Source organism: Aeromonas sp. FDAARGOS 1402, assembly GCF_019046925.1.
Taxonomy (GTDB): Bacteria; Pseudomonadota; Gammaproteobacteria; order Enterobacterales; family Aeromonadaceae; genus Aeromonas; species Aeromonas caviae.
Window position 1 is genome coordinate 1 of record NZ_CP077203.1, and the last position, 85,668, is coordinate 85,668.

89 protein-coding genes, 1 other RNA gene and 15 pseudogenes are annotated in these 85,668 nt (G+C 58.0%); 29 read left to right on the forward strand and 76 right to left on the reverse strand.

The window, feature by feature from the left end:
• The 11 genes and pseudogenes from I6L32_RS22225 to I6L32_RS23310 all read right to left on the reverse strand — a co-directional run.
• A pseudogene (locus I6L32_RS22225) lies at positions 1 to 822 on the reverse strand (ATP-binding cassette domain-containing protein); the annotation flags it as partial.
• Positions 823 to 1,152 carry an oligopeptide/dipeptide ABC transporter ATP-binding protein gene (locus I6L32_RS23275; protein WP_254203912.1) on the reverse strand — a complete coding sequence of 110 codons (330 nt, stop codon included), beginning with the start codon at positions 1,150 to 1,152 and terminating at the stop codon, positions 823 to 825.
• Between the two features lie 66 nt (positions 1,153 to 1,218).
• Entirely contained in the window at positions 1,219 to 1,326 is a 108-nt protein-coding gene (locus I6L32_RS23700; protein WP_367950698.1) for an ATP-binding cassette domain-containing protein, read from the reverse strand.
• A 132-nt stretch (positions 1,327 to 1,458) separates the two neighbouring features.
• The gene (locus tag I6L32_RS23285; RefSeq protein WP_254203914.1) at positions 1,459 to 1,629 is read right to left on the reverse strand and encodes a hypothetical protein; all 171 of its coding nucleotides are present in this window, start codon (positions 1,627 to 1,629) and stop codon (positions 1,459 to 1,461) included.
• Positions 1,566 to 1,787, reverse strand: a complete 222-nt coding sequence (locus I6L32_RS23290; protein WP_254203944.1) for a hypothetical protein — start codon at positions 1,785 to 1,787, stop codon at positions 1,566 to 1,568. Before I6L32_RS23290 ends, I6L32_RS23285 begins: the two co-directional genes overlap by 64 nt.
• A 115-nt stretch (positions 1,788 to 1,902) precedes the next feature.
• Positions 1,903 to 2,794, reverse strand: a pseudogene (gene oppC / locus I6L32_RS22235) (oligopeptide ABC transporter permease OppC); the annotation flags it as partial.
• A pseudogene (gene oppB, locus I6L32_RS22240) lies at positions 2,778 to 3,722 on the reverse strand (oligopeptide ABC transporter permease OppB). The pseudogenes oppC and oppB, both read right to left, overlap by 17 nt.
• A gap of 96 nt (positions 3,723 to 3,818) precedes the next feature.
• Positions 3,819 to 4,082 carry a hypothetical protein gene (locus I6L32_RS23295; protein ID WP_254203945.1) on the reverse strand — a complete coding sequence of 88 codons (264 nt, stop codon included), beginning with the start codon at positions 4,080 to 4,082 and terminating at the stop codon, positions 3,819 to 3,821.
• Between the two features lie 67 nt (positions 4,083 to 4,149).
• Positions 4,150 to 5,298 (reverse strand): annotated as a pseudogene (locus tag I6L32_RS23705) (ABC transporter substrate-binding protein); the annotation flags it as partial.
• 408 nt (positions 5,299 to 5,706) lie between these two features.
• Positions 5,707 to 6,349 (reverse strand): annotated as a pseudogene (locus I6L32_RS22250) (YchE family NAAT transporter).
• A gap of 868 nt (positions 6,350 to 7,217) precedes the next feature.
• The gene (locus I6L32_RS23310; RefSeq protein ID WP_254203916.1) at positions 7,218 to 7,382 is read right to left on the reverse strand and encodes a hypothetical protein; all 165 of its coding nucleotides are present in this window, start codon (positions 7,380 to 7,382) and stop codon (positions 7,218 to 7,220) included.
• A gap of 55 nt (positions 7,383 to 7,437) precedes the next feature.
• On the opposite strand from I6L32_RS23310, the gene I6L32_RS23315 reads away from it, so the two are divergent.
• The 12 genes and pseudogenes from I6L32_RS23315 (at position 7,438) to I6L32_RS22275 (ending at position 15,435) form a co-directional block, all read left to right on the forward strand.
• Positions 7,438 to 7,752 carry an aldehyde dehydrogenase family protein gene (locus I6L32_RS23315; protein ID WP_254203917.1) on the forward strand — a complete coding sequence of 105 codons (315 nt, stop codon included), beginning with the start codon at positions 7,438 to 7,440 and terminating at the stop codon, positions 7,750 to 7,752.
• Complete coding sequence (locus I6L32_RS23320; protein WP_254203918.1) at positions 7,746 to 7,913, forward strand: hypothetical protein; 168 nt, start codon at positions 7,746 to 7,748, stop codon at positions 7,911 to 7,913. The genes I6L32_RS23315 and I6L32_RS23320 overlap by 7 nt, the downstream gene beginning before the upstream one ends.
• A gap of 323 nt (positions 7,914 to 8,236) precedes the next feature.
• Positions 8,237 to 8,395, forward strand: a complete 159-nt coding sequence (locus I6L32_RS23325; protein WP_254203919.1) for a hypothetical protein — start codon at positions 8,237 to 8,239, stop codon at positions 8,393 to 8,395.
• Positions 8,396 to 8,492: 97 nt separating this feature from the next.
• Positions 8,493 to 8,639, forward strand: a pseudogene (locus tag I6L32_RS23710) (hypothetical protein); the annotation flags it as partial.
• A gap of 85 nt (positions 8,640 to 8,724) precedes the next feature.
• The gene (locus I6L32_RS23330; protein ID WP_254203920.1) at positions 8,725 to 8,898 is read left to right on the forward strand and encodes an iron-containing alcohol dehydrogenase; all 174 of its coding nucleotides are present in this window, start codon (positions 8,725 to 8,727) and stop codon (positions 8,896 to 8,898) included.
• A 50-nt stretch (positions 8,899 to 8,948) separates the two neighbouring features.
• A pseudogene (locus I6L32_RS23335) lies at positions 8,949 to 9,178 on the forward strand (iron-containing alcohol dehydrogenase); the annotation flags it as partial.
• A gap of 23 nt (positions 9,179 to 9,201) precedes the next feature.
• Positions 9,202 to 9,482, forward strand: a pseudogene (locus I6L32_RS23340) (iron-containing alcohol dehydrogenase).
• On the forward strand, positions 9,461 to 9,679 hold the full coding sequence (locus I6L32_RS23345; RefSeq protein ID WP_254203921.1) for a hypothetical protein: 219 nt from the start codon (positions 9,461 to 9,463) through the stop codon (positions 9,677 to 9,679). Before I6L32_RS23340 ends, I6L32_RS23345 begins: the two are co-directional and overlap by 22 nt.
• A 320-nt stretch (positions 9,680 to 9,999) precedes the next feature.
• Positions 10,000 to 11,143: pseudogene (locus tag I6L32_RS23715) on the forward strand (HD-GYP domain-containing protein).
• A 348-nt stretch (positions 11,144 to 11,491) separates the two neighbouring features.
• Positions 11,492 to 13,170: pseudogene (locus I6L32_RS22265) on the forward strand (LytS/YhcK type 5TM receptor domain-containing protein).
• A gap of 7 nt (positions 13,171 to 13,177) precedes the next feature.
• A pseudogene (gene btsR, locus I6L32_RS22270) lies at positions 13,178 to 13,869 on the forward strand (two-component system response regulator BtsR).
• Between the two features lie 144 nt (positions 13,870 to 14,013).
• A complete protein-coding gene (locus I6L32_RS22275; protein ID WP_010674323.1) occupies positions 14,014 to 15,435 on the forward strand; it encodes a carbon starvation protein A in 1,422 nt (473 codons plus the stop codon).
• Positions 15,436 to 15,495: 60 nt separating this feature from the next.
• Here I6L32_RS22275 and I6L32_RS22280 read toward each other — a convergent pair whose 3' ends face one another.
• Positions 15,496 to 17,139: a mechanosensitive ion channel family protein gene (locus I6L32_RS22280; protein WP_128296453.1), complete on the reverse strand. Its 1,644-nt coding sequence runs from the start codon at positions 17,137 to 17,139 to the stop codon at positions 15,496 to 15,498.
• A 216-nt stretch (positions 17,140 to 17,355) separates the two neighbouring features.
• Between I6L32_RS22280 and I6L32_RS22285 the strand changes: the two genes are divergently transcribed.
• The 5 genes and pseudogenes from I6L32_RS22285 to I6L32_RS22305 all read left to right on the forward strand — a co-directional run bounded on the left by I6L32_RS22285 (position 17,356) and on the right by I6L32_RS22305 (position 22,609).
• On the forward strand, positions 17,356 to 17,688 hold the full coding sequence (locus tag I6L32_RS22285; RefSeq protein ID WP_039038991.1) for a DUF3302 domain-containing protein: 333 nt from the start codon (positions 17,356 to 17,358) through the stop codon (positions 17,686 to 17,688).
• A gap of 10 nt (positions 17,689 to 17,698) precedes the next feature.
• Entirely contained in the window at positions 17,699 to 18,736 is a 1,038-nt protein-coding gene (locus tag I6L32_RS22290; RefSeq protein ID WP_216945340.1) for an HlyD family secretion protein, read from the forward strand.
• A 120-nt stretch (positions 18,737 to 18,856) separates the two neighbouring features.
• Positions 18,857 to 20,617: a DEAD/DEAH box helicase gene (locus tag I6L32_RS22295; protein ID WP_216945342.1), complete on the forward strand. Its 1,761-nt coding sequence runs from the start codon at positions 18,857 to 18,859 to the stop codon at positions 20,615 to 20,617.
• 87 nt (positions 20,618 to 20,704) lie between these two features.
• Positions 20,705 to 22,140, forward strand: a pseudogene (dacB, locus tag I6L32_RS22300) (D-alanyl-D-alanine carboxypeptidase/D-alanyl-D-alanine-endopeptidase).
• A 211-nt stretch (positions 22,141 to 22,351) separates the two neighbouring features.
• Positions 22,352 to 22,609: a GrxA family glutaredoxin gene (locus I6L32_RS22305; protein ID WP_010674029.1), complete on the forward strand. Its 258-nt coding sequence runs from the start codon at positions 22,352 to 22,354 to the stop codon at positions 22,607 to 22,609.
• Positions 22,610 to 22,668: 59 nt separating this feature from the next.
• Here the strand turns inward: I6L32_RS22305 and I6L32_RS22310 are convergent, their stop codons facing one another.
• Positions 22,669 to 22,878, reverse strand: a complete 210-nt coding sequence (locus tag I6L32_RS22310; RefSeq protein WP_216945350.1) for a DUF1653 domain-containing protein — start codon at positions 22,876 to 22,878, stop codon at positions 22,669 to 22,671.
• Positions 22,879 to 23,234: 356 nt separating this feature from the next.
• Here I6L32_RS22310 and I6L32_RS22315 point away from each other — a divergent pair, with 356 nt between their 5' ends.
• Positions 23,235 to 24,449, forward strand: a complete 1,215-nt coding sequence (locus I6L32_RS22315) for a pyridoxal phosphate-dependent aminotransferase (protein WP_005302243.1) — start codon at positions 23,235 to 23,237, stop codon at positions 24,447 to 24,449.
• A gap of 65 nt (positions 24,450 to 24,514) precedes the next feature.
• Here the strand turns inward: I6L32_RS22315 and I6L32_RS22320 are convergent, their stop codons facing one another.
• The 16 genes and pseudogenes from I6L32_RS22320 to I6L32_RS23415 form a co-directional block, all read right to left on the reverse strand.
• Positions 24,515 to 25,990 carry a YfcC family protein gene (locus I6L32_RS22320; protein WP_216945352.1) on the reverse strand — a complete coding sequence of 492 codons (1,476 nt, stop codon included), beginning with the start codon at positions 25,988 to 25,990 and terminating at the stop codon, positions 24,515 to 24,517.
• 161 nt (positions 25,991 to 26,151) lie between these two features.
• Positions 26,152 to 27,343 (reverse strand): annotated as a pseudogene (fabV, locus tag I6L32_RS22325) (enoyl-ACP reductase FabV).
• Positions 27,344 to 27,833: 490 nt separating this feature from the next.
• Positions 27,834 to 28,031, reverse strand: coding sequence for a hypothetical protein (locus I6L32_RS23365; protein WP_254203925.1), 198 nt, complete (start codon positions 28,029 to 28,031; stop codon positions 27,834 to 27,836).
• A gap of 1,012 nt (positions 28,032 to 29,043) precedes the next feature.
• Entirely contained in the window at positions 29,044 to 29,724 is a 681-nt protein-coding gene (locus tag I6L32_RS23370) for a hypothetical protein (RefSeq protein WP_254203926.1), read from the reverse strand.
• Between the two features lie 27 nt (positions 29,725 to 29,751).
• Positions 29,752 to 30,156 (reverse strand): hypothetical protein, encoded by a 405-nt coding sequence (locus tag I6L32_RS22340; protein WP_216945354.1) that lies wholly within the window; start codon positions 30,154 to 30,156, stop codon positions 29,752 to 29,754.
• Position 30,157: 1 nt separating this feature from the next.
• Positions 30,158 to 31,327: a LamG domain-containing protein gene (locus I6L32_RS22345; protein WP_254203927.1), complete on the reverse strand. Its 1,170-nt coding sequence runs from the start codon at positions 31,325 to 31,327 to the stop codon at positions 30,158 to 30,160.
• 2 nt (positions 31,328 to 31,329) lie between these two features.
• Positions 31,330 to 32,421 carry a hypothetical protein gene (locus I6L32_RS22350; RefSeq protein WP_254203928.1) on the reverse strand — a complete coding sequence of 364 codons (1,092 nt, stop codon included), beginning with the start codon at positions 32,419 to 32,421 and terminating at the stop codon, positions 31,330 to 31,332.
• A 178-nt stretch (positions 32,422 to 32,599) separates the two neighbouring features.
• On the reverse strand, positions 32,600 to 33,127 hold the full coding sequence (locus I6L32_RS23375) for a hypothetical protein (RefSeq protein ID WP_254203929.1): 528 nt from the start codon (positions 33,125 to 33,127) through the stop codon (positions 32,600 to 32,602).
• A gap of 67 nt (positions 33,128 to 33,194) precedes the next feature.
• Positions 33,195 to 33,593, reverse strand: a complete 399-nt coding sequence (locus I6L32_RS23380) for a hypothetical protein (RefSeq protein WP_254203930.1) — start codon at positions 33,591 to 33,593, stop codon at positions 33,195 to 33,197.
• A 2-nt stretch (positions 33,594 to 33,595) separates the two neighbouring features.
• Positions 33,596 to 34,075: a hypothetical protein gene (locus I6L32_RS23385; protein ID WP_254203931.1), complete on the reverse strand. Its 480-nt coding sequence runs from the start codon at positions 34,073 to 34,075 to the stop codon at positions 33,596 to 33,598.
• On the reverse strand, positions 34,005 to 34,319 hold the full coding sequence (locus tag I6L32_RS23390; RefSeq protein ID WP_254203932.1) for a hypothetical protein: 315 nt from the start codon (positions 34,317 to 34,319) through the stop codon (positions 34,005 to 34,007). The genes I6L32_RS23385 and I6L32_RS23390 overlap by 71 nt, the downstream gene beginning before the upstream one ends.
• A gap of 12 nt (positions 34,320 to 34,331) precedes the next feature.
• Positions 34,332 to 34,703 carry a hypothetical protein gene (locus I6L32_RS23395; RefSeq protein WP_254203933.1) on the reverse strand — a complete coding sequence of 124 codons (372 nt, stop codon included), beginning with the start codon at positions 34,701 to 34,703 and terminating at the stop codon, positions 34,332 to 34,334.
• Positions 34,704 to 35,256: 553 nt separating this feature from the next.
• Positions 35,257 to 35,505 carry a hypothetical protein gene (locus tag I6L32_RS23400; protein WP_254203934.1) on the reverse strand — a complete coding sequence of 83 codons (249 nt, stop codon included), beginning with the start codon at positions 35,503 to 35,505 and terminating at the stop codon, positions 35,257 to 35,259.
• A gap of 102 nt (positions 35,506 to 35,607) precedes the next feature.
• On the reverse strand, positions 35,608 to 35,949 hold the full coding sequence (locus tag I6L32_RS23405; RefSeq protein ID WP_254203935.1) for a hypothetical protein: 342 nt from the start codon (positions 35,947 to 35,949) through the stop codon (positions 35,608 to 35,610).
• A gap of 30 nt (positions 35,950 to 35,979) precedes the next feature.
• Entirely contained in the window at positions 35,980 to 36,132 is a 153-nt protein-coding gene (locus I6L32_RS23410; RefSeq protein ID WP_254203936.1) for a hypothetical protein, read from the reverse strand.
• Positions 36,133 to 36,750: 618 nt separating this feature from the next.
• On the reverse strand, positions 36,751 to 36,984 hold the full coding sequence (locus tag I6L32_RS23415) for a hypothetical protein (RefSeq protein WP_254203937.1): 234 nt from the start codon (positions 36,982 to 36,984) through the stop codon (positions 36,751 to 36,753).
• A gap of 98 nt (positions 36,985 to 37,082) precedes the next feature.
• Between I6L32_RS23415 and I6L32_RS23420 the strand changes: the two genes are divergently transcribed.
• Both I6L32_RS23420 and I6L32_RS23425 read left to right on the forward strand, forming a co-directional pair.
• Positions 37,083 to 37,220, forward strand: coding sequence for a hypothetical protein (locus I6L32_RS23420; protein WP_254203938.1), 138 nt, complete (start codon positions 37,083 to 37,085; stop codon positions 37,218 to 37,220).
• An 11-nt stretch (positions 37,221 to 37,231) separates the two neighbouring features.
• Entirely contained in the window at positions 37,232 to 37,471 is a 240-nt protein-coding gene (locus I6L32_RS23425) for a hypothetical protein (RefSeq protein WP_254203939.1), read from the forward strand.
• Between the two features lie 2 nt (positions 37,472 to 37,473).
• Here the strand turns inward: I6L32_RS23425 and I6L32_RS23580 are convergent, their stop codons facing one another.
• On the reverse strand, positions 37,474 to 37,608 hold the full coding sequence (locus tag I6L32_RS23580) for a hypothetical protein (RefSeq protein WP_302056401.1): 135 nt from the start codon (positions 37,606 to 37,608) through the stop codon (positions 37,474 to 37,476).
• Between the two features lie 11 nt (positions 37,609 to 37,619).
• Here I6L32_RS23580 and I6L32_RS23430 point away from each other — a divergent pair, with 11 nt between their 5' ends.
• The gene (locus tag I6L32_RS23430; RefSeq protein ID WP_254203940.1) at positions 37,620 to 37,913 is read left to right on the forward strand and encodes a hypothetical protein; all 294 of its coding nucleotides are present in this window, start codon (positions 37,620 to 37,622) and stop codon (positions 37,911 to 37,913) included.
• 58 nt (positions 37,914 to 37,971) lie between these two features.
• Here the strand turns inward: I6L32_RS23430 and I6L32_RS23720 are convergent.
• Positions 37,972 to 38,708, reverse strand: a pseudogene (locus I6L32_RS23720) (tape measure protein).
• A 151-nt stretch (positions 38,709 to 38,859) separates the two neighbouring features.
• Positions 38,860 to 39,327: a hypothetical protein gene (locus I6L32_RS23445; RefSeq protein WP_254203943.1), complete on the reverse strand. Its 468-nt coding sequence runs from the start codon at positions 39,325 to 39,327 to the stop codon at positions 38,860 to 38,862.
• A gap of 156 nt (positions 39,328 to 39,483) precedes the next feature.
• Between I6L32_RS23445 and I6L32_RS22365 the strand changes: the two genes are divergently transcribed.
• Both I6L32_RS22365 and I6L32_RS22370 read left to right on the forward strand, forming a co-directional pair.
• Complete coding sequence (locus I6L32_RS22365; RefSeq protein ID WP_216945356.1) at positions 39,484 to 40,017, forward strand: RelA/SpoT domain-containing protein; 534 nt, start codon at positions 39,484 to 39,486, stop codon at positions 40,015 to 40,017.
• 49 nt (positions 40,018 to 40,066) lie between these two features.
• Positions 40,067 to 41,153: pseudogene (locus I6L32_RS22370) on the forward strand (IS3-like element ISAs22 family transposase).
• A 1,094-nt stretch (positions 41,154 to 42,247) separates the two neighbouring features.
• On the opposite strand, the gene I6L32_RS22375 reads toward I6L32_RS22370, so the two are convergent.
• The 20 genes from I6L32_RS22375 to I6L32_RS22470 form a co-directional block, all read right to left on the reverse strand.
• The gene (locus I6L32_RS22375; protein ID WP_216945358.1) at positions 42,248 to 42,997 is read right to left on the reverse strand and encodes a hypothetical protein; all 750 of its coding nucleotides are present in this window, start codon (positions 42,995 to 42,997) and stop codon (positions 42,248 to 42,250) included.
• Positions 42,994 to 43,431: a hypothetical protein gene (locus I6L32_RS22380; protein ID WP_210538344.1), complete on the reverse strand. Its 438-nt coding sequence runs from the start codon at positions 43,429 to 43,431 to the stop codon at positions 42,994 to 42,996. Before I6L32_RS22380 ends, I6L32_RS22375 begins: the two co-directional genes overlap by 4 nt.
• A complete protein-coding gene (locus tag I6L32_RS22385; RefSeq protein ID WP_210538343.1) occupies positions 43,428 to 43,844 on the reverse strand; it encodes a gp436 family protein in 417 nt (138 codons plus the stop codon). The genes I6L32_RS22380 and I6L32_RS22385 overlap by 4 nt, the downstream gene beginning before the upstream one ends.
• On the reverse strand, positions 43,841 to 44,149 hold the full coding sequence (locus I6L32_RS22390; RefSeq protein ID WP_210538342.1) for a hypothetical protein: 309 nt from the start codon (positions 44,147 to 44,149) through the stop codon (positions 43,841 to 43,843). Before I6L32_RS22390 ends, I6L32_RS22385 begins: the two co-directional genes overlap by 4 nt.
• A 95-nt stretch (positions 44,150 to 44,244) precedes the next feature.
• The gene (locus I6L32_RS22395) at positions 44,245 to 45,153 is read right to left on the reverse strand and encodes a Mu-like prophage major head subunit gpT family protein (RefSeq protein WP_202014440.1); all 909 of its coding nucleotides are present in this window, start codon (positions 45,151 to 45,153) and stop codon (positions 44,245 to 44,247) included.
• 54 nt (positions 45,154 to 45,207) lie between these two features.
• A complete protein-coding gene (locus tag I6L32_RS22400) occupies positions 45,208 to 46,353 on the reverse strand; it encodes a phage protease (protein ID WP_210538341.1) in 1,146 nt (381 codons plus the stop codon).
• 202 nt (positions 46,354 to 46,555) lie between these two features.
• A complete protein-coding gene (locus I6L32_RS22405) occupies positions 46,556 to 47,002 on the reverse strand; it encodes a phage virion morphogenesis protein (protein WP_210538340.1) in 447 nt (148 codons plus the stop codon).
• On the reverse strand, positions 47,002 to 47,202 hold the full coding sequence (locus I6L32_RS22410) for a hypothetical protein (protein WP_210538339.1): 201 nt from the start codon (positions 47,200 to 47,202) through the stop codon (positions 47,002 to 47,004). The genes I6L32_RS22405 and I6L32_RS22410 overlap by 1 nt, the downstream gene beginning before the upstream one ends.
• Complete coding sequence (locus tag I6L32_RS22415) at positions 47,199 to 48,674, reverse strand: phage minor head protein (protein ID WP_210538338.1); 1,476 nt, start codon at positions 48,672 to 48,674, stop codon at positions 47,199 to 47,201. The genes I6L32_RS22410 and I6L32_RS22415 overlap by 4 nt, the downstream gene beginning before the upstream one ends.
• Positions 48,674 to 50,245, reverse strand: a complete 1,572-nt coding sequence (locus I6L32_RS22420) for a DUF935 domain-containing protein (RefSeq protein WP_210538337.1) — start codon at positions 50,243 to 50,245, stop codon at positions 48,674 to 48,676. Before I6L32_RS22420 ends, I6L32_RS22415 begins: the two co-directional genes overlap by 1 nt.
• The gene (locus tag I6L32_RS22425; RefSeq protein ID WP_210538336.1) at positions 50,245 to 51,804 is read right to left on the reverse strand and encodes a terminase family protein; all 1,560 of its coding nucleotides are present in this window, start codon (positions 51,802 to 51,804) and stop codon (positions 50,245 to 50,247) included. Before I6L32_RS22425 ends, I6L32_RS22420 begins: the two co-directional genes overlap by 1 nt.
• A complete protein-coding gene (locus I6L32_RS22430; RefSeq protein ID WP_130627555.1) occupies positions 51,804 to 52,379 on the reverse strand; it encodes a DUF3486 family protein in 576 nt (191 codons plus the stop codon). The genes I6L32_RS22425 and I6L32_RS22430 overlap by 1 nt, the downstream gene beginning before the upstream one ends.
• A 2-nt stretch (positions 52,380 to 52,381) precedes the next feature.
• Complete coding sequence (locus tag I6L32_RS22435; RefSeq protein ID WP_010674005.1) at positions 52,382 to 52,678, reverse strand: hypothetical protein; 297 nt, start codon at positions 52,676 to 52,678, stop codon at positions 52,382 to 52,384.
• Positions 52,675 to 52,977, reverse strand: a complete 303-nt coding sequence (locus I6L32_RS22440) for a DUF2730 family protein (RefSeq protein ID WP_128296927.1) — start codon at positions 52,975 to 52,977, stop codon at positions 52,675 to 52,677. The genes I6L32_RS22435 and I6L32_RS22440 overlap by 4 nt, the downstream gene beginning before the upstream one ends.
• 59 nt (positions 52,978 to 53,036) lie before the next feature.
• Positions 53,037 to 53,264, reverse strand: a complete 228-nt coding sequence (locus tag I6L32_RS22445) for a TraR/DksA C4-type zinc finger protein (RefSeq protein WP_042074576.1) — start codon at positions 53,262 to 53,264, stop codon at positions 53,037 to 53,039.
• Between the two features lie 21 nt (positions 53,265 to 53,285).
• Positions 53,286 to 53,507 carry a hypothetical protein gene (locus tag I6L32_RS22450; RefSeq protein WP_043133770.1) on the reverse strand — a complete coding sequence of 74 codons (222 nt, stop codon included), beginning with the start codon at positions 53,505 to 53,507 and terminating at the stop codon, positions 53,286 to 53,288.
• Positions 53,500 to 53,802: a hypothetical protein gene (locus tag I6L32_RS22455; RefSeq protein ID WP_069652688.1), complete on the reverse strand. Its 303-nt coding sequence runs from the start codon at positions 53,800 to 53,802 to the stop codon at positions 53,500 to 53,502. Before I6L32_RS22455 ends, I6L32_RS22450 begins: the two co-directional genes overlap by 8 nt.
• Positions 53,799 to 54,386 carry a glycoside hydrolase family 108 protein gene (locus I6L32_RS22460; protein ID WP_130627554.1) on the reverse strand — a complete coding sequence of 196 codons (588 nt, stop codon included), beginning with the start codon at positions 54,384 to 54,386 and terminating at the stop codon, positions 53,799 to 53,801. Before I6L32_RS22460 ends, I6L32_RS22455 begins: the two co-directional genes overlap by 4 nt.
• A gap of 101 nt (positions 54,387 to 54,487) precedes the next feature.
• Complete coding sequence (locus tag I6L32_RS22465) at positions 54,488 to 55,138, reverse strand: Qnr family pentapeptide repeat protein (RefSeq protein ID WP_130627553.1); 651 nt, start codon at positions 55,136 to 55,138, stop codon at positions 54,488 to 54,490.
• A gap of 136 nt (positions 55,139 to 55,274) precedes the next feature.
• Positions 55,275 to 55,706: a Mor transcription activator family protein gene (locus tag I6L32_RS22470; protein ID WP_130627552.1), complete on the reverse strand. Its 432-nt coding sequence runs from the start codon at positions 55,704 to 55,706 to the stop codon at positions 55,275 to 55,277.
• Positions 55,707 to 55,896: 190 nt separating this feature from the next.
• Here I6L32_RS22470 and I6L32_RS22475 point away from each other — a divergent pair, with 190 nt between their 5' ends.
• Entirely contained in the window at positions 55,897 to 57,099 is a 1,203-nt protein-coding gene (locus I6L32_RS22475; protein WP_084865641.1) for an ISL3-like element ISAeme19 family transposase, read from the forward strand.
• On the opposite strand, the gene I6L32_RS22480 is transcribed toward I6L32_RS22475, so the two are convergent.
• From I6L32_RS22480 to I6L32_RS22495, 4 genes are all read right to left on the reverse strand, one after another.
• Positions 57,068 to 57,604, reverse strand: coding sequence for a gp16 family protein (locus I6L32_RS22480; RefSeq protein WP_210538745.1), 537 nt, complete (start codon positions 57,602 to 57,604; stop codon positions 57,068 to 57,070). The genes I6L32_RS22475 and I6L32_RS22480 overlap by 32 nt on opposite strands.
• The gene (locus I6L32_RS22485) at positions 57,588 to 57,767 is read right to left on the reverse strand and encodes a hypothetical protein (protein WP_216944018.1); all 180 of its coding nucleotides are present in this window, start codon (positions 57,765 to 57,767) and stop codon (positions 57,588 to 57,590) included. Before I6L32_RS22485 ends, I6L32_RS22480 begins: the two co-directional genes overlap by 17 nt.
• Positions 57,754 to 57,984 carry a hypothetical protein gene (locus tag I6L32_RS22490; protein WP_042074588.1) on the reverse strand — a complete coding sequence of 77 codons (231 nt, stop codon included), beginning with the start codon at positions 57,982 to 57,984 and terminating at the stop codon, positions 57,754 to 57,756. The genes I6L32_RS22485 and I6L32_RS22490 overlap by 14 nt, the downstream gene beginning before the upstream one ends.
• A gap of 40 nt (positions 57,985 to 58,024) precedes the next feature.
• Positions 58,025 to 58,093, reverse strand: an RNA gene (locus I6L32_RS22495) — hammerhead ribozyme type II.
• A 43-nt stretch (positions 58,094 to 58,136) separates the two neighbouring features.
• Here I6L32_RS22495 and I6L32_RS22500 point away from each other — a divergent pair.
• The gene (locus I6L32_RS22500; RefSeq protein WP_210538746.1) at positions 58,137 to 58,439 is read left to right on the forward strand and encodes a hypothetical protein; all 303 of its coding nucleotides are present in this window, start codon (positions 58,137 to 58,139) and stop codon (positions 58,437 to 58,439) included.
• Here the strand turns inward: I6L32_RS22500 and I6L32_RS22505 are convergent.
• The 16 genes from I6L32_RS22505 to I6L32_RS22580 form a co-directional block, all read right to left on the reverse strand.
• A complete protein-coding gene (locus I6L32_RS22505; RefSeq protein WP_084865641.1) occupies positions 58,386 to 59,588 on the reverse strand; it encodes an ISL3-like element ISAeme19 family transposase in 1,203 nt (400 codons plus the stop codon). The genes I6L32_RS22500 and I6L32_RS22505 overlap by 54 nt on opposite strands.
• Before the next feature lie 433 nt (positions 59,589 to 60,021).
• Positions 60,022 to 61,389 carry a toprim domain-containing protein gene (locus I6L32_RS22510; RefSeq protein ID WP_210538831.1) on the reverse strand — a complete coding sequence of 456 codons (1,368 nt, stop codon included), beginning with the start codon at positions 61,387 to 61,389 and terminating at the stop codon, positions 60,022 to 60,024.
• A 143-nt stretch (positions 61,390 to 61,532) separates the two neighbouring features.
• Positions 61,533 to 63,560, reverse strand: a complete 2,028-nt coding sequence (locus I6L32_RS22515; RefSeq protein WP_216945360.1) for a VWA domain-containing protein — start codon at positions 63,558 to 63,560, stop codon at positions 61,533 to 61,535.
• A 69-nt stretch (positions 63,561 to 63,629) separates the two neighbouring features.
• Positions 63,630 to 64,598 carry a DUF3150 domain-containing protein gene (locus I6L32_RS22520; RefSeq protein ID WP_210538840.1) on the reverse strand — a complete coding sequence of 323 codons (969 nt, stop codon included), beginning with the start codon at positions 64,596 to 64,598 and terminating at the stop codon, positions 63,630 to 63,632.
• A 902-nt stretch (positions 64,599 to 65,500) separates the two neighbouring features.
• Positions 65,501 to 65,896, reverse strand: a complete 396-nt coding sequence (locus tag I6L32_RS22525) for a hypothetical protein (RefSeq protein WP_210538844.1) — start codon at positions 65,894 to 65,896, stop codon at positions 65,501 to 65,503.
• Between the two features lie 5 nt (positions 65,897 to 65,901).
• Positions 65,902 to 66,927: an AAA family ATPase gene (locus tag I6L32_RS22530; protein ID WP_210538847.1), complete on the reverse strand. Its 1,026-nt coding sequence runs from the start codon at positions 66,925 to 66,927 to the stop codon at positions 65,902 to 65,904.
• Positions 66,928 to 67,277: 350 nt separating this feature from the next.
• Positions 67,278 to 68,282 carry a lambda-exonuclease family protein gene (locus I6L32_RS22535; RefSeq protein ID WP_210538849.1) on the reverse strand — a complete coding sequence of 335 codons (1,005 nt, stop codon included), beginning with the start codon at positions 68,280 to 68,282 and terminating at the stop codon, positions 67,278 to 67,280.
• Positions 68,283 to 68,781: 499 nt separating this feature from the next.
• Positions 68,782 to 71,352, reverse strand: a complete 2,571-nt coding sequence (locus I6L32_RS22540) for a phosphoadenosine phosphosulfate reductase (RefSeq protein ID WP_216945362.1) — start codon at positions 71,350 to 71,352, stop codon at positions 68,782 to 68,784.
• Between the two features lie 109 nt (positions 71,353 to 71,461).
• Positions 71,462 to 71,995: a hypothetical protein gene (locus tag I6L32_RS22545; RefSeq protein WP_210537750.1), complete on the reverse strand. Its 534-nt coding sequence runs from the start codon at positions 71,993 to 71,995 to the stop codon at positions 71,462 to 71,464.
• A 295-nt stretch (positions 71,996 to 72,290) separates the two neighbouring features.
• Complete coding sequence (locus I6L32_RS22550) at positions 72,291 to 72,977, reverse strand: zinc-finger-containing protein (RefSeq protein WP_210537752.1); 687 nt, start codon at positions 72,975 to 72,977, stop codon at positions 72,291 to 72,293.
• A gap of 492 nt (positions 72,978 to 73,469) precedes the next feature.
• Positions 73,470 to 73,826, reverse strand: a complete 357-nt coding sequence (locus I6L32_RS22555; protein WP_216945364.1) for a hypothetical protein — start codon at positions 73,824 to 73,826, stop codon at positions 73,470 to 73,472.
• Positions 73,827 to 73,951: 125 nt separating this feature from the next.
• A complete protein-coding gene (locus tag I6L32_RS22560; protein WP_210537756.1) occupies positions 73,952 to 74,503 on the reverse strand; it encodes a hypothetical protein in 552 nt (183 codons plus the stop codon).
• 391 nt (positions 74,504 to 74,894) lie between these two features.
• The gene (locus I6L32_RS22565) at positions 74,895 to 75,536 is read right to left on the reverse strand and encodes a hypothetical protein (RefSeq protein ID WP_210537758.1); all 642 of its coding nucleotides are present in this window, start codon (positions 75,534 to 75,536) and stop codon (positions 74,895 to 74,897) included.
• A 252-nt stretch (positions 75,537 to 75,788) separates the two neighbouring features.
• Positions 75,789 to 76,883, reverse strand: a complete 1,095-nt coding sequence (locus I6L32_RS23450; RefSeq protein WP_210537815.1) for a hypothetical protein — start codon at positions 76,881 to 76,883, stop codon at positions 75,789 to 75,791.
• Between the two features lie 67 nt (positions 76,884 to 76,950).
• Positions 76,951 to 77,490: a single-stranded DNA-binding protein gene (locus tag I6L32_RS22575; RefSeq protein WP_210537760.1), complete on the reverse strand. Its 540-nt coding sequence runs from the start codon at positions 77,488 to 77,490 to the stop codon at positions 76,951 to 76,953.
• Positions 77,491 to 77,659: 169 nt separating this feature from the next.
• Positions 77,660 to 78,118, reverse strand: a complete 459-nt coding sequence (locus I6L32_RS22580) for a hypothetical protein (protein ID WP_210537762.1) — start codon at positions 78,116 to 78,118, stop codon at positions 77,660 to 77,662.
• A 762-nt stretch (positions 78,119 to 78,880) separates the two neighbouring features.
• Between I6L32_RS22580 and I6L32_RS22585 the strand changes: the two genes are divergently transcribed.
• From I6L32_RS22585 to I6L32_RS22595, 3 genes are read left to right on the forward strand one after another with little or no spacing between them, the layout of a single operon-like run.
• Positions 78,881 to 79,300 carry a CFI-box-CTERM domain-containing protein gene (locus tag I6L32_RS22585; protein WP_210537770.1) on the forward strand — a complete coding sequence of 140 codons (420 nt, stop codon included), beginning with the start codon at positions 78,881 to 78,883 and terminating at the stop codon, positions 79,298 to 79,300.
• A gap of 2 nt (positions 79,301 to 79,302) precedes the next feature.
• On the forward strand, positions 79,303 to 79,797 hold the full coding sequence (locus I6L32_RS22590; RefSeq protein ID WP_210537776.1) for a PD-(D/E)XK nuclease family protein: 495 nt from the start codon (positions 79,303 to 79,305) through the stop codon (positions 79,795 to 79,797).
• A 9-nt stretch (positions 79,798 to 79,806) separates the two neighbouring features.
• Positions 79,807 to 80,412, forward strand: a complete 606-nt coding sequence (locus I6L32_RS22595; protein WP_210537778.1) for a hypothetical protein — start codon at positions 79,807 to 79,809, stop codon at positions 80,410 to 80,412.
• A 75-nt stretch (positions 80,413 to 80,487) separates the two neighbouring features.
• Here the strand turns inward: I6L32_RS22595 and I6L32_RS22600 are convergent, their stop codons facing one another.
• From I6L32_RS22600 to I6L32_RS22615, 4 genes are read right to left on the reverse strand one after another with little or no spacing between them, the layout of a single operon-like run.
• Entirely contained in the window at positions 80,488 to 81,957 is a 1,470-nt protein-coding gene (locus I6L32_RS22600) for a conjugal transfer protein TraG N-terminal domain-containing protein (RefSeq protein ID WP_210537780.1), read from the reverse strand.
• Entirely contained in the window at positions 81,954 to 83,477 is a 1,524-nt protein-coding gene (locus I6L32_RS22605; RefSeq protein ID WP_210537782.1) for a conjugal transfer protein TraG N-terminal domain-containing protein, read from the reverse strand. The genes I6L32_RS22600 and I6L32_RS22605 overlap by 4 nt, the downstream gene beginning before the upstream one ends.
• Complete coding sequence (locus I6L32_RS22610) at positions 83,477 to 83,764, reverse strand: hypothetical protein (protein WP_210537784.1); 288 nt, start codon at positions 83,762 to 83,764, stop codon at positions 83,477 to 83,479. Before I6L32_RS22610 ends, I6L32_RS22605 begins: the two co-directional genes overlap by 1 nt.
• A gap of 60 nt (positions 83,765 to 83,824) precedes the next feature.
• Entirely contained in the window at positions 83,825 to 85,165 is a 1,341-nt protein-coding gene (locus I6L32_RS22615) for a hypothetical protein (protein ID WP_210537786.1), read from the reverse strand.
• A 146-nt stretch (positions 85,166 to 85,311) separates the two neighbouring features.
• Between I6L32_RS22615 and I6L32_RS23585 the strand changes: the two genes are divergently transcribed.
• Complete coding sequence (locus I6L32_RS23585; RefSeq protein ID WP_302056402.1) at positions 85,312 to 85,440, forward strand: hypothetical protein; 129 nt, start codon at positions 85,312 to 85,314, stop codon at positions 85,438 to 85,440.
• Positions 85,441 to 85,668: the final 228 nt, after the last annotated feature.

An 85,668-nucleotide genomic window follows, 5' to 3' on the forward strand; every position in this document is an offset into this window, starting at 1 on the left:
TGACCTTGCTGCGCTCCAGATCCGATCCGGGATGGGGACCGCCGACATCAGCGCCTTGGTATAGGGGTGCAGGGGATTGGTGAAGATCTCCTTGCCGGTCCCCAGCTCCACCGCGTTTGCCCAGGTACATCACCGCACCCGATCGGAGATGTGTTTGACCACGGAGAGGTCGTGGGCGATGAAGATGAGGGAGAGACCCATCTCCTTTTGCAGGGATTTGAGCAGGTTCACCACCTGAGCCTGGATGGAGACATCCAGCGCCGAGACCGGCTCGTCACGATGATCATCTTGGGCTCGAGGATGAGCGCCCGGGCGATGCCGATGCGCTGGCACTGGCCGCCGGAGAACTCATGGGGTAACGGTTCACCAGGTTCGGCAACAGACCCACCTTGGTCATCATGGCGCGCACCTTCTCCTTCACCTCTTCCCTTGGCAGGGTCGGGTAGAAGGTGATGAGGGGCTCGGCGATGATGTCCCTATGGTCATGCGGGGGTTCAGGGAGGCCAGCGGGCCTGGAAGATCATCTGGATCTCCTTGCGCTTCTCCCGCAGGGCGTTCGCTCGAGCTTGGTCAAGTCTGCCCAAGCCACCCACCTTGCCGTCGGTGGCCGGTACACAGGCCGATGAGGGCACGGGCGAAGGTGGATTTTGCCGCAACCGGACTCCCCCACTAACCAGGGTCTCCCTTCGTAGAGGCGCAGGGTCACCCCGTCCACCGCCTTCAGGGCAGAGGGCTTGGCCCAGGGCCAGGCCTTGTCACTCTTGATATGGAAGTGAACCTTGAGGTCGACCTTCCAGCAGCAGTTTTCTTGTCAGTACCCATTTATTCACTCCCTTGATCATGGCATCCGATACCCAGTGGCACGCCCTCCCGGCCGTCGTTGAACGGCGTCAGGATCGGCGATTGCTGGCCACAAATCTCGCTCACCCGGTGGCAACGCTCCTGGAAGGGACAGCCGGTGGGCAAACGCAGCAGGTTGGGCGGATTGCCGGAATGGTGGGCAGCTCTTCCCTTCGGTGTCGAGGCGGGGAATGGCGCGCAGCAAGCCTTCGGTATAGGGGTGGCTCGGCGATAGAAGATATCGTTGACCCGGCCGTACTCCATGGTCCGGCCTGCATACATCACCAGCACCTTGTCGCAGATGCCGGCCACGACGCCAGATCGTGGGTGATCATGATGATGGCGGTGTTGAACTCGCGCTTGAGCTCGTTCATCAGGTCATGATCTGGGGCCTGTACCGTCACGTCCCGCCGTGGTCGGCTCGTCGGCAATGAGCAGCTGCGGTCGGCACAGGAGCGCCATGGCGATCATCACCCGCTGGCGCATGCCGCCGAGAACTCGTGGGATACATGTTCATCCGCTTGCGCGACTCGGGGATCTTCACCGCATCCAGCATGCGCACCGACTCCTCGAAGGCGGCAGCCTTGGTCATCCCCTTGTGCAGCATCAGCACTTCCATCAGCTGATCCTTGACCTTCTGTAGGGGTTGAGCGACGTCATGGGGTCCTGGAAGATCATGGCAATCTTCTCGGAGCGGATCTTGTTGAGCTTGTGCTCCGGCAGATTCAGATCTCGTCCCTGAAATTTGGCCGAGCCGGTGATGACACCGTTCTTGGCGAGCAGCCCCATGATGGCAAAGGCCGTCTGGGACTTGCCTGAGCCTGACTCCCCGACGATCCCCAGGTTTCGCCAGCAGAAAGAGAAAAGTTGAGGTCGTTGACGGCCACCACATTGCCGTCCGGGGTCTTGAACTCGACCCGCAGATCTTTCACATCCAGTAATTTCATCTCAGTACTCCTTATCGCGCTGTCGTGATGGGGGCCTGCCCGTGGTGAACGCGGTGCGTTCCTGAACGGGTCTGATGGCCCCTTGGCGTCTTGCCGGTCCCTGGGTATCAGCGATCCTTGGGATCCAGGCATCACGCAGACCATCCCCGAGGAAGTTGAAGCAGAACAGGGTCACCACCATGAAACCGGCGGGGAACAGGAGTTGCCAGATGGCCACTTCCATCGACTTGAGCCTTCATCCACAGGGCGCCCCAGCTGGTCATGGGCTCTTGCACGCCCAGACCCAGGAAGCTCAGGAAGGATTCGAACATGATCATCCCCGGCACCACAGGGTGGCGTAAACTGCCACTATGCCAAGCACGTTGGGCACGATATGACGGGTGATCTTCCACTTGGAGACGCCGCAGACGTGGGCCGCCTCGATGAACTCCTTGCTCTTGAGACTCAGGGTCTGGCCGCGCACGATCCGCGCCATGTCGAGCCAGCTCACCGCCCCGATGGCGAGGAAATGAGGGCCAGGTTGCGACCGAAGAAGGTCACCAGCATGATCACGAAGAACATGAAGGGGAAGGCGTTGAGGATCTCAAGCACCCGCATCATCAGGCTGTCGACCCGGCCGCCGATGAAGCCGGACGCGCGCCGTAGAGGGTGCCGATGATGACGGCCACCAGGGCCCCCATGATGCCGACCATCAGGGAGATGCGTCCGCCGAGCAGGGTACGCACGAACAGGTCGCGCCCCAGGCTGTCGGTGCCGAACCAGTGGCCGGTCTCCATGTCCGGGGCACTGCATGGCCCCCCAGTCCGGGTCATCGAACGTGTACTGGGACAGGTGGGCCCCACGATCACCGCCAGACCGATGATGGTCAGGATGTGAGGCTGGTCAGGGCCGCCTTGTTGCGCAGGAAACGGCGACGGGCATCCTTCCACAGGGAGCGTCCTTCCACCACTTCCACTTTCTGGGCGAACGCCCTCGACGGCTTCGCGCTTTTCAGTTGTGACTACCATGATGAACTCCCGGCTTAGTAACGGATTTGGGATCGATGACGGCATAGAGAATATCGAACCACGGCGTTAAAGGTGATGGTGAGGGCACCGACCAGAATGGTCAGACCGAGCACCATGGAGTAATCACGGTTGAGGGCACCGTTGAGAACAGCTGGCCGATCCCCGGCAGGCCGAAGATGGTCTCGATGACCACGGAGCCGGTGATGATGCCCACGAAGGCCGGTCCCAGGTAGGAGACCACCGGCAGAATGGCCGGGCGCAGCGCGTGCTTGAGGATGATGTGACGCAGGGGCAGCCCCTTGCGCGAGCGGTACGGATGAAGTTGGAGTTCATGGTCTCGATCATGCTGCCGCGCATGATGCGGAGATGGCCGAGATGTAGTACATCATCATGCCGAACACCGGTACCATGAACTGGGCGCCGCCCCCTGCCAGCCCCCCGCCGGGAACCAGCCCAGATAGATACTGAAGAAGAGCACCAGCAGCGGTGCCAGCACGAAGCCGGGTATCACCACCCCTGCCATGGCCGACGACATCAACAGGTAGTCGATGAGGGTGTTCTGTTTCAGGGCCGCAATGGTGCCAAAGGTGACCCCCAGGGTCACTGCCAGCAGGAAGGCGACCGAGCCTATCTTGGCGGAGACAGGCAGGGCCTGGCTCACCAGATCATTGACGGTGAAGTCCTTGTATTTGAAGGAGGGCCCCAGATCCCCCTGGACCAGGTTGCCGAGGTAAGTGAGGTATTGCATGCCGATGGCTTGTCCAGGCCATATTTGGCTTCGATGTTGGCCAGGACTTCCGGCGGCAGGGCGCGTTCGCTGGTGAAGGGGTTACCCGGGGCGAAGCGCATCATGAAGAAGGAGACGGTGATCAAGACCAGCAGAGTCGGGAATCGCTTCCAGTAGACGTTTAAGGATGAATTTCAACATAGACATTTCCTGTCCTGTACTGCTTCCAAAGGGTCGCGGTTGTAATAAAGGCCCGCCGTCTGGCGGGCCTGCTTGTTATGCGACTTGTTTCTTTACTCAGTGAGCAACGATGTACATGTCTTTGCTGTAGATGTTGTCCAGCGGGTTGGCCGGGTAGCCGCCCACGTAGGGCTTGACCATGCGGGAGGTCACGTACTGATAGATGGGGGCGATCGGCATGTCCTTGGCCAGGATCTCTTCGGCCTGGACATAGAGCTTGTTGCGCGCCTCGGCATCCACCTGGTTGCGGGACTCGCTCATCAGCTTGTCGAACGTCGGGTTGGAGTATTTGCCGTCGTTGTTGCCGTGAGTGGTCTGCATCAGATCCAGCAGAGGAGGCTTCGTTGTAGTCGGCAATCCAACCACGACGGGCCACATCAAACTGGCCTTGCTTGAGCGTCTCCAGATAGGTCTTCCACTCCTGGTTCACCAGGCTCACCTGCACGCCGAGCTTCTTCCACATGGAGGCGACGGCCACGGCCACCTTCTTGTGGTTGTCGTCGGTGTTATAGAGCAGCTCGAACTTGAGCGGGTTGCCCGGGCCGTAACCGGCTTCGGTCAGCAGCTCTTTCGCCTTGGTATCGCGCTCTGCCTGGGTCAGCTTGGACCAGGATGGTGCCACCGGCTTGAAGCCGTCCACGAAGTCGGGCACCAGGGCATAACCCGGGGTCTCACCCTTGCCCATCACCTTGTCGGCGATCACGTCGCGATCGATGGCGTAGGGAGTGCAGTACGCACCCGCACGTCGTCATAAGGTGTTGCGCTTGGTGTTGAAGGTGTAGTAGTAGGTGCCCACATAGCCGCTCACCTTCACTTCGTCCGGCAGCTCTTTCTTCATCTGCTTGAAGCGTTCGATGGGCATGTTGTAGGTCAGATCCACTTCGCCAGCCAGATAGCGGTTCAGCTCGGCGTTGGTGGACTGGATGGGCAGGTAGGTCACCTTGTTGATGACGGTCTTGCCGTTGTTCCAGTAGTTGGGGTTGCGCTCGACGTCGACACGCTCGTTGACCACCCAGCCTTCAGCACGTAGGCGCCGTTGGATACCATGTTACCGGGCTGGGTCCACTTGTCACCGAACTTCTCGATCACCTTCTTCGGGACCGGATAGGTGGGGGTGTGGGAGCATGCTGACGAAGTAAGGCACCGCCACTCCAGCTGCACCTCGAATATGATCGTCCACCGCCTTCACACCCAGAGTGTCGGCCGGCTTCTTGCCCGCGATGATGTCGGAGGCATTGATGATGGTCGGGATCTCCATGTACCAGGAGTAGGGAGAGGCCGTCTTGGGATCCACCGCGCGCTGGAAGGCAAAGACGAAGTCATGCGCGGTGACGGGATCCCCGTTGGACCACTTGGCATCCTTGCGCAGGTGGAACACGTAGTGTTGTTGTCCTTGGGTTTCCCAGGACTCGGCGACGCCGGGCAGGGTTTCGCCCTTGGGGCCGGAGGAGACGAGACCTTCGAACAGGTCACGCAATACGTTGATTCGGGGTACCTTCCACTTTCTGGGGATCCAGGGTGGCGGGTTCGGAACCATTGCCTTTCACCAGGGTTTGCTCGGGAGCAAGCTTGGTACCGGCGGGACATCGGCGGCGTGAGCCAGGTGGCGCCACCGAAAAGTGCAGTCAATAAAAGGGTATTAATAATTGTTTTTCTATGAGTCATTTCCATACTCCAACAAGAACATTCCATGCATTTGTTATCCACGAGACAAACACCTCGCTGCCCGCATAATTCCCTGACAATTCTGATAATGCAATAGATATCATCAGGAACAGGCCGCTTTCATGGTCAAAAAAACAACTTAAAACCATTTATACAGCATTTAAATATCCCGAGACGGTCATTTTTCGTACAGGGCCGCTCGATTCTAGGAAATGACCAACAAAAAAGAACAATATAAAAGCCGGTCACAAGGACCGGCTCCGACAAAAACGGACCTGGCTCACACCCAGACCGGGGAAGACTCCCTGATGCCCGCCACGATGATCTCGATGCCAAGGGACATCATGATGAGACCCATGATACGAGTCACCACGTTGATGCCGGTGTTGCCCATCAGCTTGAACAGCAGGGGAGCGGCGCGGAAGATGAGCCAGGAGCAGCAGGCAAACGCCACCACCACCACGAACATGCCGCCATCTGGGGCAGGGTCTTCTGGCTGGCATAGACGATGGAAGAGGAGATGGCACCGGGTCCGGCCATCAGCGGCAGAGCCAGGGGCACCACGGCAATGGATTCACGCGCAGCCAGTTCACCCTTCTCCTGCTTGTTGTGCTTCACCTCCCCCAGCTTGCCCTGCAGCATGGACCAGGCGATCAAGGTAATCAGCGAGCCACCGGCAATGCGAACGACGCCAGGGAGATGCCGAAACTGTCGAGGATGAGCTGTCCCATGCACATGGAGACCATCAGGATGATCATCACGAATGTGGGCGGTGTGTTGGTCTTGCGTCGCTCCTCCGGCGACATGTGGCCCGTCAGGCTCACAAAGACCGGCAACAGACCCAGCGGGTTGATGATCGCGAACAGGCCGACGAAAAATTTCAGGTATAAAAAGAATCTATTGCTGCCATAGGCGCCATCCAGAACCAATACGAGCCACAAGGCCAGCCCCCAAACTGCGCGTAAATTTACACCATGGCTTTCCCTTCTCCAATCAATAATCTCACCCTTACTGGGGCTTTTTAGTTAGTTCCGCTAATGTATCGACAAAATTCAACATATCGGGTTGTTAAGGGAGAGAGGTCGCCATTAACATCGCCGGTTGCCATGGCAGCGCGTTATATCAACCCTAACCAAGAAACGATATTTTCGGCAAATGGCACCCTTGCTTCTCACACACCTGCTTGCCGCCCCACCCGCTCCTGTGACCCCGATTTTTGGCCTTTCTCACCCTGGTACGGCACCAGTGGGGTCGGCTGTGAAGAGGTGACACGTTCCCTGCCACCGTCAGATGTGCTGTTTCGCCAGGGCGACTGGATGAAAACAACAACCCCTTTCTCAACATAAATGAAACGTCAGGGGCTGGGCGTTCTGCGCCATCACGGCAATGCCACCTCCCCCCATCCCGGTCAAGGCGAGATTCATCGGATCCCCTTCCCTAAGCAGATATTCCAAGGGTGCGTGACAGCAGCTCGTGATGCCAAGAAAGGATGACACACTCCCGTAACATAGTGGTGCGACAAGGGGTGAAACAAAATTTCTTTTGTTCTTTTGTTACATATGATCCAGTCAATCTTTTCTGACACATCCCGACCCTATATCGGCCAGAAAACAGTTACTAAGGCATGTAAATACCCCGTTATGGTGATTCTCGCCTTGACAAGGTGGCTATAATTCCCGGGCATTGCCAAGGTCTTACTAAACAGTTTTCAAATCATCAGGAGATAAAACATGGCAGTAACCAATTTGGCTGAACTGGATGCACTGGTTGCCCGCGTCAAAGAAGACAGCGTCAATTCGCCAGCTCTCGCAAGAGCAGGTAGACAAGGTCTTCCGTGCCGCCGCCCTGGCCGCCAGCAACGCCCGTATCCCCCTGGCCCAGATGGCCGTGGCTGAATCCGGTATGGGTATCATCGAAGACAAGGTTATCAAGAACCAACTTCGCCTCCGAATACATCTACAACGCCTATAAAGATGAGAAGACCTGCGGCATCCTGAGCCAGGACGACGAGATGGGCACCATCACCATCGCCGAGCCGGTAGGCATCATCTGCGGTATCGTACCGACCACCAACCCGACTTCCACTGCGATCTTCAAGGCCCTCATCTCCCTGAAGACCCGCAACGCCATCATCTTCTCCCCGCATCCCCGCGCCAAGAACTCCACCAATACCGCTGCCAAGCTGGTACTGGATGCTGCCGTGGCCGCCGGTGCGCCGAAAGACATCATCGGCTGGATTGATCAACCCTCCGTCGAACTCTCCAACGCCCTGATGCGCCACAACGACATCAACCTGATCCTGGCCACCGGTGGCCCGGCATGGTGAAGGCCGCCTACTCCTCCGGCAAGCCCGCCATCGGCGTGGGTGCGGGCAACGTGCCCATCGTCATCGACGAGACTGCCGATATCAGCGTGCCGTCCTCCATCCTGATGTCCAAGACCTTCGACAACGGCGTGGTCTGTGCCTCGAGCAGGCTGTTATCGTAGTCGACTCCATCTACAACCAGGTCAAGGAGCGTTTCGCGACCCACGCCGGCTACATCCTCTCAAGGAGACGAAGCGGACAAGGTGCGTAAAGTGCTGCTGATCAACGGCGCCCTGAACGCCGACATCGTGGGCCAACCTGCTACCAAGATCGCCGCCATGGCCGGTGTGACCGTGCCTGCCACCACCAAGATCCTCATCGGTGAAGGTCTGGAACTCTGCGCAGAAGACGAGTTCGCTCACGAAAAACTCCCCGACCCTGGGTATGTTCCGTGCCAAGAACTTCGAAGAAGCCGTCGAAATGGCCTGCGACATGGTCAACATCGGTGGTATCGGCCACACCTCCGTCTCATACCGACCAGGATCGCAATGCCGACCGCATCAAGTACTTCGGCGACAAGATGAAGACCGCCCGTATCCTCAAACACCCCTCCACCCAGGGTGGTATCGGTGACCTGTACAACTTCGCGCTGGCCCCGTCCTGACCCTGGGTTGCGGCTCCTGGAGTGGTAACTCCATCTCCGAACGTCGGTCCCAAGCACTTGATCAACAAGAAGACAGTCGCAAAACGGGCAGAAAAATATGCTGTGGCACAAACTTCCGAAATCCATCTACTTCCGTCGTGGTTCCCTGCCGATCGCCTTGGGCGACCTGGAAGGCAAGAAGCGCGCCATGGTGGTGACCGACCGCTTCCTGTTCAACAACGGCTATGCCGATGAAGTGGTTCGCCTGCTCAAGAAGCTGAACATGGAAGTGGAGATCTTCTACGAAGTGGAAGCGACCCCACCCTGTCCGTGGTCGCAAGGGCGCCGAGATGGCCAACTCCTTCAAGCCGGATGTGATCGTCGCCCTGGGTGGTGGTTCACCCATGGATGCCGCCAAGATCATGTGGGTCATGTACGAGCACCGGATACCGCGTTCGAAGACCTGGCCATGCGCTTCATGGACATCCGCAAGCGTATCTACAAGTTCCCGAAAATGGGCGTGAAGGCCGAACTGGTCTGTATCACCACCACATCCGGTACCGGTTCTGAAGTGACCCCGTTTGCGGTCGTGACCGACGACGCCACCGGCATGAAGTACCCCCTGGCCGATACGAGCTGACCCCCAACATGGCCATCGTGGATGCCAACCTGGTGATGGGCATGCCCAAATCCCTGTGTGCCTTCGGTGGTATCGACGCCGTGACCCACGCCATGGAAGCCTATGTCTCCGTGCTGGCCAACGAATACTCCGACGGTCAGCGCTGCAAGCCTGAAAACTGCTGAAGGACTACCTGCCCTCCAGCTACATCAACGGCGCCAACGACCCGGTTGCCCGCGAGAAGGTGCACAACGCCGCCACCATCGCCGGTATCGCGTTTGCCAACGCCTTCCTGGGTGTGTGCCACTCCATGGCCACAAACTGGGTGCGGAGTTCCACATCCCCCACGGCCTGGCCAACGCCCTGCTGATCAGCAACGTCATCCGCTACAACGCGAACGACAACCCGACCAAGCAGACGCGTTCTCCCAGTACGACCGTCCGCAGGCTCGCCGTCGCTACGCCGAAGTGGCTGACCACCTGGGCCTGACCGCTGCCGGTGACCGTACCGCCGCCAAGATCGAGAAGCTGCTGACCTGGCTGGACGAGCTGAAGGCCACCCTGGGGATCCCGGCCTCCATCCGCGAAGCCGGCGTGAACGAAGCGGACTTCCTGGCCAAGGTAGACCAGCTGGCCCTGGAAGCCTTCGATGACAGTGTACCGGCGCCAACCCGCGCTACCCGCTGATCACCGAGCTGAAAGCCATCCTGATGGACACCTACTACGGCCGTCCCTTCATCGAGGAAGCCCCAGCTGCGCCCGGTTGCAGCCAAGGTCGACGCCAAGGTGGACAACAGAAAAAATCCAAGGCCTGATAAACGCCACGGATGACAAGAGCCCGCGCACATGCGCGGGCTTTTTTGTTGTCTATCTGTTTAATTTTGCTAGCTTGTTGATAGGCAAATTCGACAGAAGAGCTAGTCCATGGCGCTGATACGGCCTCCATCGAGCAGTTGAGAGTCGGCCACTACATCCATCTTCCCACGGGTTGGACGAGCCACCCTTTCATGTTCAAGCCTTCAAAATCAAGGACCAGCAACAGCTCGACATCATCCGCCACCTCGACCTGACCCTGCTGATGGTGGATCCCGACAAGAGCGATCTGCGGTCGAGCCCCTGCTGCGGGCCGAACCCGTTCCTCTCTTGAGATGAGCGACACGGGGGATACCGCCCCCTCTTCTGAGGGCCCCACCTTCGACGAAAAGGCGTTCAGGCGCTCCCTTCGCATCGGGACAAGGCGTTCGGTCAATCCCTGTCAGATCTTCGCGACGCCCTTGGCGCCCTCAACCTCAAACCGGACGAAGGCCTGGCCAATACTGCAGATAGTGCGCAGCACCGCCGCCCGTCTGGCAGAACACCAGGGGCCGCTCGGTCTGCACCTCATCCGCAGCCAGAACACGGATACCCTGCTGCAACACAGCCTGAGCGTGGCCTTCATCGCCATGCTGATGGCACGGGAGCTTGGCATGAATCCCGTCGAGATCGAGGAGACCGGTCTGGCGGGCCTGATCCACGACATCGGCGAGCTCAGGATCCCGAGCCAGATCATCCAGAAGCGGGGGGAGCTCAGCAAGGCGGAGCAGAATTTCCTCAACATGCACCCCCAGTACGGACTGGAGATGCTCAACCAGTTGCAGGCTTTCGAACCCAGGATCCGTGAGGTCGCCTACCTGCATCACGAACGCCTCGATGGCAGCGGTTTTCCCCTCGGGATCAAGGGCGACAAGATCCCCCCCTCGCCCGCCTCATCGGGCTGGTGGATCACTATGACGAGCTGCTTCATCCGCGCAGCGGCCTCACCCGCCGGGGCCCAGCCAGGTGATCGGCCAGCTCTACAAGCTCTCCCAGAAGAAGTTCGAGCAAACCCAGGTCAGGTTGCTGATAAAGGTGCTGGGGGTCTATCCACCGGGTTCCCTAGTGCGCCTGGATGACGATGCCCTGGCCCTGGTGCTCTCCACCGAGCCCAGCATGCCCCTCAGACCCAAGGTGCTGCCCTACCTCAAGGGGCAGCGACCGGAAGGGGTGGCCATGATCGATCTGCGGGAAGATGCGCGAAGCATCGTCGCCACCCTCAGACAGGAAGAGCTGGACGATGCGCAACGCGCCTTTTTCGGTCTGGGTCGGCGGGTCTGTTACTATTTCGCCTTCTGAGTTATCCCCAGAAGCTGGGGATAACTCATTGGACAAACCTGAATAATTGCTAGGTCCCCTCGAAATCGTCCACCATTGGAGCTGGATAAAAAACGCCCAGCCGATGGCCGGCGGAGCATGCCACCTCCGTGTGGCGTATCCGGTGGATACATTCATGCTCGTATCAGCAATATCAAGCGGGCGCAGGTTACACAAATATCAATTTAACGTGCTGATTTATATGGTTTTATTTTTCCATTCTGGCAAACTGCCGCAGCGTTCAGCCCGCAGCCCACATCAAGACGGCTCAGGCTCACCCTGCGTCATGACAACGCCCGGCTCCGGCGTGGTGTTTGAGGAAGCTTTTTTATGCAACTAGTCCTCTCTCTGCTCCAGCAGATGAGTGTCAGCCTGGTCATCGCCTACCTTTTTTCCAAAAGCCCCCTGTTGCGTCCCCTGGCCAACTACTCCGTCAGGCTGCCCCACAAGGTGCTCATCTATGTCATCTTCTCCTGCTTTTGCATCCTGGGAACCTATGTAGGCCTCGACATCGATGACGCCATCGCCAACACCCGGGCGGTCGGTGCCGTACTGGGGGGACTGCTGGGTGGCCCTCTGGTTGGATTCCTGGTGGGGCTGACCGGCGGCCTGCACCGCTATACCCTGGGGGGGTTCACCGATCTCGCCTGCGCCATCTCCACCACCTGCGAAGGCTTGCTGGGGGGGCTGGTGCACTGGCGGCTGATGCGGGCAGGCAGGGTCAATGACCTCTTTGCGCCCAGGGTCGCCTTCTTTACCACCTTCGTGGCCGAGATCATGCAGATGGTGATCATCCTGCTGGTCGCCACCCCCTTCGACAAGTCCCTGCTACTGGTGCGCACCATCGCCACCCCCATGATCCTCGCCAACTCCTGCGGGGCGGCACTCTTCATCAGCATGATCCGCGACCAGCAGCGGATGTACGAAAAGTTCCCCGGGTCTTCTCCGCCAAAGCGCTCACCATCGCCAACCGTACCGTCGGCATCATGAGCCAGGGGTTCACTCCGGAGGCCAGCGGCAAGATAGCCCATATCGTTCAGAGGAAGAGACCGGCGTCGGCGCCGTCGCCATCACGGACACCGACAAGATCCTCGCCTTCATCGGCACCGGAGAAGATCACCACAAGCCGGGCACCCCCATCACCTCGGCGATCACCCTGCAAGCCATCGCCCAGAACAAGGTGCTGTTCGCCGATGGCAACAGCCAGCCCTATCGTTGCAGCATCTCCCCCAGTGCCAGCTCGGCTCCGTGCTGGTGATCCCCCTGCAGGGTGACGAGGGGTGATCGGCACCATCAAACTCTATGAGCCCAAGAAGCGCTCTTCCTCAAGATCAATCACCACCTGGGAGAAGGGATCGCCAACCTGTTGTCCCAGCAACTGCTGGCAGGCCGCCTGGAGCAGCTCAGCGCCTGCTGGTGCATCCGAGCTCAAGCTGGTGCAGGCACAGATAAACCCCCACTTCCTGTTCAACACCCTCAACACCATCAGCGCCATTACCCGCCGCGATCCGGGACGGGCACGGAACTGTGCTGCACCTCTCCCGCTTCTTTCGCAACAACCTCAAGCGCCAGAGCGGCCTGACCACGCTGCGTGAGGAGCAGGAGCACTGCCTCTCCTACCTGGAGATAGAGCAGGCCCGCTTTGGCGAGGGCTCACCGTCATCAACGAGATCCCGCCCCACCTTGCCGAGGTGCAACTGCCGAGCTTCACCCTGCGCCCTCATCGAGAATGCCATCAAGCACGGCATCTGCTCCTGCTGGAGAGGGGCGACTTCGCCTCTTCGCGAGGGAGACCCCCGAGGTGATCACCCTTTGCGTCGAAGACAATGCCGGGGCCTGGCAACCATCCGGCCAGGGGGATGGTCTGGGGATGAGCCTGGTGGACAAGCGCCTCAAGACGCCTTTGGCGAGCGCTATGGCATGACGTCCAATGGGAGCCAGAGCAATGGACCCGGGTCTCCCTGACGCTCCCACGACAACCCCGCACCACCGCCAAGGAGATGACATGATCCGCACTTGATCGTCGATGACGAGCCCTATGCCCGCGAGGAGCTGGCAGAGCTGCTGGCCAGCGATCCCGACATCGAGATCCTGGGCATGGGGGCAACGCCATCGAGGCGCTCGGCCTCATCCAGCAACTCAAGCCGGATGTGGTGTTTCTCGATATCCAGATGCCCAAGCTCAGCGGCATGGAGCTGGTGGCCATGCTCGATCCCCTGCCCCGCATCGTCTTTGTCACCGCCTTTGACGAGTACGCCATCCAGGCGTTCGAGGAGAACGCCTTCGATTACCTGCTCAAGCCGGTGGAGCCTGCGCGCCTCGCCAAGACCCTGGCGCGGCTCAGGCAGGACATCACCCCGCAACCGGTCGGGACCCTGGCCCCGACCATCCACCATATCCCCGGATACCTGCACAACCGGGTACGGCTGCTCCCAGCCTCCCAGGTGGAGTACGCCTTCTCCGATCTCGGCGGCGTCCATGTCGCCTGCCAGGGCGAGCTGTTTCACACCCAGCTCACCCTCAAGTCCCTGGAGGAGAAGACCCCGCTGCTGCGCTGTCACCGCCAGTATCTGGTGGCCCCGGCCGCCATCTTCGAAATCCGGTTGCTGGAGAATCAGCTGGCGGAGATCGTGACCCCGAGCGGGGCCCGGGTACCGGTCAGCCGCCGCTACCTCAAGGAGCTCAAAGACGAGCTGGGACTGGAATAAAACGGTGCGCGATGTGCGCCGGATCACAGTGGGCAACCGCTCGGGTCGCCATGTCGCCGCTCACCCTCTTTCACCTGCCGTTAACAGAAGTCCCCCCCTACACTGGCTGCGCACACCAAAAAATAACAAAGCAGGAGCGTAGCAATGATCTGGTTCTTCCTCTGTGTCGGCTTGTTGATAGCCGGCTACTTCATATACGGCAAATTCATCGAACGGATATTCGGGCCCAAACCCGAGTTGAAGACCCCCGCCATCACCATGGCGGACGGGGTGGACTATGTCCCCATGTCGGACAAGAAGGTCTACCTGGTTCAACTGCTCAACATCGCCGGCGTCGGCCCCATCTTCGGCCCCATCCTGGGTGCCCTCTATGGTCCGGTCGCCATGCTCTGGATCGTCTTTGGCTGCATCTTCGCCGGTGCGGTCCACGACTACTTCTCCGGCATGCTGTCGGTACGCGCCAGGGGCGCCTCGGTGCCGACCGTGGTCGGTGAGCACCTCGGCACCGCCGCCAAGCACTTCATGAACCTCTTTGCCGTGGTGCTCCTGATGCTGGTGGGCGTGGTCTTCGTCCTGAGCCCGGCGGGCCTGCTCGCCAACCTCACCTCCACCGATCTGGTCTACTGGATTGCGGCCATCTTCGCCTACTACATCCTCGCGACCATCGTCCCCATCGACAAGATCATCGGCCGCTTCTACCCCATCTTCGGTGCGCTGCTGGTCTTCATGTCGGTCGGCCTCATCATCGGCCTCATCGTCTCCGGCAAGGGCTTCTACAACACCGGGATGGACTTCTCCAACCTGCACCCGACGGACCTGCCGCTCTGGCCGCTGCTGTTCATCACCATCGCCTGTGGTGCCGTCTCCGGTTTCCACGCCACCCAGTCCCCGCTGATGGCGCGCTGCATGCAGAACGAGAGCTCCGGTCGCTTCATCTTCTACGGAGCCATGATAGGGGAAGGGATCATCGCCCTCATCTGGTGCACCCTGGGTCTCTCCTTCTACGACAGCACCGAGGCACTCAACGCCACCCTGGCCAGCGGCGGCCCCTCTGCCGTGGTGCACGAAGTCTCCACCAGCCTGCTCGGTACCGTGGGCGGCATCCTGGCGATCCTCGGCGTGGTGATCCTGCCCATCACCTCCGGTGACACCGCGTTTCGCAGTGCCCGCCTCATCGTGGCGGACTTCCTGAACCTGACCCAGAAGCCCATGGCCAAGCGTCTGCTCATCGCCATCCCCATGTTCATCCTTGGTTTCATCATCTCCAAGGCCGAGTTCGGGGTGATCTGGCGCTACTTCGGCTGGGCCAACCAGACCACCGCCGTCATCATGCTGTGGGCTGCGGCCGCCTACCTCATCAAGGAAGGCAAGCTGCACTGGGTATGCACCATTCCCGCCATCTTCATGACCGCAGTGGTCATCACCTACCTGGCCAACGCCCCCATCGGTTTCGGCCTCGAGATGAATGTTTCCACCATCATCGGTCTGGTGAGCACCGCCCTCATCACCCTCGCCTTCCTGGTGAAATTCAGGCCCTCCCAACTGAGAGAGGCCAAGGAGAGCTGAGGCGTCAGCTTCTCTTCATGACAAGGCCCGGCATTGCTGCCGGGCCTCTGCTTTTTGTGGTCACTCCCTGGCGGGGGGCTCGGCGGGATCGGGCGCCCGGGCCGGCGCCTGATACCACTGCTCCCTGGCCACCAGCACAGCCTGCTCCGGCTGGGCAATGAAGTTGGGGGACATGATCTGCACCCCGAACTCGTTGAAGACATCCTGAATATGGCCATGGAGCTCCGTTTTGACCACCGCAGGGAGTTCGTTCGCCTTCATTCTTACCTGCAACTCGTACTCCACATACCAATCCTGCAGATTCAACTGCCGCACCAGGGGAGCTTCATCCTGATTGAGCCGGGTGCAGCGCCGCGCGGCCAGCTCCAGCATGGCATGTACCTGACGCCAGGGGGTGTCATAACCGATGGTCACCTTGGTCAACAGGGCCACCCCCTTCTCGCCCGCCAGCCGTGTCAGGTTCACCACCTTGCCCCCCACCACCACCGCATTGGGCAGCGTGACCTCGTGATCCTGTCGCGTCACCAGCTTGGTCGAGAGGGCATTGAGCTCGCTCACCATCCCCTCCACCTCGCCGATCTGCACCAGATCCCCTGGCCGCAGTGCGCGGGAGTAAATGAGCACCAGGCCGCTCATGGCATGGTTCATGATACCGGCCGATCCCAGTGTCACCATCAGACCGAAGAAGACGCTGATCCCCTTGAAGGCATCGGAATCCGCACCCGGCAGATAGGGGTAGGCCACGGTCAGGGCAAACAGCCAGATCACCACTGACAGCAGTCGCCGGGTGGCGCCTATGGTCTCGGCGTGCAAACCCTGCACCCGAAACTGGCCACGCTCGATGCGGTCGAAGAGGATGGCCAGCATCTTGATGAAGAAACGGGTGATGACCACGATAAGCAGCACGGTTACCAGACCGGGCATGGCGGCAATCATGCCCTCCAGCATGTCGCCACACAGGGCAAACAGGGATTCCCCAAGCTGATAGCTCCAGGCCCGGGTCTGGGGGAACAGGCCGAGCACATAGGTCAGCCAGCCATAGGTGAGCATGAAGATGAGCAGCAGCGTGATGAGGCCGAGCAAGCGGACCTCGACATTCCCGGTGACCTGGCGCCAGGAGTGGGGGACCAGCCCCTTCTGCAGCAACAGGCGGTTGGCCAGCCACTTTCTGACTCGCCGATGCCCCCGCTGCAACAGCCAGATGAGGCCGAAGAAGATCAGGCTGACCACCACCGCCAAGCCGACGGCTCTGAGCAAATAGGGGGTCGAGTGCAGCTCGAGATACTTGATGCGCACGCCGTCGAGCCGATGCAGGACGCGTTCGGCCGCCTGATCCAGGGTCAGTTCGTCGAATTCATCAAGGTCCCCTTCCAGCAACACCAGAATGCGCTTGCCATTGACCAGAAACTCCCGGCTCTCCTGGCCGTGTCGGCTGCCTTTCGTCACGGCCACAGGCGTCATGAGGTCGCTTGGCTCCATCCGCTGAACTCGCTCATGGGCCAGCCGTACCCTGGCCGCCCCATCCAGGTTGCCATATTTAGCCGTCAGCATGACGATGGGTTCATGAAGCAGGACCAGGGTCTGTGCCCGCTCCTGCTCATTGGGCTCCATTCTGGGTTCGGCGGTCCAGCCGAGGCGGGACCACAACAGGCAGATCAGCAACAGGCCAAGCCGCCATCCTTTGCCACTGCACCATTCGTTCATCAGGTTCACCTCTCACCTTGCCCGGGCATCCATTGCTGTTTGATTTTATCTAACCAAATCAATTTTGTGTGTTAAATGAGCAACCGATGAACCATGCCTGTACCGCCACACCAACTCTCCGATTGCAGACTTGCACCGACGGCATATGCTGTCATTATTGCCGAAGCCTCGACTCGACAATCGAAGCATTGTTAGCGACTCAGACGGGAGAAATCGATGGTACTTGACTACATTGCCCTGGGGATCCTGGTGTTTGTCGTCTTGGTCATGTTCTATGGCATTATCGTCATTCACGATATTCCATATGAAATTGCCAAGCACCGTAATCACCCCCACCAGGACGCCATTCACGTGGCAGGCTGGGTCAGCCTGTTCACCCTGCACGTGCTCTGGCCCTTCCTCTGGATCTGGGCCACGATTTATCGCCCCGATCGCGGCTGGGGCTTCTCGCAACGCCTACAACATGACGAAACAGAGATCAGCGCACTCAAAGAGGAGCTGGCAGCACTGCAGGCTCGCATGACTACGCTCGAACAGACCGACAAATAGGTAACGCCCCATGGACCTGCTACTTATTCTCACCTATACAGCCCTCTGCATAGGTATTTTCAAGATCTTCAAGATCCCGCTCAACAAGTGGACCGTGCCGACCGCCGTGCTGGGTGGCGTCATCATCATCGGCACACTCATCATGCTGATGAACTACAACCACCCCTATTCCGAGCTGGCTCGCAACTATTATGTCTCCACCCCGGTCGTGCCCCTGGTCAAGGGGCGTGTCACCGACGTCCCGGTCAAGCCCAACCAGCCGGTCAAGAAAGGGGATGTGCTGTTTCGCATCGACGCTGAGCCCTTCCAGGAGAAGGTCGCCAGCCTGACGGCGCGCCTCGCCTCCAACACCGATTTTCTGAAGGCTCTGGACGCCCGCCTGCGATCCGCCCGCCTGGACAGGGATCGCGCCCAGGAGCTGATGCGACGGGGCATCGGCAAACAGCGCGACCTCGACGTCACCCAGGCCAACGTGGATGACATCATCGCCCAGATAGATCAGCAAAAAGCGACCCTCAATGACCTGAGTGCCCAGCTCAACATCGCCAAGTACGACCTGGAGCTGACCGTGGTCTACGCCCCGAGTGACGGTCATGTCGTGCAACTGGCATTGCGCCCGGGCATGATTGCCGCCCCCTTCATGTTCCGCCCCGTGATGACCTTCATTCATGAAGATGCCAATTCCTATGTCGGCTGGTTCTGGCAGAACAGCATGCAGCGGCTCAAGGCGGGTGACGAGGCCGAAGTCGTGCTCGACGGCATTCCGGGTCGCATCTTCAAGGCCAAGGTGCAGTCCGTTATCCCGGCCATGGCTCCGGGCAACATCCAGGCACAGGCGGGTCTTATCGATCAGACTTCGGCCCAGGTACCGGGTCGCCTACCCATCGTGCTCGAGATCACCGATCCCGAGTGGGCAAACTACCAGGTGATCGCGGGCTCCAGCGGTCAGGCCGCCATCTATACCGAGCACTTCCACCACGTGGCCATCATGCGCAAGATCCTGATGCGCATGGGTAGCTGGCTCAACTACCTGTTCCCCTTCCACTGAGGTCCCTGACCTGCACGGGCCGGCATCTTGCCGGCCCGCTTCCTGTCAGCACGCCCCCCTCGCTGCATTTTCCCCGCAAGATCCCTATAATGGCGCCACCTTGCGCCACAGCCGTTCCCCATGTTCGTTCTCAGACCCTATCAGACCGACGCCGTCAACGCCGTCATCAGCCACTTTCGCAAACACCCGGATCCCGCCGTGGTGGTACTGCCCACCGGGGCCGGCAAGAGTCTGGTGATCGCCGAACTGGCCCGCAAGGCGCGCGGCCGGGTGCTGGTGCTGGCCCACGTCAAGGAGCTGGTGGAGCAGAACCACGCCAAGTACGAGGCGTGGGGGCTCAAGGCCGACATCTTCGCCGCCGGGCTGGATCGCAAGGAGGCGAGCGCCCAGGTGGTATTTGGCTCGGTGCAGTCGGTGGCACGCAATCTGGCAGCATTCGACGGGGCGTTTTCGCTGCTCATCATCGACGAGTGCCACCGGGTCTCGCTCGATGACGACAGCCAATACCACCAGGTGATCGAGCATCTCAAGGCCGCCAACCCTGCCCTCAAGATCCTCGGGCTCACCGCCACCCCCTATCTGCTGGGGCTGGGCTGGATCTACCGGCGCCACTACCACGGCATGGTCAAGAGCCACGGCGAGCGGCTCTTTGGTGACTGCGTATTCGAACTGCCCCTGCGCTTCATGGTGAAAAACGGCTACCTGACCCCGCCGCGCCTGGTCGACGCCCCCATCGTCCACTACGACTTCAGCAAGCTGGTGCCGCGGGAGAACGGCCTGTTCAGCGAGGCGCAGCTCAACGGCGAGATCAAGCGCCAGGAGCGGGTCACCCCCCATATCCTGAGCCAGGTGCTGGAGTATGCCGCCGACCGGCAGGGGGTGATGATCTTCGCCGCCACCGTCGAGCATGCCCGGGAAATTCATGGCCTGCTCGGTGCCAGAGGCCAGCAGGCCGCCCTCGTCACCGGCGAGACGCCGGGACCGGAGCGCGACGCTCTAATCAGTGCCTTCAAGGCGCGCGAGCTCAAGTTTCTGGTCAACGTGGCGGTGCTCACCACCGGTTTTGATGCCCCCCACGTCGACCTTATCGTGATGCTGCGTCCCACCGAATCGGTGTCGCTCTATCAGCAGATTGTGGGACGGGGCCTGCGCCTCTCACCCGGCAAGAGCGATTGCCTGGTGCTCGACTACGCAGGCAACAACTTCAACCTGTTTGCCCCCGAGGTGGGGGAGCCCAGGCCCCACGCCGGCACCGAGCCGGTTCAGGTGCCCTGCCCCGCCTGCGGCTTTGCCAACACCTTCTGGGGCAAGACCGACGAGGATGGCAAGGTGATCGAGCACTATGGCCGCCGCTGTCAGGGACTGTTTGAAGATGACGAGGGCAACCGCGAGGAGTGCGACTACCGCTTTCGCGCCAAGATCTGCCCCGGATGCGGCGCTGAAAACGACATCGCCGCCCGTCGCTGCCAGAGCTGTGACCAGCTGCTGGTGGATCCTGACGACAAGCTCAAGGAGGCCCTCAATCTCAAGGACTGCATGGTGATCCGCTGCGCCGGTTTGACCCTGAGCCCTGGGCGCGGCAAGCAGGGGGAGCGGCTGGAGGTGACCTACCACGACGAAGATGGCTTGACCCTGACGGAGTACTTCCCCTTTCACTCCCGGGGTGCACAGCGCTTGTTTCAACAACGCTTTGTGCGTCATCATTGGCCCGCCCCAGGCCTGGAGCCCGAATTCACGACCCTGGCGAGCGTGATGCTCGCGGCAGACCAGTTCCGTCACCCGGATTTCGTCATCGCCCGCAAGTCGGGACGCTTCTGGCAGGTGAAGGAAAAAATATTCGATTACGAGGGGCGTTACCGGACTGCCAACGCCCCGGCCTGACCCCATGGCAGGCGATACCCGGCAGTCACCCGGTTTGATTATCGGGGCGGTTTCTGATGCCGCCCTTTCGTTCAGTTAGAGGATCCTATGCAGCGGCTGTTGATTGGTTTTTGTGCTCTCTTTTCTCTGGCGGTCCAGGCCGCCCCGCTGACCCCGCCCAAGGGGGGCCAGTACGCCGTCATCGTACAGGGCAACAACGGGGTGGAATTTGCCCGTCATGCCGATGACATGATAGCCCCCGCCTCCACCATGAAGGTGCTCACCGCGCTCGCCGCCCGCCTCGAACTCGGCGCCGACTTCCGCTTCGCCACCGACATCCAGGCCCAGCCCGGCGCCAAACAGGGCACCACCATCAACGGCGACATCTGGATCAACTTCGTGGGCGACCCCACACTGTCGCGCATGGATCTGGTGGCCCTGTTCAAACAGCTAGGCGTCACCCGCATCCAGGGCAACGTCTATGTCAACACCGGCGCCTACAACGGCTACGAGCGCGGCAACGGCTGGTCCTGGGGGGATCAGACCCTCTGCTTCGCCGCCCCTGTCTCCTCGGTCATCATCGACAAGAACTGCGCCTACGGCACCATCACCGCCACCCAGATTGGCAAGCCTGCGGTGGGCAACGTGGCCACCGGTGTGCCCATCGGCATCGGCGCCGACAACGTGGAGGTGATGAGCTATGGCGACATGGCGCGCCAGTTCTGCGCCCTGGAGGTGGACATGGCCAAGGGCAACTTCTACGAGCTCAAGGGCTGCATTACCCCGAACAAGGAGCCGCAAGGGCTGCGCTTTGCCATCCACGACGTGGAAGCCTGGGGCTGGGACAACATCCGCTGGGCCATGAACCGCGCCGGCATCAGCCACGACGGCCTGCTGCGGGTCACCCATCAGGCCCCTGTCGGTGCCGACACCCTGGCCACCCACTACTCGGTCTCCCTGCCGGTGATGCTGTCCAAGATGCTGAAAAAATCTGACAACCTCTACGCCGATACCTTCCTCAAAACCGTGGGTCGTCACTACTACAACAAGCCGGGCAGTTATCGCAGCGGCACCATGGCGGTGCGCGCCATCCTGACCAAGCACGGCATTGACCTTGGCAACGCCACCCTGGCTGACGGCTCCGGCCTCTCCGCCCACAATCTCATCAGCGCGCGCCAGATGTTGTCGGTGCTTAACTTCATCCAGAAGAACGATGCCGAGCTCGACTTCATCAAGCTGCTGCCAAGCTCCCAGGTGGACGGCACCCTGGCCTGGCGACGCAGCGTCACCGCTCCCATGATGAAGAACAAGGTGCACGCCAAGACCGGTACCATCACAGGTACGTCGAACCTCGCCGGTTTCATCGACACCGCCGGTGGCCAGCGCAAGGCCTTCGTGATGTTCCAGCGCGGTCTCTCTCCCAGGATCCGGCGACCCACGAGCGCTACCGCGCCAGCAAGGCGCCCTGGCCCTGGACCGTCTTCGAAAAAGGCGTGCTGGAGAGCATCTACCAGCAGCAACCCATCCAGATCGTCGAGCAGTGATAGACGGGCTGCCTTGCCGGCAAGGCAGCCTCATTCCCCGGCCTTGGGGCGAAACAGGGACGCTGGCGCCGTCATCAGCAGTGGGCGCAATCGGAGATGGCGAACGTAAGCATCGCTATTTTCAGCTTTGACTGACAGGGCGCCAGGGCTATGCTGTGCCCAGCCTCATCTCAATGGCCTTCTTCAACGGCTTGTTTAATGGAGAGAAAAGATGTTTGTAGAGATTTTTGGTCGTCCCGGTTGCCCCTATTGCGTGCGTGCCAAGCAGATTGCCGAGCAACTGACCGAGGAGCGCGATGACTTCGAGTTCCGCTACGTGGATATCAACGTGGCCGGGCTGACCAAGGACGATCTCGCCGCCAAGGCGGGCAAGCCGGTCACCACTGTGCCGCAGATCTTCCTGGATGAGCAGCACATCGGCGGCTGCACCGATTTTGAGGCCTATGCCAGAGCCAATCTGGGTCTGTAAGCCCCGACACCATGAAAAAAGGCGCCTCTGGCGCCTTTTTTCATGTCGCCAAGCCTGCCTCAGGACACCGGCGTGAAGCGGCTCACCACCTGTCCCTGATGTTCAATCCACTCCATGAACATGGCGACGGGGCGGGCATAGACCTGACCATCCTGTTCGGATTGATAGATCACCAGCTGCTCCTGGGTTTCGGTGTGCAAAGCCAGGGCCAGAACCTGGTAATAGCCCCCCTTGAAATGGCGGTAGCGACCGGTGGCGGGTGCCTGCATGAGTGAACCTCGAGAGCGGGAAGATGAGCCCCGTGCCTGCGTGCTCCCCTGGCAGACCCGACGGGTCGGGGCCTTTTTTACCCCAGCCAATCGTGCCAGATGGGGGAGATATTTCAATACACTCATGTTGCATTATGAATCTGCCCCTCATCTTTCACTGATCTACCAAAGAGAGACAAACGATCATGCTGAATTTAACATTTCAACAACCCTGTTTCAGGGGTAAATATCAGGGATTTATTCCATAAATTAGATTGTTCTAGCATTCAATTCTGTGAAGAATAGGGGCAAAGAAATTTGATACTAAAAACAGCTTTTCTGCCAACGCGCCCCACGGGGAAGGAATCACGCTCACCATGTTCACTATCGACAAGTCGCACAAGCTCGACGATGTCTGCTATGACATCCGCGGCCCGGTGCACAAAGAAGCTCGCCGTCTCGAAGACGAAGGTCACCGCATCATCAAGCTCAACATCGGCAATCCGGCCCCGTTTGGCTTCGAAGCACCGGAGGAGATCATCAAGGATGTGATCCTCAACATGCCCCAGAGCCAGGGCTACTGCGACTCCAAGGGGCTCTTCTCCGCCCGCAAGGCGGTGATGCAGTACTACCAGCAAAAAGGGATGCGCAAGGTCGACATCGACGACATCTACATCGGCAACGGTGCGAGCGAGCTCATCGTGATGGCGATGCAGGCGCTGCTCAACAACGGCGACGAGATGCTGGTGCCCTCCCCCGACTACCCGCTCTGGACCGCGGCCGTCACCCTCTCCGGCGGCCATGCGGTGCACTACCGCTGTGACGAAGGGGCTGACTGGTATCCGGATCTCGACGACATCCGCGCCCGAATCACCCCGCGCACCCGCGGCCTGGTGCTGATCAACCCCAACAACCCGACCGGCGCCGTCTACGGCAGCGAGTTTTTGCTTGAAGTGATCGAGATCGCCCGTCAGCACAACCTCATCATTTTCGCCGACGAAATTTACGACAAGATCCTCTACGACGACATCTCCCACACCAGCGTCTGCACCCTGTGCGACGATGTGATGGTGGTGACCTTCAACGGCCTCTCCAAGGCCTACCGCGCCTGTGGCTTCCGCCAGGGCTGGATGGTCATCACCGGTCCCAAGGGTCGTGCCAAGGGTTATATCGAGGGGCTGGAGATGCTGGCCTCCATGCGGCTGTGTGCCAACGTGCCCATGCAGCACGCCATCCAGACCGCCCTTGGGGGCTACCAGAGCATCAACGAGCTGATCCTGCCGGGGGGCCGCCTGCGTCGCCAGCGGGACAAAGCCTGGGAGCTTTTGAACGAGATCCCTGGGGTCTCCTGCGTCAAGCCCAAGGGGGCGCTCTACATGTTCCCGCGCCTCGACCCCAAGGTGTACGACATTCGCGATGACCAGAAGATGGTGTTCGACCTGCTGCAGCAGGAGAAGCTCCTGCTGGTGCAAGGCACCGGCTTCAACTGGCCGGCACCGGATCACTTCCGCCTGGTGTTCCTGCCCCGGGAAGAGGAGCTGGAAGAGGCCATCGGTCGCCTCGCCCGCTTCCTCAAGGGCTACAAGCAGTAAGCAAGGCTCATGAAAAAGGCTCCCGCGGGAGCCTTTTTGTTGTCTGTCGCTTTCTATCCGCGCCATCAGCCGTGGAGCAGGGCCCCGGCCACCAGCACCGCCATGGTGATGAGGGCCACCCCGATGATGAAGGGCAGCACCCAGCGCACGAAGCGATCGTAGGGGATCCTGGCGAGCGCCAGCCCCGCCACCAGGTGGGCGGCGGTGGGGGCGAACAGGTTGATCCAGCCGGAGGCGGACTGATAGGCGGTGATCACCAGATCCCGCGAGATGCCGGAGAAGTCCGCCAGCGGCCCCATCAACGGCATGGAGACGTTCGCGAGCCCCGAGGTGGAGGGAATGAAGAAGCTCAGGATGATGTGCACCAGATAGGCCATCAGGATGAAGACCGACGACGACAGCCCGCTCACCAGTCCCTCGGCCCAGTGCAGTATGGTGTCGATGATGACGCCGTGCTCCATCACCACATAGATGCCGCGCGCCACCGCTACCACCAGGGCCACCCCGATGAGATCCCGCGCCCCGTTCAGGAAGGTCGCCACGTAGTTGGACTCCGGCATCCGGTTGATGAGGGCAATCAGGATGGAGGCGCTGAAGAACAGGGTGGAGAGCTCGTCAGAACACCAGCCCAGGGTGGGCAGCAGATCGATGCCCAGATCGGACCAGGGCACCACCGCATAGATCATCAGCAGGAAGGTGCCGAAGAAGACCAGCATGGTGAGCTTCTGCTTACCGCTGAAGGCGAGGTTGCCGCTCTTCATCTGGGAGAACTCGTCGTCATAAACGATGTCGGCCAGCACGGAGCGGGACTTGTTCTGCTGCACCTGCCTGGCGTAGCGCATCACGAACCAGGAGGCGAAGATCACCAGCAGCAGCCACTGGATGACCCGCAGCCCTATCCCCTCACCGATGGGGATACCCGCAAAGCCGGAGGCGATACCGGTGGCAAACGGATTGACGGTGGAGGCGAGCACCCCGACCCCGGAGCCGAGCAGGATGATCCCCGCCGCCACCATGCGATCGAAACCCGCCGCCATCATCACCGGCACGATGAGTGCCCAGAAGGCTACCGTCTCCTCCGCCATGCCGAAGGTGGAGCCACCCAGGGCAAACAGGGCGATCAGCACCGGTATGAGCAGCCGCTCGCGCCCGGCGAAGGTACGCACTATGGCCCCGACCCCGGCATCCAGCGCCCCGCTCTGCATGGTCACCGCCAGAAAGCCGCCGATGATGAGCACGAAGAGTGCCACGTCCGCCGCCTTGTGAAAGCCCTGGATGGGCGCCTTGAGCACATCGAATACCCCCTGCGGTTTGGAAGGGAGCTCGGTGTAACTGCCGGGTACCGGCAGCAGTCGCTCGTCACCGCTGTAGTCGGCCACGGCGGCTGCCGCCACCGGCTGCTGGGTCTTGGCCGTCACATAGTTGTATTTTCCCGCCGGCAGCACCCAGGTGAGGGCCGCCATCAGGGCGATGATGATGAAAAGCAGGGTATAAACCGTGGGGAGCTGGCGCTTCTTAGGCGCCTCATGGGATGTGGTCATGACTTTCGTACCTCGGCGGTGCCGTCTGTGATCCGGACAGCGCAAGCCTAGCGGGTTTGTTCGGGGAAAAAGGTGATCGCGGATAATAAACCTGAGGCAACAGGTTGAGTCTGCTGCAAAAAAACAGGGCCCGCAGGGCCCTGTCTGTGCTGGCGACCGACTTACAGCTCGACCACGTCGAATTGCACGTCCGGATTCACGTCCGCATCGTAGTCCACCTCGTCCAGGCCGAAACCGAACAGGCGCAGGAACTCCTGCTTGTAGCCGGTGTAGTCAGTCAGCTCGGAGAGGTTCTCGGTGGTGATGGAGGGCCAGAGATCACGGCAGGTCTGCTGCACGTCTTCACGCAGTTCCCAGTCATCATGCGGATGCGGGCCTGCTCGTCCAGCGCCATGTCGGCGCCGTACGGCGGGTGCGCATCATGCGGTCCACCTGCTCCATGCAGCCCTCGTGAATGCCCTTCTCCTTCATGATCTTGAAGGCCATGGAGATGTAGAGCGGCATCACGGGAATGGCAGAGGAGGCCTGGGTCACCACGGATTTGAGCACGGCCACGTGGGCGGTCCCCCCCTTGGCAGCCAGATCGCCACGGATGGCGGTGGCGGCGCGGTCCAGATCTTCCTTGGCACGGCCCAGAGTACCGTGCCAGTAGATGGGCCAGGTCAGGTCGGTACCGATGTAGGAGTAGGCCACGGACTTGGCACCGTCAGCCAGCACACCCGCATCGCGCAGAGCCGCCATCCACAGTTCCCAGTCCTGGCCGCCCATGACGGTGATGGTGCTCTGGATCTCTTCCTCATTCGCCGGCTCGACGGTGGCGGTGATGATCTGATCCTTGTTGGTGTCGATGGCGGTGGAGGTGTAGACCTCGCCGATGGGTTTGAGGGCGGAGCGCACCACTTCGCCGGTATCCGGCAGCTTGCGCACCGGAGAGGCCAGGGAATAGACCACCAGATCGATTTGACCCAGATCCTGCTTGATGAGCTCGATCACCTTGGCACGGCACTCGTGGGAGAAGGCATCGCCATTGATGCTCTTGGCGTAGAGGCCGGCCTCTTTGGCGGCCTTGTCGAAGGCGGCGGAGTTGTACCAGCCGGCGGAGCCCGTCTTGGTCTCGGAGCTCGGCTTTTCGAAGAAGACACCGATGGTAGCAGCTCCGCTGCCGAAGGCTGCGGCAATGCGGGAGGCCAGACCATAGCCGGTGGAAGCGCCGATCACCAGCACCTTCTTGGGGCCATTCTCGATGGCGCCCTTGGCTTGGGTGTAAGCGATCTGGCGACGAACATTGGCTTCACAACCGACCGGGTGGGTGGTGGTGCAGATAAAGCCGCGAACCTTGGTTTTGATGATCATGTGTTGTCTCATATCCGTTTGATGATGAAATCGGGGCATAAGATACCTCATTGCGGCCCGTTATGGTGCTCTGATGTGTTGAACTGCGGGGAAACAGGTGTAGCCCGCCGCGAAAAAATAAAAATCTTCTGGGGTAAAACGACAAACAGAGTCAGCCGCATTTATCAAACTCGGTGAATCAGGAATCACCCAGTTTGAAAGACCAACAGGGGTTTAAACCTCGATTTCATAGGTTGGTAAATCAGGCGCGGGCCCAATGATGGCGCCTCCCTGATAAACGCCTCTGGCCGATGGCCACCCCTCCCCCTCGCACGATTCACTACGCCCGCCCCCGGGCCTCCAGCGTGGTACTGGTTACCCTCGTTGCGGTGACGGTACCGACCAGCAACGGTTCGGCGCCGGGTATCAGCTCCCGGAACTGCTTGAACAGGTTCATACAAATCGCACCACACTCAGTTGCTGGCGCACCGTCATGGCCTTGTTCTGTAGCTCAGCAGAGACCCTGACGCCCCGGTTGTATCCCTTCCAGCCATCCACCGCGAGCAACGCCCCGGGCAGAATAAGCCCCGTTCGCCGGACAACGGCAGCTGATGGTCTGGGTGCGCTTCGGCATAGTCTTGGCCAGCCCCACCACACCTTGGGCGCGGGCCGCCACCACATCGCACACCAGCGGGTGGGTGATGGCCAAAAGCCTGCCGCTCCCCTGCTGTGCCTTGGCGCAGCACCCGCGCGTTGATGCCCTGATGGCCACCGCTGACATAGATGCCGTTCGCAAGGCTGCCCCGGCTGGAAGTCGCTGCCCAGCGTCGTATGATGAAGCGCGGGGGATGGCCACGTCGGCCAGCGCCCCATCGATCTGCCAGGGCACGGTCGGATAGCGCGGCTTGATGACCAGGTGCCGATCGCGCTGGTGCGGGCAACACGAACCCACCCGCCGCCTCGGCCAGGACTTGATCGCCTCGATGGGAGATCTGGCTGTCCAGGCTGAAAAATCCGCCAGGTACCAGCCAATCCGGCGCCTGCCAGTTCCAGGACCAGCCGAACGGCAGCAGCGCCTCAGCGAGCTGGGCCATGGTCGCAGCCCCGATCTCGCTCACTGCCTGGGGTAAAGACATGGGTCGGTGACACAAAATAGGCCGTGCGAGAGCGCCCGGTGAGGGTCGCCGACTCACGGGCAAATCTCTGGCTTGATTGCCAACCATCGCACACGCAATCCCACTGCTGGCCGTTGACGAAGATGCTTACCTCCTCCTCGTCCTCATCTCGGCTGCCGCGATGCGGGGGATCTGGGCCGTGAACTGCCAGGCCCAGGAGTCGGTATCAAGTTCGATGCCCAGCGAGTGGCGGGAATGTCGAGCCCGTCTCTGACTCGCACTATCTGTGCTGCGTTTGCTCACCAGGTAAACCCTCCTGGGTTGGAATAACGATGTGGGCTTGCCCGAACCAGACAACTCCAGGGATGCGCCCCCCCGGGGGCGGCCGAACGCCAGCTTGCGGCTGCGCTTGTCCGGGCGCTCTGGGAGATGGATGGGGCTTGGGGGGCGGCGTGATGCCCCAGGGGGGCTGTATCGCCTCGTCCCACCCATCCCCCAAGCTTTTGCGAAGGGGCAGACCCCACTGCCAGCGCTGGCCGGTCAGGGTGAACCCAGCCCGATACCCGGGCCCAGCCGCCCTGCCACTCGTTGTCCAAGCGCGGCAGGTCACGATAACCGCACACTGCCAGCACCCCCCCTGGTGGCCTCACGCCACGGCGAGCGCGGAGTGACATCGCAGCGCGGCAGGCTGGTAAAGCCGGTTCCGTGGGTCGTGCCCAGTGCCGGGCCTTCTTCAAAGCGATCCTGCACCAGGTTATCGCAGCGCGGCATCTGGGCCGCGACACCTACCAGAGTGCTCTCCAGCGCCGTGCCCTCTTGCCAAGACTGCTGATGGTGCGCCTGGGCCACCCCGGGTCGCTCCCAGTGGCTGATGACGCTGGCCACTACATCCTGGGCTTGCTGCCACTGACCCTGGCTGGTGTGGCTCGGCCCCCGAAACACGTTGATGTCATAGCCCGCCTCAATCTGGTAGAGCGCGGCCCGCGCCGTCACGGTCAGCGTTGCATCGATCACCACGCTGGCGGTGATGTCCGTGACCGTGGCAGGGGCCGTGCTGGCCAGGGTAGCCGGATGGATGGGCGTGATCGTGACATCTGTCAGCGGTGCCTGCCCCTGCCCCTGCAAGACGGCAGGCAGCACCAGCCCGGGGGAGCTGGCGAAGGTGGGCGGCAGACAGGTGCCCTGCAGCACGGCCACATAGCGCACCACCATAGCCGGGTTCAGCTCCAGGGCAGCGGACGACTTGCGGGCCTTCTGCAGCGCCAGGCGGGCGTCGGTTCTGGCCATGCTGACCTCTTGGCTCACGCAGAGCGGTTAGGGTTCGGTGAAGGTGGCATTGTTGATGCGCACCATGGCGCCCGCATACAGCTCGTTCGCCGGGATCTCGATGTCGGCCCCGCTGCCCGGTGGCCCCACATCCAGGTCTGCGATAAAGACCCCATCGCGGTTGGCCAACCGCCCCCACGCCTGGACTCCGTTGCCGGTGACCATCTTCTCGGCAAGCGGCTTGAGGGTCAGCACCCCGCCCGTCACGCTCTGTGCGCAGGGGTGGGTAAACTGCATGGCGACCAGCAGCACCTGGCTGGTGACGGCGGCCCCCGGGGCGGGCCGTGGCCCGGTATAAATGGTGAGGGTCGCCGGCCCCGCACTGCCTGAGTCGATGGCCGTGGCCAGCAGATCGGCGCGGGCGGTGCGCAACGTATCGGAGTAGGTGAACATATCAACCTCCTGACAGACCGACCCCCTCACCGGGGGCGTAGGGGGTGGGAAGCTGGAAATCAGCCGCCACGGCGTTGTAATCGGCCGGGCCGAACGCCGGATCATCCTGGGCGACCACCATGTAACGGCGGTTGAGCCAAAGCAGGTCGAACCGGTACTTGCCGTCAGATGCCCGGCTGTAGGTCTCGCCGATGAGGTTCCCCGCCTGTTCAAAGCACAGTACCCGGCGTCTGACCCCCTCCCCGTTGATGGTGACGGTGCTCTCGATGTAACCCTGCTCGGCGCTCTGTTCGCCATCCCGGATCCAGTTCAGATCCCGCCCCTGGCAAAGCGGCGCCGCCGTCACCGGCAGGGCAGACATGGGGCCGGCATAGACTGCCCCTGGACTGCCACGCCACTCAACATCCTGCGGCTCGAACTGGCTGCGGGGCTCCTGGTTGGCGGGAACGGCATTGAGCGCGGCGGTCTTGATCACCGGGTCACCCAAGCGAAATGGCTGGCGAGCGGTGATCTCCTCTTGTGTCAGGGGCCGACCATAAATGGCGACATCACAGGTCTGGCAAGAGCCGTTATTTACGGCGTTGTAGTAATAGGCCCCCACCGTCAGGTATTTGCCGGCTGCTTGAGAGAACACATCGAACGGCACCGTCATTGCCGAGTCTTTCACGCCGTCGATGTAAACCTCGGTCGCCGTGCCCGCCTCATTGAGCTGCACGACATAGTGATGATTGCCGACTGATAGGTTTTCCCAGAAGTTGGTCAGCGAGGGGTAACTGACAGGCACCGATGGGTTGGTCATATTCTGGTAACTGCACACACCCAGGTTGTCTTGATAGAGCAGCATGTATCGGCCCGCGTTCCCTGTAAGGGGCTGATTCACACCGATGGCGGTGCTGTATGTGCCATTTCCTTTTTCGCCATCCAGTCTGAATATCCCCTCAACGGCCTTGATCTTCGGCAAGCTGTCCTGGGCAATCCGCAGTGACCCACTAAATGGGGGCGTCAGAACCGATGGCACCAGTTGTGTCGTCATCGGTGGGGCTAAAAAACTCACCGAACCGACCGGGGTGAGATGACGGTTATTACCACTGAGATCATTGCCGTTACTGTTCAACGGCCAGTAAGCAAGCAAACCAGCGGTGGCCTGAATGAGATCAGAGAGTGTGGCCATGCTTACCTCCACGGTCCGGTCAGATCAAACGCCACCAATGTGACCAGCCCGGCGGTGGATTGTGTCTCCGAATAGCACGGCTGAATAAAGCGCACAATTTTCCCGGGCACGGCGGGCAAGTCAGCGAAATTCTTGCGATCCCAGCCCGCGATGGTGCCATAGGGCACAATCAGGCCCGGCATGAAGCCACGCAGGTTAGACCCTGTTTCAAAGAGCATGATGGGATCGGTGCTCATGTAAAAACCGTTATCCGGGCCGTTGGGGGTATTCATGCCGGTGCCAAACCGGGAAAAGATGCCTTTCAGCCACCAGTCAGCAGAGCCAAACAGTTGGCTATATGGCCGCGCCATTTTGCGATAGAGAGACACATCAAAGTTGAGGAACTGGTTGCCATAGTTGCTGTTGGATGCCCCAGCGCCTTGAGCCCAGTTTCTGGCCGTTTCTGTCGCCAGCAGGCTGGGATAATGGGCTATGACAGCATGATAGCGATCCCCTGGCCTGACCGACTTCAAATAGCCGAAGAGGTAGAAATGCTGGTAGTTCGAGGCGCCATAGGCGGGCAGAAAATAGAACAGCTGGGGATCACCGATAAGATCCCAACGCTTGTCGCTATAGCGCCCCGTGGCAGGCCAGCGGTGCTCGTAAATGGTGGTGAAGGTGTTGATGTCCACCACATCCTCGACCATGGCCACCTTCGCCAAATAGGCGTTGGCTGCACCGGTCCAGCCGCTGAATGCGGTGTTGTCGATGCGCAAGGAAACGTTGCCCGACTCGCTGACATTGGTGGGGCGATAGATGGCCACCTGGCCGTCACCACTCTCATGGGTCAGGGTCCAGCCGAGGGGTGCCACCTTCATCGACATGGTGCCGCTGCCGGCACTGCCCGGGTTGCCGCCGTCCAGCTCGAACCAGACTTCGGTGCTGCTCACCTTCTTCACTCGATGCTCGCCGTTGTAGGCGGCCGGGCTCGCCCCGCTCACCTCGATCACCGAGTCTTTGAGGTAGGCGTGCCCGCCGGAAAACGTGGCCTTGGCGGCCCCTTCGGCGGCATCCCACACCAGGGCATTGATCGTGAGGTTGCCGAACCCGGTCACCAGCAGCCTTGAGCAGGGCCGTCAGGGCCCGGCGGTGGTGTCCCCCAGGCTCGGGGCTCCCTGCATCTGACTCGCAAACCATTTCACGGAAACGCCATGATGATCTCCTATGGGGTGGGGCAGATTGCCCCACCTGGTTGGTCCTTATGGGGTGTTGATGTTGCCGCGCAGGGCCAGCTCAAACTTGTCGGTATCCTGTGACGCCACCGACTGCAACACGGTACGGATCGGCCAGAAGGGGGCGCCGGCTGCCTCGGTGTGTGAAACGCAGCACGTTGCCACTCGCCCAGCCTGACCCCCAGCCCCGCTTGTCCAGCAGGAAATAGGGCTGGCCGTTGTTGGGGTTGATGGGGGCCAAGTCGGTGTTTACATCCCCCGCCGCGATCTGGCCCACATGCTCCCCGACCAGCACAAAGGTGGTGCTGGAAGTGAAGATCACCGCCCAGCGCTCCTGCAGGGCGCCCCGGTTGGTGACCAGGATCGGGTAAACCGTGTCGTTGTATTGCGCCGTAGACTGATCGCCGATGAGGTAATCAGACCAGACATTGGTCCACGCCTTTTGATCGAACAGGTTGGTATACCTGGCCCACAGGTCGCCGATGATGAGGGCGCTGGAGACATAGGTATCTGCCGGGTCATAGGCATGGGACAGTGCCTTGGTCAGCAGCAGGCGCCCCGAGATCTCCACGTCGCTGACCAGGCTCATGTCCTCAATGCGATGCACGGCATAGAGGGTTCGACATAGCCGGTCAGGTCTAATGGGGTGCCGAGGGTCACCACGCCGCTATCCAGTTGACGCTGTAGAGGGTGGTCGCCAGCGCCTTGCCATTCTTGTCCTCCACATGGGCATGCGCCAGGCGGGTGCGGCCGGTGCTGAGCTGCTGCCCTGCACTGACCCCCAGCGGGAACGCCGACTTGCGGGTGCTGTGAACCACCACCGTGGTCCCCTTGCGGATGAAGGGCACCCGGCCATCGGACGGCAACCGCACCGGATCCAGCCCGATGATGTCGGCATCGAGGGGTAGATAGCTGAACACCACACAGTTGAACAGGATGGTGTCGGCCACCACGCTAGTGGGGCGCCAGATCTTGCCGTCCAGCCCCACCTGGTCAACGTCATACCAGGGCTGGCTCTCGTTGCCCGCAGCGGTGACGAACCGACCAAAGCGCACCGTCACCACCCGGTCTGGTAGTTCACCCGGCCATCCATGTCGGTGGTGGTGAAATAGCCGTCCCCGTCCGCCGTGGCCTCAATGCGCCGCCCGCTCGCGGTGTTGGCGCTGATGTAGAGGCTACCCGGCGCCACCGGCGCCCCCGGGGTGCGGAAGGTCACCTCATCCACCGACTGGGCACTGAACGAGGTGGCCAGGGACTGCAGCGACGGCTGCGCCGTCTGCCCGGCCGCCCAGTCAGACAGCACCGCCAACCCGTTCGAGTAGTCGATGGTCCCTGCCTGGATACCGGATCCCGTCTCCGGGTCCGGGTTGCGGTAGAGCAGGCCTTGGCGGTCTACATAGACCGCCCCCCCCAGGGTGAAGCGCAGCGACCCTTCCAGAATGGCCTCCGCAAACCCGGGGGTGACATCAATGCGCAGCGCCTGGGCGGTCAGGGTGGCGTTTTGCGCCAGCGCACTGTTGTTGTTGCGGTAGGTCACCTCGACCCAGCCCCCTCGCCATCGGGAAGGTGTACGCCGTGTTGTGGTACTCGATGCCGGTCATGGTCCAGCGCTGCACCGCCACCTGGTTGTTGCCCACCCATTTGGTGCCCACGGTCACCCAGGCATAGGTCGGCTTGGGCAAGGGGGCACTGCCATCCGGCATGAAATGCAGGGTGCCGGCGGCGTAGTTAATGGCCCAGGGTGTTGCCGCTGGCGTCCTTGAGGTTGCCCTGGCCGTCATCCAGCAGGGTGATCACCGGGTCGCGGTCTCTGGATCACCAGCTCCTTGATCGTCCACATCGAACTTGTGATAGAGCGCGTTGAATTTGACATGCACCGACCGGGGGTCAGGTTGGTGGCCCCGCCACCTGCCCCGTCCAGGGTGATAGAGAGGTGCCCCACCTGGCCGGGGGGTACTCAGGCGCCCCGGTTCAACGTGGCGCTCGGTCACCGGCTCACCGTACTGGTACTGGGCGATGTACTCCTGGCCCAGCGCCGGCAGGGTGATGTGATCGAGGATGATCACCCCCTCGGCATAGTTGATGGTGCCGGTGATGTCGCCGCGCAGGCGCCCGTCCCCCACCGCATCGTTGGCCGTTTGGCCGCTGCCCCAAGTCAGGATCACGCTCTTGGGGGTGATCCCGGTGTGGGGCAGTTGCCATGCCGATTTGCTGATGCTGATGGGCTGGTTGCTGCGGTTGGTGTAGTTGACCGGGGTCGCCAGCTGAACAGGATCGCGTGTCCACGTCCGGCAGGGCCCCCAGGGTCAGCATGACCGACCCGGTGGCCAGGTTGACGATCCCGGTGCCGAACGAGCGATCCGCGCCGAACAGCTCGCCGCGCCCGTTGTCCTTCAAGTCGTACCATTTCCCCTGCGCCATAAACGACACCGTGAGGGTGCCCGGTGCCGGAGTCGGCAGCAGGGTGATGGTGTAGGCATAGCCCCGGTTGTTGGCCTTGATGTCGATCCTGGCCGTGTCAGCGATACGGGACGGGCGAGACGCTGGCCAGAAGCTGATGGTTTTGCTGGCGGCCCCGTAGTTCGGGCACTGGGCGTTGAACTCCAGCTGACCACGGCCATAGTCGATAGCACCCACCACGGACCCGGCCACAACCAGCTCGCCCCCCTTGTCAGTGATGACGGCCGCACCGATGGTGATGGTCAGGGTGCCGGGTTTTCACACCCGTGCCGAGGAACAGGCCCCGGCTGGGGGCAATGCTGACCACGGTCGAGAAGCTGACCAGCCCCTTGCCAGAGTCCACCAGGCTGGCCACTCGCCAGCCGCTGTCAGATCCACCGCTGGGGTCTCGGTGCGGGCAGACGGCACGATCTGGGTAAAGATCGTCTTGGCCCGCACCTGCATGGCGCCCAGGTTCACCGCCTCCGCCAGCTTGGTGGTGGCGAAGTAGTTGGCGGCATCGGCCACCACGGTTTCCCGCAGGGCGGTTTTTGACGTTGGTCACCACATCAATAGGGGGTCGGCTGCTCCCCCTCGAAGGTGTAACGCAAGGGTCAGCCAGCTTGCAGGTCACCACGTTGCGCGTGAACTCGGGCACGTTGGGCACCTGGAACTTGGCCAGCTGCTGGGTGACTTCCAGCACCCGCACGTACTGCTCGAACTCCCCCGCCTTGCCCTCGTTGCCGACCGCACCAGGGTCTCCCCCACTTCCGGCAGGCGCACCTCGACGCGCTGGAAGAAGCGGATCGCCCGCTGGCCTTCGAGCTGGGTGTCGTACAGGAAGCCGCGCCACTTGGGCCCACGGGCCAGATAACGCTCCAGCACGTCGCGGGCATTGGCGCGGGTGTCGTGATGATCCCGGGTGTTGATGAGGCATAGCCCCACGTTCGGGTCAGCCGGGGGCACCTGCACGATGTATGGGCACCCCGATAGGTGTCCGTGTCATCCGTCTGCACCGCCAGAAACGCCTTTGCGCATGCTGACCACCCCATAAGTGCGGTCGAGATCGCTGATGTCCTGAAACAGGCCATTGTGCTCGCCGCTCACGATTTCATGACCGGTGATGCGGCCGCCGCCGTCCGTGGTGTCAGTCAACCGCTGGACTGGCCATCAGTTTGATGTCGCCGGAATGAATGGTCATCGGATCACTCGGTGAAGTTAAGAGTCAGGGCATAGGGCTCACCCGCCTCGGGTCAGCCATCTCGATCACGGGGATGGCCACAACACCAGGCCGCCGCCAGACCACCTCCCGCTGCTGCCCATCGAGCAAAGTGAGGGTCATCAGCGGGCCACCTGCGCCTCCAGCGCTTTTAAGCAAGAGCACCGTGGCGCGGGGGGCATGGCCCACCAGGGTGATGGGGCGTCCCTCCGGCGTGGCCGTTTCCTCGACCAGGAGAGCGCCAGAGAGCGTCGGCGTGACAACCTGCTCGACGGGCGACCAATCGAACTCGTCGCGCCAAACGAGATCATCGGGCAGAGCAGCCCGTTTAAGGTGACGTTCATGAGCGCAATCCTTGCTGTTTAAGGAGGTTGATAAAGGCGGCAGCATTGGCCTCATCGGCCTGAACTTCGGCCCGGGCGGAGCCTGATCTCAGCTCGATGATGATCCGCTGGGGCTGCCCCTGGGTGAACGAGGTTTGGGAAGATGGCCCGGCTTGACTGGCAGCGAGGTGGAGGTCTGCGCCTTCTCTGCTTCCTTGGCCTGGGCTTTGCTCAGTTCCTGCTGAGCTGCTTGGTGCGCATGGCCTCCATCTCCTTCTGGAACTTCTCGCCGTAATACTTGCTCCACTCGCTATAGGCCGGGATGTCCCTGACCTTCTGGCTGTAGCGGGCCAGCTCCTCTTCCACGCCGGCGAGCGTGTTGGCCAGGGCATCGGCGTTGCCCCGCAGGTTGTTGATGTCCACGGTCTTGTAGAAGAACGAGCCGGCGCCCACGCTGCGGGTCACCTCCCCCGGCCACCCCGAACCGCCCCCGCTCCTGCCGCAGCGCCACGGCGTTGCCGGTCTGCACAGCTTCGTCCTGTACGCCACGAAGGCCCGAGCGCATGGCATCGGGCGCACTCGCCTTTATCGAAGCCATCGCCGATCGCCGCCACCGCCTGTTTGGCATCGCCGCTGCCCCTTTGATCTTGTTCATCGCATCATTGGCGATGGCCATGGAGCGGGTGATGCGTCCCCGGTGAGCTGGCCCTGCTTGGCCATCGCCTGCATGCGCTCGATCACCGCGTCGATCTCGGCCTTGTTCTTCGCCTGGTTGAGAACGCCGCCGCCAGGTGGATCCGCTGTGCTGCACCAGGGTATCCAGGGCGCCGAGGGTCTCCTTGAAGCTCTCGCCGATGCGGCCATTGGCCCGCTCGAAGTCCAGCCCCAGGGTCTGGGCAGCCTTGCCAAGGTGGGGGGAGCTCTGCCGCCGTTTTCCTGGCGACGGCATTGATCTCATCCAGGTAGTCGGGTCTGCTTGGCCTCGGTACCGATCTCTTTGACGGCGGCGGCCCCTTGTCGCCAGCTGCCGGTCGCCTCGTCGTAATGCACCTTGCCCTCGGCCACGGCCCCGGTCCATGTCTTCCACACTGGTGATTGCAATGCCCAGCTGCGCCGAGAGCGCCGCCAGTTGGCCATTGAGCTGGGCCTGGGTTTGCGAGCGCAGGGTCTGCGCCTCTCTCAGGGCCAGCTCCGCCTGCACCCATTGGCGCAGGGCGTTGGCGAACTGGGTGATCTGGATGATGGATTCCACCGTCACAGCGGCCAGCACAGCCCTGATGGCCATGCCCAGCGCCCGCACGCCGATAGCCGCACCGGCTGCCGCCGTCCCTGCCGTGGTCATGCCACCCGCCGCCGTGGCCGTCGCCGCTGGCAGGGCGATGAACTGGCCATAGAGGCCGCGCAGATCGGCAATCCAGCTGGCGATTTTCAGGCCATACCAGGCCTGGGCCATCACCAGCAGGGCATCCCGCCAGGCATAGACGGTCTGGATAAAGGCCTTGATGGACTCCCAAGCCCGACGATGCCATCGGAGAGGCGCTGGGCCCACGCCTGCAGGCGGCCATCCTGGGCCATCTGGTCAAATTCACGGTTCAGGCTGGCCAGCTGGTTCTTGAGCCAGGTCAGCGCCCCGCTCTCCGCCACTATGCGGTAGAACTTGGCCAGGTTGTCCTGGGCGTTGGAGATAAGCCCCGAGAGCAGGCTCATGTTGTTGGCCGCCGCCCCGCTCGACTGGGCGGCGATCTCGTTCATCAGCGCCTGGATGGTGTCACGGCCGAGCTTGCCAGCCTCCGAGAGCTTCTGCAGCTCGGCGGTGTTCTTGCCGGTGACCTGCTCCAGCAGTTGCCACACCGGCACCCCGCGTTCGATCAGCTGCAGGATCTCCTCCCCCTGCAGCTCTGCTTGGCCCAGGCCTGGCCGAGGGCCAGGGAGATGCCCTGCACCTCCTCAAATCCCCCGCCGAGCTTGAACGCCTGATCGACGATGCCCTGCATGGCGCCGTTCATGGGGTCGATGCCAAAGGCTTTCAGGCGCACGAAGACCTGAGTCACCTCGTCGAGCTGCAGGGGTGTTCTTGGCGAAGTCCTGGATCCAGACAGAGGCCTCTTGCCGCTGGCAATCGACCCCATCACCGCCTTGAGCTGCACATTGAGCCGCTCGGCCTGATCGCCGGTCTGGAACATGGCCATCAGTTGGGTGGTCAGGGTCTGGATGCCGAACCAGGTACCGGCCAGGGCCACCAAGCGGCCAGTCAGGCTACCGATGGCCCCCTGGAAGCCGCCAGCGCCTTGCGCTCCCTGCACCAGGGAGCGCCCCAGCCGCTCGGTCTGGGCCGCGCTCTCACGCAGTTCGCGCTGCAGTCTGTTCTGTTCCTGGGCGAGGTTGCGGGTATCGAGCCCGGCTTGGGAAAGGCCACATGCAAGCGGCTATGGCTGGCCGCCTGGGCGACCTCAGCTGCTCCAGCTGCTTGACCTCGGAGGCCAGCAGTCGTTCCTGGTCGGTGAGCTGGTGGGCGCTGCCTGCTGCCCCCTGCTGCTCGCCGGCGCAGCTTCGACAAGCGGTCCCGGGAGAGCACGTGGCCAGTTCGAGCAGAGTCAGGGCGCGGCCGCTGGCCTCGAATTGATTGATCAGCTCCTGCTGCTGAGTCAGGGTTTCCAGGGTTTGCGCCAGGCGCTCGGTCTCGGCGGCGGTCTCGTCAGAAAGGGGGCCCAGTTCCTGCACCTGCCCCGCCAGCGCGGCCAGATCCTCGCGGCCAGTGACCTTGGCTGCCAGCTCCAGGGCAAGTTTGAGGGTGGGAGAGGTGGACATGGGGCATTCCTGAGAGATTCAGATATGCCCTATGATAAATTGGTAGAGATTATTATGATTTATTGCAGATTACAGAGGGCTATCACAGGCAGCGAACGTGTTCGTTTACGTTGCCTCATCCTAACATAGGATTTAAAGACATCATTGGAGGAGCAAGTGGATGAAGCACAATATCCTGGAGGTTCGAAATCACGAGTAATAAAAGCTGGCGAGCGTATCCGTCAGAATACAGCGACACCAGAGGACTTCCAGATTATTGAGGAATGGCGAGCTGCGCATCGTGGTGTACTGAATACTTTCCAAGCTATACTTCGAAACCGTACGAGTCACACGAACATCTCCGTGGCTCAGCGTCATAAGCGAAAAATGACAATCTTTGACAAGCTAAAGCGTTTTCCAAAGATGCAATTAGCACGAATGGATGATGTTGCAGGCTGCCGGCTAATTTTTCACTCTACTGATGAGCTATTAGCGTTTCGTAGCAAGTTCCATAAGGCCAGATTTAAGCATCGACTTCGAAATGATCCGGATAAGTATGACTACATAAAAACTCCGAAACGAACTGGATATCGTGGAATTCACGACATCTATGAGTATGATGTTAATTCTATTTCAGGAAAACGCCTTACTGGTTTGTACATTGAAATCCAATATAGAACACTAGTCCAGGGTAATCCCCCGAAAAACTGAGGTGCTCATAAGTAGAATTTTCTCGTATCTTGAACGCAGGAGGTTCTACATGAAAACATCACGCTTTAGCGATGCACAGATCATCGCCATCCTCAAGCAGGCCGAGTCTGGTTCACCCGTCCCTGAGCTCTGCCGTGAGCATGGCATCAGCTCCGCCACCTTCTACAAGTGGCGCTCCAAATTCGGTGGCATGGATGCCTCTCTCATGGCGCGCCTCAAAGAGCTGGAAGAGGAAAATCGTCGCCTTAAGAAGATGTATGCCGAGGAGCGCCTAAAGGCTGAGATCATCTCCGAGGCGATGGCAAAAAAGTGGTGACGCCATCTGCCCGCAGGGAGATGGCGACCAAGGCTGTGGCTCATTACGCCATTTCTATCCGTCTGGCTTGCCAGGTGTTCAAGGTGAGCGAGGGTTGCTACCGTTATCAGCCGTGCTGGCTGATGAAAACCAGGAGATTGCCGACTGGCTGCTGCGCCTCACCGCCAACCAGCGCAACTGGGGTTTCGGACTGTGCTTCCTGTACCTGCGTAACGTCAAAGGCTTTGGCTGGAACCACAAGCGGGTCTACCGGATCTATCGGGCGCTAGAGCTCAATCTGCGGATAAAACCCAAGAAGCGGCTAGTGCGGGCCAAGCCGGAGCCGTTGGCAGTCCCTGACCAACCGAATCACTGTTGGTCGATGGACTTTATGCATGACCAGCTCAGCGATGGTCGTTCGGTGCGGTTGTTTAATGTGATCGATGACTTCAATCGCGAAGCACTGTGCATCGAGGTGGATTTTTCCTTGCCTGCCTCGCGAGTCAAACGGGTGCTGGAGCAGGTCATCGAGTGGCGGGGCAAACCAGCCGCAATCCGCTGTGATAATGGTCCGGAATACATCAGCGAAGAGCTCAAGCAATGGGCGCAGCAGAAGAGGATTGCGCTGAGGTATATCCAGCCAGGCAACCCGCAGCAGAATGCCTACATAGAGCGATTTAACCGCACTGTGCGTTACGACTGGTTGGGCCATTACCTGTTTGAGTCACTGAATGAGTTACAGGAATTTGCCACGAACTGGCTGTGGGTTTATAACCATGAGCGGCCCAATATGGCGCTGGGCGGCTACACGCCGAAACAGCGCTTGGCACAGGCCGCATGACCTCTACTTTTGAGTGCTCCAAAAATGGGGGGATTACCCCAGCACGCATGGGCTACAGCTGTTGAAGTCATTGGCTTCATTACACAGAGTCAGCCTAAGTTTCAACGTGGTGATAAACGTTATGAAAAGGCAATGGCATTAGCAAGTGAATTGCTAGCTCGAGCTCATGAGAAACAGACAGGCCCCTTCCCAGGTGCAACTGATCAAGAAGTTCTGAACGAGTTTCTGGAACTCGATAGAGAACTCCACCTGATGCAGACGTTACGAGGCCTGAATGTCACGAAGAGTGATGTCACTGATAAAAGAAACTCTATTCTTAATTCTCTCTAGAAGGTGACCTAGAGGTTCGTAACTATCGTGACGCTACTGATGCATTACGAGCACTATTCGAGCTTGAGAAAAGGATGCCGGAACGAGATATTGTATTGGTTCGTGCCGATACCAGCGAAGAAGTTCGCTTAGCTTTCAGGAACTATTTTACTGATGCTAGTGATTTTGTTCGACTTGTGAATGATGCTTGTACGATTCTGGGTGGTAGAAAAATGTACAAAAGGCAATCAAAAAAAAATAGATCTTCAGGTCTACCCCAATAGGTATAGAGTAATTTTCCAATTATTTAAAGATGGCGGACCCCTTCCGCCATCTTTATGTTGAGCTACTCTACGAGCGCCCAACCTCAACCCATCCTTTCTGTGGCAAGCCGGTTTAGGCCACACTCTAACCATTTAAAAAAAGATGAGAATGATTGACAACCCACAAAAGGGTGAAACAATAAAAATCCACGATAAGAGATTTTAGACCAGCAACTGGGGTCATCTCACTTGGGCTACCTTTTTCTATACCCTACATCTTTGCTGCCTTCATTATCATAATTTTCATTCGTTTTCTCGGTGGTTTTTGAGCGATGCTCATTTGGATTCAGATAATAAGGGGGTATATATGGAAAAATCTTTTAGTTTTCTATTTATGAAATTTACTGGCTATAGTTTTGAAACAGCATGGGCAGTATTTGTAGTATTGTGGGCTGGTAGCCTGTTGACCTAAAATTTCTTCAAACAAAACGGCGGGTCTCCCCGCCGTTTCCTTTCCACCCGTCACACCGTCCCCGGCCGATCCACATAGAAAGGCGCATCTTCGCCGTCCAGGCCAGCAGCTCCCCCTCCAGTTTCGATCTCGATGGGCTTGTCGCTCAGGAAGTCCACCGCCTTCTTGGGGGCCAGACTGGCGCGGGGCACTGTCAGGATAATGGACTCCCCACCGATCACACTGCGCCCATCCAGGGTGAGCTTCGCCTTCACCTCCGGCTGCACGTTGCCGGCAATGCGGGTGCCGGTGACGGCGTTATAGCTGGCGCTGACGGTCACGGGCCCACCGTCTGCCACCGCGCCTGTCTTGGTGGCCCGCAGCAGCCCCAGGGCATAGTTGATCTCGAAGTCGGTACCGAGCACCAGCGGCGTGGCCCCTTCCGTCACCACCAGGCCGGTGGCCGAGAGGTTGGTTTTGCCCAGGCTCACCCACTTGGGGTGCGCCAGCAGGGTCACCGGCACCTCGGTCAGCGTCCCCGCCCCCTGGTTGATGGGGCTCTCCAGCCCCATAAAGGCGGCGGCCAGCAGCACCGGCGGGATCTCGCTGGTCTTGATGTTGACCGTGGCAGGCTTGGGCACGAAGTAGCTTTCCCGGGCCTGACCCAGCTTGTGCTTGCGCTTGCTCGGGATACTGATCTTCTCGCTGTCCGGTTTGACTTCCAGGCTGTTGACGTCCACCGGGCCAATCACCCCGTTCGAGACGTTGTTGGTGAAGGTCTCGATATAGAGATCCCCTTCCAGGTGCAGTGTTTCGCTCATGACCGTTCTCCCTTGAATTTCACTGTCGTCTTGAAGGCGAGGGGCAGATAGACCACCCCACCCTTGTAGCTCGGCTTGACCGGTGCGCTTTCACGCCGAAAGGTACTGTCACCGCAGGCCCGACCGGCCACGGCCTGCAACATGCGCCCCAGCCACACCCCGGCGCTGGCCTCCTTGGGGGTGGCCCTATGCACCAACACCAGCAGCCAAACCTGGTCAAACGCGCTTTGCCGCCCGCTTTGGCTGCTCTCGTTCTCTCGCTCTCCCTGGTAAATTACATGAATGGCCGGGGTGTGCTGCCCCAGGTTGGCCACCGCCTCCAGGTCGGTGGCCACAAACACCTCCTTGAGCCCTTGCCCTTTCAAGGGCAGCAGCAGCTCGCGCAGCCGCTCCCCCGCCGCCAGGTAGTCGAGTTCAGGCGTGGGGGCACTCATAGGAAGCCCCCAGTTCCCCGGCCAAAGATCCGGCCATCGGACTGCAGCTGGGCCAGGTTCTGGCTCTCCACCTGCTCGCCGTCTGCCGCGAGGCCCAGCGCCAGCTCTCCCTTGCCCACCGATTTGAGGAAGGCCAGGGCCGCCTCATAGCGCTTGGCGATCTGCTCCGGCGCCTGCTCGCCATAGAGGCGGTGGCGGGCGATATCGGCGCAGATGGGCACCAGGGCGCTCGGCACATGGGCCAGCGGCAGCGGGTAGCGTCCCGCCAGGTAGCCATCGATCAGGGCGCTGGCGTCCTGCAGGGCGACGGTGATCGCCGCGTCATCCAGCTCGCCGGCCGGGGTCATAGCGAGGCGCAACAGCTCCGCCTCGCCAAAGCGGGTCACCATATCGCTGACGCTGGCGTAGCTCATTTGCCTTTGCTCTTGCTGCTGGCGGGTGCGGCCGCAGGCTCTGCCGCATCAGGGGCCGGGCTCAGGCCGCCCACTGCTGCGTCCAGATCCCCGTTCGTCTGCGGTGCATCAGCCGACGCGAGGGCGACGTCTTCACCCAGGCGGGTGACCACCAGGCGCGGATCGGCCTCCAGGGTCTCGCACTGCACAGGCGACACAGCCAGCTCAGACTTACCAGGTGCAATCGCCAGGGCCGCGCGATAATAGACCTGACGAACCGTCGATGTGATGCCAACTCGAATAGCCTGTTCCATCTCGTGTTCCATCTCATGTTTCCCTCTGTCTCGTTCAATCCAGGATCCGGTTTAAACGGGGGTTAAACGCCCACACTCGCTCGTTTAACCCTGCCGTTAAACAGCGCTTACAGGTAGTCCGCCACCACCAGTTCCAGCTTGCCCTTGAGCTCGTTGCTGGAGCTGCTTTCCAGCTCGCGCTCCAGCATCTTGGTCGCCAACTTCTCCAGGGCGGGCGGCACCACCAGCAGGGTCGGCTTGATACCAAGCTTGCGGCCGCCGTCCGCCTGGAACTCCCGCATCCGGCTGTAGGCATCCCACAGGTTGTCGGGGGTCAGCGCCCGCTTGTTGGCGAACGCCAGCTGCCAGAAGCCAAAGCCGGCGGCGTCGCGGCAGTCCACCCCGTAGCGGAACTCCTTGCGGGTGAACACCGCCTCGTCGTCGATCTTGGTCATGGCGATGAGCTCGGGGGACTTGCGATCCTGGAAGATGATCGGCTTGAGGGCGCGGCTGGTATCGAGCAGGAACCAGGGCTCGCCGGTATAGGCGCCATCCACCACCAGGTTGGCCACCAGCGCCGGGGTGCCGGTGCCATCGACCTTGGGATAGACCGGGTGATCGGTATCGAAGAAATACTGGGCGTCGTAGCAGGGTGTGGTGAAACCGGCTCCCAGCAAACCGAAACAGAGCTCGTCGGGATGTACCCCGGCCGAGCGCCCCATCTCGGCGAACAGCGGGGCATAGATGCCCAGCTCGTCGTCCGCGATATCGTTGCGATCGACGGCCACGGTGGCTTCGAAGTCCTCGTTGACGATCTGGTAACCGTGGGTCTTCATCGACTCGATCACCCGATCCCCGACCCACTTGCGCAAGCTCGGGAACTTGCCGAGCCAGCCATAGGTGTTGGACTTGGTGGTCGATTTGATCACGGTGGCGATCTTGGTGTACTGGGTCGGCGCCTCGCTCTTGGCGTCCTCAAAGTTCTTCTTGAAGCCGGTGAAGAGGGACTGCAGCAGCGCGGGTGTAATCATGGCCATGGTCTATTCCTTCTCTGGTTAAACGGAACTGCCTTCGCGTGAAACGGGGCTTGCTCAGGCCTTGGCCTTGGCAAAGTCCTCGTGGCTGATGCCGAGCTGGTCGGCGGCGTACTTGTCCTCGGCCGAGAGCACGGCCTCCCCCTTCTTCTCCGGCAGGGTGACGGCAGCGGTCTGGCTCGCCGTGAGCGCGGCGATGGCCGGGCGCGGCTCCAGCAGGGCCTTGAGGGCGGCCACCCCCTTCTGGGCGGCATAGGCGGTCAGGTACTCCTCTTCGGCCGCCACCACCTTGCCTGCGGTGCGGGCCTCCTTGATGAGGGTCGCGGCATCGGTGGTGTCCACCTGGGCGGTCAGGGCCGCCACCTGGGTGACCAGGGCGTTATAGGTCGCCACCGGCACGTATTGCGCCAGGTCAACCTGGGCTCCTTGTTGTACTGAGGTCGTCTGCGCCTTGAGCGCGGCCAGAGCGGTCTTCTCGGCCGAGAGCGCGGCCTCCAGCTCCGGCGCCTTCTTGGCGCTGGCCTGCAGGCTGTCGAGCTCGGTAAGCGCCTTCTGCAGTTGCTCGTCGGTCGGGTCACCGGTCAGCTCGATGCCGAGCTTGGCCAGCAGCTTTTTCAGCAGTTCATTCATGGAGTTCTCCTTGGTGAGGGTGGCCGGCTGGCCGGGTTGGATCGGTTGAGCACTCAAGGCCGCCAGCGCCTGCATACCCACCACCCCGGGATCGTTGGTGATGGCGGTCATGCGCAGCTCCAGGGGGCGGCCCTGGGCGTCATAGGGGAATACGGCAGAGAGGAAGCGATACTCTTTGGCAGCGACCAGGGCGGCGGCCCGCTCGGTCCAGCGGGGTTTGATAAAGAGTCCCTCCCCCTCGCGCCACTCGATTTCGTCGCCGTTGTACCACCCGGCCGCCGGAGCGGGCTGGCCGTTCTGATCCACCTTGAGGGTTTGGTGGTCGTAGTCGATGAGGATGTCTTGACCGAGCGCCTTGGCCCGGTTGATCAGGGTAGTGGCGATGGTCTTGTCGAGCTGCCAGTGGCCACCAGGCACATCGAAGGGGCGGCCATCCCTGGCCTTGAACGGGCCCACCGGCAGTAACTGGTGCCAACCGTCGTCGCTCGGGCCAAGCACCGCATCGAGCACGGCCAGCCCCAGGGTAGTGGGTCTGGCATTCAAGATGGCCACGGCAATCGCAGATGGGGGCATCACTCTTACTCCGGCTGGACATAGCAAAAATCACTGGTGCCAGTGTCAGGGAGGAGAGAGAGGGGTGGGGTTTATGGTGGGTTACTGCAACAGCAGGGGGTGCCGGTACTGTTTAAGGGTGTTTAAACACCGTTTTGCTGGGCCAAGAGCGGACGGGCCATGCCATCGCACCGGCCCTGCCCCCGTAAACGCACTCAGAGGCTTAGGGCGCGTCCGCCGTCAGATAGCCTTCCAGCGTCTCCAGTACGCTCTGCTGGTCTGTTTCCGACAGCCCCAGATAGGGGCGCTCAGGCAGGTTGATCTCGGGGCGGCCGAACTGGTGAGCGGCGCCGTATTCCAGCGGGGTGCCGAAGTAGAGGGCCTGGGGATCGGCCTGATAGTTGAGGGTGTCGCGCAGATCGTCGTTCAGGCGCAGCACCTCGTCGGCATGGCGCGGCTTGCGGGCGCGGTACTTGTCCGAGAGCGGGGCCCAGGGATCTCCTTCCGGGGTCTCCTGCGCATCCCAGCGATCTCGGTGCGACAGCAGCAGTCCCTCGCCGATATCCGCCAGGGGCTCGCTCAAGTCGCCGGTGCGCTGATAGAGCCTGGCCAGCAGCTCATGGGCATCGGCCACCCCGTGGTGGCTGATGGCGATAAAGCTGCCCGCCATCAGGCGTCATCCTCGAAGGTGGTCATAAAGTGCATGGCCTCTTCATCAGCCGCAGCCATGGCGGCGGCCCAGAGATCCCCCAACAGTTCTGCCTCTTCACCTTCGGCTTGTTCGCACAAGGCATCCAGCGCCTTGGCCTGTGCCAGGGTAAAGGGGCCATCTTCTGCCAGCAGGGCGCTGGCTTGTTCCAACAGGGTCATCCTTTCTCTCCTTTGCGGCTGGCGGTCGTGGCCTGGGCCAGCATGGCCTCCACTCGTTTGGCCAGTTCGGGGAAATGCGTCACCATGGCATCCCTCGCCAAGACCCAGGCGGCAAATGCCTCGGCGGCGGCTTCCATCCTGGTCTTGCCGGCATACTCCGTCAGCAGTCCCACCCCCGTCAGGTCAGGCTCCCCGGCCCAGAAGTGAACCTGGTGACCGAGTTCGTGCAACCAGGTTGAGAGCCGCTGGGCTGATTCCCCCTGCTTGCCGCCGACGTTGGCGGAGATGCTCCAGTGACGGCGCAAGGTCTCGCCACTGGTCCCCCTTGGCAACCAGTGACGGGGCCCGGTGTTGGCATGGGCATCGGTGACCACCTCGGCCGCCGCCGCTTGCACCGCCTGCATGTCCACTGCTTTGAGTGTATCACCCGCCTTCACTTTGATAACCAGATGGCCCCAGCTTTTGGCCGTAAAGCCGTTGGTCGCGCTGGCCCGGCGCGTGTAATAGAGGGAGCGAACCAGGTAAGGGTCTGTGCCCAGGTACTCGGCGATGGCCGGCGCAACCTTGAGCCCTGCCGCCCCCTTGCCCATCTCGGTCTGCTTGATAAACAGGGTCTTGACCGGGTGCGCCTTGAGGAAGGCCGCCAAGGGCTCACGCTGGGGTGCGGGTAGCTGGGCCAGCAGATCGCTGACCCCCTGCGCCGTCACCCCCTTGGCGGTCGAAAAGGCGCTCTCCACCAACCGCTGCGGCAAGCGCTCGGCCAGCGCGGGTTTCGCCGCCTCCCGCTTGGCCACGGCCTCGGTCAGGGCGGCGGGCGTCTTTGGCCGGTAATCGAAACCCGGATCGATGCCACGGGGGATCCGGTGTATCTCCCCGGTCGCCTTGTCCACCCACTCATAATTGCCGTCATCCGGTGCCTGGCCCACCGTCAGCCCCCGCCGTTTGAGATCTGACTCGGAGAGCAGGAACTTCTTGCACTTGCAGCCATAGCCGTTGCTGGGGCTGTGGGTCTCCCACCAGGGATGGTCCACCGGCAGCACCAGGTTGTTCCACTTGAGGTGCAGCTCCCTGGGGTGCTCGGAGTCGCCGTGGCGATAGAGCGCATAGGGGCGCTTGTGCTTGATGCGCTCTATCTGGTCATCACGCCCGGCGTTGTAGCTCTGGCGCAGGTTGGTCTCGAAGATGACGCGAGAGCGCCACGACGCCGGGCCGGTATGCACCCAACCGTGGCGAGCCACGATTTCCTTGAACGCTTTCTGGAATGCACCGAGGGATTGCCCCTCGCTGATCGCCTTGTCCACCGCCCCGCGCAGGTCGGCCAGCAAGTCAGTCTTGGTCGCCCCCGCCACCATAAAGGCGCGGTTATGGGCGTCCCGCCACACATCGGCCCAGCGCTCGCTCGGCATATTCAGCTTCTGGCGAAAGAAGGCGATCGCCTCCTCAAACGGCAGACTGCCGTAACGAACGGGCATCAGTTGCCCTCCTCCATCTCCAGCATGCCGAGCAGTTCGCTGGCGGCAATGGCCTGGGCCAGCAGCGCCCCCAGTTCGTCATGACTGAGGTTGGGCTCCAGCGCCAGCAAGCCATCCCGGATCTCCTCCAGGGTGGTGGCCTGCATCACCAGTGCCTGGACAGCATCGGTCATGCCGGCGAGCAAAGGGGCCACCTCGGCCTGCAGCCGGGCCAGCTGGGCATCGTTGTTATCACCCCGGGCAGGGGACTTTGCCGCCAGCGCCGCCAACCCTTGCGCCTTGAGCGCCGCCTCCCCGGCCCCTGCCTGCTTGTCGACGATGACCAGCACCTCTTCCCCTTCCTTGGGTGCCGGGATCTGCAGCTTGTCCCGCACCCACTGGGCCGGGATCTGCATCCCCATGCCCACCAGGGCCCGCAGCGGATAGGCCAGATCGCGCATGTCCTCGGGCTCGGTCACGTCAAACTCCAGGCGCGGGCAGCGGCGCGGCCCCTGGAAGCTCTTGCCGTTCAGGGCAAACAGCGGATAGACCAGATCCCGGGTCAGGGTCGCGGCGAGCTGGCGAAGGTCTGCATCCCGTACCTCCTGGCGCACCTCGTTGTGGACGTTGCCGAGCGCATGGGTCGAGCTCTTGCCGTCGGCCTGGCTGGTCAAGGTTCCCCCCAGGATGGCCTTGCTCATGGAGCGCTCACACCAGTCCATCATCACCACAAAGGGATCGGCCTGACCGTTGGCCGCATTCTGGAAATCGATCTCCATCCCCCGGGGGATGATGCCGCCAGCGTTATGGCCGATGGAGAGCACCGCCTGCAGCAGGGTCGCCTTCTCCTTCTCGGTCGCCCCTTCCGGGTATTTGCCCAGGCGCACCGGCAGGCCATAGATCTCCAGAAACTCGGCGAGATCCCGCACGCTGTAGTTCTTGAACAGGAAGGGCCAGACCAGGGTGCGGATAAGGCCGGTGCGGGCGAGATACCCCGACTTCGACTTGGCCTTGTGCATGACCCAGCCGAACGGATTGAGGGCTGCCCCCTCCTTGCTACCGTCCCGCAGCCGCAACTGGTTCCAGTCATCCGGGTGGGTCTGGAACCAGGCGGGATCGCGCCAGACGATGCCCTTGGGGAGCTGCAGCCCCTCCACCATCTCCCAGCCGCTGAACTCCTGGGCACTGAACCCCTTGAGCACCGCATCGGTGGCGTCAAAGATGGCGTCATCCAACCAGGTGAAGTCCTCCAGCAGCTCGCGGATCATCTCGCAGTCGCGCTGCTCGGCGGGGGTCGCATTGCGGGGCGGCTCTATGGTCCAGCTCACCCCGAGCAGGGACCGGCGCCGTTTGCCGAGCTCGCTCTGCAGGTGGGCGTCCTTCTCCTCCATGTCTTCGGCCAGCTCGCACTGGGCGATGAGGCTCCCCTCCTCCGCTTCTTTCAGCGCTGCTGCAGCCTTGCCCGGGGTGAGCCCCACCGTGGGATGCTCGCTGTAGTGACGACGCAGTTGGGCCAGCTTGGCGTCGTTCTCGGTCTGCGGCTCCTTCTGCAGGCGCAGCGAGTTGCCATGAATGTCGATGAGTCCGGCCATTACCAACCCCCTCTTTCATATCGGTGATAGTCGTCGTTGCGCTCTGAATCGTGTTTACCAGGTAAGGGGGTGAACTCGATGGCGCCCCCTTCCATCCAACTCGCCCGCACTGCCATGGCCAGCGCCACCGCAAAGTCGCCGTGACGCTGCTGGCCGCCCTGGCCGGTGTTCTTGCCCTTGTCGATCTTGGGTACCCCGTTGATGACCTGGATTTTGCCGAGGTCGTCCTGCACGTCTGCATGGCGCGGGATCACCAGGTTGTCGTCCTCGAACTCGGCCTTGAGCTTGGGCATCCACTCCCGGTACCAGGGGTCATTGAGCATCACGCACTCGATCATGCTGGCGCCCCAGCGCAGCCGAGCAGCTTCTGCCAGATAACCGCCGTTACCGGTGGCATCGAAGGCGGCCGCCGTGAAGCGGTGTAGCCCCTGCAGCAGGTAGAACAGGATTTGGCGCTGGGTCTCATAGGGGGCATTGACCAGCTCCACCACGAAGGGCACGGTCTTGCGCAGGCTGGTCGCGATGGATAGCGGAACAAACACCGAGAGATCCCCCTTGCGGGCGAAGTCCTCCCCCAGTACATGACGGCAATTGCGATCGAGCGCTTCCAGGCAGGGCTTGAGGTTCTCCTCACACCAGATCTCCGCCACCGCCTTGCGGGTCTCCTCGCTTTGCAGCTCGAAGTCCGCAGGGGAAGTGAAGCGCAGGATGGGGATCTCCGGCTGCATGGCCCGCTCGATCAGGGTGCGCTTGATATAGACGCCGCTGCTCTGCTTGGGCACGCAGAAATACTCCTCCAGCGCATCCTCTTCGGTGGCGGTGGCCTTGAGCAGCCCGGCCTTCCAGCTCTCCTCGGCCTCCGGCGTCCAGGGCGTGCCCTTGACCTGGCAGATGCGACGATAGAGCCCTTGGCGGCAGGCGTCGTCCAGGCTGATGGTGTGGATGGAATACTCTTTACGGCCCGCACGGCTGTCGTTGATGAGCTGGTTAAACAGGTTGTCCACGCCGTTGTGGGTGCTGATAAGCCGCACCTTGGCCCCCCACATAGTCAGCGCCATCGCAGCTTTCAGCACCTCGGCGAGCCGGTCGTGGAACGCCGCCTCGTCGATGGTGACATTGCCCTGCATCCCCCGCAGGTTGGAGGGGTTGCTGGAGAGCGCCTGCACCTTGAAGCCCGAGGCGAAATAGACCACGAAGGTGAGGATCGCCTTGTCCTCGTCGTCGGTGAACACCTCCTCCTGGATCTCGCCTGCTGCCTTGTTGTACGCCTTGGCCCACATGGCCACGGCATCGATAAACTCTCGCGCCATCTCCTTGTTGCTGCCTACATAGAAGTGGTGGCAGCCCCCGGCCGTCTTGGTCTTGGAGGCCGTCAGGGCGGCGTCGGCCGCCTCCGCCCAGGTGATCCCGGTGCGGCGGCTCTTCTCGGCGATCTTGAGCGGGCTCTCGTCGGCTATCCAAATCTTCTGGTAGGGCAGCAACACCTCGTCGGGGCTGTATTCAGTACCGAGGGTCTGGGCCAACTGCTGTGCGATAGGGGTCTGTACGATCGTGGTCATCAGACAATCCCCAGGATTTCGCGGCGTATCTCGGCGGCGGCCTCACCGCTCAGGCCCGCCTGGGTGACGATGGCCTCGGTCTTGGCGGCCACTTCCTCGGCAAAGGCCTGGCGGATCTCTTTCTCCCGGCGATGCGATTGCATGGCGGTGGATTCGAGCCGCTGGGCCGCCAACATGGCGTTTTTCAGCATGTCGATATCCACCGCCTCCTCCGGGTTCTGCACCTGGGCCAGCATCGCCTTGAACAGCTGGGAACGGCCGAGCTCCAGGATGAGCTTGGTGGTCTCTCCCATCGGCTTGTCACCGAGCTGGGAGGTGAGCGCCGCCGTGGTCTCCCGTAAGTCGCGCAGGTGCTGGCCCACCTGCTCCACCTGACTGGCGTGGCGGCTGAGCCCTGAGCGGGAGAGCTTGAGATCATCGGGTAACCCTGCGCCCTCGATAAGACCATTGATCTCGTCCAGGATGGCGGCCTGGCTGTTGCCCTTGTCGCGCAGCATCTCGTTGAGGGCGTTGCGGATAGCTTCGGGCAGCAGCCACACCTTGCTGGCGCGGCCCCGGGTCGGTTTCTCGGCCATGGTCAATCCTCCGCCCGAGGCTTCTTGACACCCGGCACGCTGGATCGCCCTTCAGCCACGTCCTGGCCCCGGCCGGTCAGGTGCGCCACCTGCACCTGGGCCAATTTCTCGATGCGCACCAGCCCCTGCTCATCCAGCCAGGCCAGCAGGGTCTTGACCCGATCCCGGGACACCCGGCCGGTACCCAGCTGGTCGAGGCAATCATTGAGGATCGACTCGTTGGCGGCCCCGCCGATATCGAGCAAGGATCGCAAGATCACCAGGCGTTGCTGGGCGTCCAATATCCCTTGAATGCTCATGTTCTCTCCTTGAGTTCATTTTCCAGCAGCAGGTCGGCGAGCCGGCGGGCCTGGCGCAGTTCCGGCGCCAGTGCCCGCAGCTCACCACGCAATTCGCTGATCTCCAGTTGCAGGGTGTGCAGCTCCTTCTCGGTCGGCAGATCCGAGAGTTGCTGCTCGACCCTGGCCACCCTGGCGGCCAGGCCGGTGACATCTTCACGCTTGGCGTAGGTCTTGGAGAGCAAGATGATGACGATCAACCCCACCAGACTGGCCAGGGCGTACAGGGGCCCCCAGTTTTTAACGATAAATTCCCACATCGGTGGCCCCCTTCGTCTGGTTCGGCAATATCGGGCCTAGCAGCGGCCTCCTGTTCCCCTTAACGATGAAATCCCACACGGATTGCCTCCTTGCGCTCGAATAGGGTCTGGCACTCGATGCAGCGCGGCGCATCGGGTTCGGCATGCAGCCGTGCAATCGGGATGGGCTCATCACAATCGCAACAGATGCCATCGCCACGGGGTTTGGGCCTTGCCCGGTGGGCGTCAATAAGGCGCCCGGTCCGCTCGGCGTCGAGCTGCTGGGCGCGGTCTATGGGGTCGCTCAAGGGTGTCTCCTTGCGAACCGATTACTTGATGACGTGGGTCGCCTTGAGGCGGCCCCAGATGGCCAGCAGGCCGCCGATGGCACTGGCCAGATCCACGGCGGTGGAGACCAGGCTGGTTTGGGTACCGACATCGACCGGCACGCCGAACAGGCCGGCGATACCGGCCCCCACGGCGATGACGCCGCCGATGACGGCGCGGCTCCTGAGCGCAGGCTTGGCTTGGGGTAACAGGGAATCAGGCATGATGGGTTTCCTTCTGTTGAGGTGGGGTAAGACGGGCACGGGCCCGCAGGCGATCCAGCTCCCCTACCGACCGCCAGCCCTGCTCGTACAGGGATTGGCGAGTGGCGTGATGGCTGTAGAGCGGGATGGCCTCCAGATCCGCACCGGCCAGGGCGGCCTTGAGATGGGCGCGGCGCCCATCCTTGAAGCAGGCAAGGTAACGGGGATTCTTGAGTTCGGGGATGCCGAAATACCCGGCGGCCTGGATCCCTTGCAACGCTTGGCGGCGCTTGTTGATGAGGCTGGGTTTGCTCATGCCGCCCCCTCACCGAACCGGGTCGAGAGCAGGTAACTCTGCAGGCGCAGCAGGCGGTTGCTCCAGCCGTGGGCATTGGCCCACTGGCTCGGGTCTTTGCGCACGATGCCGAGCATGAAGCCGGCGCGGATCTCAAGCAGCGTGAGCAGCAGGGCCCGACCACCATCTCGACCGGTCTTGGCGGCCAGCACCCGCAAGGTATGGGAGCCCAGCACCCCATCGGCCAAGACGCCGAGCGCCTGCTGCAACTGGCGCACCGAGCGACCAGGGCCGTGATGCACGGCGCCGTCGAACAGGGCAATGGCAATCAGCGGGCAGACGCTATCAACCCGATCGCAACGGGCGGGCAGCCAGTAGTTCGCGCGGTAAAACAACTGGGCGTGGGCAGGGGTCGCATCCCCGACGGCAATGTCCGGCCGACCATCCCGATCGAGGTCGATCATGCCGTCCTTCCTGCCGTCGGCGACATCGGCCATGCCGAACTTGGTATGGCCGCCACGGTCGGCCGGATGGTTGACCTCGCCCCCTTCCACATCGGGACGGAGCAACCAGGCAAGCGCTATGGGATAGGTATCAGGCAACATAAAAGGCCCCTCGATAAACTGCGTTATCGCAGCGTACCGAGGGGCCTTAATGGGGCGGGTTTATGGTGGGTTAGAAAGGTAACTCTGAAATGACAGAGGGATCAGGGGAAGACGATAATACCTAGCTGTTCCAGCAACTCTGGCTGCTGATATTCACTTATTTTTACCCCGTTTAGATTAACTCGTCGCGGATTCAACCCAGACAGATCACTATTTCGCAGATCGCACCCCTGCAGATTAAAGCTGGTCCATTCTATTTGTCCAAACTCTGAATCACTCAGATCAGATCCAGCCAAAGATGCTCTCTGCAAATTCGCTCCATTCCACCGGTTGCCACTGAGCTCGCATTTTTCCAGCAAGCAACCTTCGAAGTTGGCGTAATTAAAGTTGTTACCGGTCAAATAAGCGTCGCAGAAGTAACTTCTAAGGGTAATCTGGTTGACGAAGCTGGCACGGGAGAAATTAATCCCCATTGCCTGACAGTCACGCATTTCCAACCCCAAGCACTGGCTGTGACTCAAGTTCGCTAGGGTCAGATCACAGCGTAGGAAGCTCGCCTCACGCAGATTACATGCTTGCAGCTGACAACTGAGCTCCTGTTCCCGATCATAAAAACTACAGTCAACGAAGCGACACTCACTCAAATTCAACCGGGAAAAATCGCAACCAACGAAGCTGCAGCCACTAAACTGCTCGCCTTCTACCTCTTGCTGCTCGAAGCGCCGCCCCTCGAAACGCAAGCCATTGATCATTCTGATACTCCTCTGACGAAGACCGTCATGTGAATAAATTGTATTAACCTAAACTAAACTTCCTGAACTCAAGCTGTTTGCCTTGAATCACGAATTTGTATGTCCGTCACACCGACAAGATACATTCATTGAACTTTCATTCAAAAAAATCCTTCTGTACACGTTTCTTAGTCAGTTGCCGTTGCTCTGCCACCACCGCATAGGTCTGAGGCACCGATAGGCCATGCTTGCGGGCCAATTGGTCGATATTACGGCCATTGAACTCATCCCAGATCGCTCTGTCCCGCAGCGCGGCCTTGAGATGATCGCCGGTTGGGATGTAGTAGGCACGCCCCCCCATATAGTGAGCTTGCACCAATGCCAGCTTGCGGGCCTGGGCCAAGGCCTTATCCGCCGCCATCCCGCCGCGCCCAAGTTCACAGGCAAGCACATCGACCAGCTCGGCCAGTGCCTTGGGCCATTTGGCAGTCAGCTCGGCCGCCGGGATCTGATCCAACCGGTCCACCAACTGCCCCAAGGATTCATGGTCCTCGGCGAACAGGTCCAGATTCTCTTGGCTGCTATCCATGTTGCACCTCCGCCTGCATCTGCTCAAAGGCTGCCACAACAGCCTGATAGCCCACCACCCGACCGGTCTTTTCATTGATGGGGATAGTTTTAGGTTCTTCGCGGGATCTTGGGGAAGTGGAAGTTGACAGACAGGGTGCTGGTAAACTGGCTGTCTCCAAACACACCACCACCATCACCCTGCTGTCGCCGTGCATCATATTGATATTGCCTCCTTCTGGCCAGGTTATACCGTCATCGCCCAAGCGCTTTCTGCCAACCATCACACCCTGTTTACCCTTGAGCCTCGCGCCGACCTGTTGCCCCGTTGTCGCCGATGCCTGCAACCCACGCCATTGATCCACGACCAACGTATCCGCCGGGTGCGTGAGCGAGACCTATTTGACCGACAAGTCTGGTTACAACTGCCTGTTCGCCGCGTCGACTGTCTGCGCTGTGGTCGCGTCAGTGAACATATCGACTGGCTCCCCTCTGGCTCCCGCCTCACCCGGCGCATGCAGTGCTGGATTGAAGCGCTCGTTCAGTACCTCCCCATCCGCCATGTCAGCCAGCTCACCGGGGTCGGTTGGCACACCATCAAGGAGATCGACAAGCGCCGTTTGCAGACCAGTGTGGGCACCATCGAACTTGGGGAGGTGCGGCGGCTGGTGATGGATGAGTTTGCCCTGCACAAGGGACACCGCTATGCCACCGTGATCATGGATGCCGAGCGAACCCGCGTCCTGTGGGTGGGGCACGGCAACAGCCGGGCCGCTATCCGTCCCTTCTTCGAGCAGCTCGGCGAGCGATGCCAGCAGATTGAGGCGGTGGCGATGGACATGAACACGGCGTTCGACCTGGAGGTGAAGCAACACTGCCCGCAGGCGGAGGTGGTCTACGACCTGTTCCACGTGGTGGCTCGCTATGGCCGAGAGGTGGTGGACCGGGTGCGAGTGGAGCAGGCGAATGCACTGAAAAGCGATAAACCGGCGCGAAAAGTGGTCAAAAGTGCGCGTTGGTTGCTGCTACGTAATCGGGCGAAGCTGAGTGAAAAACAGGATGTGAAGTTGCAGGAGCTGTTGGCGGCGAATCAACCGCTGGCGATGGTGTACGTGCTGAAAGAGGCGTTGAAGGGCATCTGGTATGCGCCGAGCGTGTGGGAAGGATGGCGACGATGGCGGAGCTGGATGCGGCAGGTGAAGGAAAGCGGGCTAGCGCCGCTGCAACGATTTGGTCGAAATTTATCGAAATATATGCGGGGGATCCTGGCGAGTGCAAACTACCCGATGCACACGAGTGTGCTGGAAGGGGTGAACAACAAGATCAAAGTGATAAAGCGTATGGCATATGGATTTAGGGACTCAGAATACTTTTTTCTGAAAATCAAGGCGGCCTTCCCCGGAAAGCCGCGATGAACCTAGTTTTATTGGCCGCCTGCAGGGCCTTGACCATCTCCCGCTTATGCCAGTGCTTGAGGGATTCCAGCACCGAATAAGCCAACGCACCATCGAGCCAGGACACCTCGGCCACACCCACCCCGTTATTGATCCGCACCGTCTGACGCTCCACATAGTGATTGAGCGCCGTCTCACTGCCATCACGCAGCAGGCCGTGTTTGGCCATTGTGATCCAGATAGCCCGGATCACCCCTATTTCAGCCGTCCGAACCTGGGTACCGCTGACCGGGCTTAAACGCTTCTGCTTGCCTCCTTTTACGCCACGTTTAACAGTCGGTTTAAACCCTGCCCCCTTCATGGCTTGCAGCACCTTGTCCAGCTCCTGGATCGACAGCGCTGCCGCAGAGCACTTGCCACTCTGCTGGGTCAGCAGCTCACGATAGGTTTCGTCATCCAGCCCCAGGGAGCGGCGGCCCACCTGCACCAGCCGGATCAAGCGGGTGCGTTCATTGCTTGCTGTCATGACTTCTCCCCACTTTTGCCACCCAGATTTGACCGGCAGGCACATCGTTTCCATTGCGCCACTCAGGGCAATGACTATCGAGCCACTGCTCGGCACCTTGCTGGTTCAAGGGGCCAAACTTCATCACATAGACCAGCAGAGCCTGCCAATTAGACGCCGCCATGACTGACCTCTGCTGCTCTGGCTTGCTGCAGTTCCGCTACCAGTTGCCAGCGCATCTGGCTGGCTTCTCCTGCCAGAGCAAACAGCCCTTGGGCACGAGCCTCTCTATCAAACTGCTTGAGCTGTCTGCACACAGCCCGTTTATCAGGGGTCGCCTGTGCAATGGCGGCCGCGCTGAATATCTTGGTAAGCCGAATATCCATCTCTGTTTTGGTCATCGCCGTGCTCCTTGTTCGAGGCGGTGAAGACCTGGGCCCAGGTCGGCTGCTCATCAGTGCCCGGCCACCACGCCGGGCAGACAGAGGGGCTACCCCCACTGTTTCGCATGATCAATACTCAATCTCCTTATCCAAACGAGAATGGAGTGTCTATGAAGCCGTTGACCGCTCATGAGGTCCTGTTACCTCTCTACAACTTCACCCAACTGATGGTTGGCCATAACCCCAAGCAGCTGCACATCTCGATCAAAACGCAGGAGTGGCTCTTCACAAGGTTGTCCACCGCCCCCTTTCCCATCAAAGAAGCGATCGAATTGGAACCATCAAAGCGATCCGCGTTTTATGAGCTGCTTACGCAATACGTCATGTTTTTGACGATGAACTCTGACCTTAAATTTGGTTCATCGCGGCTTTCCGGGGAAGGCCGCCTTGATTTTCAGAAAAAAGTATTCTGAGTCCCTAAATCCATATGCCATACGCTTTATCACTTTGATCTTGTTGTTCACCCCTTCCAGCACACTCGTGTGCATCGGGTAGTTTGCACTCGCCAGGATCCCCCGCATATATTTCGATAAATTTCGACCAAATCGTTGCAGCGGCGCTAGCCCGCTTTCCTTCACCTGCCGCATCCAGCTCCGCCATCGTCGCCATCCTTCCCACACGCTCGGCGCATACCAGATGCCCTTCAACGCCTCTTTCAGCACGTACACCATCGCCAGCGGTTGATTCGCCGCCAACAGCTCCTGCAACTTCACATCCTGTTTTTCACTCAGCTTCGCCCGATTACGTAGCAGCAACCAACGCGCACTTTTGACCACTTTTCGCGCCGGTTTATCGCTTTTCAGTGCATTCGCCTGCTCCACTCGCACCCGGTCCACCACCTCTCGGCCATAGCGAGCCACCACGTGGAACAGGTCGTAGACCACCTCCGCCTGCGGGCAGTGTTGCTTCACCTCCAGGTCGAACGCCGTGTTCATGTCCATCGCCACCGCCTCAATCTGCTGGCATCGCTCGCCGAGCTGCTCGAAGAAGGGACGGATAGCGGCCCGGCTGTTGCCGTGCCCCACCCACAGGACGCGGGTTCGCTCGGCATCCATGATCACGGTGGCATAGCGGTGTCCCTTGTGCAGGGCAAACTCATCCATCACCAGCCGCCGCACCTCCCCAAGTTCGATGGTGCCCACACTGGTCTGCAAACGGCGCTTGTCGATCTCCTTGATGGTGTGCCAACCGACCCCGGTGAGCTGGCTGACATGGCGGATGGGGAGGTACTGAACGAGCGCTTCAATCCAGCACTGCATGCGCCGGGTGAGGCGGGAGCCAGAGGGGAGCCAGTCGATATGTTCACTGACGCGACCACAGCGCAGACAGTCGACGCGGCGAACAGGCAGTTGTAACCAGACTTGTCGGTCAAATAGGTCTCGCTCACGCACCCGGCGGATACGTTGGTCGTGGATCAATGGCGTGGGTTGCAGGCATCGGCGACAACGGGGCAACAGGTCGGCGCGAGGCTCAAGGGTAAACAGGGTGTGATGGTTGGCAGAAAGCGCTTGGGCGATGACGGTATAACCTGGCCAGAAGGAGGCAATATCAATATGATGCACGGCGACAGCAGGGTGATGGTGGTGGTGTGTTTGGAGACAGCCAGTTTACCAGCACCCTGTCTGTCAACTTCCACTTCCCCAAGATCCCGCGAAGAACCATAAAAAAGCCATCACCCCTGAAGGGTGATGGCTTTTTGCTTCTATCATCACGAAGCTAGTTGGGTCTGTGTCTTAAGTATTGCCATTACTCTCGCACTAGGGCGATCGCAGTGTCGTAAGACATCAAGTAAGGTCACATTGATACTTTCAGCTCCCGGGTAGCGGTAATGCTCACCCGCTTCACTCGATAGCCACTGATGCAATGATTCCAAGTTTTCGAATTTAGCTGGCCAATACCCCAGTTCAGGGGATAGGCGGACGTTGGAAACGGATAACCGTACAATGGGATGAATGCCATTGATCAGACTTTTCAGGTCCATAAGCTCTCCCTTGTTCAAACGTGCTGCAGCCAGTCGCTATGTGGGAACACATCTGGTCCGAAATTCACCAGAATATCGTTCCAATCCATGTCACTTTCAGCTCTGATAAGCTTCGGGTTGCATCTCGTAACCTTGATGCCAGCAGATAGCAGATTTTTCTCCAGCTTAGCTGCATTCACTTCTCCGGCCGGGTCAGCATCTTCCCAGATGTAGACGTGTTTTACTCCCATGCAAACAATCCAGTTTCCCATCAGTGTTGCATTTAGCAGTCCCCACCCCTGCATACCTATGGCTGATTCGACACTTAGAAGTGTCTCAAGGCCTTCGGCTACAGCAAGAACCGGAGTCGGTGGGCAAAGTTGCACGGCACCACCCGATATTGGGGCTGTTGACACTGACGGCCTCAATTTCTTCACTTTTGGCACAGGAGCTTTCAGCCCATCGTTAGTGATGAAGGTTTGATGGAGACTGACTGGCTTTCCTGAAGGATCTCGGATCCGGCAAAGGATGCAAGGATGCTTCCCAAGATCAAGTTTAAACGCCACTCCTTTGTGAAAAACCGCCTTATGAGATGCTATTGCCGCCTTGATGTGATCGGGCATTTGCGATATTGCCAAACGAGCCAATTTCGCAGATGGATGAGTCAAGTCGATAGCCTCTTCAATCAGTTCCTTCTGAGTAGATTGGCGCACGCCAGCGGGCTGAGTTGTTTTACGGCCGTCCTTATCGAGCCACCAGTAACGCATCCCGTGCGGCTCTAGCGTGATTATGCACGGGCCATAATTCATGTCGATGTATCGCACACCAGGGTGGAGCCTTACTTCCCCACCAAGGGAAGCCACCTTCGACAATATTTGCCGGTTCCTGAGATACCGAATGGCTGGCTCAGCTTGCGGCTTGGTCAAAGGCCAGGCTTCATCCCAGAGCTGGGCATTTTTATTCGCGACAGCTTGATCCCGCCGAGCATCTTCCTCCGCTCGTTCCTTCTCCCACGCAAGTTGCGTAGGCGATTTCGGAGGGGGGGAAAACACGCCTGACGTAATCCCATCCATGTAACCACTGGCGATCGCCAGCTGCTCGAGGACTTTCGGAAAAGGCCAGTTTGTTTCCTCCATTACAATGGAGAAACCAGACATAACCCCACAAGAGTTGCATACTCCAACGCCGGTTGCTTCTGAGTCGAGCTTGCCCCTGTGGATTAATCCAAAGGCTTCTCCACTACGACCACCGTGTCTTGGGCAACTGGTTTTAGGTGCCTTCTTCCCAGGAATGAAACCTCGGGTGGCATCACCGAATAGGCCTAGGTGTTTGTACGCTTCGACCCATAAACGGTTGTCATTGAGATATGCGGCCAAATCATCCGCAACGATTTCATAGTGCATGTCATTACTCCATGTGGTTGGTGTTCCCCATTTCGCCCGATTACAGGGGGTACGGGCTGGTGCTTGCACATTGCAAACACTCAGCAATGGATGTCCATTGCTCAGTGTTCGAAAGTCCCCCCTCCAACGTGGAGGGGGGGATGTCAGGCAGCCAAGATAGTGCCCTTGGCTAGTTTGAACAGCTCACGTTTAAGGCTGAGGATATCGCCTACAGCAATCCAGTTCCCTGGTTTGAAGTAGTAGTCCATAGCAGCTTTCCCGTTCGCGTACTGGCCGATAAAGATGCCAAAGACATCAATGCCATGTTGTCGAACCATATTGAAGGTATCAACGCAGTCAACGTCTGGTTCACCATCGGTGATCACGATCATACTCTTGCGTTCAGCTTGCTCTGGCATCAGGGCCAAAAATGCGTTGCTTAGACCTTCCCTCATGGGTGTTCCCCCACCGGCACAGATCAGATCGAGACGAGAGCTTGTAGTGGCTGGATCCTCCCTAAAACGCAGTAGGTCCACATTCCAATCCCCGAAGGACTGAATTCCAATTACAGCCCCATCGATCTGTTGAACTGCAAGAGCCAAAGCCAGGCAGGCATTTTTTGCCACCACCTCTTGGCAATTCATTGATCCAGACAAATCCAGCAACACCATGATGGCGCTATCGATGCCAAGGTTTCTGGCTTTGCTGCGGTAAACACGCAAATCACCTTGTTTGAACCGATTGAACCGGGAGGTGACAAAGCGCTTCCCTCGTCGACTCAATCCAGGAGCACAGTTGGTTTCTGTCTCTACGAGCTCCATAAGAGCTTGTGTGATTGGTCTCGATGCAGCGAGGACTTTAGGGAGTGTTACACTCCGGCCAATCTTCGTGTAAACAGCGTCCAAATGTGGCCTTAATGGAGTGTCGAGTTGAAAGCGGGAATCCGCTTCGATCAATGACGCCAGCATTTTTCCTTTGTCACGTCCCTCGACATCGGAGGATCCAGATCCGGCAGCTTCAAGACAGGCTTCTAACTCCTGAATTTGCTTTGACCTAACAACGTCATCAGCATTCGGCCCGCCAGCAGCCCCCGCTTCCGGTTGGCCATCTGCATCAGCGTCAGGTTGACCATCTGCATCAGCATCCGGCTGGCCATCTGCATCAGCGTCAGGTTGACCATCTGCATCAGCATCCGGCTGGCCATCTGCATCAGCGTTAGGTTGACCATCTGCATCAGCGTCAGGTTGACCATCTGCATCAGCGTTAGGTTGACCATCTGCATCAGCATCCGGCTGGCCATCTGCATCAGCATCCGGTTGGCCATCTGCATCAGCATCCGGTTGGCCATCTGCATCAGCATCCGGTTGGCCATCTGCATCAGCATCCGGTTGGCCATCTGCATCAGCATCCGGTTGGCCATCTGCATCAGCATCCGGTTGGCCATCTGCATCAGCATCCGGTTGGCCATCTGCATCAGCATCCGGTTGGCCATCTGCATCAGTGTCAGGTTGAGCTTCAGGTTCATGATCCGGCTGTTGAGTCTTCAGGTCTTCCAAAGCATCTTTGATCGCATCAAGCACCATATCTGCGCTATTCCAGCAATCATTGAAGTCAGAGGTTATCACTCCCATTTCTGAGATGATTTCAAGCCTGGTCAATAAAGCGATCGGGAAGCGTTGGCGTGCCAGATCTCTGGTTTGCTCCCAAACTGGGGTGAGCGGCTTGTAGTTAAGCAACTCGCTGCCAATGTAGTGCGCAATGTAATCCTCCAACACAGCTATAGCTGGAGTGTTCGCCCCTGGAACCAGCCTCATCCCCTTTGAGATAAACAGCTGCTCAATGGCTTCATACTCGCCACGAAGCCCCGGGTACTCTATAAGAGCCATCCGGTCTATCCGGCCGTCATCGAAGTAGTTCAGAAGCAAGCGGTGCACTTTACCTTTCGTTTTCAGTGACGCTTCATATTTTGCAAAGTCAGAGCCATATCGGTGGTGAGCCCCTTCGTGCATGCCAAACCCCATGGCGGCCGCGGCCTGAACGGGATCGCCTGCATCGAAGAAAGGCATTAACACCACACCTTGAGTTGTACCTGCAGTAGAATAATTTCCCCAGGTCGTCCTCAAACCGAAGTCGTTGGCCATCATTGCTAACCGAATTTGAATGGTCAGCATTTTGCTTTGAGTAGACTGCATTGTGTGTCTCCAATAATTAAAACCCCAGGGCAAGCCTGGGGTTGGTTGGGGTTGCCTTGATAAGGCGGATTAGTAAAAACCGGCCACTTGGGTGGGGGGAGTATTGGAGGTGGTCGATATGGCGGCTAACATCCCGGTGAGGAAGTTGTCCTGGGAAGTGGTAACAGAACCCGGTGCATCTGTTGGGTCTTCTTCCTCTTCGATCTCCAGCTTGGCAGTCCTTAGGGACGACAAGTAGCTCGGATCGCTCAACAACGTGAGCAAGCCCATCATTTTACTCAGCTCAGTAGCATCCAGTTGCGCAGCCCGTCTCTTGGGGAGAGAACTTTCGAACGCATCAATGCTGTCAATCGCCGGTTGGATAAAACTATCCAGCACAGCCATCTGTATGAGCTTTTCCTTGATGTTCGTCACATATCTCAGTGACTTGCGAGTGAACTTACTACCGTTGGACATCGAATACTGGAAGTCTCGCAAAGAGTTGCGAGCCATTTCAGAGATCGTATCAACAGCAGCATCGCCAAGCGGGTTGTTAACCACATCTTCATTCACGCGATACGAAAATGAAACCTGCTTCCGGACGTAATCCACGTCATAGAGCGAGGCTCGTATGCGAGAGGCGAAATCGTGGAGAGACACTGTTGCGGCTGCCTGTTGTATCCAGGAGTCGCATTCTGCGTCGTAGTTGAGTAAGAGCTGATCAAGATTTGCGTAGAAGCTGATTCTCATCAACTCCAGGCCGTCAGTGACCTCACTCAATAAATGGCGAGGCACAGCCCAAGCGCCAAGGACTTGGAAACCGACTTTGCTAAGCAGGGCGATACCCTCTTGGCGAGCTCGGCCTTGGAATGCGATCTTTTTCTTATCGAAGACCGATTTTGACCCTAAGCGAACCACATCAGCAGCTAACGCTTCATTTTCAAGTCCTAAATCAAGGGGCTTGTTATTCCGGGTCGCAGACCAGGTGGTGACTTTGAAATCCACCAGCACATAGCGCTGGAAAAATTCGACAAAGTTCATTGCGGTAAAGGATGACATGGGTAATTCCTTATCTCTGGACAAGGAGCTCCCATAGCGGGAAGACTCCCGTCAGGGTGGTGTTGGCCTATTTGGCCGGGTTGGGGTTGCGATCCGCGGATGCGGTGTGCCTTGAATCGCTGAGCACAAAACGCCACAAAAAGTAGCGCTCTCGGAAATGTCCACCAAACACATCCGACAACACTCTGATCTGGATTTTTTGCGCGACAAACACGACTCGACGAGTCACAAAGGCGAGGTTGGAAGCTACGGCCCAGAAAGGAGTCCGATTAGCCGTTCGGACATGGGCATACTATCTCAGGTGGGGACAAAAAAATCAACGCTGCCTAGGGGCAGCGTTGGTTTCACTCTCTTTAATTCTTAGGATTGCCATATCAAGCCAGGCACCCAACGTTGGGTGATTTCCTTGCCGGCAGTACCGGGACCAACATGGCCAAAAGTCCGGGTCGTTCTTTGGCCAGGGTGGCTCGTGAGCCTCTAGCGTCCGATTAACCAAGACCCTGGTTACAGCCTTTATGATCGCCGCAGCACCAGCACCAGAACATGGCAGTTTAGGAAGTCGCGACACGCTGTCTTTCAGTCCTTGCACTGTTCTGTACTCGGCCACTTTCCCTTTGATGCACAACGCATAAAGGGGCCTACAGTTCTTTGCCCAAGGCATATCAGGTAGTTCGTACCCCATTCGCAGTGGCACGATGTTGACTGTATCCCCGATGATGCCAATGAGAAATTCATTGGCCCCACCAGCTTGTTGCTTGCTTAACACATACTCAACCACGAGATCTACTTCTTTGCTGAGCGTGGTACCAAGAATGTCGTGCAAGCATCCTTTCAGTGTACTCATACAAATACCCCAAAGAAAACCCGGCTCTGGGCCGGGTTGGTTGGTTGGTGTTAGAAGGTTAGTAAAAAGCGAACTCAAACAGACCTTTATGTTTGCTGAGTATCTGCTTTACCGCCTCCTGGAGTTGTTGAACTGGCGCATCAGATATGCCGACAGACTGCAGATGCTTAAGTTGTTCGGATAAACACAGATCAGTAAAATTCCGACTCTGGTCATCGATCATGTCAAAAGCGTTGTGCAGAGCGAGCAGCAATAACATTACGACCTGCCCGGCATCTATCCTTTTGGTTACCCCCCGAAAGGGAATGTTGCCAGTCAAGTTGCATCCGTAAAGCCCTCCATCGCCTGGCATTGTTGGTGTGATAAACACCCCCTCCTCAGCTAGTTCCGCCATGATGTTTTGCCACGTAGCAACGACTTGCTCTGGTTCGGTAATTTTGGCTCGAAAGTACATGGTACTTAGTCCTCAACCCAAGACTGGCCAAAAACAGCTTTGCAAAGGTGCATCGCCGCTTCGTAAGTCGCCTCATCACCAACTAAACGATGAGCATAAGCCTCGTGGAAGGTTTTTTTGACCCTGTTACGGACTGATGTTGGGCTGGTACGAACCATCTCTCTCACCCAACGAAGCAGGCTGCGAATGGACAAAGGTTTATCCATCGCGACTCCGTTCGTCATCGTGAAATCGTTTTGTTGAGACTTTTCTACAGCAGTATTGATATCACGCATAACGCGAATCATTTCTGGTAGCAAAGCTTCGATTGCATTGACGTGCGAGGATGGAACTTTTTGTCCAAGATCTTCTTCCCAATCAGTAAGCTTGATTGCGATCTTGTTTTTGCAAATCGTGTTCATGTCTTCGTCACTCAACTCACTGGGCGCGAGTGGGATGAAGCGGTCGATAAGCGCATCACTCAACCCGGTAGTGCCTCTGAAGCCAGATAGCCCAGTGATACCACCGTTGTTGAAGGTGAACACACACCGGAACAGCTTGTGCGGCTCCAACCATTCACCAGTTTCAGCCAGCTCGATTCCATGGGTCATAAGCTCATAGAAAGCGACCAGCTCCGCTGGTTGCATGGCATCAGCTTCGTTGAGCAAGAAGATCCCGCCGTTGAGCAGAGCTTCCCGCAATGGACCAGACACGAACTCACCCGTGGCCGGGTTAACACGCCCGAGCAAATCCAGCTGGAAGCTGGTCTCCTGGGTGCCTTCGACCTGATATAGCGGCCACTGAGTTCGGGCTGCGTACTGGATGACTCCGGTTGTCTTGCCGGCACCATACCCGCCATAGGAAACGATGATGTCTCCATCTGGATCGGCCATAATCCTGCGCACATCATCAAGGAAGGCTGTTGTGAAAACGTGTGGTTTTCTTACCGGCACGCGGGGGTTCATCAAGTGATCATCACCATGGGGACAACGAACTTTGATGTTTGCATCCAGGCCAAATTCGCTGCCAGAAATGAAATTGTGCTGAGTCATAGAATCTCCGAAAACCTGATTGAGCAGGTTGTTTTTGTGTTGGGCTGATTGCCCGGGTTGGTGTTGGTCGCGAGTGACACATTGCGGACCGAGTGCCATAGAGACAGCCAGGGCTGTTTCTGCATGTGCGCTGAGGCCGGCGAAATACCGGTGAACGGACATGCAGAATCAGCCAACGAGGGCTTGAGTGATAGATCACGGGTGAGGACGTCGGCAGAGCGCCGGGATGTTGGTGTTGGCGTCAAGCCATTTGGCTCGCCCCCTGAGATAGACGCCGGGAGCAGGGACAGAATAGCCTTCCGTGGACCAGGTGTAAAGACGGCCACCCCTTACGGGATGGCCTGATTTACTTAACAAAAATCAACAGCAAGCATTTCAGCGGCCCCCTGACCGTTGTACTCGATCTGGCTGACTCTGATGGTCTCAGTTGATTGTCTTCTATATAGATCCGGGTTGGGTAAAGTGATGTTGGGGTTATGCTTTTGAACATCCTCTGTCCATTTCACATAGTCGATAACCCCTTGCCGCGGGGAGGAATGCAATCGTACACCTGCATACTCGGCCTTTACGTGGTTACCCATCATGGAGCGCAATGCTTTTTTCAGCTCGGCTTCCCGGGCCTTGGCCTCATCAATCTTCACCTTGATAGGAGACATGTCACGCCAGACTTGCAGCAGCTCCGCGGCAATTTGGGTCCATGCTTCCTGGTCTTTTTGCGTGCTCGGCTCGAAATAGTCAAGCTCTGTAATCGGCGGGGCTTCATCCCGTTCGTACAGGTCCCACCACCATTTTTGCCGCTCGATCAGCAGTTCTATTAGCTCCTCATCACGTGTGATGCGAAACACTATTAGCTTGCGATCATAGGCGCGATAAAAGGCCAAATAGCCAATCTTAGCTCCTGTCGCCAGTAGCTGGTCTTGTACCTGGGGTAGGTACCGTTGATAGGCCTCCGAGTTCCGGCGTTCTTGCATTACCGACTCGAAGGTTTCCCATGCCGGTACTTTGAGCTCAACTGGAGAGCCATCGGACATTAACCCATCCAACGAAACGCGAATAAAGGAATATGTCTCATGCTGCACACAGGTTGGTATCACCAGGTCAAGTATGCCTTGCGATTCCAGCCAGCGCTCGAACGCCTGTCGGGCCAGCGGCTCTTGCTCATTTCCTCTTCGCACCAAAAAGTTCTTGCTCAAGTCTGTGCCGGGCTTGCGCCCAGTTTTGACCATCCAAAATGCACGCGCACTTTCATGTGCGTATGGCCACTGGATTACAGAAGCAACACTAGATGCTCCTATGCCACCAGCTCGCCACTTATGCCATTCAGGGGTTCCCTGAACTAGGTCGACGTAGATCATGGGTGTGTCCTCTATCAATCAGCCGATGTTGAACGCTAGGGCGGTCAAATTTCGATCTGACATGGATTGCTTATGGGCAGAAGCCCGGGTTGGTGTTGGTCGCGTGTGGCACATTGCGGACCGAGTGCCATAGAGACAGCCTTGGGCTGTTTCTGCATGTACGCTGACGCCGGCGAAATACCGGTGAACGGACATGCAGAATCAGCCAACGAGGGCCAGGGTGATAGATCACGGGTGGGAATGCCGGCGCAGGGCTGGGGGATTGGTGTTGGTGCCAGGCCTCATGGCTTGCTCTTATAAGGCACCGAGAGCGATTTTCTGTTGTAGTCTATATAGGTGTTCAATAGCTGTCTAGGCCAATTAGCAGCCTCCACTTGCCGTTCAGACCGTGCTCTATGGAACCGGGCAATAGTGCAGAGCCTCTCGATGAACGGCTTACACAGCCTTGCCGTGTGTGGGGCAAAAAAAAGCCACCGATACGGTGGCTTGAAGTTGCGAGTTACATGGCTAGCAGAAGCTGATCACCTTCGACATAGCGTTTCAGTGGCCTATTTGGCAACTTAACCACCACATCTGGCAATTGAGCCATTACTAATCGCCGCCCTGTTTTGACCATCCGAACGAAGCTGAGATAAGTCACGTTAGGGTAGGCTACGTCACTAAAAACTGATGAGGGAGAAACCCCCTCCCCTGTCTCCAACTGACGTTGCAACCGGACTAGCTCGGTATCAAGATGCTTGCGCACCAATGAACCGACTTTGCCGCGGAGTTGCGATAAGCTGGCTGCAATCTGCCTTTTCCATCGCTTTTCCAGTTGCAGCGATGCTGCGTTGATCCCGCCGTTTGTTAACCGAGCGACCCTCACAGCAATCACAGAGGAAATCCTGCACTCCAGATCGAACCCTATACGTTTGGCTTGCTCTTGTGCCTCAACCTCCTGCTCAGCAAACAGAACATGCTCAACATCGGCCCAGAAGGCGGTGTTGTTCTGACGATGGTAGTCCAGCGTGAAGCTGATCCAACATAGCCTGCGCATTTGTCTCGCCCTGGCCAGATGTTTGATCTCGTGACGACGGTATTCCGCCTGGACGATTTGCCGGTACTCAGGGGTACTCAGAATTTCCAAGTCACTTCGGCAGTAGATGCCCATTAACGACTGGTCACCAGATAACCCCATTTGCCGCATACGTTGGCCACGTTGGGCCATCATATGCATATCTGCAACCTTGCTTGGTGTGATCTGCACCACACCAAAGCGCAGCAGATATAGAACTGCAGCAGTGTTCGTCATCTCACCAGCCTGGGCGGATTCTCTCATCCGGTCATACTCTTCCCAGATGATCCAGCTAGCAACATCACCATCAATGGTCAGTTGCTTTGCTGTCTCTACCGGCCCGATTGTGCGATTTCCATCATGAGTGCGAACCTTGGTGGCAGCCCTCCGATCGTCTTGGCCATCAAAGTAGGTGGCCGACAACATCGGATCGGACAGCCCATCGGTCAGCTCATCAGACCCCCATTTAAGATTTGGGATCTTCAGCCAAAACTCTTGCGGAATCTTGGTCGCCGGTACCGCTGTTGTTAACTCAACTTCTGTGAGCAGCTCTATGTTTCCATCCTCCCAGACACTGCGATAAATCTCTATCGCTTGGAATGGCGTTGAATGAAAGCAGTGGAAATCCCACAGCCAACTCACGTGTAACAACTGCTCAGGTGACACAATCCGGAACTGGGGTTTAGACATGCGCTGGTTATAGTCGTTGTCCTCAATTTCACCAAGGAGTAGTTTCATCTCCAGCTCCTCTGCCCTTTGCTGCTCCACATAGTCTGCAGAACAGCATAAACGCAGCAGTCGAGCTAAGAAACTAGGCGAAAACACGTCAGGCTGTACCTTAATGAATCCACCAGCGTAGATTGTCCTTCCAACAGGATGACGATCTTCCCAAGACCATTGCTTGACACCTAAAAGCCGTTGGATGTTGTTAAGGTTCACCATGTAGGCGTAACGGTCAACCAGGGTTTTAACCCCATTGACCTCATGATAAAGCATGTTTTCCATGCTTTTATCTGTACCACCTCGAAGGCAAGTCCAGCATCCAGTTCTAGCGCCGCAGGCATCAGAGACCTTCCTTTCGCTTGCACTCCAGATACATTCACCTGTTGCATCACGGTACAGCTCAGCCAGTTCTCTGTTATTGGCTTGGTAGCTTGGTAATGGCAAATGCGCTGATGCGTCGTTACCGCAGCTCATTAGCAGTTCCCACACATCCCCTTGCGACCAGTGCCGAATGGGGTATAGCTCCCACCCTGCACTTGTTTTGACCGGCGCTGTGGCGTGTCCTCCGCGCTTGGCGATATTACCAGCTCGGGTAGCGCCCTCTGCATCACGAGAACCCAGCACTAGACAAACCTTCTCACGCATATCTTTCGGCATGCGCTTGATCATCTGTGCCTTCACTCTGTTGCCTGTTGTTACCTTCAGGTCAATGCTGCATTGTGGCGAGGAGCTAGTGACATACGTGGGAAGGCCTCGGCCAGTCAAAACACGCCCTGTCCAAGACGATGCAAGACTTGGCTTGCCAACTACGATAGCCAGTGGCAATCGCTCCTTGTCGATGAGCTCCTGTATCGCGGCAAGCTGCCGGTCAGCGAGATTGCGCACTTCAGGATTCTCGACCTGTGTATCAGTGTGACTGATCCAGTGGTAGGCAGAGATCTCGTTGCCGCGGCCCTCACGAACTAGCCCTATCATCGCGAACAGCAGCAGATGTAGAGTACCCGTCGAATCCTTCCCCCCACTGAGCGCAAGAGAGATGGTAAACCCATCGAGTAAGGTGGCTCGGATGGCAAGTACAGCTTCAGTGATCATGCTGGACAGTGGCTGCCCGGTCGTATCACTGATCGCAGCCATCAGTTCCTCGTTGTTCAGCAAAGTTTCCCTCAGCTGATCCCACTTGTCGCCACGGTAAATTGTGGCCTGAGGCTGCGCCAAGGAGGGCTCCGCAATGCTGATTGCACAAGCTTGCTCATCAAGAAAATCGATGTGTTCGAAGAGATCGAAGTTGTCCATGTGTTGTCCTTAATTGGTTGCCCGGGTAGGGCGGGTTGGGGTTGGTCACTGGTGGCGCGTTACAGACCAAGCGCCATGAATGACCCGAGCGCAAAGCCCGGGGATTAGTTCAACTATCGAGATAGTCAGGGTGGTCTAGCAAAAACTGGTACGGATTCCCGTGGTATCGCAATAGCAGCGAAGCCCATTTCACACCACGCCTCCACGAACGAAGGTCAGTTAATTGATCAAGTCGCCCAGGAGCGTGATTGCGATATCCGAGTTTGATGGCATGAAGTACGCATTCATTAACAGAACTGAACAGTTCATGCGTGATGGGGCCATTGACATCGTAGAAGCTCACACGATACCCCCCCCGAGCAGAAGGCTCGGGGAAGACTACGGCTAGAGCCCCTTTCTCATCACTTAGCTCCAGAGAGAGCCCAGAGCCGCCGTTGGCTTCAATCAAGCTCAGACCGATCTGCACCCTAATCGAGTGCAAATAGTCTTGCATGACCTCCATGAGCCGGCCGAAGCAGATCTCTTGATCTTCAGGCTCACTGAATTTCGCCAGAAACTCGATCATCGAGGCGCTGGGTTCTTGACCTAACAGATCGTCATTAAAATGCGGACACTTCCGCACATGTGCTTTGGTTAAGAGCATCGGTTGTTCCTTAGAATTGCCTAGAGGCGGATTGGTATTGGTCGCGAGTGGCACGTTGCAGACCGAGTGCCATAGAGACAGCCAGGGCTGTTTCTGCATGTGCGCTGACGCCGGAGATATGCCGGTGAACGGACATGCAGAATCAACCTCGAGGGCTTGGGTGAAAGATCACGGGTAGGGCTCAGGGGGATGATGTGTGCCTGGCCAGCAGTCAATCGGACGATAGCCTGAACACGAAAAACCCCCAGCTTGGCCAGGGGTTTGTCTTGAGAGTATTGCTCCCGGGTTGATCGAATCACGGTACCAGGGACAGCTGTTGGGATACCCCGCCAACTCCTTGCCCCTCTCTTTGAATACGGTCAATTTCCTCAAGCATGATGTTGCGGATTTCCATTGCTCGATTGACCTCGACCACCAAACTGAAATGGCACTGGTGCAGAGGAACGCCCAACAACGCAGCAAGCTTCACATAGCCGCGTTTATTGTCTATGCGCCATTGTTCACACAGTTGGTCATAAGCTTGATGCAATATGCCACGCCAGCGGCGAGCGTCGCGGTCGGCCATCAAACCCAATGGCCATCCATCACCTTTGTGATAGCCACAGCTGCGGCCACAGGTGCAACGGTACATTGGGTAGCGATGGGCTTCCTGCCCTTTCCGGCTCACCTGCCGACCACAATCACAGGTGATCGTGAAAATAGGGCAATGCGCAGACTTGCGGCCGGCATGGTAGTCACAGATGAGCCTGGCAATGTAAGTTGCCTTCACTCGCTGGTCCTCTTTAAAGCCCGACTCTGCCGCAAGCCATGTCACGGCCTCTTCGGGCAGGCTCCAATCATCAGTCGATCCGTACCGGCGGCAAAGCCACTCACCGATCACTGCATACAGAAGCACATCAACACCATCGATGCCGCTTTGCTGGCATTGTTCTGCCAGTAGGCGGCGCAGTGCTTTGGGGGGGAGATAGTTCACATTGGACATATCAAGTTCCTTAATGGGGATTGCCTAGTTGGGCGGGTTGGGGTTGGTCGCGAGTGGCACATTGCAGACCGAGTACCATGAGACAGCCTTGGGCTGTTTCTGCATGTAAGCTGGCGCCGGAGAAATACCGGCGAACGGACATGCAGAATCAGCCTGCGAGGGCTTGGGTGATAGATCACGGGTGAGGAAGTCGGCAGAAGACCGGAGGATTGGAAGTTGGTGCCGAGCCAAGCGGCTCGTCCACTAATAGGCACCGAGGACTCAGACAGATTAACCTACGGGCCCGGTAATTGGCAACTAAGTGACCGTCCGGTTAGTTCAAAAAATGCCAGTCATGTCGGCGGGGTTGAAAAGTAACGATTTTATTTCTTGCATGAGCAGCTGCTATTCAGCGGGCTGGAGTAACACTTAATGCCAGTGGATAAGCTGCACAGTGGCAGTTTATCCACTTGGCCATCACATCAGGAGCCAGTAGCCGCTCCGGGTGAATCATCAGCTACCGGGGGTATCGGTGGTTGAGGTTTGAGGAGTTTGAGCCGGTTGCTCTGGTTCTTGCTGCTTCTGCCGTTTCTTATAAGGCCGGCGCTTGCCTGTGCTTGGTCGCCCTTGCGATGCCGCGACTAGATCCTGAATATCAATCCCGGAATCTGCCATTCTCTCGAATAGTTCGGTGATTTTGGCGGCCTTTTGATTTTGCTCCTCTTCCAGTCTCAGCAGCTCAAGCTCTTCATTCTCGATGTAGGTAGTCAGCAAGGCCTGCAGTTCTTTACGCTGCTCAAGCGTTCCAAGCTTCTTGGCTAGTGTCATAATGTTGCGCGGGGTATAGTCACGCTTGTTTTCTTGTTGCATCAGGCGTCCTTTAAGAAACCGTTATCCATTCCTCAGCCCAGAGGTGACTTCCGGGCCAGCAATCAAAACGCCTACATAATAGATGGACTGACCGCGGTATGCTAGCCAGCCAGCCCTGCACCTAATTAGGTGATTGACCCCAGGCGCACTTCTATCATCTCGAGATGCTTTCCTGAGGGGGCCAGCAAGTCTCGATTAAAACGAAATCTGTGTTTGACTGCCATGACAAGGTTTTTCTCACTCCCCCCCAATGCCGTACCGGTGCGATCAACGACCAACACAGTCTGACTCTCGCGATCAACCAAGCACAGCCATGGAGCTGGAGGCGGATTCATGATGTCCGATATGCTGAAATGAATCTCCTCTACGAAATTTAATTTCTGCATAATGCGGAGACGAACTTCTGTTGCCATAATGCGCAACCATGCATCATTGAACTCCCTTACATTTTCGGCGCAAAAATAAGGGAAATCCGGTGATAATATGGTCCCATACTTTCTGAAGTCCGGGGTCCAGCTTGGCGCCTGCATTGTGCCAAGTAATGTTTGCGCATATGCCGCATGGGTTTCCGACGCGAACAATGAAACGCGGTTCTCTAGCCAAGTTTCAACATCTTCTGGTTGAACCTCTTGGACCATAAATAAATCATTGTTAAATGACTTTTGAAGAAGGTACATATCTCATCTCTTAGCTCAGATGCCGTTACACAGGTCTAATTACAACGAAGACCTAGCCTTACGCGCATTGGCCATCACAGGTGCAGTAAAGCCACCGGGCTTGTGCGCGGCATAAAAATATTCCTGAGACAGGCTGATATAGCTGCAATCCTTATAATTAAAAATCAAATATCAGCATTCCTCTGCACACAGTTTAAGGCTGCAGCGGATAATGCAACCCGACCTTCCTGAGCCATAGGAAATGGCTCAGGAAGGGCTGGTTTGCCCTCTGACGAAAGAAAATAATATTTTATCTCCCCGGGATGTAGCTGACCGGAAGTATTTATACGTGAATGTTCTTGGTGTGTTCAGTGAAATAAGGGGGCCGTAAGCCCCCTAGTTTACAGGTTAATTAATATAGGTAATTGTCTGGCCGGTTAAGTTGCCGCTCATAATGGGCGTAGGTGGCTGTTGGGTTGAAATCCCAACCGTCATCTTCGTCCGTCATGGCCATCGAGATAACCTCATCCAGCCAGCCCTGCATTTCAAGCCACAGGAGCAGTTCATGTTCCTTGTGGCTCAGTTTTGAGCACCGTCGTAGATAGTTCCGCCTAGTGACTACCTGCCGGAAAATCCCAGCAAGCATGCGTTCGGGGTTGACATCTAACATGATGCAGCAATGCCTAAAGCTGAAGGGTGCAAGCTCTTGTTTGAACAACCATTCGATCCCCAACTCCCTCGATTCAGTGCCGCACTTTGGTGAAATCAGGCCATAAATGGCATCATTCAGTACAACACCGCATAGAGTTGCTATACCGTCATCGGACCAAACAAGCGAGCCCTCTTCAGGCCTGTCTTGCAGATCCGGTTGGTCTTCCTGGAACAGTTCCGGGAACAGCAACGGTAATGGCATTGCACTGTTATTGGTCAGTGAAACAGGCTCACTGACAACAGCCTTAGATTTCGTTGAGCCTTTTGGCTTTATTGCCCGTTCTGAGGGGATGAATAGCACATCCTTATCAGAATCAAACATGTCTCGTTGCCAAAGTATCATGGTGCCCTCCATAGAGAAGGAGGGCGGCCCGTAGGGCAGCCTCTCCCCTACGGTTCTTGGTTATGGGCTTTCGCCCGGGTTGGTGTTGGCCGCTAGCGCGATTTGCAGGCCTATTCGCGTGATCACCCGAGAGTAATTCGTCGTTTTCATCTATCTACGAATAACTCTTTCGAGAATGAGAAAGAGGACCAAAGGCCCTCATTCTGTTGTTACAAAGGTCTTAAACCGCGGCGAACCACGAGATCTTCATCCTTACCCATGAGTGACAGCCTCCATCTGGTCGAGAGCGGCTAGCACCCATGCGCGATCATCATCGCTCATTCTGGTTGACTTGAAGTACCCACGAAGAGCACCCCATTGCTTTGTCTGAACTGTCCGGCCAAAACCGATCCGGACATCCCCACGCAACCGATCTGAAGGTAAGTAACCACCCCATGGGAATTTGATAATTTCCTCTAGTGTGGTTGGTTTTGCATCGTCATGAGCCACCGGCGTTTCCGCTGGCTTCGCTTCGACCTGGGCGGCCGGCGTTTCTGCTGGCTTCGCTTCGACCTGGGCGGCCGGCGTTTCCGCTGGCTTCGCTTCGACCTGGGCGGCCGGCGTTTCCGCTGGCTTCGCTTCGACCTGGGCGGCCGGCGTTTCTGCTGGCTTCGCTTCGACCTGGGCGGCCGGCGTTTCTGCTGGCTTCGCTTCGACCTGGGCGGCCGGCGCTTCTGCTGGCTTCGCTTCGACCTGGGCGGCCGGCGCTTCTGCTGGCTTCGCTTCGACCTGGGCGGCCGGTCCACTATCTACGAGGACAGTAAGCCCCCCATCTTTAGGACTGATACTCGCTTGGCTTTCATCTGCTGCGTAAACGCCAGTTAATAACCGGATCGTTTGAGCAGTCGATTTGTGGCCCAACGACCTATTGGGCATATGGCACCAGGCTTCTGTATTGAAGAAGTTCTCAGCCAGATACTCCCGGTGCACAAACCGCCCGCCATCAGCAGCTACCAATGTAGTCTCAATCCACTCATGCCCACGAACATCTTTAGCCATCTCAGCGAAGGTAAGGATGTTTTCGGAGTAGGTATGGATGATCTCTCTGACGCCAGCCTGTTTTGCAAGCTGCAGCCATCCATCTACACGCAGCCCGATCTCAATCCCCAGGTTGGTGCGACGAGCAAACAACGTCCCATCGAAAGGGTTGAGCTGGGTGCGCTCGATGAACCGAATGGTCTTCTTGAAATCCAACGTAGTCGGACTGTAGCCAGCGCAGATCACTTCTAAGAACAACAGGTCTCGAAGCGTGTCATTAACTTCGTCGATCTGGACACCAAGAATTTTATCTACGGTTTGAATAGCCATGTTTTTCTCCAAAAAAAAAGCCTCGTCAATGCGAGGCTGGTTGGTGTTGCCATTTCAGGCTGATTGGTTAGGCGCGGCGACGGTGGTCATATTCCTGTTGCCGGGGTCCCTGCTGTTGCTGGGGGCTGGCCTGGTGTTGCTGGGGATGCCCCCAGTTTTGCTGAGGTTGTTGCGAGCGTGAGGCTTGTTGAGGTCTTTGAGACTGCTGACTCTGCTGACTCTGCTGACTCTGCTGAGGCCGCCCTTGCGAGTTTTTGGCAAAGCCGGACTGCTTCAAACAAGCTATTGCCTCGACCGGAATGTGTACGTTGATACACGCCACCTTAACCTTTAGCCCAGAACGGGTTACCCCACCCTGTTCCCAAGATTCAAAGGCGAGCCGCCCAGAAATTTCAAGATAGTCACCCTTCTTGATGGCTGGGGTTTTTTCCCCAGAAAGCTCCACCCGAATGAACTGGGTACGATCTACCCACTGTCCTGATTTGGGGTCCCGATAACCATCATCGATTGCGATGGTTGCCGGGCCATACGGTCCATATTGACCCATCCGGATGTCGGCATGGCTCACGTAACCGCCAAGCCTCACCTCGTTTGTCTTGTTGCTCATTCTCATAGTCGTAATCCTATGTGGTTGATGTTGGGTGGCTGTACGCCTGCGACTTAAAACCCCTATCGCTCTTTGCCACTTGGCAAATCATCTCAGGAAAAAGCGTGCTTTCCTGAGCCGATTCACATAACTGCATGCGATAAGAGGCTGCCCTGGGGCAGCCTCTTTGTCACATTGGACGTGCTTGAGGGAAATCTTGTTCCCGTGAGTATTCAGCAGGCTGGTACGCCTGCTGTTCGACTTCATTTTCATCTGAGCTTTGGGGATGAAGGTTCATCCCTGCAGCCTGGGCGCGCCAACTAGCCTCTGCCTGAGCAGGTCTAGCAGGTCTAGCGGGCCTCGCGGCCGCGGGATTGACGGTAGCGCCGACGACCCCTGCTGCACGAAGACGTTCCTCAACAGCGCTCTCTACTGCTGCTTTAAAACGTACCTCCGACAACTCATTACTAAACTCTTGTTTGATGATGTCTGCAGCCATTGTGGCGGCTTCTGCCATCATGGCTTTTTTGCGATGGCCATCCAGTTCGCGCTGGTCAGCCTCAGTGCTTTTGAGCAGTTGTTCCCTCATTCCGCCGGCAAAGGCAAAAACGAGAATAGCGAAGAACCCCAAGACTATGATGGTTTCCATATTGCCTACCTTAAAATCTGGCGTGAGCCTAGTTAAGAGTTAACCTGTTGGTTGGGTTTGATGTGCGTGGTGCCGAATGGCTGCTAGATGGTTACACGGACTAGCTATTCAGGCATGTTGCCCGAAATTCATCATGCCGATACAACCAAGTATGGGTATGTAGAATCAAGGGAAACTGCATGATGCTGACGTATGATGGAATTGAGTGTGCAAGCCCCTGAAAAGGGGACTTGCAAATCACCAGGAACGAAATTTGGCTTTCGTGGGGTGGGATAAAGTGAGGGATCGCCATACGGCAATCACAGGTTTTGAAATCTGCCACCCGGCGATGCAGCAGGCAGAGAAAACGGCGAGTTCACCAGCGAAGGTTATGTCCATGAAATTTCCTATCGTGTCGTGGGTACATCAAACCACTCAGAAAGCAGTTTGATGTACCCACGACAAGGAAATTGGACGCTGGGATCTGTCAACAGACAGGGCGACTTGCTTAACCCCTTGGTCGCCTACTACTGCATAGCAGTAATTACTTTATAATCTCGCACGTTGATGGAAAATTTACAACCCCCAGCTTGCTCACTACTAGCCACGGGAGTCTTCGGCATGCGATCCAGGTGTTGTTCGCTGTAACCCTGCCCAGTGAAGCTCCCCCCCCCGCCGACCATCAATCTCTCAACAATCGCTCACCTCGTGCTTGCACCCTGTCAGGTTGCGATAATATGGAGCGGTAAGTCCTTCCGCTGAAATGAGACGAGGGTAGCCGGAATGAACGACAGGAAACTGGTGAGTGCCAGCAAAATCGGCAAGATGGCATGGTGTCCGCATGGCAGCAGCCTACAAGAACAAGGGGTGATTGCGAGTGCTCAGAGCCAGGCAAAGGCTGACTATGGCACAGCAAGTCATGAGAGCGTGACCGCGGCGGTGTTCGAACAACAAACACAGGACCAGCGCTGCTTCGTAGCGAGTTATGCACTAGGGTCGAACCATCCAGCAACACAGCGACTACGGGATTGGCGAGATAGCTATCTGAGCCATCATTACCTTGGCCGCATATTGATCAAGGCTTACTATGCATTGTCCCCCTTCGCCATCAAGTTGCTATCTCCCCTCCCGGGTGCACAGACTGCAGTTGCCTCACTGGTCCTGGCTTTCGCCCGGATGGTGGCAGGAAATAAGGATGCATAATTATGGCATTTCTCATTGCCTTCGTGGTTTTTGTCGCACTGTTGTACCTGGCTCGGCGCAGGTCACATCGGCCTGGCTCACCTTTAGGGATTGAGGGCAAGATAGTTTATGCCGACCAAGGGCGAAAATCGAAGCTGTTCATCAACAAAAAGTACGGAATAACAGCGAAACCTGACTTCATCATTGCCACCCAGAACGGTCAAAACGTGATGGTTGAATACAAGAGCCGTGCGGGCCGAGTGTACCAATCTGACATTGTTCAACTGTTGGCATCCGTCCTCGCTGCACGTTCAGAAATGCCGATCCATCGAGCAGTAGTCGTAACCAAGGGGACCCGGCGTGAGGTGGTGCTGGGGAGCGACGAGCAGATATTCAAGGAAATATCAAAATTTGTTTTGTTGGCTCGACGAGCTCAAGAGGGAGAAATTATCAAGATATTCTCATCTCATCCAGGAGTGTGCCGAAGCTGCTCGGTTGCACACAGCTGCCAACGTTGATAGGGGGTGATGAAAGTGATCAATCAGATATGCACCAATGCCTTGATTTGGGTTGAAAGAAAATCAGGAAATCTGATGCCTGTAAATGGACCTCTTGCATTTTCATATGTGGTCTACCAACTTACAAAGTCCACAGAAGCTGACTATGCAATCAATCAAATTCAATTAGTCTCAGGGTTGTTCACAGTAAAGGCTCATCATGGTGGATTGTCATTCAGTATCTTGGCTGGATGCATAATGCTACTTAGTGTCGTGGCTATTGCAAAAATTTGCCATAGGTTACGTTGGCCAATGCTCGGTGGTAGGGTGTCCATAGCTGCAGTTCTCCTGCCTGCTCTGGTTGCCTGGTGGATGTACTCCTTGTTCTATTGGCAAACAACTAGCGGGGATCTGTTCCTGCTGTACCCTGCCATGTTTGGCATCTGTTTTACGGTTCTGTTTTTGGCATTCAAGGTGCCATTCATTACGATTGTGGTTGGAATTTTCTCGGCCATTTACTTGAGAAACTCAAGCGCATTCTCCGCTGACCATGATTCGGGTAGGTCTGAATCTGACAGGGCAGAGGCTGAACTTGAAAACCAATACGATTGGCATCGTAATGGGGTTGATGACTGAACCACTATCCATCAGAATCGAAAGTGGGGCCAAAGGCCCCATTTTCATATCGTGAACATTTGTGGTCTATCAACGTCATTTCATGAATGAGGCTCCCATTTTTGTGGCTAGTCCGGCCCCCCCCTTGGCCATTGAGAGCAGTTTCCCGACGTTCCCAGATGAACCACCAAAGTCGGCGCCATGCGACCCAATTCCCGGCATGACAACCTGTATGCCGACCAGCCCCAGGATGAAGAACCAGACCCATGGCAAATAGGTGTAGAGCTGAAGAGCTGCGGCACGAGCATATGTTCCATTCGTGGAAACGGTAGCAAATATAACATCAACCAAACTTCCTACCCAGGTTGCCAACGCCACGATCGCAGCAGTGAACTCAACCCCGAAATAGAGACCCGCAAGCAGCAGGGTAACTTTGATGTCGAAGCCTCTAAATACCAAGATGATGGGTATAACCAACAGAAGAATCATTTGCGCAACAGCCATCTGAATCGGGATAGACTGGCGGAACACAATTGCGTCTGGAGCGTTGACAGCATTCGCAACCGATGTTGTGAATGCGGCGATCATCTGAGCAATTTCACTATCCTCATTGTTGGATCTGGTACCCACACTATCTTCAACGACTATCTTACCGCCTGGTAATTGGAAGGCATCACCAATAGCTCTTTTGGTACTACCAATCATCTCACCAGCAAGCCGATACGCGATCTCTTGCTCTGAGAGATTATGTTTTTCGGCCATCTGCTTCAGCATGACAGGAAAGCCATCGGTTTGATTTAGGCGCTGCAAGCTACTATCCATCAAATGAACAAAGGCTTGATTGCACCCCAGTATTGTTTGTCCGCCAGAACTATCACCGGTCATACCCAGGCCGGCGGCAACCTCACTATTAACGAGAACAACACTCCCTTCCTTCTTGTACTGAGCGATGAAATCAGGATGGCCTATCCACCAGGCACCATCAAACTTCGAACCCTGGGACACTTTGCCGGAAGCGGGTGCGAGACAACTCTTGCCCCATTGTTGGGCTAGTTCTCGATCTTGTGGGTTAGTGAAATTTGCGGTATTTACGTTTGAATTTATTGCTGCGATGTCCTCAGCGCATGGTGTTGTCGAGATAACCACGTTTGTGGTGATACTTGAGAAGTCATGCACGGCAGCCCAAAACAATGGCGCCTTGGTACTCGAGCTATTGAAATTTCCGACCATACTGATAACAGAGTTTGTTGGATTTGGTGCACCAGGATCAACACACGAATTTGCAGGCCGTGTTGTGATATTGCTTGTCACATCCACCACAGGAATAAAGGCCAGAATAAATACAGTAAATATGCCGAGTAAGCGCTTCCTCAGGAATTTAACGGCTAGCTCTCCGGCATTCCCTTCATCATCCCCCTGGGTCATGGCCTCAACTATAGACTGAACTATAGCCACAAAGAATGGAGCATAGACTAGGCCGCTTACACACAATGCTTCAACTACAACATCCATCATGTGTACCCCCATCAAGAGGGTGTACGGATCAATCCAATGGTTCGCGATCATGATGATTTTCCGCCCGACTTCATGAATGACTTGCCGGCGGAGTTCGCCATGCTTCCCGCTTGTTGCTGGATGCGAGCGCCTGTATTGAGCCCAGAGCTTACGTTCTGCTCCACTCCTTGAGAGGCACTTCCTATCATCTGGCTACCACCCTTAATGCCGACATATGCCATAAGGGCCATCCACAACTTTGGTAGCAAGTCATATGAGGTGTAACCAACTCTGGTCAAGATGCTTTCTTGCAGCCCAGACACGAATGTTGCAGAGCCCGCCCCAACCCCACCGTTTATACTTGAGTAGAAGAATAGATTGAGGGTGTTATCCATCCAGGTGGCCAGATTTACAAAGACCAACGTGAATTCAAGCCCAAAGTATGTAGCACTGATAGCAAGAGCGGTTTTTATATTGAAACCAGAGAATACCAGCAAAATTGGCGTGGCCATAATAAGAGCCATCTGCATAACACAGATTTGGATCGGTGTTGTATTCTTCAACACAATCGTGCCCGGCGCCTTTAGCAAATTTCCCACCGCAGTTCCTAGCCACCCAATCATCTCCTTCATGTAACCAGAAGCGCTGTCTGGTGCAACAGTGTGGTCTGTTTCGCCTGCGAATAGATTAGTGAGTTGGGCGCTTGCTTGTGGTTGCACTTTGGCTACCTTCGACATCGCCAACTTCTTCTCTGTCTCTGAGTCTTGTGAAGCGTTTATCAATATTTCCAGTGACCCTTGCGACTGGCTTCTTGCAGCCGAAACTGCTGCAGCCTCTATATGCTGGTATGCGACATCGCAATTTAGCCTCACCTCACCGCCTTCAGATAGCCCAACCGGCAAGCCAGCTGCGATAGCGGACTCCCTGCTTATTAAAACCGTATTTTGTTCCTTCTTATAAAATTCACGCAGTGACTGGGAGCCAGCCCAGGTAGAGTCGTCAAGACTTCCTCTACGGGTTGCATCACCAACTGCCGGACTGAGGCATGCTCGTTGCCAACTATCAGCGATCGTCTGGTCATAGCTATTTTCGAGATTTGCTGCCTGAATATTCACAGAAGCCATCTGCAAGTCAGCTGCACAAGGTGTATTGGCAATAACTGTGTTTGTAAATGTCGAAGAATAGTCATGAACCGCGAGCCACCAAACCGGCACTTTGGTGTAACCCCCTTGAAAATTCCCCATCATCATTTGCTGGTTAGTTGTTGGAGGTGCCTGGATTCGCTGATCTCCATCACAAGAATAGTTGCTAATGTTGACATCAAATCTCATCTGGCTGTTCGCCATTGGAACGAAGGCTAGAATAAACACTGGAAAAATGATCAATAGCTCTTTGCGAAGAAATTTCACCGCTAATTCACCGGCATTACCCTCATCCACGCCCTGAGTCATTGCCTCAACAATTGATTTAACGATCGCAACAAAAAATGGTGCATAAACCAATCCACTGGAGCAAAGAATTTCTGTGATCACACCCATTGAGTGCACACCCATCATAAGCGTGTACGGTTCAATCCACTCATTTACAATCATCAGAGTGCCCCATGCATTATTTCAACCGCAGTGAATGCCACAGCCATAAGGATTTGGCTTTGCCACAATAATTTCCTCCCATCTTTGGTTAATTCCTTTTTTGTTGCACGCTCTATTATTTTCGGGAGTGCAATTATTAGAATTGGCACAATGATCCATTTTGCCACTGTGGCACAACGGGCAAATTGCTGCCAAGCCTCACTATCAGTGTCGACAAGAAGTATCAACAATATCGAACAAAATAACACCGCAAGTATATAAATAACAAAAAGGAGGTATTTTCTCATTTCAGCTCCAGGGGTTTATAGAGAAAGCAATGGATAACCATTGCTTTCTACTGAAAGATATTAATTTGCAGTGCCAACAGGTAATTCATTAGTTGGTGTTCTGAACGAGCCCGGTTTGTTCTCCAGATTTGCTCTGCGCAAAATGTCTATCTGTGCGCTGCCGGCGAGCTCCTTCTTGAAGCGAAGTTCACGCTCAAGTAGGTCCATCTCCTGGATGAGCAGGGCTCTTTTGTGGAGTGCTTCAGACCGAACCGCTTCGTTGTTAGTCACGCTTTCATCCCTCAAACCAGCATCCATGATCCGTACAGAGTGAAGAAGTTTTTCGTAAGTGTTGGCCATTGAGATATCGGTCGCCAGTGCCGATACATAGGCCGCCTGTTCTGTTGGATGAATTTGCTTAATCGCAAGCAACAGGTCCCGGGTCACCTTAATACTCGATGTCGATGCGCTCTCGAGATCCTTGGTGGTGATGTTAGAACTAGGTCGCCTTGCAAGATCGAGAAGCTTGGCATTGGTTGCTTCAAACTCCTTGGCATATGCCGCTTTCGCACCTATGCCTCTATCCTCTTCACGAGGGGAAGCGTCACTGTCGGTATACATCCTGGTTTCACCCACAACATCCGAGATGAAGCTGTTGGCCTCCCGGGGTGACTTGAATACGGCCCCCATCCCCATAGCGTTAGTGGCTGATGTAGGTAAGGGTGAGCTATCGGTCGCAGCACGGCCTGCTAACGCATTGAACCCAGCATATGACGTGTGTTCGGTTACCTTGATAGGTTTACCAATCATTCCTCTCTTCTCAACACCGAACTCAACGCCTTTCTTGCCATCGTCATAACTCCGCCCGGCCGAACCATCCTTAAAGACGAGATCCTTTAACTGATAGTTTCCGTTCGCGTGCTTCTTGATGGCCTCCGCATATTCCTCACTCACTGTTAGATTCTTGAGAGCCCCAGCCGGCAATGCATCGAAAACCCCCTGCTGCATCTCCTGGCAGGTCATTACGTTGGTATTGAAAGCATCTGTAGCCGTCATACTCCCTGACATCAAACTGTCATAGAGATCAGGATTCGCTCTCTGAATTGCCATCCCGATGAGGCTAGTGGGATTCACTGCAGCCATCAGTTGACCAACCAGTGATGATTGCAGCTGTTTGAAGGAGCCGGAGTTAAAGCTGCCAAGCAATTCACTGTTCAAGCTCATAGCAGAACACGATAGATCTGCATTCCAACCGGCGGATGCTTTGCTGAATGGTTCGGTCGATGATGGTGCATCGATGGGTCGGCCACCACCAATCCGCTGATTTATTACAGCTCGCTCATCAAACTGAGCAGCCCAAGTTGCCCCACTAACCAAGGCTAGTAGACAAGCCACTGATAAAATTCGTTTTTGCATCGTCATCCCCAAGTTCATGAAACAGCCTACTTTAACTTGCTTGACTCAGAGAAATGGGGTGCATAAATGGACGTGGATTATCCTTCTTGCCAGAAGTTGCATTGCTTCAAGACCGTGATAACGTGGCCCCTGGTAATTGAAGGAGTTGTTTTATGGGTCAAGTCAAGCTTCCAAAGCCTGTCTACTACGATGATCTGAAGCATGCAGACACCGGGCACGAAATGTTCAGCTACCTTGTATTGGCGGCAGATCATTACCAAGTGCTGCATATTTCGGGATGATCTGGCCAGCGATTTCGGCATGAGTCGGCCACCCATTTCGGTATCATCCGGCCACTGATTTCGGCTTCATCCGGCCACCTGTTTCGGTATCGTCCGGCCAGTTTGTTCTTCCTTCGTTTTACGGTCTTTGGCATAACAGTTTTTTAACTGTTTGCCGGAGTAGTCATGACACGTAAAAAGAAAATGGTAAGGACAGATATGCAAACTTATCTGGATATATTCCGCCTG

What these genes read in the sequence shown, in the direction of transcription:
- I6L32_RS22555 (WP_216945364.1), bottom strand. Translation starts at nt 73,826, where the DNA reads ATGCAACAAGAAAACAAGCGTGACTATACCCCGCGCAACATTATGACA.
- I6L32_RS22595 (WP_210537778.1), top strand. Translation starts at nt 79,807, where the DNA reads ATGAAAGTGATCAATCAGATATGCACCAATGCCTTGATTTGGGTTGAA.
- I6L32_RS23390 (WP_254203932.1), bottom strand. Translation starts at nt 34,319, where the DNA reads ATGACGGCCAGGGCAACCTCAAGGACGCCAGCGGCAACACCCTGGGCC.
- I6L32_RS22465 (WP_130627553.1), bottom strand. Translation starts at nt 55,138, where the DNA reads ATGATCAATGGCTTGCGTTTCGAGGGGCGGCGCTTCGAGCAGCAAGAG.
- I6L32_RS22310 (WP_216945350.1), bottom strand. Translation starts at nt 22,878, where the DNA reads ATGCAGGCACCCGCCACCGGTCGCTACCGCCATTTCAAGGGGGGCTAT.
- I6L32_RS23295 (WP_254203945.1), bottom strand. Translation starts at nt 4,082, where the DNA reads ATGCAGACCACTCACGGCAACAACGACGGCAAATACTCCAACCCGACG.
- I6L32_RS22425 (WP_210538336.1), bottom strand. Translation starts at nt 51,804, where the DNA reads ATGACCACGATCGTACAGACCCCTATCGCACAGCAGTTGGCCCAGACC.
- I6L32_RS22560 (WP_210537756.1), bottom strand. Translation starts at nt 74,503, where the DNA reads ATGTACCTTCTTCAAAAGTCATTTAACAATGATTTATTTATGGTCCAA.
- I6L32_RS23700 (WP_367950698.1), bottom strand. Translation starts at nt 1,326, where the DNA reads ATGCGCCAGCGGGTGATGATCGCCATGGCGCTCCTGTGCCGACCGCAG.
- I6L32_RS23330 (WP_254203920.1), top strand. Translation starts at nt 8,725, where the DNA reads ATGGCCAACTCCTTCAAGCCGGATGTGATCGTCGCCCTGGGTGGTGGT.
- I6L32_RS22280 (WP_128296453.1), bottom strand. Translation starts at nt 17,139, where the DNA reads ATGAACGAATGGTGCAGTGGCAAAGGATGGCGGCTTGGCCTGTTGCTG.
- I6L32_RS23290 (WP_254203944.1), bottom strand. Translation starts at nt 1,787, where the DNA reads ATGAAATTACTGGATGTGAAAGATCTGCGGGTCGAGTTCAAGACCCCG.
- I6L32_RS22550 (WP_210537752.1), bottom strand. Translation starts at nt 72,977, where the DNA reads ATGTCCAATGTGAACTATCTCCCCCCCAAAGCACTGCGCCGCCTACTG.
- I6L32_RS22515 (WP_216945360.1), bottom strand. Translation starts at nt 63,560, where the DNA reads ATGCAGTCTACTCAAAGCAAAATGCTGACCATTCAAATTCGGTTAGCA.
- I6L32_RS23420 (WP_254203938.1), top strand. Translation starts at nt 37,083, where the DNA reads ATGGCATCGGGCGCACTCGCCTTTATCGAAGCCATCGCCGATCGCCGC.
- I6L32_RS22410 (WP_210538339.1), bottom strand. Translation starts at nt 47,202, where the DNA reads ATGACCCTGTTGGAACAAGCCAGCGCCCTGCTGGCAGAAGATGGCCCC.
- I6L32_RS22455 (WP_069652688.1), bottom strand. Translation starts at nt 53,802, where the DNA reads ATGAGCAAACCCAGCCTCATCAACAAGCGCCGCCAAGCGTTGCAAGGG.
- I6L32_RS22510 (WP_210538831.1), bottom strand. Translation starts at nt 61,389, where the DNA reads ATGCACTATGAAATCGTTGCGGATGATTTGGCCGCATATCTCAATGAC.
- I6L32_RS23310 (WP_254203916.1), bottom strand. Translation starts at nt 7,382, where the DNA reads ATGTATTCGGAGGCGAAGTTGGTTCTTGATAACCTTGTCTTCGATGAT.
- I6L32_RS22275 (WP_010674323.1), top strand. Translation starts at nt 14,014, where the DNA reads ATGATCTGGTTCTTCCTCTGTGTCGGCTTGTTGATAGCCGGCTACTTC.
- I6L32_RS22305 (WP_010674029.1), top strand. Translation starts at nt 22,352, where the DNA reads ATGTTTGTAGAGATTTTTGGTCGTCCCGGTTGCCCCTATTGCGTGCGT.
- I6L32_RS22545 (WP_210537750.1), bottom strand. Translation starts at nt 71,995, where the DNA reads ATGCTCTTAACCAAAGCACATGTGCGGAAGTGTCCGCATTTTAATGAC.
- I6L32_RS22485 (WP_216944018.1), bottom strand. Translation starts at nt 57,767, where the DNA reads ATGGCGGCGTCTAATTGGCAGGCTCTGCTGGTCTATGTGATGAAGTTT.
- I6L32_RS23320 (WP_254203918.1), top strand. Translation starts at nt 7,746, where the DNA reads ATGGTGAAGGCCGCCTACTCCTCCGGCAAGCCCGCCATCGGCGTGGGT.
- I6L32_RS22585 (WP_210537770.1), top strand. Translation starts at nt 78,881, where the DNA reads ATGAACGACAGGAAACTGGTGAGTGCCAGCAAAATCGGCAAGATGGCA.
- I6L32_RS23445 (WP_254203943.1), bottom strand. Translation starts at nt 39,327, where the DNA reads ATGTCCACCTCTCCCACCCTCAAACTTGCCCTGGAGCTGGCAGCCAAG.
- I6L32_RS22480 (WP_210538745.1), bottom strand. Translation starts at nt 57,604, where the DNA reads ATGACAGCAAGCAATGAACGCACCCGCTTGATCCGGCTGGTGCAGGTG.
- I6L32_RS22290 (WP_216945340.1), top strand. Translation starts at nt 17,699, where the DNA reads ATGGACCTGCTACTTATTCTCACCTATACAGCCCTCTGCATAGGTATT.
- I6L32_RS22390 (WP_210538342.1), bottom strand. Translation starts at nt 44,149, where the DNA reads ATGGAACACGAGATGGAACAGGCTATTCGAGTTGGCATCACATCGACG.
- I6L32_RS23450 (WP_210537815.1), bottom strand. Translation starts at nt 76,883, where the DNA reads ATGGCTATTCAAACCGTAGATAAAATTCTTGGTGTCCAGATCGACGAA.
- I6L32_RS22615 (WP_210537786.1), bottom strand. Translation starts at nt 85,165, where the DNA reads ATGACGATGCAAAAACGAATTTTATCAGTGGCTTGTCTACTAGCCTTG.
- I6L32_RS23430 (WP_254203940.1), top strand. Translation starts at nt 37,620, where the DNA reads ATGCCCAGCTGCGCCGAGAGCGCCGCCAGTTGGCCATTGAGCTGGGCC.
- I6L32_RS22420 (WP_210538337.1), bottom strand. Translation starts at nt 50,245, where the DNA reads ATGGCCGGACTCATCGACATTCATGGCAACTCGCTGCGCCTGCAGAAG.
- I6L32_RS22285 (WP_039038991.1), top strand. Translation starts at nt 17,356, where the DNA reads ATGGTACTTGACTACATTGCCCTGGGGATCCTGGTGTTTGTCGTCTTG.
- I6L32_RS22610 (WP_210537784.1), bottom strand. Translation starts at nt 83,764, where the DNA reads ATGAGAAAATACCTCCTTTTTGTTATTTATATACTTGCGGTGTTATTT.
- I6L32_RS22470 (WP_130627552.1), bottom strand. Translation starts at nt 55,706, where the DNA reads ATGGATAGCAGCCAAGAGAATCTGGACCTGTTCGCCGAGGACCATGAA.
- I6L32_RS22405 (WP_210538340.1), bottom strand. Translation starts at nt 47,002, where the DNA reads ATGGCGGGCAGCTTTATCGCCATCAGCCACCACGGGGTGGCCGATGCC.
- I6L32_RS22460 (WP_130627554.1), bottom strand. Translation starts at nt 54,386, where the DNA reads ATGTTGCCTGATACCTATCCCATAGCGCTTGCCTGGTTGCTCCGTCCC.
- I6L32_RS22440 (WP_128296927.1), bottom strand. Translation starts at nt 52,977, where the DNA reads ATGTGGGAATTTATCGTTAAAAACTGGGGGCCCCTGTACGCCCTGGCC.
- I6L32_RS23370 (WP_254203926.1), bottom strand. Translation starts at nt 29,724, where the DNA reads ATGGCCAGAACCGACGCCCGCCTGGCGCTGCAGAAGGCCCGCAAGTCG.
- I6L32_RS22400 (WP_210538341.1), bottom strand. Translation starts at nt 46,353, where the DNA reads ATGCCCCCATCTGCGATTGCCGTGGCCATCTTGAATGCCAGACCCACT.
- I6L32_RS23375 (WP_254203929.1), bottom strand. Translation starts at nt 33,127, where the DNA reads ATGAGCCTGGTCAGCGACGTGGAGATCTCGGGGCGCCTGCTGCTGACC.
- I6L32_RS22540 (WP_216945362.1), bottom strand. Translation starts at nt 71,352, where the DNA reads ATGGACAACTTCGATCTCTTCGAACACATCGATTTTCTTGATGAGCAA.
- I6L32_RS22490 (WP_042074588.1), bottom strand. Translation starts at nt 57,984, where the DNA reads ATGACCAAAACAGAGATGGATATTCGGCTTACCAAGATATTCAGCGCG.
- I6L32_RS22590 (WP_210537776.1), top strand. Translation starts at nt 79,303, where the DNA reads ATGGCATTTCTCATTGCCTTCGTGGTTTTTGTCGCACTGTTGTACCTG.
- I6L32_RS22340 (WP_216945354.1), bottom strand. Translation starts at nt 30,156, where the DNA reads ATGTTCACCTACTCCGATACGTTGCGCACCGCCCGCGCCGATCTGCTG.
- I6L32_RS22295 (WP_216945342.1), top strand. Translation starts at nt 18,857, where the DNA reads ATGTTCGTTCTCAGACCCTATCAGACCGACGCCGTCAACGCCGTCATC.
- I6L32_RS23285 (WP_254203914.1), bottom strand. Translation starts at nt 1,629, where the DNA reads ATGGGGCTGCTCGCCAAGAACGGTGTCATCACCGGCTCGGCCAAATTT.
- I6L32_RS22500 (WP_210538746.1), top strand. Translation starts at nt 58,137, where the DNA reads ATGAAGCCGTTGACCGCTCATGAGGTCCTGTTACCTCTCTACAACTTC.
- I6L32_RS22380 (WP_210538344.1), bottom strand. Translation starts at nt 43,431, where the DNA reads ATGAGTGCCCCCACGCCTGAACTCGACTACCTGGCGGCGGGGGAGCGG.
- I6L32_RS22430 (WP_130627555.1), bottom strand. Translation starts at nt 52,379, where the DNA reads ATGGCCGAGAAACCGACCCGGGGCCGCGCCAGCAAGGTGTGGCTGCTG.
- I6L32_RS22535 (WP_210538849.1), bottom strand. Translation starts at nt 68,282, where the DNA reads ATGATCTACGTCGACCTAGTTCAGGGAACCCCTGAATGGCATAAGTGG.
- I6L32_RS22395 (WP_202014440.1), bottom strand. Translation starts at nt 45,153, where the DNA reads ATGGCCATGATTACACCCGCGCTGCTGCAGTCCCTCTTCACCGGCTTC.
- I6L32_RS22580 (WP_210537762.1), bottom strand. Translation starts at nt 78,118, where the DNA reads ATGGAAACCATCATAGTCTTGGGGTTCTTCGCTATTCTCGTTTTTGCC.
- I6L32_RS22345 (WP_254203927.1), bottom strand. Translation starts at nt 31,327, where the DNA reads ATGGCCACACTCTCTGATCTCATTCAGGCCACCGCTGGTTTGCTTGCT.
- I6L32_RS23315 (WP_254203917.1), top strand. Translation starts at nt 7,438, where the DNA reads ATGGGCACCATCACCATCGCCGAGCCGGTAGGCATCATCTGCGGTATC.
- I6L32_RS22320 (WP_216945352.1), bottom strand. Translation starts at nt 25,990, where the DNA reads ATGACCACATCCCATGAGGCGCCTAAGAAGCGCCAGCTCCCCACGGTT.
- I6L32_RS23585 (WP_302056402.1), top strand. Translation starts at nt 85,312, where the DNA reads ATGGGTCAAGTCAAGCTTCCAAAGCCTGTCTACTACGATGATCTGAAG.
- I6L32_RS22525 (WP_210538844.1), bottom strand. Translation starts at nt 65,896, where the DNA reads ATGTACTTTCGAGCCAAAATTACCGAACCAGAGCAAGTCGTTGCTACG.
- I6L32_RS22435 (WP_010674005.1), bottom strand. Translation starts at nt 52,678, where the DNA reads ATGAGCATTCAAGGGATATTGGACGCCCAGCAACGCCTGGTGATCTTG.
- I6L32_RS22415 (WP_210538338.1), bottom strand. Translation starts at nt 48,674, where the DNA reads ATGCCCGTTCGTTACGGCAGTCTGCCGTTTGAGGAGGCGATCGCCTTC.
- I6L32_RS22315 (WP_005302243.1), top strand. Translation starts at nt 23,235, where the DNA reads ATGTTCACTATCGACAAGTCGCACAAGCTCGACGATGTCTGCTATGAC.
- I6L32_RS22385 (WP_210538343.1), bottom strand. Translation starts at nt 43,844, where the DNA reads ATGAGCTACGCCAGCGTCAGCGATATGGTGACCCGCTTTGGCGAGGCG.
- I6L32_RS22600 (WP_210537780.1), bottom strand. Translation starts at nt 81,957, where the DNA reads ATGATCGCGAACCATTGGATTGATCCGTACACCCTCTTGATGGGGGTA.
- I6L32_RS22605 (WP_210537782.1), bottom strand. Translation starts at nt 83,477, where the DNA reads ATGATTGTAAATGAGTGGATTGAACCGTACACGCTTATGATGGGTGTG.
- I6L32_RS22575 (WP_210537760.1), bottom strand. Translation starts at nt 77,490, where the DNA reads ATGAGCAACAAGACAAACGAGGTGAGGCTTGGCGGTTACGTGAGCCAT.
- I6L32_RS22450 (WP_043133770.1), bottom strand. Translation starts at nt 53,507, where the DNA reads ATGCCTGATTCCCTGTTACCCCAAGCCAAGCCTGCGCTCAGGAGCCGC.
- I6L32_RS22530 (WP_210538847.1), bottom strand. Translation starts at nt 66,927, where the DNA reads ATGACTCAGCACAATTTCATTTCTGGCAGCGAATTTGGCCTGGATGCA.
- I6L32_RS22520 (WP_210538840.1), bottom strand. Translation starts at nt 64,598, where the DNA reads ATGTCATCCTTTACCGCAATGAACTTTGTCGAATTTTTCCAGCGCTAT.
- I6L32_RS22375 (WP_216945358.1), bottom strand. Translation starts at nt 42,997, where the DNA reads ATGAGCGAAACACTGCACCTGGAAGGGGATCTCTATATCGAGACCTTC.
- I6L32_RS22565 (WP_210537758.1), bottom strand. Translation starts at nt 75,536, where the DNA reads ATGATACTTTGGCAACGAGACATGTTTGATTCTGATAAGGATGTGCTA.